A 112,322-nucleotide genomic window follows, 5' to 3' on the forward strand; every position below is an offset into this window, starting at 1 on the left:
GGACTACTGGTGGGCCGTCGCCGTGTCCCAAGCCCATGAGCTCGCCGAGCTGCACCGCCAGCGCGCGGAAGAAGCCGCCGCCGTCGCGGAGAGGGACCGCGTCGAGGCCGTGCAGCGCGAACGGGAGACCATGGCGCGGGAGCTGCACGACGTGGTGGCCGGCCACGTCATGGCGATGGCGATCCGTGCCGAGGCCGCGCTGTCGATGGAGCCCGACCGCACGACGGACCGGGATGCGCTACGGGCCGTCCGCGATGCAGGTCTCGACGCCCACGGCGCCCTGCGGTCCATGATCTCGGTCCTGCGTCGCGGAAACGGGAGTGTCACACCGACACCGCGCTGGTCCGACCTGGCGGGCATCGTGCAGGAGGCGGAGCGGACGGGTCTCCTCATCCGCTTCACCGCCGGCGAGCTCCCCGACCTCGGTGCCGGCCCCGAGCAGGCCGTTGTCCGCATCGTGCGCGAAGCCCTCACGAACTGCATCCGGCACGCGAGTGGTGCCGAGGTCGACATCACGATCGAGGGGGACGACGGCGGGGTCCGCGTCGGGGTGCACTCGCGAGGAGGGGTCGCCAGTGCGGCAGCCGCGCACGGCGACGAGGGATGGGGACTGCAACTGCTGCGGGAGCGTGTCGGAGCACTGGGCGGTGATTTCTCGGCCGGCCGAGTCGCGGACGGATGGTCCGTCGAAGGTCGCATCCCGGTCGAGGTGCGGGCGTGACCGCCCCGACGGTGCTGCTGGCCGACGACCACGGGGCGATCAGAGCCGGTCTGCGCATCATGCTCGAGGCGCAAGGCATCACCGTGGTCGGGGAAGCGGCGGACGGTGACGTGGCCGTCCGGAACGCGGCTGCACTGCGACCCGACGTGGTGCTCATGGATCTGCGGATGCCGGGTCGCGACGGGATCTCCGCGACCCGGGAGATCGTCGAGCGCGGTTTCGGAGACGTCCTCGTGCTGACGAGCTTCGATGAGGACGAGCTCGTGTTCGGGGCGATCCGTGCCGGCGCCGTGGGCTTCCTCCTCAAGACGGTCGATGCGCCGACCCTCGTCCAGGCGGTGCGCTCGGTGGCTGCGGGGGAGGGGGCGCTGGATCCGCGGGTGACCAGACGAGCGCTCGCCGCGGTCGTCCGGAGCACCGATCACCCGGCACCGGGGACGCAGGCGCCGGGCAGGCGGGCGCAGGACGACCTCACCGTGCGCGAGCAGGAGGTGCTCGACGGCATCCTCCAGGGGTGGTCGAACGCTCAGCTCGCGGCGCGACTGCGCATCTCGGTGCCCACCGTCAAGACGCATGTGTCCAACGTGCTCACGAAACTCGGCGCGCGCAGCCGTTCCCACGCGGCCGCTCTGGTGCGTGGGCGCGAGGGCTGAGCCTCAGCCCTGCTCCGTGCGCGCCACCGGTGTCTTCTCGTCTTCGCGGAGTGGACGGGCGGCTCCGGAGAACAGCCCCGACAGCACGACCAGCCCGACCAGGATGAACAGCGTGTTGAGCAGACCGATGTGCTCGCTGATGACCCCGAGGACGGGCGGGCCGCCGAGGAAGGCGACGTAGCCGATCGTGGCGGCGGCGCTCACCCGAGCCGCGGCCTTGGCCGGATCGTCTGCGGCCGCGGACATGCCCAGGGGGAAGCCGAGCGATGCACCGACCCCCCACAGCGCCGCACCGACGAGCACGAGAGGGAAGGTCGGCGCGAGGACGAACAGCAGGATGCCGGACGCCGCAGCGACGGCGAGGATGCGCAGCACCAGGACGCGACCGAAGCGGTCGACCAGCGGCCCGCCGAACAGCCGCACCGTCGTCATCCCGATCGAGAACACCGCGAGGGATACCGCCCCCGTGCCCTCCGCGAAACCGTGCCCCTGTTCGGTGCCCAGCGCGATCCAGTCGTTCGCGCCTCCCTCGGCGAAAGACATCCCGAGCATCACCATGCCGAGCAGGTACGTCCGAGGCTCGCGCCATGCCTCCAACGCGGTGTGCATGCGTGCGCGGAACGGCGGCTTCTCGTGATCCGTCGGGTCGAGAGCTGCCTCTCGCGACGGCACCTGGAAGAAGCAGACCACCGCGATCACGGCGATCAGTACGCCGATGACGGTGGCATGAGTGGCGACGTCGATCCTGAGCTGGGCCGCCAGCGCGCCGATCGCCGCGCCGATGACCGTGCCGAAACTGAAGAAGGCGTGGAACACGGGAAGGATCGTGCGCCTCATCTGCTGCTCGATCGCCGTCGCCTCGACGTTCATCATCACGTCGACCGAGCCGTTGCCGAAGCCGAACAGCGCCATGCCGATCAGGACCACCGTGACGGAGCCGAAGACGTTCGCGCCCAACCCGACGAGCACGATGCCGGTGGAGAACGTCAGCATCGTCAGGAGCATCCCCCGTCGCGCTCCGGTGCGTGCCATCACGGCAGGGCCGGTCGAGATGCCGACGATCGACGCGATGCCCATGCCGAGCAGGATCAGGCCGACCTGCGCGTTGTCGAGATCAAGTGCCTGCTTGATCCCGGGCACGCGCGACGCCCAGGTCGCGATCGAGAGGCCGCTCGCCAGGAAGATGGCGAAGATCGCGGCACGCCAGCGGACGAACTGCGATCGGGTGAGGGCTGAATCCATGCCGCACAGCCTATCGAATCGATTCGACAATTCGGAAACGAAGGGAGCTATCCTCGAAGTATGAGCAGTCAGGAGACGCCACGTCGGCCCACGATCGCTGACGTCGCGCGCGAGGCGGGTGTGGCGACCTCCACCGCCTCGGTCGTCTTCAGCGGCAAGGCGAAGGTGGCCCCCGCGACTCGGGAGCGGGTCCTCGCCGCCGCGGCCGACCTCGGGTACGCCGGCCCCGACCCGCGAGCGGCATCCCTGCGGCGAGGACGCAGCGGCATCGTCGCGGTCGTGCTCGAAGGTCACCTCCGCGCGGCCTTCCTCGACCCGGTCACGACCGCCTTGATGGACGGACTCACCGACGGGCTCGCCGAACTCAGTGCGGGGATCCTGCTGATGCGCGACGAGCCGGGGGAAGAGGGTGCGGGTATCGCCGGTGCGCCGGTGGATGCGGTCGTGCTGATCGGCTGTTCGGCACGCACGAGATCCTCACTCGAGATCGTCGTCGGGCGAGGCCTCCCCGTCGTCGTGATCGAGGGAGACGCGGGGGAGTCGATCCCGCGCATCACTCTGGACAACGCGGCAGCTTCCGCCGACATCGCGCGCCATGTGCGGGATCTCGGCCACCGCGACGTCGCCCTGGTCACGCTTCCCCTCGACACCGAGCGCGAACGGACGGCGATCACTCCCGAGCGGCTCGCGAACGCCACCGTCGATGTCACGATCCATCGGCTCGCCGGGACGCGAGAGATCTTCCCCGACGCCCTCGCGATATCCGCCGCCGGAAGCCTCATCGACGAAGGGGTGCTGGTGGGAAGGATGCTCCTCGCCGATCCCGCCACCCGGCCGACAGCCGTGCTCGCGCAGAGCGATCTGCTCGCGGTGGGGGTGATCCGCGCCGCGGAGGAGGCGGGACTCCGCGTGCCGGAGGACCTCTCCGTCGCCGGATTCGATGGGATCGCGCTCGACGGTCTCGGAGACCTCAGCCTCACGACCAGCGTGCAGCCGGCTGTCGAGAAGGGGCGGGCAGCGGGGGAGCAGATCGCACGCATGCTCCGGGGCGAACCCGGCATCACGCAGCATCTCACCTGCCGTTTCCACGCCGGCACCACGACGGGCCCCGCCTCGCGCTGATCGGGCACGGTGCGGATCAACTGCGCTGCGGTCCGAGCGGGAGAGCGGTCTCGCCGAAATCGAGGATGCGATAGCGGCCGCAGTCGACCACTTCATCGGGAACGGCCGGGAGCGGCAGGCTCCACGGGACGGTCTGCGCGTCCTCCAGCAGGAACGTCACCTCGCCGACGTCGAAGTCGTGCCGGTTCACGAGCCAGGCGTAGCCCCGCAGTTCGTGATCCACCTGGACGAGTCGGGCGGGATCCCGCAGATGCAGTTTCGGCAGGCGGACGGTCCAGAACTGCCCGGCGCCAGTGCGGCCGGACGCGTCGATCCACTCGGTCACGCAGGCCAGGTCGGGGTCGGTGACCTGAGCGGCGGCGGAGAGCCGAGGGACGCTTGCCGCGCCGCCCGCCACCAGCAGCGTGACGGACGCGGCCGCGAGGATCGGGCGGACCCGCACCGGCAGCCGCACGATGCGAGGCGATGCGACGAGCGCGAGCACGGGTGCGAAGGCGAGGGGTTGCAGGTAGCGGGCCGCATGGGTGCCGACCGCGATCGCCCCGACCGCGACGAGGATCGGCATGAGCCAGGCGATCGTGGCGACGAAGCGGGTGCCGTCGTCTGAGGCCCGTGCCGTGCGGAAGCCGGCGAGCACGAGGAGTGCGAGGACGAGCAGCCCGGCGATGATCCCGCCCGGGGTCGACAGCCGGCCGATCAGCAGCGCGCCGTAGTACTGCAGAGACTCGGACCACCGCTCGGGCTGCACGTAGCCGGCACCGGTGTTGGCGATCCATGCCGCCAATGGAATGCGTCCGAGGAATCCGAGTATCGTCCCGGCGAGAAGCACGGCCATCACCACGCCGATCCGGGCCCGCTGCGTCGTTCGGATCAGGAGGAGGGCGAGCAGCAGGGTGATCGGCGCCGTCGCCCACACCGCGTAGAGAGGATTCGACAGGGTCGACACGAGGGCTGTGGCGCCGAGCGCGATCAGCGGGACGGCGCCGCCCGCGCCCCGGTCCAGCACCCGCCGGGCCAGTCCGACCGAGAGCACGACGGCGACGACGGTCGCGGCGTAGTAGGTCGTCGTCAACGTCAAGGACGCGAGCTCGAGCGCATCCCGAGACGCCGATACTGCGGTCATGGCGAGAACGGAGAAGGTGGCGACGCTCAGTAACGACCACGTGACGGGCGCCGAGCGCTCGGACCGACGGCCGGCGACGACGCGAACGGCTCCGTACAGGGCGAGCAGGTTCACCACGGCGCTCACGGCCAACAGACCGTCCACCTCGAACGGCAGGACCGTGTCGAGGCCCGCGAACAACGCGGTCTCGGGGAGGAACAGCACGCTCGACATCGCCCAGTCCATCGGCTGCCCGGAGAGGACGGACCGTGCGAACATCGCCACGACCAAGGAATCCGCGTCACGGAACAGCAACTCGGAACGCGCGGACGCAGCGACCTGCGCGGCGGTGATCAGTGCCAGCCCGAGGGCTCCGACCCCACCGGCCAGCTCCCGCACCCACGCCCGCATGCGACCACTCTTGCACGTTCGTGCAGAGCGAGAAGCGCGAGGTGCGCCTCGCGCCGGTAAACTGGACGCGAGACCCCCGCGAGAGCTGTGGGGCCGACGACCCCCGAGGGAGCCGCGTATATGCTGACGCTCCTCGCCGTGTTCCTCCTCGGGTCGCTGTTGATGCCCGTTCTGGTGCGCTGGCTCGGAGCTCAGGCGTTCGCGATCGCGGCCCTCGTCCCGGCCGCCGCTTTCGTGCATGCGCTGGTGATGACGCCACAGGTCCTCGACGGTCCGGTTCCGTTCGAGTCGGTCGCCTGGATCCCGCAACTCGGCCTCAACCTGTCCATGAACATGGACGTGCTCGGCTGGGTGCTCACGCTCATCGTCACGGGGGTCGGCGCCCTCGTGCTGCTCTACTGCCGGTGGTACTTCCACGACGACGCGGCGGGCATCGGTCAGTTCGCCGGGGTGCTGCTCGGTTTCGCCGGCGCGATGTACGGTCTCGTCCTGACCGACGACCTCGTGATGCTGGTCATGTTCTGGGAACTGACGAGCATCCTCTCCTACCTCCTCATCGGTCACTACCGGCGCCGTGCCGCCAGCCGACGCGCAGCGCTCCAGGCACTCCTCGTGACCACGCTCGGCGGACTCGTGATGTTCGTCGGGGTCGTGCTGCTGGTCGTCGACACCGGCACTTCGAGCATCCGCGAGATCCTCGAGATCGCGCCGTCCGGACCGATCGTGGATGCCGCGATCGTCATGCTGCTGGTCGGAGCGATCAGCAAGTCGGCACTGTTCCCGTTCCACTTCTGGCTTCCCGGCGCGATGGCCGCGCCTACTCCCGTCAGCGCCTATCTGCACGCGGCGGCGATGGTGAAGGCAGGTATCTATCTGATCGCCCGGTTCGCCCCGATCTTCGCGTTCAGCGCGCCGTGGCGCCCCATCGTCATCACCCTCGGCATCCTGACGATGCTGATCGGCGGCATCCAGGCGCTGCGTGAGACCGACCTCAAGCGCATCCTCGCGTTCGGCACGGTCAGCCAGCTCGGCTTCTTCGCCGTGGTCTTCGGCTACGGAACCCAGGCCGCGGCACTCGCGGGCCTCGCCCTGGTCATCGGTCACGCGCTGTTCAAGTCGGCCCTGTTCCTGATCGTCGGCGTCATCGACCGTCAGCTCTCCACGCGAGACATCACCGAGCTCTCCGGTGTCGGACGCCAGGCTCCCGTCATGGCGACGGCGGCATTCATCTCCATCGCCTCGATGGTCGGCATCGCTCCGACCATCGGTTTCGTCGCGAAGGAATCGACCCTCACCGCTCTTCTCGACGATGCGCTGGGAGGATCCCCGTGGGGTCTGGTCGCGCTCATCGGGGTGGTCCTCGGTTCCATGCTGACTGCGGCATATGGGGCCCGCTTCCTCTGGGGGGCCTTCTGGAAGAAGCGTGATGAGCAGGGACAGCAGCTCCCGGACACCGCCTGGCCCGACCCTCCGGTGGGATTCCTGTCGGCGCCGATCATCCTCGCCGGAGTCACCCTCGCCGCGGGAATCGGCGCCCCTGCGCTCGACGTCGCCCTGCAGGGGTACGCGCTCACCGCGAGCCCCGGGCTCGACCACGCCGGAGAAGCCGTCGAGGGTCCGGGGCATCTCGCCCTCTGGCACGGCTTCGAACCTGCACTGGGCATCTCGATCCTCTCGATCCTGCTCGGCATCGGGCTCTTCCTGCTCAGCCGCAAGACCGGATGGGATCGCAAGGCCCGCCTGCTGCGCTTCACGGCGGCGGACGTGTACTACCTCGTCATGCGCGGCGTCGACCGCCTGTCGGTCCTGAGCACCACGCTCACCCAGCGAGGCTCCCTGCCGGTGTACGTCGGCACCATCTTCGTGGTGTTCGTCTCCGCAGAAGTGACAGCGCTCATCGCGAGTGACATCGATCGCTACAACCTGTCGGCATGGCACACCCCCGCCCAGATCGTCGTGGCACCGATCATGGCGATCGCCGGAGTCTTCGCCGTCCGTGCGCAGAAGCGTTACACGGGAGTGGTCCTGGTGTCGGTCACGGGCCTGGGGATGGTGGTCCTCTTCGCCACGAGCGGTGCCCCGGATCTCGCTCTCACGCAGATCCTCATCGAGACCGTCACGATGGTCACGTTCGCGCTCGTGCTCCGTCGCCTCCCCGCGCGGATGGGCGAGCACAACGCCTCCGTCGGCCGGGTTCCGCGTGCGCTCCTCGCGATCGGCGTCGGCGTCACGATGGCCTTCATCGCCGTCGTGGCGACCCAGTCCCGGATCGCCGACCCGATCTCGGAGATCTTCCCCGAGATCGCCTACGAGATCGGCCACGGCAAGAACGTGGTCAATGTGGCGCTGGTCGACCTGCGCGGCTGGGACACGATGGGCGAGCTCTCGGTGCTCGTGCTGGCCGCGACGGGTGTGGCTTCCCTGGTGTTCGTCACGCACCGTGCCGACCTTCTGGCGGGCACGAAGAATCTGCCGCGGGCCACCCGCAAGGCCGCCCGCAGCCGCCCGCTCGTCGAGACCACCGAGGGCATCCGCTTCCAGACATCCGAGAACGAGAGCAGCCCGCGTGCCTGGCTCGTCGGCGGACAGAGGATGAAGCCCGAGAACCGCTCGATCCTGCTCGAGGTGATCGTCCGAATCCTGTTCCACACGATCATCGTGGTCTCGATCTTCCTGCTGTTCTCCGGGCACAACCTTCCGGGCGGAGGCTTCGCCGGAGGGCTCGTCGCCGGTATGGCTTTGGTCATGCGATATATCGCCGGTGGCCGGTGGGAGCTCGGCGCCGCGGCGCCCACCGACGCCGGGCGACTCCTGGGTACCGGGTTGATCCTCGCCGTCGGCACCGCGGTCGTGCCGCTCTTCTTCGGCCTCGCACCGCTGACCAGCACCTTCTGGGAATGGGAGATCCCCGGCGTCGGGCACATGGAGTTCGTCACCTCGACCATCTTCGACGTGGGCGTGTACCTGGTCGTGATCGGTCTGGTCCTCGACGTCCTGCGCAGCCTCGGCGCCGAGGTCGATCGGCAGACTGCCCTCCGGTCCACACCGGGCCCCGAAGGCTTCCTCTCCCGTGAGGGGAGGAGCCGCTGATGGATGTCTCCCTCACCCTGATCATCATCATGGCCGTGCTCTTCGCCTGCGGCGTGTACGCGATGCTGGAGCGCAGCCTGACCCGCGTGCTGATCGGCTTCCTGCTGCTCGGCAACGCGACCAACCTGCTGCTCCTGATCGTGATGGGAGTGCCGGGCAACGCTCCGTTCTTCGGTACCGAAGGCGAGATGAGCGACCCGCTCCCGCAGGCGCTCACCCTCACCGCCATCGTGATCACGTTCGCGGTCTCCGCCTTCCTCCTCGCCCTCATCTACCGCTCCTGGCAGCTCGGCCAAGCCGACACCGTCGAGGACGACGAGGCCGACATCGCGCTCCGCGAGCGCACCGACGCCGACGAAGACCTCATGGACGACGAGTCCGAGACCGACGACGACGAGGCCACCACGGACTTCGTCGGGGTCCAGACGTCGCCGATCACGGTGCTGCACATGCGCGATCACTCCGCCATCCATGACGACGCACCCTTCGATGCGCCCACCGATTGGGGTGGCGACGCAGACCACGACGAACGTCACGACCACGGACAGAACGAGGAGGGCAAGCCATGACCGCCCTCGTCCCGCTCCTCGTCGCCCTGCCGCTCCTGGGAGCCGCGGTCACGCTCGTCTTCGGCCGGAACCCGCGGCTCCAGGTCGTCGTCACCGTCGCGACGCTCGCCGCGGTCTCGGTGATCGCCGCGATCCTCCTCGTGGTGGTCGACGGAGGTGAGCCGCTCGCGGTGTCCGTCGGCGGCTGGCCCGTCCCATTCGGCATCGTGCTCTACGTCGACCGGCTCGCCGCGCTTCTGGTGCTGATCTCGAGCATCGTGCTGGTCGCGGTCCTGCTCTTCTCGGTCGGCCAGGGTGCGGCCGACGGCACCGACGAGACACCGATCTCGATCTTCAACCCGTCCTACCTGATCCTGGCCGCCGGTATCTTCAACGCCTTCATCGCCGGCGACCTCTTCAACCTCTACGTCGGCTTCGAGATCCTGCTCGTCGCCTCGTACGTCCTGATCACCCTCGGCAGCACCGAGTCCCGGATCCGCACCGGCGCGGTCTACATCGTCGTCTCGCTGGTGTCGTCGATCCTGTTCCTGGCGTCGATCGCGATGATCTACGGTGCGCTCGGCACGGTCAACATGGCGCAGATCGCCGAGCGGATGTCGGAGCTCCCGCAGGAGACCCAGCTGGTGCTGCACCTGATGCTGGTCGTGGCGTTCGGCATCAAGGCGGCCATCTTCCCGGTGTCCTTCTGGCTGCCGGACTCCTACCCGACCGCGCCCGCCCCGGTCACCGCGGTGTTCGCAGGCCTGTTGACCAAGGTCGGCGTGTACGCGCTGATCCGCACCGAGACGCAGCTCTTCGCCTCGAACAGCATCGACACCCTGCTGCTCATCATCGCGCTCGCCACCATGATCGTCGGGGTGCTCGGTGCGGTCGCGCAGGCGGAGCTCAAACGAATCCTGTCGTTCACCCTGGTCAGCCATGTCGGCTACATGATCTTCGGTCTCGCGATCGCGACGCCGGCCGCGATCGGTGCGACGGTGTACTACATCGTCCACCACATCGTCGTGCAGACGACCCTGTTCCTCGCGGTCGGCCTCGTGGAACGTCGAGCGGGCAGCACATCGATCCTGCGGGTCAAGGGACTCCTCAAGGTCGCCCCCGTGATCGCCGTGCTGTACTTCGTGCCCGCGATCAACCTCGGTGGCCTGCCACCGTTCTCGGGGTTCATCGGCAAGTTCGCACTGTTCGAGGCGGCGGCCTCCGTCGGCACCCCGCTCATGCTCGTGCTGATCTTCGGTGGCATCATCACCTCGCTGCTCACGCTGTACGCCCTCATGCGCGCCTGGAACCTCGCGTTCTGGCGTGAGGAGGAGGACTCCACCGAGACCGAGGGTCGCATCTCCTACCTCGGCAACGCCCCGGCCGCCGACGAGCAGCAGGAGCGTCGTCGCATCCCGAAGATCATGACCGTCGCGACCGGGGGGATGGTTGCGGTCACCCTCGCCCTCACGGTCTTCGCCGGTCCCCTCTACGCCCTGTGCGACCGTATCGGTGCCGCCCTGCTGCAGCCGGTGAGCCTGGTGCAGCTGGAAGAGGAGGTGGGCTGATGGAGCGCGAGACCCGACGTCATCTCTGGCGCGACATCCGGGTGCAGCTGCCCTTCCTGGCGTGGCTCGTCGTGCTCTGGATGCTGTTGTGGGCGCAGTTCACCGTGCTGTCCTTCCTCACCGGACTGATCGTCGCGATCTTCGTCACCCGCGTCTTCCGGCTGCCCACCGTCGCCCTCTCCGGTCGAGTCAACCTCTGGTACGCGGCGCTCTTCGTCGTGCAGTTCCTCTTCGCCGTGCTCAACGGCGCGCTCTCGGTCACGGTGCAGGTGTTCGACTTCCGCCGCCAGCCGGGCACAGCCATCGTCGCGGTGCCCCTGCGCTACGCCGACGACCTGGTGATGACGCACGTCGCCGTGGTGTCCTCACTGATCCCCGGTTCGCTTGTCGTCGAGACCGATCGCGACCGACGCATCCTGTACCTGCACGTGATCGGCGTCCGGACGACCGACGACGTGGAGAAGCAGCGCGCCGGGGTGCTCCGGTGGGAGCGCAGGATCGTGCGTGCGCTCGGCGACCCCGCGCAGTACCGTGCACTCAAGGCCGACGAACGGGCCGGACTCGGAACGAAGGGCGGTGTCCGATGAACATCCTGCTCCTGCTGATCATGGTCGTCTTCGGCCTCGCCGCGATCCTCGCCCTGATCCGTATCGTGCGCGGACCGTCGATCCTCGACCGCGCCGTCGCCTCCGACGTGCTCCTCACCGAGGTGATGTGCGTGATCGGTGCGGAGATGGCGATCAACGGTCACACCCGGAACATCCCCGTCCTCCTCATCATCGCGGCCATCGGAGTGTTCGGGTCGATCGCGGTAGCCCGGTTCGTCGCGAGAAGGGACAACACGACGCCATGAACGTGCTCGGTCTCATGATCCCGGATGCCGTCATCGACGTGGCGGTCCTGGTGCTCATCCTGCTCGGTGCCGTGCTGTGCCTGTCGGCGGCGGTCGGACTGCTGCACTTCCGGGATGTGCCCTCCCGTCTGCACGCGGCCACCAAGCCGCAGGTCCTCGGACTCCTGCTCATCTGCATCGCCATCGCCCTGTCTCAGCGGTCGATCGGCGGCATCCTGGTCGGTCTCGTACTCATCGCGCCGATCGTGCTGATGCAGTTCGCGACCGCTCCGCTCTCGGCGCACATGGTCGGGCGGCAGGCCTATCGGAACGGAACCATCGAGCAGCGGGGCCTCGTCGTGGACGAGCTCGCCGAGTCGAAGCAGACACCGCCCGCCGCCGGCTGACCTCCCCCCAGGTGTCGCGCCGGTGCCGCGCCGGTGCAGCGCCGGCCGGGCAAGGTGTTCTGGGCACTATAGTCCGTGACGAGGTTCGCAATTCAGGAGAAGTCGGCGGGGGCAGACGGAACCAGACCACGTTGATGCCTTATGCCCCCGAGTTTCCTGAATTGTGAACGGCATCCGCCAGGAAGGGTGGATCGGCGACGACACCACCCAGTCTGCACATCTCGACGATCGACAGAAGTCATTCACATTGCCTGGTGGAGCAGCCCTCGGAGTCGTCAGCCCCGCCAGTCTCGATCCGTGCAGAACCTCACTCCAGGACAGCGTGCGACCGCGCTCTTCACGCCGATGCTCCACACCCGCGAAGATCTCCTACATGGCGGTATGACGTCGCGCGAAGTGACAGCCGCAGTGCGCGCGGGGCATCTCCTTCGTCCGCGCAGGAACAGATACGCGCGCCCGGGCATTGATCGGACGGTCATCGAAGCGGTCCGCGCAGGAGGCCGACTCACTTGTCTGTCCTTGTTGCAGGTCATCGGAGTCTTCGTCCTGACCAACACGACGCTGCACGTGCAGGTGCCGAGGAACAGTTCGCGTCTCCCCGCCCGAAAGGCCGATGCGCCGCATCTCCATTGGGCCGATGAGCCGGACGCGCAGCTGCTGCATGTGTCGACTCTTCATGCAGCGGTACGCCATGCCGTTCGTTGTCAGACACCTCGTGCCACGGTTGCCACGCTCGACAGCCTGACTCACCACGGCCTCATGACGATGGCGGAGCTGCAGGCGCTCTTCGAGGATCTGCCGGCGCGGTTCCGACCGCTCCTGCGTCTTGTAGATTCGTCAGCGGCGTCCGGGCCTGAGACGCTCGTTCGTCTCATGCTGCGGGCGCTCGGGCTCGCGTATGAGACCCAGGTCCTCATCTCGGGTGTCGGCTACGTCGACTTCATCGTGGACGGCTGGCTGATCATCGAATGTGACAGCAGGCAGTTTCACGAGGGGTGGGGAAAGCAACAGCAGGATCGCCATCGCGACATCGCAGCGGCACGCGCGGGCTACGTGACGATTCGTCCCCTCGCGGCCGACATCCTTCGTAGTCCGCTCTCGGTTCAGGCCGCTCTTCGAGAAATCATCGACGTGTTCGGGGAGAGGTTCGCGGGGCGCGGTGTTCGTAGATCAGGAAAGACGACCTGGATCTGAGCAAGGAGGCGCCGCCGAGAGCCGAGGGCGCGTTGCGTCCTGAGTTGTGAACGCCGACGGTCGGTGAGGGGTCAGATGCGGGCAGCGAACTCGTGGATCAGCCGGGCTGCGGGCTCGGAGTCACTGATCAGGGTGCCGTGACCGTGGTCGGGGATGACTTCGAGGGCGGCCCCGGGGATGGCGTCGAGGATTTCGCGGCACCAGCTCAGCGGCGCCAGCGGGTCGCTCTCACCGCGGAGCACGAGCACGGGGCACTTGATGCGGACGAACGCGTCTTCGGGCTCGTGCACGATGGTCGCGCGCATCTTCCGGATCAGGTGAGGGCCTCCGCGCAGGTACTCCCTCGCCCCGCGCCAGAGCACCAACGGGCGTTCGCCGATCAGGTCGAGCAGCAGGTACCGCGCTTGGGCACCGACGTTGCGCGCCGCCTTGTTCACCGTGGGGCCGGCCAGCACTACGCCTTCGACCAGGGAGGGATGCCGCGCGGCGAGCTCGGCCGCGATCTGACTTCCCATCGAGTGGCCGATCACGATGACCGGACTCGCCCCCACGTGCGTCAGATAGGCCGCGACCAGGTCGGCGTGCCGCTCCATGGTGAGGGTGCGCGTCGGTTCGGGCGCCTCACCGAATCCGGGGAGGTCGAGTGCGATCACGCGCCCCTCGAGCCGTTGCACGATGTCGAGGTAGACGCTGCGTCCCATGCCGATGCCGTGCAGGAGCAGATAGGTGTGGGGGCCTTCCCCGAACGTCTCTGCGATGAGCGTCGCACCCCCGTGCTCGAACTCCAGGAGCGTGGCGGGAGTGCCCTTCGGGGCGAGGTAACTGGATGGCACCCACCCACGCTAGCCGAGCATCCTGTGGCGCCGCTTCCGGCGCCGCCGCTCGCGACCGTTCAGCCGGCCGGGGTCAGCACCAGGGTGTCGACGGTCGCCGCCGCGACGGCCTTCTCCGTGAAGGCCCACGGCGTCTGCACGCCGGCAGCCCAGTCCTCGGTCTGGTCGGTGTAGTTCGCGTGGAAGGCGTGGCCGGACGCCCCGGTGAGGTGGTTCCAGGTCGACGCATCGAAGTCCGAGAGGTCGACGACCATCCGCATCGAGGGCACCGTCGTCGTCGCGTACGAGACGCCGAGCGCCCATCCGGTCGCGTTCACCACGGACGCTCCGCCGCCCACGGGGAACGGGCCCCGGTTGAAGAGCGCTTCGATCGGCGCGATGCCGGAGGAGCCGAGGGTGTCGCTCGTGAGGGTGATCGCGTGGAGATCGCCCCAGTTCCACCGCAGGACGTCTTCACCCTGCAGCGCGGCGAGCTCCTCGTAGGCCTGTTCCGCCGAGAGCTTCAGCATGGAATCCATCCCGTCGACGCCGAGCGCTGTGTTGGTCCACAGCGGGTCGGACGGGTCCTCGAACAAGTCGGCCACCACCGTGAAGAGCCTGCCCTGCCCGTCGATGGGGAGCGGCTGTTCACGTTCGGCGAAGATGTTCTGCACGAGGTTCGACCAGAGCACGTTGGCATAGGCGGCCGCGGCGGAGGATGCCGAGTTCTGGGCGTCCCACGTGGTCAGCAGTTCCACGGCGTCCTTCGGTCCGGCTCCGCTCACCTCGACGTCCCCCATCACGGTCACGAGGTGCTTGCCTATCCACATCTCGTTGTCCATCTGGATGTCGCGCATGTCCTGGGCGGTCAGCGGAGCGGCCGCCGCGCGTCGTTCGATCAGGTGCGCGATGCGCGCCGCCCGGTACCCGTAGTCCCAGTCGCGGGAGAGGAAGTAGGAGTAGTCATCCGCAACGATCGCGTTGTTCGCGGTCACGATGTACCCCGAGCTGGGGTTGTACGACACCGGCAGTTCCTCGAACGGGATGTACCCGGTCCAGTCGTAGCTGCTGTCCCATCCCGGCTGCGGCATCCACCCGTCGCCGGCGCCCCGGATCGGGAGTCGGCCGGGCGTCTGGTAGCCGATGTTGCCCTCCGTGTCGGCGTAGATCAGGTTCTGGGCCGGCACGTCGAAGAGGGACGCGGCGTAACGGAAGTCCTCGAAGTCCTGCGCGGTGCCCAGGGCGAAGATCGCGGTCGCTGTCGTGCCCGGGTCGAGGGCGGTCCAGCGCAGGCTGACCGCGTACTCGGCGTCGTCCTCTGCGCCGGGCGCGGGAGTGGTGGCACCACCGGCGTCGAGGGCGGGTGCGGGGTCGTCGGCGATCGCTGTGAAGTCGTCGGTGAGCCCCGAGATGATCGGCCCGTGCACGGTCGAGCGGATCGTCAACTCGATGTCGTCGGAGCCGGCGACTTTGATCGTCTCAGTGCGCTGCTCGAGCGGGACCAGCTTCCCGTCGCGCCAGTACTCGTCGCCGACGACGCGCTCGACGTAGAGGTCGGTCACATCGGTCGTGAGGTTGGTGAAGCCCCAGGCGACCTGGCTGTTGTGCCCGATCACGATGCCGGGCAATCCCGAGAACGAGAAGCCGCTGACGTCGAACGGGCAGTCGTCGTCCACGGTCGAGCAGGTGAGCTGCACCTGGTACCAGACCGAAGGGAGGGAGGCGCCGAGGTGCGGGTCATTCGCCAGCAGCGGTGCACCGCTCTCGGTGAGGTCGCCGGAGACCACCCAGGAGTTCGAGCCGATCCCCTCGCCCACATCGCCGACGAGTTCGCTCGCCGCCTCGATGACGCTCGACGTCTCGGTCCACTCGATCGTCGTGGTCGCCTGCTGGATCTGGCCCTCGGTCTCGGGGAGCGTGTAGGCGGCGGGCTCTGCGCCGGTGTCGAGAGTCGGCACCGTGGAGATCTTCGGGACGATCACCGGATTCTCGTCGAACGGATAGTCGGGGTAGAGCTGCGCGAGCAGGTCGCCGGTCTCGGTGGTCGTCTCGTCGGCCTCGCTCGACTCGGCGGCGAGGAGCGAGCGCTCGGTCTCGTTCTCGATGTTGCCCCGGAGGTCCCAGGCCATCGCCTTGAGCCACGCGACCGAGTCGGCGGGCTCCCACGGCTCGGGTACGTAGTCCGGGTTCTGTATGCCGAGAACTGCATATTCAAGCGACAGCTCCGCTCCGGAGCGGGAAGCGAGGTAGGCGTTGACCCCGTCGGCGTAGGCCTCGTAGTAGCCGCGCGTGATGTCGTCCATCGCCTCGACCTCGGCCTCGGCGACGTCGCGCCAGCCGAGGGTGCGCAGGAACGCATCGGTCGCGGCCTGCGACTCACCGAACATCTCCGCGACTCGACCCGCGGTCACGTGGCGACGGAAGTCCATCTCGAAGAACCGGTCCTGGGCGTGCACGAAGCCCTGGGCATAGAAGAGGTCGTCGGTGGAGTCCGCCGTGATCGTCGGGATGCCGCGGGCGTCTCGCTGCACCGTGACCTCGGCCTGGAGCCCATCGAGCTCCAGTGTGCCGGCCGTCTGCGGGAAGGAGCGTTGGATTGTCCAGGTCACGAAGAACGCCGCGGCCACGGCGACCACGACGACAGCGGCCACCACCAGGAACGCGATGCGTCCGATCCGGACTCCCAGGGAGGGGCGTGCGGGTGCGGCGGATGCCTGTGAATCGGTCGTCATCGTCGAGAACTCTTTCGGGTAGACATGTGGAACTCAGTCCCATCGAGCCCCAGTGCGCGTATCAGGGTCGCGCCTTCGCATCATATCCGGCCGGGCGCTCGTCACGGCGTGTCCCGCGACGAACGCCCGGGATCGTCAGCCGATCAAGCTCGGTTGCAGGTCGCGCAGGGTGCGCCGATGGGTCATGCGCGTCACCCCGATCATCGCCAGCAGCAGCGCACCGGCGAGCCAAGCTCCGAGGACCACCAGATCCCACCCGGCGCGTGCGTAGTCTCCGCCGTACATGAGCTGCCTCATCGCGTCGACCACGTAGCCCAGGGGGAGGACGTGATGGAGGGCGGCGAGGGGGCCGGGCAGCGTCTGCCAGGGGAACGTCCCTCCCGCGGTGACCAGCTGCAGCACCATCAGCACCAGGCCGAGGAACTGCCCGACCGACCCGAGCCAGACATTGAGGGCGAGGATGATCGCCGCGAAGGTGGCCGAGGCGAACATCATCACACCGAGGGTGCCGAGCGGGTGGTCGAAGGTGAAGCCGAGGGTGATCGCCAGGATGCCCATGAGCCCGACCATCTGCACGGCGCCCAGCATCGCGGGGGTCAGCCACCCGGCCAGCGTGATGCGGATGGGCGAGTGCAGGGCGGTGATCGCGCGCCGAGAGATCGGCTTCACGATCAGGAACAGTGCGTAGATGCCGATCCAGGCCGAGAGCGCGGCGAAGAACGGTGCGAGGCCGGCGCCGTAGTCCTCCGCGGACGCGACCTTGTCGCTCGACACCTTCACGGGGTCGGCGATCGTGTCGGCCTGCAGTGTCCGCAGCTCCGGTGTGGAGGACGGGATCGCGTCGACGCCGGCGGACAGCCCGTCGCGCAGCTCCGTCGTTCCGGATGCGAGCGTCGCGAGCCCGTCCCGCAGTTGGACCGCGCCGGTGTTCGCGGCCGAAGCTCCGGTCGCGACCGTGCCGGCCCCCGATGCGAGATCGGCGGCACCGGACGCCAGGGATGCGGCGCCGTCGGCGAGCTGGTCGACTTTGCCGACCGCGCTCTGCACCTGCGCGTTGCCCTCCTCCAGGCGGGAGCCCAGCGGGTCGAGCGTGGCCAGGACCTGGTCGATCTCCTCCGGGGTGAGACCCCGCTCCGTCAGGGCGTTCGCGATGTCGGTGCGCACCTGCGGGAGGGCGTTGGTCGCCTGCTGGACTGCCGCGCCGGCACGGTCGGCGACGTCCGCCAACTGGCGGTTCCCCGCGCTGACCTGCTGTGCGCCGCTCGCGAGTGTCTGCGCTCCTGCCGCGAGTTGAGCGGTGCCGTCCGCGAGTTTGGCGGTGCCGTCTGCGAGCGTGGAGCTCCCCGTCGCGGCCGTCCCCGCGCCGTCCGCGAGCTGCGTGGCCCCCTCCGTCGCGGTGACGAGGTTGTCGCGCACGTCACTGAGGCCGGTGAGCAGTCGCTCGGCCGCCTGGCTCCCGACCATCTCAGCCACCGAGCTGCGGATCTTCTCGACGGCCTGGGTACCCATCGATGAGGCGAGATAGTTGTTCGCGTCGTTGGTCTCGAGGACGATCCGTGCTTGGTGGGGGTCCGTGCCGGCGGCGGAGGTCAGTGCGGTGGAGAAGTCCGCCGGAATGGTCACGGTGAAGTCGACGGCACCCGTCCGCAGTGCCTCGGAGGCGTCGTCTGCCGTCATCCGCTGCCAGTCGAAAGCGTTGCCCTCGAGGAGGTTCTCGGCCACATCCTCGCCGTAGTTCACGTCTTCGCCGGTCGCCGGCTCGGTGCCGCTGGTGGGGGCGGGCGCACCGGCGTCGTCGACGACCAGAGCGACGGGAACCTCGGGGAACTTGGCATACGGGTCCTGGTTCGCCCAAAGGTAGAGGCCGCCGTAGAGGATCGGCACGCAGATCAGCGCGACCAGGGCGAGGATCCCCATCCTGCTCGCAGTCAGTCGCCGCAGCTCGGCGGCGATCATGGCGGGAACCTTCATCGCCCACCTCCGTTCTCTGAGGGGTCCTCGCGCAGGGGAAGCGGGGTGTCCGCGTCATGGTTCGTGGCGTCCGCGTCAAGGTTCGTGGCGTCCGCCGACACGCCAAATGCAGGACCTTCTGCCCCGTCCGGTCCGACCTCTGGCGTGTCGGCCACCAGTTCTGGTTCTGGTTCGGGCTCGGGTTCGGGGTCGGGTTCGGGGTCGGGTGTGGGTGTGGGAAGTGGCTGGACGGGGCCGGAGGCGTTGATCGCCTCGAACTCGTGCATCCGCTCCAGAGCGACCGCTGCCGAGCCGCCGACGATCACGAGCATCGCGTAGCCACGGTCGGCGAACTCCCCGGCGATGCGCCACCAGCCGTCCGGACGTCCGCCGTGCCGGTCGGGGGAGACGAGGACCAGCCCTTCGACGCCTTCGCGGAGCACGGCGAGTTCGCACAGGATGCGTATGCGGGCGGCGGGATCGATGTTCCCGATTGGGACCGACGCCAGCTCACTGAATCCCAACCGGGCGAGCCAGCGCCGTGCGTGCAGTGGTGTGGCGCCGACGCCGGCGAACATGAGCTCTTCGCCCACGACGCCGGCGAGCGTGATGTCGGGATGCGGATCGCTGACATCCGGGGCATCGACCAGCGCGAGGTGCCGGCGCAGCGCCTTCGGGTCGGTTGTACCGTCGATGCTCACCCGTCCGGTGTCGGGGCGCATGCGGCCGCTCGCGATCAGTCCGAGAACGGTCGGGCGCTGTTCGGTCTCGGCGAGGGCGAAGCGCACGGCACCGGTGTGGAATTCCAACGACGTCGCCGGAAGGGCCTGACCGCCGCGTCCTTTGCTCACGTCCTGCAGGGCGATCTTCATACGCGGGCCGTCCGATCTGCGGGAGCGGTGGCGTCGATGTCGGGGTGAGCGTTGAGGAGGTCATCGATCTCACGCCAGGAGAGCCCGGCGACGCTCAGCACGGTGCGCACGGCGACGTCGGCCGCGTCGGAGCTGGTGGCATCCGTGCGCGAGACGACGGTGCGGGCCATCTCCTCGATCAAGCGTGCGAGCGTGGGCGCGGCGAGGTCCGTGCGGAAGCTCCCGTCCTCCTGGCCGCGGCGCACGAGGTCGGCGACGGTGCGACGCAGGGGTGCGAGTGCCGCCGCGGTGTGTTCCACATGCGTCTCATCGAGCGCGAGTGCCGCAGCGAGGTGCACGTGCGCCGCCTCGTGCCAGAGCCGCGCGGCGAGGCGGGCGAGGGTGATCCGGGCATCCTCGTCATCGATCGACGCGGCGATCGCATTGAATCGTTGTGCTCCGGTCGAGATGAGCTGGCGGATCAGGGCGTCGCGATCGTCGAAGTGCCCGTAGAGCGTGCGACGGGAGAGGCCCGCGTTGCGTGCGATGACATCGATCGAGGCATACGGGTCGACCGCCAGGGTCGAGCGTGCGGCGGCGAGGATGACGGCGCGATTCTCGACGGCGTCGCGACGGGGTGCACGAGTTGTCATCGGTCCAGGATACGATCATGCACAGTAGTGTGCAAGATAGGGGTTGGATTCGAAGTCGGCTCTCAGGATCCCCGCCCCGCGGGCATAGCTCGGCCCCGCGGGGATGGCTCGGACCGGCAGGTATGGCTCGGTCCGGCAGGCATGGCTCGTCCGGCAGGTATGGCTCGGTCCGGCAGGCATGGCTCGTCCCACATGCATGACTGTTCCCCGGATGCATGAGCGATCCGGATGGACCGGTCATGCATCCGTCGCCGGATCATGCAGGTGCGAGGCAAACCCTTGTGCGAGGCAAACCCGCGTGAGGCGCAGCCCCGCGTGCGTGCTGGGCTCCGCGTCAGGTGGAGTCCGGGTCAGGCGCCCGAGTCAGGCGTCCGAGGCAGGCGCCCGAGGCAGGGGCCCGGGCTCAGGCGCCCGGGATCAGTCGGTGCCGGAGTCGAAGGCCGCACCCTCGGAGGCGGAGTCGACGGCATCCGCCAGGGTCTCATCGGCCTCGGAGATCGATCCGTGGACCGACTCGGTGATCTCGCTCGACTCGCCGGCCGTCACGCGACCCACGAGCTCGCCGGTCGCGCCACCCACGAGGCCGAGTCCCGCGTACTGCTCCAGACGTGCGCGCGAATCGGCGATGTCGAGGTTGCGCATGGTGAGCTGGCCGATGCGGTCGACCGGTCCGAATGCGGCATCGCCGACCCGCTCCATCGACAGCTTCTCCGGACCGTAGGAGAGGTTCGCGGAGACGGTGTCGAGGATGGTCCAGTCGTCTCCGCGGCGCAGACGGATCGTCACGGTGCCCGAGATGGTGAGGCCGACCCAGCGCTGGATCGACTCGCGCAGCATGAGCGACTGCGGCTCCAACCAGCGGCCCTCGTACATGAGGCGACCGAGGCGGCGGCCCTGCTCGTGGTAGGTGGCGAGCGTGTCCTCGTTCAGGATGCCGTTGACCAGGCGCTCGTAGGCGATGAACAGTAGCGACATGCCCGGGGCCTCGTAGATGCCGCGGGACTTGGCCTCGATGATGCGGTTCTCGATCTGGTCGCTCATGCCGAGGCCGTGGCGTCCGCCGATGGTGTTCGCCTCCATGACGAGGGCGACCGGGTCGCTGTACTCGACGCCGTTGATCGCGACCGGACGACCGGACTCGAAGGTGACGGTGACGTCTTCGGTCTCGATCGCGACGGAGGGGTCCCAGAACTTCACGCCCATGATCGGGTCGACGGTCTCGAGCGAGACGTCCAGGTGCTCGAGCGTCTTCGCCTCGTGCGTCGCGCCCCAGATGTTGGCGTCGGTCGAGTAGGCCTTCTCGGCGGAGTCGCGGTAAGGGAAGTCGCGCGCGACGAGCCAGTCGCTCATCTCCTTGCGGCCGCCCAGCTCGGTGACGAAGTCGGCGTCGAGCCACGGCTTGTAGATGCGCAGACGCGGGTTGGCGAGCAGGCCGTAGCGGTAGAACCGCTCGATGTCGTTGCCCTTGTAGGTCGAGCCGTCACCCCAGATGTCGACGCCGTCCTCCTTCATCGCGCGCACCAGCATGGTGCCGGTGACCGCGCGACCGAGGGGCGTCGTGTTGAAGTAGGTCTTGCCGCCGGAGCGGATGTGGAACGCGCCGCAGGAGAGGGCGACGAAGCCCTCTTCGACCAGGGCGGTCTTGCAGTCGATCAGGCGCGAGGCCTCCGCGCCGTACTCCAGCGCGCGGCCGGGGATCGATTCGATGTCGTCTTCGTCGTACTGGCCGAGGTCGCCCGTGTACGTGAAGGGCACGGCGCCCTTCTCGCGCATCCACGCGACGGCGACGGAGGTGTCGAGTCCTCCGGAGAAGGCGATGCCGACGCGCTCGCCGACGGGCAGGGACTGGAGGACCTTGGACATGGCTCCCAGTCTATCCGCGGGCGGCGTGTCGCCCTGTCCCGCATGACGGTGGGGATGCCGCCCTCAGGCGAGGAGGAACTCCACCCGGAGCGCGGCATACGTGCCCAGGGCGCGACGGTCGCACGTGAGTAGTGGGACGGCGGTATCCCGTGCGGCCAGTCCCACGAGTCCGTCGTACACCGAGCCCCCTGCGATGCCCGCCTCGGCGAAGGTGGTGATCGCAGCCGCCGCCGTCGTCGGCGAAAGCGGTGCGGAGGCGGGGAACGACCGGTCGATGATCTCCTGCGCGCGACCGGGACTGACGCGGGCGGCGCCCGGCAGGCGCGTCAGCACCGAGTACGTCTCGACGGCCGCGTGCCCGGCGAGCCCGATGACGCGACCGTGGGTGAGTTCGAGCATCCGTTCGTGTGCCGGGTTCCGGTCATGGACCAGCGCGATCGCGGCACTGGTGTCGAGGAGGAGATCAGCGCTGATCGGCAAGTCGGAGCTCCCGGACCTCGTCCACGGTGAGTGTCGGGCCGCCTGTGATGATGAGACGGCCATCCTTCTCGATGAGGTTGTCCGGAGCGTCGATCTCGATCCGGATGCCGTTGCCGTCGAGGAGGAGATCGACCGGGCCGGGGATCAATCCCACGCGCTCACGGAGCGCGGCCGGGATCACTATCCGCCCTGCCTTGTCCATGGTTGCTCTCATGCCATGACCGTACCATTCAAATGGTGGCAACCGAGTGCTTCATATCGGCGGCGGACGCGCAGGCAGCGTCGATACAGTGCTCGCATGCAGAGAGCGCGGTTCCGTGGACTGTGGTGGTTCGTCGCAGGAGGCGTGATCCTCGCAGTGCTTCTCGTCGTGGCGTTTCAGAGCTTCCGCGGATCGACGCTCGCGCGGCAGGACATGGGTGCACATCTGACTTTCCCCGCGACGTATCACGGCTTCGAAGAGGCCCCGGAACACACCGGCTTCACTCTCCATGAAGACGGCGTCGCTGACGTGTCGGCGCTGATGCTGGGGTCGGAGGAGCGGACGCTCGACGACGGGCGCGTGTGTCTCGACGGAGACGTGATCCCGGTCGCGGGGAAGGCGAGGTGGCGGACGGACGATGCAGGCGGGGTCATCATCGAGGCGGGCGAGCGGCACACGCGCTTCCAGCAGGACGATCCGTTGCTCATGGGCGGGGGCTGGGGAAAGGTGTACGTCCTGACTCCGTGCACCGAGGAATACACCGCGACGTTCGTCACCCCGAACGCGAACTACTCCGACTGAGCGACGTCCTCGGACTCTGGAGGCGAAAACGGAGGAGTGGCGGGCGCGGGGCGGCGTGTCGAGGCGCGACCCGCCGACGGACACACGACACGTCTCCGTTTTGGCCGAAGTCGGAGCGGCGGGGAGGCCCCCGGAGGTGCAAGAGTGGGCCGACGGAGGTCGGACATGGCGGACATGGGTGGAGCAATCCTGTGGGGTGCGGTCGCGGCGGCACCGCTGTTCATCGGCGCGGTGCTCGCGCTGCTCCGGAAGTGGCCGCCGCGGTGGCTCGGTATCGTCCTAGGCTTCGGCGCGGGCGCGCTGATGGCGTCGATCGCGTTCGAGCTCTGGGAGGAGGGGCTGGATCTCGCCGGCCCCATCCCCCTGGTGATCGGAGTCGCGGCTGGAGCGATCAGCTACTACGTCGCCGATCGCATCCTCGACGCCCGTGCCGCGAAGACCAAGGCCGAGGCGGGCGGCGGCCAGCTCGCGGTCGGAGCGCTGCTCGACGGCATCCCGGAGCAGCTCGTGCTCGGGATCGGCCTCGCCTCGGGGGAGCCGGTCAGCATCGCGCTCGTGGTCGCCATCCTGGTGTCGAACCTTCCCGAATCGATCGGCTCGGCCGCCGACCTGCTCGAGGGCGGGATGGCGAGGTCCCGGGTGCTCCTGCTGTGGGCGGGCGTCGCCGTGATCTGTGCGCTCGCGACGGTTGCCGGATTCGGGCTGGCGAGCCTGACCGGGGATGACTTCCGCTCGGCGGCGAGCGGCTTCGCGGCCGGTGCGCTGTTGGTGATGCTCGTGGATTCGATGATCCCCGAGGCGCAGTCGAAGGCGAAGGAGTCCACGGGCCTCGCGACCGTGCTGGGGTTCGCGCTCGCCGCAGGGCTGGCCCTGGCGAGCTGACGACGCGCGGCGAACACCCCGCCGCCGGCGATCAGGTCTCTCCGTGCTCCTGGTCTCGACGGACGATGCGCCCTGTGATGTGCTCGATGTGGAACGCCAGGGGGAGGTCCCGTTCGCTCCCGGCCCACGGGGTCACGCGAGCCCCGGCGCCGGCCGCCTTCTCCTCGGGCACCCGGGACAGCGGTCCGTGCATCAGGACGCTCCAGGCGGTGCTGCCGAGGGGGTCGTGATAGTCCACCTCGAACGAGACGTCCGCCGGCTCGTGCGTCAGCTCGGCCAGCAGTCCCTCGGGCGCGGTGCGGAGGAGCAGGTCGTGGCCGGAGACGACGTAGTTCACGGGCAGGATCTGCACGCGGCCGTCGTGCACGAAGCCTATGCGGCCGATCGTGGTGGTGCGCAGCAACTCGGCGGATTGCTGTTCATCGAGTACTCGGATCATCCGCGCCTTCCTTTCCCTGTGGCGCCAGGCTATCCACGGCGGGAAGCGTGTTCAAGGGACACCTCCACCGGGGCCGGGAGGCACCCGCCACCCGGCGGACGGAATGCGTCGGATCGGCCTCGGGTGGCGGGTTATCCTCGGGTGTCGCGTGCGCGAGTCTGGCGAGACGCCGCCGCGACGGCGGCCGAGGACAAAGGAGTTCTGATGACGGACACGACCCTGGCACGACCGCCCTTCGATCCCGAGCTCGAAGCCGCGCTCGCCCTCGTCGGCGACCAGCTGCCGCCCACGCTGACGCCCGAGATGATCCCGCTGCTCCGGCAGTCGCCCGTGAGCGGGGATGAGGAGATCTTCGCGGCGCTCGCGGAGCGGGGCTTCACGCGGCGGGACGTCACGATCGCCGGACACGAGGGCGATGAGATCGTCGTCTCCGTGATCGAGAAGGAAGGACGCACGGGCACCGGCCCCGGGTTCTTCCACACGCACGGCGGCGGCATGATCATCGGCAACCGCTGGCTCGGCGTGGTCGGATTCCTCGACTGGGCGGAGCGATTCAACGGAGTCATCGTCACGGTCGAATACCGACTCGCTCCGGAGTTCCCCGACCCCTATCCCGTCGAGGACTGCTACGCGGGGCTGCGGTGGACCGCGGAGCACGCCGACGAGCTCGGCATCGACACGTCGCGGCTGCTGATCGGCGGCGGCAGCGCCGGGGGCGGGCTGGCGGCGGGCACCGCCCTCCTCGCCCGTGACCGGAAGGGTCCTGAGCTGATCGGTCAGCTGCTGATCTACCCGATGCTCGACGATCGTGATGCGTCGGTGTCGACGCATCAGATCGATGGGATCGGCGTCTGGGACCGCGGTTCGAACGTCACCGGATGGTCGGCGCTCCTCGGCGACCGCAAGGGCACGGACGACGTGTCGATCTATGCGGCACCCGCCCGCGCCACCGACCTCTCCGGCCTCCCGCCCGCGTTCATCGACTGCGGCAGCGCCGAGGTGTTCCGCGACGAGGACGTCGCGTACGCCACGAAGCTGTGGGAAGCCGGCGTCCAGGCCGAACTGCACGTCTGGGCCGGAGGGTTCCACGGCTTCGACATGTTCGCGCCGCACGCCGCCGTCGCGCAGGCCATGCTCGCGGCCCGCGACAGCTGGGTGAACCGCCTGCTCTCCTGAGTCCGGATTCCGTGCCCGGACCCCTCCCGTCGCACTCCCTGCCCGTTTCCGGCCCTCGGAGCGGCAGAAAGTGCGACGGGAACACGGCACGTCGACCCCGTAGGGTGGAATCCCCGCGCGATGGAGCCCGACATGCAAGACCTGCTGGGGCGGCTCACCGCCCTCGACCCGGATGCCAGCGAGACGCTCAAGGTCGTCACGTACTTCGACGCCCTCGTGGCCCGTTCCGTCGGCGTCGAGAGCATGCTGCGGGGTGCCGCGGTGCTCAGCGGCGCGACCGCGGGACACCGCGACGGCCGGCAGATCGTGCGCGTGCGCGCGGACGGGGTGCGCATCGACCCCATCGAGCCGTCGCCCACCTGGCTCATCCGGGAGAGCGGCCCGGACGCCGTCGCCTGGATCGAGCGCGACGGCGATCCCCACACCAACGACGCGATGATCCTGGAACGGCTCAGCCTCGCGCTCGGCATCATCCGGGCACGTCGCGCGGTGGGACCGGAGAGCGCCGTCGAACTGGCGATCAGCTCCTACGCCGGTGCCGACGAGAGGGCCGCCGCACTGCCGCGCCTTCGTCTCACCGACGAGACGCTGCGGATGGTCGCCTCTCCTCCTGACCCGGCACCCCTGCCGCAGCATCCGTCCGCCGTGGTCGCCACCCGGCACGGACTCACGCGGGCGACGATCCTGGATGCCTCCACCGAGCCGCGGGACGCCTGGCCCGACGGTGCGGAGCTGCGGCTGGGCCTCGGAGTCGCCGGCACGGGAGAGCAGCTTCCGCGATCGTGGTCTTCCGCTCTGGTGGCGGTCCGGCTCACCGATCCCGCGGAACCGGTCGTCGATGCCGCCGACCTCGGAGGGCTCCTGCTCGTCGCGGAGGCCGCGGACGCCGGCCCCCTCCACCCGGATGCGGCCGCGCTCGCCGCGCTCGACGACCGAAGCCGGGAACTGCTCGACGCCGTCATCGAGGAGCAGAGCGTGCGGGCGGCGGCGGTGCGCCTGGGAAGACACCACTCCAGCGTGCAGGAGCGGATGGCGGCGCTCGTGGTGATTCTTGGCTACGACCCGCGGACCTCCCGCGGACACGCCCGCTACGTGCTCGCCCGGATGCTGCTGACCCTCAGCGCCTGAGGACCCTGCGCCTCGGCTACTCGTAGCCCGGGTAGTCCTGCAGCCGCGTCTCGAACTCCTCGCGATCCGCGTCGCTGAGCACACCACTCGCGAGCACGAACAGCTGAAGGCCCTCGAGCGGCTCCCCGGTGCGGGCCTGCTGCGCCTCGCGTGCCGCGAGGAATCCGCCGTCCTGATCGTTCGAGAGGTCGTGGATGTCGGCGTAGAAGCGCAGCGGATCCGGGTAGTTCTCGGTGTAGTACTCCCACGTGTGCTGCGAGCGGGGGTCGTCGCTGCCGTACAGCTTCGTGATCATCCCCGGGTCGATGCCGGAGATGGCGGGGTCGTTGAACGAGTACAGCTCCCACAGCCCGTGTTCGATGACCACCTCGTTGATGACGGCCATCACCGCGTGCTTGCGATCGTCGTCCTGAATCGGCTGCTCGGTGGCCCAGCCCTGCGAGGTGTATTCGACCAGCATCGACTCCCCGCCGTAGCCGTTGCGCTCCGGCCGCAGGTCTTCGTCGCCCACCGCGATCCAGGTGTACCCGAACTCGTCGGTGAGCCGCGCACGGATGTCGGCGAAGAGCGACTCCGACTGTGCGCGCACGTCTTCCAGGGACTGCTGTGCGAGCGTCTGCTGCGGATCCGTGCCCTTGATCCCGGGATACGCCTCCGCATGCTTCTGCTCGGCGGACTTCATGCCCTCGTAGTTGCCGGAGGCCGACGTCTGCAGGGCGCTCATCCCGCCGACGGTGGCGACGTTGAACAGGATCGTGACGACCAGGGCGATCGCCCCCAGCAGGCGTCCCCGCGGTGAGAGCAGAGCGGCGATGACCGTGGCGACCACGGCGAGCTGAGCGGTCACCATCGTGACGCTGTAGAGGATGTCGGTGCTGCCGGCCAGCAGTGTGCCCAGGAGCGTCAGGGCGAACAGGACCGCGACGGTGAGGGCCGTCCACCCGAGAGCGTTGGCGGGCTTCTTCGGCTCCTCCTCGACGGAGACGGAGACCGCGGCAGGGGGGGAGGGCACGAAGGCCTCGCGGCGTGCGCCGCGGTAACCGCCGGGCGGGGGAACCGGGGGCGCGCCTTCGGTCCCCGCGAGGTAGCGAGCCCTCTGCTTCTCGTGATCCATCACCACGGCTTGTCCGTTCCCGACCCGCCGGGATCCTCGCCCAGCTGCTGGTCGCGCTCCTGGGTGCCCTGCTCGAGCTTGTCCTGAAGATCCTGGAGCTTGTCCTCGGACGGCTGCTCGTCCTCGTTCGGCTGCGGAGGCGGGGGCTGCTGCTGATCCTGCTCCTGCTGCTTCTGCTTCAGGCGGTCCTCGGTGCTGTCGAGCGTGTCGGACATGTCGCGCTGAGGATCGGACGACTGCTCCTGCGCCTCCTCGCTGTGACACTCCTCCGGCGTCTCGGCGGTGATCGTCAGGGCTTCACCGTAGAGCTGGGCCGCGGTCGCGCCATCGCCGCCGGCGCGTGCGGCGTCGCCCATGCGCTCGACGACGAGAGCCAGGTTGATCCGCACCCCGCACACTTCGAGCCCGGTGGCCAGGCGGAGCGCCTCTTCGAGCTCCGCCCTCGCCTGCGGCAACTGTTCGGCCGCTCCGAGCGCCGTGCCGATGTTGAAGGGGGCCTTGTACGGCTCGAACCAGTTGAGGAAGCTCTGTCCGCGCGCCGCCGCCTCCGAGCCCGCGAAGTCGTCGACCACGTAGGCGGTGATCGCCTGGTGCGCGAACGCGTACATGCTCAGCAGCTTGCCCACGAAGAACAGCGCGGCGAGAGTGAGCGGCAGGGTGCCGATGGCGACCCATCGACGGACACGGCGGCGTCGCCGATTCGACCGCAGCAGTGCGGCGGCGGCATCGTTCGTCATCGTCACGAGGTGCCTCCCGGTTGCCGGGGGGATTCCCGGGGCGCGCGCAGTCGCCGCAGCTGTGCGATCAGCATCGTGGCGCGCGCGAGCTCGACGCCCAGGATGAGGAGGATGACGAGCGCCGCGACCCAGTACAGCTCGATGGCGTTGCCGACCTCTCCGGACTCGGCGTAGTCGGTCGTCGTCGACGGCGCCTCGGGCAGTACGGCTTCGGCGTCCGCGGTCCGACGCTGGTAGTCCACCCCGAGCTGGTCGGCGATCCTCTCCAGGTTCCCTTCGTCGATCACGGAGAGGGCGTCGGACCCCTGGTATTGGATATAGCCGGTCCCGCTGTCCGAGAGATCGCCCGTGGTGATGCGCATCGGTCCGCCCTCGGCCGTGCCGTAGCCGAAGACGCCGCCCGCATCGGTGTACTTCTCGCTCGCGCTGAACGACTCCGGCGGGGTGTCGACGGTCTGCTCGCCGTCACCGAAGTAGAAGACCATCCGCGACCGGTCGGGTGAGGATTGGGCCGCCGAGGTGAGTGTCTCCGCGAGCAGCGGCGCGGCGATGCCGATCGAACTCCCGCGCGACTGGCTGGTGACCTCGGGGCGCAGCACGTCCAGCGAGCCCAGGAGAGCCGTCGTGTCGGTGGTGAGGGGCATCCGCAACTCGGCGGCGGCGTCCGAGGTGATCAGGGCGAAGCGCGCGCCCGGATACTCCTCGACCAGCGCGCGCACGTCGTCGCGGATGCCGTCGAGTCGAGGTTCCCCGTCGCCCCAGTCCTCGGCGACGATGCTCGCCGTGGTGTCGACGACGAGCACGATGTCGGTGTCGGTCGCGAGCGTCTGGGTGGCGCCGCCCGGGATGCCGGGGCGCAGCAGCATCACGACGCAGGCGAGCACCAGCACCAGGCGCATGGCCCACAGGGCGCGGTGTCCGGCGAGGGAGCCCGGTGCGGACGAGGCAGCCGCCGTCGCCTTCGCCGGTCGCACCAGGATCCACACGACCAGGGCGATGATCGGGAGGCAGATCAGGGCGATCAGCAACGGAGCGAGTACGGGATGGAAGATCACAGTCGCACCCTCCACAGCACCACGACGAAGGCGAGGAGGCAGATCGAGAGCAGAGCGATCCAGAGGTCCGGGGTGTCGGTCCAGACCACCTGCGCCTCTCCCCTCAGCTCGGTGGCCTCCTGCTCCTGCACCTGGGTGACGATGTCGGAGACGGTCGTCGTGTCGCGCAGGCCGAATGCGGCGCCACCGGTGGCTTCGGCGGCGGCCGTGAGCTCCGCGCTCACCGCCGCGTCTTTTCCCTGCACCGGGTTCAGGGCGAACACGCGTACGCCCTTCGACGCCGCGTAGGCAGCCGCCTCGTCGAGCGTGACGATCGAGGCGCCGTTGATCTCGTTGTCGGTGGCGAAGATCACCGAGCGCGAGCGGTCGTCGTCCGGGTGGTCGAAGCCCATTGTGCAGGCGGCGAGGCCGTCGCCGATCAGCGAGGCGCCGTCGCCGTTGAGTGTGCCGAGCCAGTGCTCCGGGACCTGGTCGCCGTAGTCGAAGCTCCGGGTCATGCTCTCGAGGTGCTCGCGGATGAAGTCGTAGTCGTCGGTGAGCGGGAAGATCTGCACCGGTGAGCTGTTGAAGATCGTCAGCCCGATCCGCTCACCTTCGAAGCCGTCCAGCAGCTCGTCGAACACGGTCAGCACTTCGACGTCGACCTCGGTCATGGATCCGGAGACATCGAGGCACAGCATGATGTCGCGGCTCGTGTTGACCGGTTGGACGGTCTGCGCCGACATCGGTCGGGCGGACACCACCCCCGCCACGAGCGCCGTGACCGCGCCCAAGGCGAGGATGCCCGAGAGGGCCACCGCCCGCCGCGCCAGCGCCTGACGGAAGGTGGGAAGCGTGCGGAGCCGTTCGGCGCGGGCGATCCGGGCCGTGTCCGCCGCGCGACCACGGCTGCTCCGGCGCAGACCGAGGACGAGGCCGATCGCCACCGCGATCAGCACGACCGCCGCGGCGGCGAAAAGCACCCAGGGATTCGCTAGTGCCATGAGCGCACCACCGTCCGGGCGGCCTCGGCACCGGCGACCGGATCGATCGCCGGTCCCTGCCGGAAGATGCTCGGGTAGTAGTGCCTGCCCATCGCATCGATGAGCGCGGGATGGACACCCCGTGCCACGAGGTCATCGAGCGCGAGGACGGGAGCCTCCAAGCCGCTGTACTCGTTGACGAACGTCCGCACGACGCGGCTGAGCTCGAGGTTCGCCTGCCGCGGGGAGAGGCGGCGCTCGCGGTAGTCGGTCTCGATCTGCTGGATGCGCGTCAGGTACTCGGTGCGCAGCTGCGAGAGCACGTCGACGATCAGCGGCGCCTGTCCGGGATTCTGCTCGCCGACCGACAGGGTGCGCCGGGGGCGGGTGAGGAGGATCAGGAGCCAGGCCCCCGCGATCAGCAGGAGCAGGATGCCGATCGCGAGCAGCATCCATCCCCAGCCGTACTGTGCGGGCGGGTAGAGCTCGTCAGAGCCGGGCATTCGACCTCCGATTCAGCAGCTGCAGGAGCTGCGTGACGGCGTCGTCCTGTCCGTCCAGAGAGGCGTGGCTGATCTCCATCCGCGTGAGGAGCTCGGCGAGGTGCGCGGCGTCGGCCTCGCGCTGCGCGGTCAGCTCTCGCACGATGCCACGGTCGCCCTGCACGAAGTCCGGCACCTGCCAGCGGCTGTCCACGTCGCTGCGGATGCGCCCGGTCGCGTGGTCGAGCACGGGGTCGGCGTCGCGCACGGTGAGCCACAGGACGTCGTGCTGCACGCGCAGGCGCCGCAGCATCCGTTCGGTCTCGCTCGTCACGGGGGCCTCGTCTGTGACGACGACCACGATCATCCGGCGCGAGATCGTGCGCGTGATGAAGGACAGCAGGGCATCGCGGTCGCTCGGTGCGGAGCTCTCGTCGATCGCGCGGTCGATCGTGCGCAGGGCATGTTCGAGTGCCCCCTCGCTGCGGCCCGGCGCGAGTCGACGCACCTTCGCGGAGTCGCCGTAGACCGTGGTGAAATCGTCGCCGTGGCGCAGCGTCAGCACGCCGAGCATCCCCGTGGCGAGGATCGCCAGCTCCTTCTTCGAGCGTTCGTCGGCGGCGAGGGCCGACATCGAGCGGCCGGTGTCGACGGCGAACAACACGGTGTGCATCCGTGTGGCGCGCGAGCGCTTGACCAGGGGAGTGCCCAGCCGCGCGGTCGCCCGCCAGTCGATGTCGCGCACCTGATCGCCGTACTCGTACTTGCGCAGGTCTTCGAAGTCGAGGCTCCGCCCGTGCAGCAGCGACGCGTAGGCGCCGTCCAGCGCGTGCAGCGACTTGCGCGTCGAGTGGATGAAGAGCTTGCTCTTCACCTGCGTGATCAGGCTGGCCATGAACGGGTCAGGGAGTGGGGACCGACGCGAAGATCTGGTCGATGATCTCCTCGCTGCGGATGCCCTCGGCGTCGGCCTCGAACGTCAGGAGCACGCGGTGGCGGAGCACGAGGTGCCGCAGCTCCCGGATGTCTTCGGGCAGCACGTGCGCGCGCCCCTTGAGCAGAGCCAGTGCCCGCGAAGCCTGCAGGAACGCGATGCTCGCCCGGGGGCTCGCGCCGTACTTGATGAAGCGCGCGCGCTCCTCGCCGATGTACGGCGCCGGGTTCCTGGTGACGTAGGCGATGGACACGATGTAGTTCCGGATCGCGGGGTCGACGTAGATGCGGCTCGCGACGTCCTGCAGCAGGTGCACGTCGTCGAGGCTGACCGTGCTGCTCACGTGGCGGTCGGGGTCGAGCACACCGGAATCGATGCGGCTGAGGACCTCGAGCTCTTCGGCGGGGCTCGGGTACTCGACGATCTCCTTGAGCAGGAAGCGGTCCATCTGCGCCTCGGGCAGCTCGTAGGTGCCCTCCTGCTCGATCGGGTTCTGCGTCGCGATCACGAGGAACGGCTTCGGCAGGTGGTGGACCTCGCCGCCGATGGTCGTCTGGTGCTCCTGCATCGCCTCGAGCATGGCGCTCTGGGTCTTGGCGCTGGAGCGGTTGATCTCGTCGAGCAGCACGAAGTTCGCGTGCACCGGACCGAGCACGGTGCGGAAGGAGCCGGTCGCCGCGTCGTAGATCTGGTTGCCGGTGATGTCGCTGGGGAGCAGGTCGGGCGTGCACTGGATGCGCTTGAACTGCGCTTTCACGGTGTCGGCGAGAGTGCTGGCGGCCGTGGTCTTCGCCAGGCCGGGAACGCTCTCCAGCAGGATGTGACCGCCGGCGATGAGGGAGACGAGGAGGCTCGTGCGCAGCCGATCCTGGCCGACCATCTTGGCGGAGTAGGAGGCGGAGATGATCCGCAGCACCTCGGCGGCTCTGCTGAGCTCGGCGTCGGTCGGCGCGGCCTTCGTCGCTGCGGGCGCTGCGGGTGCGGCAGGTGCGGCAGGTGCGGCAGGCGCGGGGGCCGGTGCCGGCGGTGCAGTGGCCTGTGCGGGGGCGGGCGGAGGCGGCGGTGCGGCGATCGTCCGCGGGTCGGGCGTGGAGGACTCGGTCATCTGTAGGCTCCCTCGTTCAGGGACGCGCGTCGCGGCCATCCCCCGCGCACCAGCGTAATCGCTGTGTGCACTTGCATGACCGGATGACGGATGCAGGACGACCCGACGGGCCCAGGTCATGCATCCGTCCGAGAATCCTGCAGGTGGCGGGCAGGCGCGACCCCCGGGTGCCGGTGGCGGACACTGCTAACGTCGAAGAGCAGCCGCTTTCCGGGCAGGTCGAGCTTTTCCGCTCCCACCGGGACAGAACTGTTCCTCGCTCGGAAGCGGCCGTGCCGATACATGACTGAAGAGTATGAGGACAATACGTGACGAGTAGAGAACGAGTAGCGATCATCGGAGCCGGACCCTCGGGGATGGCGCAGCTGAGGGCCTTCGAGTCCGCCGCCCGTGCGGGAGCCGACATCCCCGAGCTGGTCTGCTTCGAGAAGCAGGCCGACTGGGGCGGGCAGTGGAACTTCACCTGGCGCACCGGACTGGACGAGTTCGGCGAGCCGGTGCATTCGAGCATGTACCGCAACCTGTGGTCGAACGGCCCGAAGGAGGCGCTGGAGTTCGCGGACTACAGCTTCGACGAGCACTTCGGTCGCCCGATCTCCTCCTACCCGCCGCGCCCGGTGCTGTGGGACTACATCGCCGGTCGCCTGGAGAAGACCGACGTGCGCGACCTGATCCGCTTCCAGACCGTGGTCCGCTGGGTGGAGTTCGACGACGAGCGCGAGGTCTTCACCCTCACCAGCGAGCACCTGCCCTCCGGCGAATCGTCCGTGGAGGAGTTCGACCGCGTGATCGTCGCGAGCGGACACTTCTCCTTCCCGAACGTGCCGGAGTTCCCCGGTATCGAGACGTTCCCGGGGTACATCAGCCATGCCCATGACTTCCGAGGCGCCGAGGCCTTCGAAGACAAGGATGTGCTGGTGATCGGTGCGAGCTACTCCGCGGAGGACATCGGCAGCCAGGCGTTCAAGATGGGGGCCCGTTCGGTGACGGCGAGCTTCCGCTCCGCGCCGATGGGGTACGACTGGCCCGAGGGCATCGAGGAGCGGCCGGTCCTCGAACGCTTCGAGGGCAGCACCGCGTTCTTCGCCGACGGCACCTCGAAGCAGGTCGACGCGGTCATCCTCTGCACCGGCTACCTGCACAAGTACCCGTTTCTGCCGGACGACCTCGCCCTCTCCTCGCCGAACAACGTGTACCCCGATGGGCTGTACCGCGGAGTGCTCTGGCAGGGCAATCCCCGCCTGGCCTACCTCGGCGCGCAGGACCAGTGGTTCACGTTCAACATGTTCGATGCGCAGGCCTGGTACGTGCGTGACCTGATCCTCGGTCGTCTGTCCCTGCCCGATGAGCAGGAGCGGGTGGCATCGATCGCCGAGTGGCGCACGCGCTTCGGACAGATCGATTCGGCCGCGGCGGAGATCCGCTTCCAGGCGGACTACATCCGCGATCTGCTGCAGCTCACGGACTACCCGGAGTTCGACATCGACCGGGTGGTCGAGATCTTCCTCGCGTGGAAGCGCGACAAGAAGGAAGACATCATGGGCTACCGCGACCGCACATACGAGTCGGTCATGACCGGCACCCTCGCGGTCGTGCATCACACGCCGTGGCTGGAAGAGCTCGACGACTCGCTCGAGCGCTACCTCGACGTGGACCCGGATGCCACCGAGACGGCGCGGATCATCGAGGGTCAGCCCCGCGACGACGATCGTGAGGCGCTCGCCGCCACCTGAGCCTCTGATGACGTCTCCGCCCCTCCGCCCACTCCGGGTGCGAGGGGCGGAGGCGTCAGAGGCAGGTCAGGAATCGATCGGGGTGGTGCCGCGGCGCCTGCCGATCCAGACGACGCCGGCGGCCACGGCGATGATCGCGATCGCGATGCCGACGATGTAGGCGGCGACCCCGAGGTAGCCGCCCGGGACGGTGTGCGGGTTCAGGAAGGGATACGGGTACCAGTACGGTTGCCCGGTCGCCGGCGAGATCACCAGGTTCGCGCGGATCATCGTGTACGCGACCCACACGAGAGGGAAGACGGCGGTGGCCCCCACGGCGCTCCAGCCCAGCGCGCGGCGTCGTGGTGCGAAGAGCAGATCGAGGAGCATGATCAGCGGCACGATCACGTGCAGCACCTCGTTGGACCAGGGGACCGTCGCCCCCTGCGGTAGCTCGATCCCGCGGAGCAGCGTGTTGTAGACGATCCCTGTGACGATGGCGTAGGTGCTCGCGCAGACCAGGATCAGAGCGAGCCAGCGCGGTTCGGGGCTCGTGGTCTTCCGGTTGAGGATGCCCCAGAGGCCCCCGATGACGAGCGCGACGGCTGCGAGGACGTTGGAGAGGATCGTGAAGAAGCTGAAGAAGTTCACGATCACCGTGGGGAGGTGAGAGCCCCACTCGGTCTCCGAGAGCATGGCGATCTCGAGCGTCCGCACCAGTTGGGCGACGATGGCAGCCACCGCGAGAACAGACGCCGCGAGTCGTGCGTAGGCCCACCAGGTCGTCATTTCGCCTCCCGGTCGCAACTGTAGTCACTCGCCCCGGCGGTTCCCGGCATCAGGTGCGTCGACGCCACCGCAGTCGCGTGATGAGGACGCCGAGCAGGCAGAGCGCTCCACCGAGGAACATCAGCGGCGTCGGCACCTCGCCGAGGATCGCCCACGACATCAGGATCGCGATCGCCGGCACGACGTAGGTGGTGGCGGAGGTCTGTCCCGCGGTGCTGCGCTGCAGGACGTAGGCCCAGGTGGTGAAGGCGATCGCCGTGGGGAAGATGCCGAGGTAGACGACCCACAGCGTCGCGTCCAGCGGTGCGGTCTGCAGGGAGTCGATGAGGCTGCCGACCCAGGGCAGTAGCGCGACGGTGCCGACACCCGCACCGAGCCAGGTCAGGGTGGTCGGATCGACGCCGGAGGTGAGCAGGCGCTTCTGCACGAGCGTGCACCCGGCATACATGACGGCTGCGAGGAGGGCGAGCAACAGACCGGTGATGTCGGGGCCGGCGCTGGTGGACGAGTTCATGCCGATCAGCACGACCCCGAGGAACGCGATCGGGGCGCCGATGATGAGGGGCTTCGGGAAGCCTTCGCGGAGGAAGAGTCCGCTGAAGACGACGACCATGAGCGGCGCGAGGTTCACCACCATCGCGGCCGTCCCCGCGTCGAGCGTCAACTCAGCGCTGTTGAGGGCCAGGTTGTAGACGCAGAACCAGCCGATGCCCCACACCGCCACGAGGAGCCAGTGGCGACGGGCGGGGATGCGGATCCCGTGCCGCACGGCGATGATCGTCAGCACCACGGTGCCGACCGCCATCCGCAGCAGCGCCAGAGCGCCCGGGTCGTAGTGAGGGCCCGCACCACGGATGCCGATGAACGCCGAGGCCCACAGCACCACCGTGACCAGCGCGGCGACGAGCACGAGCGCGCCCTGACTCTTCGGCGCCTCGGCGTTCGTGCGGATACCGGGCTCGCCGGATGCTGCTCGTGACATCCTTCGATCCTGGCAGGGGCTTCCGACACCGGACGAGCCGCCGGAGCGCCATGATCCGCACGTTTTCCGCCACCCCCCCGCCCCCACTCCCGCCGCCGCCCCCCCGCCCCCCCGTCCCTGCGGAGTGCGATATGTCACCTTCAGACGCCTCCGGAGGTGACATATCGCACTCGGAGGGCGGGCCGAGAGGCTCCCGATAGGATGGGACGGCCCGAAGAGGGCCAGCTCATCGGCCGGTGCAAACCCGGCGAAAGCCAGGGGGTTACCCATGCCAGGAATCGTTATCGTCGGCGTGCAGTGGGGCGACGAAGGAAAGGGCAAGGCCACCGATCTGCTCGGTGAGCGCACCGACTGGGTGGTGAAGTTCAACGGCGGCAACAACGCCGGGCACACCGTCGTCGTGGGAGACGAGAAGTACGCGCTGCACCTGCTGCCCTCCGGCATCCTCTCTCCGGGCGTGACTCCGGTGATCGGCAACGGCGTCGTCGTCGACCTCGAAGTCCTGTTCTTCGAGCTGGAGGCGCTCGCCGCCCGTGGCATCGACGTCTCGCGCCTCAAGGTCAGCGCCAACGCGCACATCATCACGCAGTACCACCGCACGCTCGACAAGGTCACCGAGCGTTTCCTCGGCAAGCGGATGATCGGCACCACCGGTCGAGGCATCGGTCCGGCCTACGCCGACAAGATCAACCGCGTCGGCATCCGTGTGCAGGACATCTTCGACGAGAACATCCTGCGCCAGAAGGTCGAAGGCGCTCTGGATCAGAAGAACCACCTGCTGGTGAAGATCTTCAACCGCCGCGCGATCACCGCTGACGAGGTCGTCGACGATCTGCTGTCGTACGCCGACCGCCTGCGCCCCCTTGTCGCCGACACGGGCTACCTGATCGCGGAGGCCCTCGATCGTGGCGAAGTCGTCGTGTTCGAAGGCGGTCAGGCGACGATGCTCGACATCGACCACGGCACCTACCCGTTCGTGACCTCGTCGTCGGCGACCGCCGGCGGAGCCGCGACGGGTGCGGGCATCGGCCCCGGTGCGCTCGACCGCATCGTCGGCATCGTCAAGGCGTACACGACCCGCGTCGGATCGGGCCCCTTCCCGACAGAGCTCTTCGACGAGCAGGGCGACTGGCTGCGCAAGCAGGGCTTCGAGTTCGGCACCACCACCGGGCGTCCGCGTCGGGTCGGCTGGTACGACGCACCCATCACCCGGTACGCGACGCGAATCAACGGCATCACCGACCTCGTGCTCACCAAGCTCGACATCCTGACCGGACTCGACGAGATCCCGGTGTGCGTCGCCTACGACGTCGATGGCGAGCGTTTCGACGAGGTGCCCGTCAACCAGACCGACTTCCACCACGCGAAGCCGATCCTGGAGTACTTCCCGGGTTGGAACGAGGACATCTCCGTCGCCCGCACCTTCGAGGACCTGCCGCAGAACGCACAGGACTACGTGCTGGCGCTCGAGAAGATGAGCAACACCCGCATCTCGGTGATCGGTGTCGGCCCGGAGCGCGACCAGGTCATCGTGCGCCACGACCTGCTCGACTGATTCGGTCCGTCGTGACGCGATTCTGGCTCGGCGGCTACGGCCCCGGCATGGACGGTTCTGCCGACGGCATCGGTCTGCTCGCGGGGGATGCAGGCCGAGAGGCGACCACGCTCGCGTACCGGGGCGTGGTCGCAGAGGCCCCTTCGCCGTCGTGGCTGGCGCAGCATCCGACGCTCGACGTCGTGTACGCGGCGCTCGAGGGCGACTCCGCGGTGCAGGCGTTCGTGCGTACGGGGGACGGCGCCCTCTCCCCGATGGGTGCACCGGCGGCGGTGGGCCAGTACGTGTGTCACGTCGCGGTCGCTGCGGACGGCTCCGCCCTGGTCGCCAGTTGCTACGGCGACGGCCGCGTGGTGCGGCTCGGCCTCGATGCGGACGGGCGGATCGTGCCCGCACGGCCGGATGCGGCCGCGGAACTCCGCGCGGCACTGTTCGGCGACGACACGGACCCCGATGCACCGACGGCGACGCCTCTCGGTGACGGCGTCGCCGCGGTCGACCCGTACGGGGTGGGCGGAGACCGTGTCTCGCACGCGCATGCCGCCGTGTTCCTTCCCGACGGCCGCATCGCCACGACCGACCTCGGGTTCGACCTCGTGCGGTTCTGGCGGCAGAGCGGCAGCGGGCTCGTACTCGACCACGAGGTCGTGCTGCCACTCGGCACCGGGCCGCGGCACATGGTGCTGCACCCCAGCGGGCACCTGCACGTGGTGACCGAGTACTCGTGCGAGGTGTTCACGCTCGCCGAGGCGTCCGACCGCACGTGGAGCGTCGTGTCGTCGGCGCTGTCGAGTCCGATCGCCCAGGTGGGCACGGACTTCCCCGCCGAGCTCGCCCGCACCCGCGACGGTCACTTCCTCTACACGGCCCTGCGCGGAAGCAACACGATCGCGGTCCTGCGCGTGCGCGGCGGGGGTGAGGCCCTGGAATCCGTGGCGCTCGCCGACGCGGGGGTCGACTGGCCGCGCCACCACCTGGTGCACGAGGGCAAGTTGCTGGTCGCGGGGCAGCGCTCCGATACCATCACCCTGCTCGACCTCGATGAGCGCACGGGCGCGCCCCTCGGCATCCGCCATGAGGCGCAGGTGCCGACGCCGACATGTTTCCTTCCGGTGCGCTGAGACGACACCGACCGCCGACGCATGAGCCGGGCGATCCGGCGCTTGACCTCGACCTTACTTGAGGTTCTACGGTCATCATCATGACCTCGAAGACCGAGCAGGTGTCGACGCCGGGCGCGGCCGCACCTCGCATCTTGAGCCGCGACTACGTCTGGATCACGATCGGCGCCTGTGCGCTCGTGTTCCTCGGCGCGTTCGAATCCCTGGCGGTCACCACGGTGATGCCGACCGTGAGCGCCGATCTCGGCGGAGAACGGCTGTACGCGCTCGCTTTCGCCGGACCTCTCGCCACCGGGGTCATCGGCATGGTGCTCGCCGGGAATTGGGCGGATCGTCGCGGACCGGTCGCTCCGTTGTACACCTCGGTCGCCCTGTTCATCGTCGGACTGCTGATCGCCGGCCTCGCGCCGAGCATGGAGATCCTCGTCGCGGGGAGGTTCGCCCAGGGCCTCGGCAGCGGAGGGTTGATGGTGGCCCTGTACGTGGTGGTCGCCCGCGTCTACCCGCACGAGCTCCATCCGGCGATCTTCGCCGGCTTCGCCGCGGCCTGGGTCATCCCCTCACTGATCGGCCCGACGGTCGCGGGTGCCGTGACCGAACTCTGGAGCTGGCACTGGGTCTTCCTCGGCGTGGTCATCCTGGTGCTGGTGGCGCTGCTGATGGTCGTGCCCGCACTTCGCGGGCTCGCGAACCACGGCGATGCGTCGACTCCCTGGGCGTTCGGGCGACTCGGATGGTCGGTGCTCGCGGCCGTTGCTGTGCTCGCGCTGAATCTGGTCGGCGACATCCCCGGGTTCGGCTCTGCTCTCGCCGTCGTTGCTATCGCGGTCGCCCTCATCGCGGTGCGGCCGCTGGTCCCGCGCGGGACGTTTCGGGCGCGCCGAGGGCTGCCGTCCGTCATCCTCGTCCGCGGGGTCGCGGCCGCCGCGTTCTTCGGTGCGCAGGTCTACCTGCCCTACCTGCTCACCGATCGGTACGAACTGTCGCCGACTCTGGCAGGACTCGCGCTGACCGGCGGTGCGCTCGCGTGGTCTCTCGCCGCGACCGTCCAGGGGCGGCTGGGCGCGCGCTTGTCGAGCGTGACGGCCGTGCGGCTCGGGACGGGCCTCGTGTTCGCCGGCATCGTGCTGACCGTCGCGATTGCCGGCTTCCGAGGAGACGCTCTGTTGATTGCGCTCGCCTGGGTCATCGCGGGTATGGGGATGGGGTTGATGAGTCCGCGCACCAGCGCCCTCACGCTCGCGATGTCCACGCCGGAGAATCAGGGCTTCAACAGCGGTGCGATGACGGTCGCCGACTCGTTCGGCAGCGCGCTGGCCCTGGCCGTCACGGGCACACTGTTCACCGCGCTCGCGGGCGCCGACCCGTTCCTCGGCGTGTTCGTGCTGGCTGCGGTCGTGGCCTTCGCGGCGGCGGTCCTCTCCCCGAGGGTCCGTGTCGAATCCGCCGAAGACGAATCGCGGGAGCAGGGGGAGTCATGAGCCGGGACGTGACGAGTACCCGCTGGAGGATGCTGCGGGCCCGCACTGATGCCATCGCGCAACGGCGTCAACGAGGGAAGGTCGTGTTGGTGACTGCGGGGTGGTGATTTGCGCGGGGGTAGCTACATCCGTACTCTGATGAACGGTGTTCAGGTGAACACCGTTCAGGAAGGATGATCGATGACCGCATCGACCCGTGACTCCAGTGCGACCCTCGGTCGGGTGGCCGTGTTCGCCGCCCTCATCATCGTGCTGGGAACGGTTGTCGTGCCGCTCCCCGGCGGCGTGCCCATCACCGGGCAGACGCTCGGCGTCATGCTCGCGGGTCTTGTGCTCGGTCCGCGCGTCGCGCCCTGGTCGATCGCCCTCGTGCTGGCGCTTGCCGCGGTCGGACTCCCCGTGCTCGCAGGCGGACGCGGGGGCCTGGGTGTCTTCGTCGGACCGACCGTGGGCTACCTGATCGGCTGGATCTCCGGCGTCGTCGTGATCGGGCTGCTCATGCGCACCGGACGGTTCACCTGGTGGCGGTGCGCGGTGGCCGCTCTGGTCGGCGGCGTGCTCGTCGTCTACGCGTTCGGCATCCCGGTCCAGGCGCTCGTGACCGGAGTTCCTCTCGACCTCACCGCTCTGTCGAGCCTGGCCTTCCTCCCGGGCGACCTCATCAAGGTGACCGCGGCCACGCTGATCGTCGTCACCCTGCGCCGGGCATATCCCCGCGCGTTCGCCGACTCCCGCCGGGGTCGGGAGCTCGTGACCGCCTGAGCTGCCTGACCGCCGCTTCCCTCCCGCGCCACGCCGGAGGGAACAACTCACCCGTGACTCGGCGTTGGTCTTGAGCGAGACTGGGCGACGGAACCGGCCGACGGAGAGGTGCCAGGCATGAACGCAGCGCAGAAGACCGACGAATACGACCTGATCGTGCTGGGCGGAGGTCCGGTGGGCGAGAACGTCGCCGACCGCGCCGTGCAGGGCGGGCTCACCGCGATCATCGTCGAGAGCGAGCTCGTCGGAGGCGAGTGCTCCTACTGGGCGTGCATGCCGTCGAAGGCGCTGCTGCGGTCGGCGCAGGCGTTGCGGGCAGCGCAGCACGTGGCGGGCGCCTCGCAGGCGGTGACCGGGAAGCTCGATGTGCGGGCGGTCTTCGAACGACGCGACTCCTTCACCAACAACTGGTCCGATGACGGACAGGTGAAGTGGCTCGACTCCGCCGGGATCGATCTGGCGCGCGGGCACGGTCGGCTGACGGGTGAGCGGGAGGTGACCGTGACGGATGCCGACGGCGCGACGCGCGTGCTCCGCGCCCGGCATGCGGTGGCCATCAGCACCGGATCGGACGCCGTCATCCCGCCCATCGACGGGCTCCGTGAGTCCGCACCCTGGACGAGTCGAGAGGCGACCAGTGCCGAGGAGCTGCCGGAGAGCCTGGCCGTGATCGGCGGAGGCGTGGTCGCGGTCGAGATGGCCACGGCATACGCGGCACTCGGCTCGCGGGTCACCGTCATCGCCCGCAGCGGTCTGCTCGGGGGGCTGGAGCCCTTCGCCGGGGAGCGGGTCGCAGCCGGCCTCAAGGAACTCGGCGTCGACGTGCGCACCGACACGGGCACGGTATCCGTGCACCGCGGCCCCGACGGGGTGACCGTCACGCTCGACGGCGGCGAGGAGATCAACGCGACCGAGGTGCTCGCCGCGACGGGCCGTTCGCCGCGCAGTGGAGACATCGGACTCGACGTCGTGGGCCTGGAGCCCGGCCGCTGGATCGAGACGGACGACACCCTCCGGGTCCCCGGATCCGACTGGCTGTATGCGGTCGGTGATGTGAACGGGCGCGTGCTCCTCACCCACCAGGGCAAGTACCAGGCGAGGGCGGCAGGCGACGTCATCGTCGCGCGTGCCCAGGGCGACGATGTGGATGACACACCCTGGGGTCGTCACGTCGCGACCGCCGACCAGGCCGCCGTCCCGCAGGTCACGTTCTCGATCCCCGAGGTCGGCTCCGTCGGTCTGACCGAGGCGCAGGCGGTCGAGGCAGGAATCACCGTGAAGGCGATCGACTACGACCTGGGGTGGATCGCGGGGGCGAGCCTCTACGAAGACGGTTTCGAGGGGCAGGCGCGGCTCGTGATCGACACCGACCGCGATGTCGTGATCGGTGCGACGTTCGTCGGCCCCGAGGTGGCGGAACTCGTGCACGCCGCCACCGTGGCGATCGTCGGCGAGGTGCCGATCGCCCGTCTCTGGCATGCGGTGCCGTCGTACCCGACCGTCAGCGAGATCTGGTTGCGACTCCTGGAGGGCTACGGGCGCGATTCCGCCTGACCCCGACCATCGCGGCGGGCAATCCGTTTTCACGGGCATACCGAACAGATTCGGGATTGTTTCTCACATTGACGGCCCGCGCGCAACCCTCGAGCCCGATGTCCCCACCGTCTTATACGCTCGAACACACATCCGAGGAGGCAGGACCATGAAGGCTGTACTCGCAGGAACCGTCATCGCCGAGGCCGACGAGAGCGATCTCGCCCGCATCGAAGGGAACTGGTACTTCCCGCCCGCATCCATCACACCCGGGGTGCTCGTCGAGAGCCCCACGCCCTACACCTGTCCCTGGAAGGGCGCGGCTCAGTACTACTCCGTGCAGACCGACGGCGAGCTGCACACCGACTACGCCTGGTCGTATCCGACTCCTTATCCGTCGGCCTTCGATCGCGTCGGCAAGGACTTCTCCGGATTCGTGGCGTTCGATCCGCGCGTCGAGGTCGGCCCGTAGCCACCAGAAGAGCCAAGACTCGTCCGCTCGCACATCGATCGACCGACTGGAGACCAGCCCATGATCGAGTTCCGCAACGTCACCAAACGGTTCCCCGGCGGTGCACTCGCCGTCGATGACTTCAGTCTCGTGCTGCCGTCACGCAAGACCACCGTGTTCGTCGGCTCGTCCGGCTGTGGCAAGACCACCCTGCTCCGCATGATCAACCGCATGGTCGAGCCCACCTCCGGCGACGTCGAGATCGACGGGGAGAGCGTGCTCGAAGGCGACCCGGTGGCTCTGCGCCGACGCATCGGCTACGTCATGCAGAACTCCGGGCTCATGCCGCACTTCACGGTCATCGACAACGTGGCCACGGTGCTCCGCCTGACCGGGGTGAAGCGGGCTGCGGCCCACCAGCGGGCGCGCGACCTGCTCGACACGGTCGGCCTCGACCAGGCGCTCGCCGAGCGCTACCCGAGTCAGCTCTCCGGCGGCCAACAGCAGCGTGTGGGTGTCGCCCGCGGACTCGCCGCCGACCCGAACATCCTGCTCATGGACGAGCCCTTCGGCGCGGTCGACCCCATCGTGCGGGCCGACCTGCAACAGGAGACCCTGCGCCTGCAGAGCGAGCTCGACAAGACCGTCGTCTTCGTCACGCACGACATCGACGAGGCGTTCCTGCTCGGAGATCAAGTGGTGATCCTCGACAAGGGTGCGCGCATCGTGCAGGTCGGCAGTCCGAGCGAGATCATCGAGAACCCGGCGGACGACTTCGTCTCGGCGTTCATCGGCGCCGATCGCGGTCGCCGCGCCCTGCACCTCAAGCAGACGCCTAGGGGCACCGTGGTGGTCGACTCGGAGGGGCGCACGCAGGGATCGATCGTCGACGTGCCCGATGCTGTCAGCGACGCGCTCCTGAGCGAGGAGAGCGTGACGAAGGGCGCTCCGTGAACTGGATCGTCGACAACGTCGGCCTCATCCTCGAGCTGACCGCCATCCACCTGCAGCAGAGCGCGATCGCGATCGTGCTCGGCTTCGTGCTGTCGGTGCCGCTCGGGTGGGTCGCCTGGCGCTATCAACTGGTGAAAGGGCCGGTCATCGTCCTCACCGGTCTGCTCTACACGATCCCGTCACTCGCGTTGCTGATCCTGCTGCCGTCCGTCGCCGGGTATCCGGCCCGCAGCCCGATCAACCTCATCATCGGTCTCACCATCTACGCGGTCGCGATCCTGGTCCGTGCGGTCTCCGACGGCCTCGACTCGGTCGATCCCGCCATCCGGCAGTCGGCCACCGCGATGGGCTACGGCGGGTTCCGCCGGTTCTGGACCGTCGACTTCCCGCTCGCCGGACCCGTCGTGCTCGCCGGGCTGCGTGTGGCGGCCGTCAGCACGATCTCCCTCGCCACCGTCGGCATCCTGGTTGGTGTGACGAACCTCGGCTACCTGTTCGAGAACGGCCTGCAGCGCCGCATCCTCGCGGAGGTGTTCGCCGGCGTCATCGCGGTCGTGGTGATCGCCCTGGTGATCGACCTGTTGCTCCTGCTCCTCGGCCGCGCGCTGATGCCGTGGACGCGCGCCGCCAAGACACCGTCAGCCGCACGACAGGCGGCCACGCTGAGGACCGCCGCATGAACGTGTTCACCGACGCCATCGCCTGGCTCTTCTCCCCCGACCGGTGGGAGGGGCCGTACTCGCTGCCGATCCTGTTCGGCCAGCACATGTACTACACGCTGATCTCGGTGCTGATCGCCGCGATCATCGCGGTGCCGATCGGATGGCTCATCGGCCACACCGGGCGTGGCCGCGAGATCGCCGTCGCTGTCTCCGGCGCGGCCCGAGCGATCCCGTCCTTCGGACTCCTCGTGCTGCTCGTGCTGCTGCTCGGCGTGCTCCGCATCCCCGAAGCCGCGATCATCACGTTCGTGCTGCTGGCCATCCCCTCGCTCCTCGCTGGCGCCTACACCGGGCTCGAGGCCATCGACCGCCGTGTGCTCGACTCGGCGCGCGCGATGGGGATGACCGAGTGGCAGGTGTTCTGGAAGGTCGAGGTGCGCCTCGGGCTGCCCCTCCTGGTCGGTGGCATCCGCGCGGCCCTCCTGCAGGTGATCGCCACGGTCACGATCGCCGCCTACGTGAACCTCGGTGGTCTCGGCTGGCCGATCATCCAGGGCATCCCCCTGCGCAAGTTCGACCAGGTGCTCGGCGGTGCGATCCTCGTGGCCATCCTCGCGCTGGCGGTCGACCTGATCTTCGCCCTCCTCCAGCACGCCGCCGTCCCCGCCGGGGTGCGAGCGCCGACCACGACCCGCCGGTCGCGTACCGCTGCAGCCTCACCCGCGCCGGCCACCGCCTGACACGTTCACAGCCGCTCACCGTCCCACAGCACCCATCCCGTTGTCCCAGAGAAGAGGAACTCCCCATGTTCACAGCACGTAAGTCACGACTCGCCCTCGCCGGTGGCGCCGCGCTCGCCGCGGTGCTCGTCCTCGGCGGGTGCGCCAGCAGCAACCCGCTCGACGCTCCGACCGATGACGCGGGCTCCGGCGGCGACACGATCGTCGTCGGCTCCCAGGCCTACTACTCGAACGAGATCATCGCCGAGATCTACGCGCAGGCCCTCGAAGGCGCGGGGTTCACGGTCGACAAGCAGTTCAACATCGGACAGCGCGACGCCTACATGCCCGACGTCGAGTCCGGCGCGATCGACGTGTTCCCGGAGTACACGGGCAACCTGCTCGAGTACCTCGACGACAGCGCGACCGCCACCAGCCCGGAAGACGTCTATGCCGCGCTGCAGGACGCGCTGCCGGACAGCCTGACCGCTCTGGACTACGCCGAGGCCTCGGACCAGGACACCTACACGGTGCTCAAGAGCTTCGCCGAGGAGAACGACCTCACCTCGATCGGTGACCTCTCGAAGGTGACCACCCCGGTCACGATCGGTGCGGCACCGGAGTTCGAGCAGCGCCCGTACGGGCCCGCGGCCGCTAAGGACGTCTACGGCGTCGACCTGGCGTTCTCGGCGACCGGCCCGACCACGCTGGAGTCGCTGCTGGCCGGCGAGATCCAGGTCGCGGACATCTACTCGGCCGACCCCGCGTTCCAGACCGAAGACATCGTCGCGCTCGAAGACCCGGAGAACATCATCTTGGCCTCGAACGTCGTGCCGATCGTCTCGAGCGACGTCGCCGACGAGGTCGCCGACGTGATCAACGCCATCAGCGCCAAGCTCACCGCCGAAGAGCTCGTCGGTCTGAACGTGCAGAGCACGGTCGACCAGAAGTCGGCGAGCGACATCGCCGAGGCCTGGCTGACCGACAACGACCTCATCTGAGTCGGATGACAGAAGCGCCCGGACCTTCAGGGGTCCGGGCGCTTCGTCGTCGCACGAGCGTCAGATGCGGGCATCCTGTTTCGGCACCAGCACCTGCTTGATGATGATGAGGATCGAAGCGGTGACGGGCACGGCCACGAGTGCCCCGAGGAGGCCGAGCAGCGTGCCACCGGCGAGGGCGCCGATCACGACCAGCGACCCCGGGACCGCGACCGCGCGGTTCATCACTCGCGGCGTCAGCACGTAGGCCTCGATCTGCATGTAGATGAGGTAGATCGCTGCGAAGATGAGCGCCGCGACCGGGTTGGTGAAGAGCGCGAGCCCGGTGCCGATGATCCAGAACAGCACCGATCCGACCAGCGGGATCAGGGTGACACAGAAGGCGATCGCCGCCATCAGTGGCGGGAAGGGCAGACCCAGGATGGAGTAGAGGGTCAGGGCGAGGATCGCGTTGCAGAAGGCCAGCACGACCATCCCCATCACGTATCCGCCCACCGAGTCCGTGATCTGTTCGGTGATGTCGCTCGCACGAGCGCGGTCGCGGGCCGGTGCCAGACGCAGCAGACCCTGCTTCATGGCGGGCAGGGTCGCGAGGAAGTAGAGCGTGAGCACGAGCACGACGATGGCGCCCGAGATGCCGGTCGCGATCGACGCGCCGACCGCGAGAGCACCTCCGCCGATCGTCGCGAGGTTGCCGAAGTCGGTCAAGAACTTCTGGACCTCGGCGACCAGATCCTGGAACTGATCGCCGAACTGCGCGTCGAGCGTGGCGTAGATGTCGCTGCGGGTGAAGTCCTGGATCATCCCGGGGACGGAACGGACGAAGCTCGCGATCTGCTCGACGACGATCGGGATGATCATCCACAGCACGACGGCGAACACGAGGATGAGCGCGAGGATCGTGATGACGACGGAGATCGAGCGGGAGAGGCCGCGACGCTCGAGGAACCGGACGGCCGGGTCGAGTCCGAGCGCGCCGAAGAGGGCGAGTGCGATGTAGATGAGCACGGTGGACAGGCTCGTCAGCGCGAGGCCGATCACCAGCGCGCCGAGTCCGCCGAGCGTCACGAGGAAGCCGAAGACGAACGGACGGTCGATGCGCGTCCAGAACGAGCGACTCGGCGTCATCGGCTCGATGACCACGGGGCGCGCTGCGCCGGTCGCGGCGGGCTCTGCGGTGGGAGAGTCGGCGCTCGCGGCTGCGGCGTCGGTGCGCGGTGCTTTCCGGGCGGGCGCGGTGTCATCGAGGGGAGTGGGCGCCGGCGACTCTTCGTTGCTCATGTGCTCACGATAGCGGTGCCGCGGGTCGGAATCCGGGTGTTCGACGGCTCTAGAGTAGGGGCATGACCGCCGCCGAGGACCCGAAGGCCGAACTGCTCCGACTTCGCGCCACCATCGACAACATCGACGCCGCACTCATCTTCATGCTGGCCGAACGCTTCCGCGCGACCCAGCAGGTGGGGCAGCTGAAAGCGGAGCACGAGATGCCGGCGTCCGACCCGAATCGGGAGGAGCAGCAGGTCGCCCGTCTGCGCGCTCTCGCAGAGGAGGCGCATCTCGACCCCGAGTTCGCGGAGAAGTGGTTCAACTTCGTGGTGGCGGAGGTCATCCGCCATCACACGGAAGCGGCGGAGAGCCGCTGAGAGAGGTGCCGGACGGGCGACGGTGTGTGCAGCACTCGCCCGTCCGGAGCTTTTGTGAGATTCATCGACCAACTAAGTTCAATGAATAAACTTACGGAGAGACTACGGATCACGCCACGATCTGTCAACCGCTCGCCGCGGGCGAGCTCCGGAACGGACGCACATGCTGAGCACGGATGAGGGCCTGGACACCCAAGCGTCGGTGCGGCGCGCAAACCTCCGGCGTGCGCTGCAACTCGTCTTCCGCAACCCAGGCACCCAGACGCGCGCGGGGATCGCGAGAGCGACGGGTCTGACCGCAGCCACGGCGTCGTCCCTCGTTGCCGAGCTCATCGAGAACCGACTGATCGTCGAAGGGGAGCAGGCCGCGAGCACCGGTGGCAAGCGGGCGACCACGCTGAGCGTCGATGCGAGTCACCACCTGATCCTCGTCCTGGTGATCCAACCCCTGCACGCATACATCGCCCTCGTGGCGCTCGACGGTACCGAGGTCGACGTCCGTCGCGCGGACTACACTCCCGAGACCCGTGACCGCGCACTCGACGACGCCGTGGCCGCGGTGGCCGCCGAGTTCGGACCGCGGGTGCTCGCTGCGGGGATCCAGCTCCCCGGCACGACGGACGGGCGCTCGGTGCTCGAGAGCGTGCAGCTCAAGTGGGAGGACGTGCCCCTCGCCGAGAGGTTCGAGCGCGTGCTGGGGGCGCCCGTCCTGCTCGTCAACGACGTCGACGCCGAGGCCATCGCCGAAGCCGGGATGGAGGAATCCCCGTCCGGATACCGGCTCTTCATCCACCTCGGCGGCGGCGTGGGCGCCGCGGTGACCCTGAACGGCGAACTCGCGCCCGGTCCACGCGATCGCGCCGGCGAGATCGGGCACGTGCAAGTCGTCTTCGGTGAGGCGGCGCGTGTCTGCCGGTGCGGACAGCGCGGCTGTCTCGAGTCCGCGGCAGCCTTGGGCGCGATGATCGGGGACGAGTTCACCGATGCGATGGACGCATCCGAGATCCGTGCTCTCGCCGCCCGCGCGGACGAACGCCATCTCGACGAGGGGGCCCGCGCGCTCGCGAGGGCCGTCAAGCTCATCAGCGCACTGCTCGACCCGACCGAAGTCGTGATCGGCGGACCGGCGACCGAGCTCGGGCCGCGCTTCCTCGACCGGGTTCGCCGCGAGACGGAGTACCCCTCCCGCGGCACGGCGCAGGTCCCGGTCCGCTACGCGGATCCTCGGGTGTCGCTCGCGGCCGGCGCCGCTCAGGCCGCGCTCACGTCGGCGCTTGGCGTGCGCTGGAACCCGGAGCAGCTGCGCGCCGCATCCGCATCGAGCCTCTGAACGCCCCTCGACGTCAGCGTCGTCGGTCTCCCCGCACCGCGAGGACGATCGCGGCGCCGGTGATGAGGCACAGCGGACGGTAGATGCGCCGATCGAGCTCGACGAAACGGCGATGTGGACCCGGCCGCCCGAGAACTGCGGTCACTCGAGCCCCGTTCATCGTGCCGCGGAGGAGGAACGCCAGGGCCGCCGCCACGCGGGCGGCTTTGGCGAGCGTGTGAGTTCCCCCTGCGCCGGCGATGATCGCGCTCCCGGTGAGCATTCCTCCACCGACCACGAGGCATGCGCCGGCTGAAGGCATCTCATCGCTGCCGATGACCTGTCGCGCCAGCCGCTTCCGGCTCGACGCCGGCCAGGACGCGCCGGAGGCCCACAGCAGATGGATGGCTCCGATGGCGCCGAGTGATGTGGTCGCGACGACCTGACCGATCCGTCCGAGAGGACTCATGTCCCCATTGTCCTCTGATGAGGGGCCCCGCGCGCTCAAGGGCGTCAAGCTCATCAGTGCCTTCACCACCGATGTTCCTGTTGTCGTGGTTGTCCCTCTCGTGGTGAAGGAGTTCTCACGGAATGAAGGAGCGGAATCCACATCCGCTCCTTCATTCCTAGAGAACTCCTTCATACCGTGAGAACTCCTTCATTCCGGGAGGACCTTTCCGGACGGGAGTCCTTCGCAGGGGAGTCCTTCGCGGGGGCGTCCTTCGCGACGGGAGCCCTCCGGACGGGACCGCTGCGCCCGGGACCGCTTCGCCGGGGCTCCTACTTCACGCTGCCGGCAGTGAGGCCGCCGACGAGGCGCTTCTCGATGAGCATGAACAGGATGACCACGGGCAGGATCGCGACGATCGAGACTCCGAACACGTACTGCCAGCTGGTCTCGTACTGACCGACGAACTTGGTGAGCGCGACGGAGAGTGGCTGGTTCTTGTCGGTCGAGAGGATCACGAGCGAGGCCGCGAATTCGTTCCAGCAGGCGACGAACGTGAACACGATCGCCGTGACGATGCCCGGCCACACGAGCGGCAGGTTGATCTTGAAGAGCACGGTGAAGCGTCCGGCGCCGTCGATCTGGGCGGCTTCGTCGACCTCTTTGGGGATTCCGGCGAAGAAGGAGTGCATGATCCACACCGCGAACGACAGGTTGAACGCGGCGTTGATGAAGATCATGGCGGCCCAGGTGTCGCCGAGCCCGAGGGTCGTGAACTGCCGGAACAGGCCCGAGGTGAGCACCGCGGGCTGGAGCATCTGGGTGATGATGACCAGGAACAGGAACACCATGCGGCCGGGGAACTTGAACCGGGCGGTGTAGTACGCGGCAGGCAGGGCGACCAGCAGCACGAGCAGCGTCGCGAACACGGCGATGATGATCGTCGAGATCAGGTTGTACGGCAGCGGCGTCTCGGGGGTGGACCACATGGTGATGTAGTTCTCCCAGTGCCACTCCGTCGGCAGATACGTGGGGTCGACGGAGCGGATCTGCGGCTTCGTCTTCACCGAGCCGAAGAACATGATCAGGTACGGCAGCACGAAGATCGCGAGCACGAGGAACCCGGCCACGGTGCGGAGGATGACACGGGGCAGCGTGACCTGGTCTTCGGTGTAGCGGCGTTTGCGGCCGGGAATGCGGGGTGCGGGCGAGGAGCCGGCGGTGGTCACGAGGGCGGTCTCGGTCACGGTCATGATCAGACCTCCTTCATGGGCTTGACGATCTTCACGTAGGCCGCGACGATCATGATGACGATGAGGAAGGCGACGACGGAGAGCGCGCTGGCGACGTCGACCTTCTTCTGCAGTTCGATGTACTTGAAGATGAGCGTCATGATCGTGTCGGCGCCGTAACCGGGGATCGAGCCGGTCATCACCTTCAGGATCGGCAGCGAGTTGAACACGTTGATGATGTTGATCAGGACGGCGACCGCGAGAGCGCTGCGCAGCTGCGGCAGGACGATCGACCAGTAGGTGCGGGCGGGGCCGGCTCCGTCCATCTTCGCCGCCTCGATCGCGTCGGCCGGGACGGACTGCAGCCCCGCGAGGATCGTGTAGGTCGTGAAGGGCAGCGACACGAAGATCGCGATCACGATCGACCAGAGGAAGGCCGTCGTGGGGTTCTTCGTCCACCCGTATCCGACGGCATCGTCGGAGAGCCCGATGTCGTAGAGGAACTTGTTGAAGATGCCGAAGTACGGCTCGAGGCTGTAGTAGAACACCATCGTCGTCATGACGACCGACGCCGCCCACGGGACGATGACGGCCATGCGCACGAGCTGGCGTCCGGGGAAGGCCTTGTTCAGGATCTGCGCGAGTCCGAGCGAGATGACGACCGTGAACAGCACGACCGAGACGACCCAGACGATCGTGCGGAAGAAGATCGGCCAGAACTCGGCGAACGTGAAGACGGTGACGAAGTTGTCGAAGCCGACGGATCCCTTGTCGAGGCCGGACAGGGAGATGTCGCGCGTCGAGTTGAAGAACATCACCCCGGCGGGGAAGAAGACCACGCCGATGATCAGCAGCAGTGCGGGGGCGATCCAGGGCAGCGCCTGGAGAAGGTCCTTTCCACCCGGCCTGCCGCGAAGGGCATCCGGGGTCTTCCGGGTGCGGGGGCGGCCGGTGGCCGCCCCCGCGAGGTTCGAGGACTCTGTCTTCTGGCTCATTCGGGTACCCGAACCTCTCCTGTCAGCGGGCTCAGCCCGCGTCGACCTGCGCCTGGATCTCGGTCAGCACGTCCTGTGCCGGCTTCGTCTGAAGCTGGCCGAACAGCGACTTGAACGCACCGTCGGCGGCGGACCACTTCGGGTTGGTCGACGGGTAGAACTGGGCGTCGGGCAGCACGTCGAGGAACGGCTTGAGAGCCTCCTCGCCGGACAGCTGCTCCGCACCCGACTTGGTGACGGGGAGGAAGCCCTCGGCCTGCACCCACGGCACGTACACGTCGGCCGAGTAGTAGTAGTCGAAGAACTTGGTGATCGCTTCCTTCTTGTCATCGTCGTTCTGGAACGCCATCAGCTGGTCCATGACGCCGAGCGTGAACGGCGAGCCGTCCTTCGTCGGGATCGGGACGATGGAGTAGTCCAGGTCGGGGTTGCCCTCGGCGATCTGGCCGACCGTCGGCGGGAGGCCGACCTGCATGCCGATCTTGCCCTGGATGAAGATGTCCATCAGCGGCGAACGCTGCGTCGATCCGGGGTCGGCCTGCGTCGCGCCGGCGTCGATCATCTTCTTGATCTGCTCGGCACCCACGAGGTTCTCCGGGGTGTCGATCGTGATCTCGGACGCATCGCCGAACGATCCGCCGCCGCCCCACAGCCACACGGCCGCCTCGGCCTGTGCCTCTTCGGACCCGAGCGGCATCCCGTAACCGGCGACGCCGCCGCCGAGCGCGGACACCTTGGTCGCGGCATCCAGGAGCGAGTCCCAGTCGGTCGGAGCCTCGACACCCGCCTGGTCGAGCAGTGCGTTGTTGACGAACAGGGCACGGGCGGATGCGATCAGCGGCAGAGCGTACGCGGTGCCGTCGACCTCGGCGTTCTTCAGGAACGAGTCCTGGAAGTCGGAGTAGGTCTCCTCCGAGACGACGTCCTTCACGGGGTAGAGCAGCTCGTCGCCGACGAACCCGGCGAACGGACCGCCGTTGTAGATGTCCGGTGCCTCGCCGGCCTGGATCTTGGTGGAGACGACCTTCTCGAGGTTGTCCCACGACTGCACCTCGAGCTTGACCTTGATGTCGGGGTTGGCCTTCTCGAACCCGTCGATCACCGTCTCCCAGTTCGCCTTGGTGCCGTCGGAGTAGCTCGGGACGAGGAGGTCGAGAGTGGTCGAGCCGTCTCCGCCTCCGCTGTCTCCGGACGATCCGCCGAACCCGCACGAAGCGAGCGAGAGCGTGGCGACGGCCGCAATGGCGGCGGCGCCGAACCGCAGTGACTTCTTCATGTGTATTGCATTCCTCACTGTGAGAGTCCCTCCCTGGCGGCGGGCCGCTTCGGAGGGGGTGTGGTGCACAGTCGCAAGCACATCACGCGACAGTGCGTGGTGACCGCTTCGCCGGATGGCATCGCGATCGTTCAAGCCGGGGCTCGGGGTTCTCGGCGTCGATGGGATCGACGTCGAGGCGTTGGAACTTTTCCGATTATTTGTCAAGGGAACAAACAAATCAAGCAGAACCTGGAGTTGATGTTCCTTTGCGCCATACTATGATCGGATCAAGCCTCAAACAATCACAAGTACGCAACTTCTCGCCAGAAAGGCACCCCGATGACTGCATCACTGCACGGCGCGCACATGCGCGAAGAGCTCCACTCCCAGCCGCAGACCTGGGCCACGGCCGCAGACCTGAAGGCCGAGCAGGGCCTGCTTCCCGCCACCGGTGCGCGCGTCGCGGTCGTCGGCTGCGGCACGTCGTGGTTCATGGCGCAGTCGTACGCCGCTCTCCGTGAGACCGCCGGGCAGGGCGAGACCGATGCGTTCGCCGCCTCGGAGGCCTTCATCGACCGCGGCTACGACGCGGTCGTCGCCCTCACCCGATCCGGCACGACCACCGAGGTGCTCGAGCTCGTCGAGCGCATCAAGGGGCGCATCCCGACGATCGGCGTGATCGGCGACCCGACCTCCCCTCTCGTTTCCCTCGTCGACGAGGCGGTCCTGCTCCCGTTCGCGGACGAGCAGTCGGTGGTGCAGACGCGCTTCGCGACGACGGCGCTCGCGCTGTTCCGCGCCTCGCTCGGTGAAGACCTCACCGGAGCGATCGCCGACGCGACCGCCGTGCTGGCCGAGCCCGGCGACGACGAGCTGCGCGACGCGGAGCAGTACACGTTCCTCGGGCGGGGATGGACGATCGGTCTCGCGCATGAGGCCGCTCTCAAACTGCGCGAGTCGTCGCAGTCGTGGACCGAGGCGTACCCGTCGATGGACTACCGGCACGGCCCGATCGCGATCGCGGCGCCCGGACGCGTGACGTGGCAGTTCGGCACGGCCCCGGAGGGACTCTCCGCTCAGGTGGAGGCCACCGGCGCCCGGTTCGAGCAGCGGGGGATCGACCCGCTCGCCGACCTCGTGCGCCTGCACCGCACGGCTCTCGACCGTGCCGTCGCGCGGGGGCTCGACCCCGATCAGCCCCGCAACCTCACGCGATCCGTCATCCTGGATGCATGACGCACGCCGCCGGAGCCGACCATGACCCGAGCTGACGGGGCCGACGCCGTTCCCGACGTCGTGCGCGACGCCACCGGCGAGGCGCTCGCGGCCGTGCGGACGCTCGGCGCGGGGGCGCCGGTGCTGGCGTTCGACGTCGGCGGTACCGACATCAAGTCGGCGCTGTTCGATGCGAATGGCTCGGCCCTCGGACTCCGTCGTACGCCCACGCCGATCGCGGACGGCGACCGCACCCAGGTGCTGCTCGAACGTCTCGAGGTGCTCGCGGACGAGCTCCGTGCCGCGCATCCCGACGTGGTGCCCCAAGCGGTGGGGCTCGTCGTTCCGGGAATCGTCGATGCGGAAGCGGGGCTCGGGGTGTTCGCGAGCAACCTCGGCTGGCACGACTCCCCCTTGCGTGACCTCGCTACCGAACGCCTCGGTCTGCCGGTGGGGTTCGACCATGACGTCCGCGCGGCGAGCTGGGCGGAGCGACGCCTCGGCGGTGCCCGCGACTACGCCGACGCGGTCGTGCTCGTGATCGGCACGGGGATCGCCGGGGCGCTGCTGATCGGCGGGATCCCCCACACGGCCGGCGGGTACGCGGGGGAGATCGGCCACTCGCCGATCGCCGACGGCCCGATCTGCGCCTGCGGAGCGCGGGGATGTCTGGAAGCCGTCGCCTCCGCCGGGGCGATCGCCCGACGCTACCGTGAGGCGACCGGCGTCACCCCCGACGGCGCGAAGGATGTGATCGCCCGAGCCGCGGCCGGAGACGAGGTCGCCGCGGAGATCTGGGATTCCGCCCTCGATGCGCTGACGATGTCGCTCGCACAGCTCACCGCCGTGGTCGCTCCCGAGGCTGTGGTCATCGGCGGCGGGCTCTCGCGCGCCGGCGGTGCCCTCTTCGACGAGCTGCGCACACGCCTGGCTGCACGCCTCAGCTTCCACCGCCTTCCCGTCCTCGTGCCCGCCGAGCTCTCCGGAAACGCCGGTCTGCTCGGCGCCGGCCTGCGTGCCAGGGAGCTCACGTGATCCTGACCGTCACCCCGAACCCCGCTCTCGACCTCACCTGGCGGGTCGACCGCCTCATCGAAGGCGGCACGCACCGTGCAGACGCGGGCGCGGCCCGAGCCGGAGGCAAGGGGCTCAACGTGGCACGCGTGGCCCACGCCGAGGGGGCGGACGTCCTCGCGATCACCACGACGGGCGGCCGGGTCGGTCAGGAGTTCGCGGCCGAACTCCGCGGCAGCGGCGTTCCGCACGCTCTGGTGCCCGTCGTCGCCGAGACCCGACGCAGCATCGCCGTGGTCGACGAGTCGCTCGGCGACACCACGATCATCAACGAGCGCGGCAGCAACCCGACCGACCCCGAGTGGGCCGCCCTGCTCGCCGAAGTCGTCGAGCGGCTCCCCGGAACACGGGTGCTGGTCGTCTCCGGGAGTGTGCCACCCGGCGCCCCCGATTCCCTGCTCCCCATGCTCATCGCGGTAGGGAGGGACGCCGGTGTGCCGGTCATCGTCGACACGTCCGGTCCCGCGCTCCTCCGGGCGGCGGACGCCGGTGCCACCGTGCTCAAGCCCAACGCGGCAGAACTCGTCGAGGCGACCGGCATCACGGATCCGGTGGCGGGTGCGCGGTCGCTGATCGCCCGCGGCACCGAGCTCGTGCTGCTCTCGCTCGGCGCAGAGGGGATGCTCGCCGTCACGGCATCCGCTCTCGTGCACGCGCGCCTCGACGAACCCCTCGCCGGCAACCCGACCGGGGCCGGTGACGCGGGTGTCGCCGCCTGCGCCGTGCTGTATGCCGAAGGCGTGCGCGATCCCGAGCAGATCCTGCGCCGGGCCACCGCGTGGTCCGCAGCCGCGGTGCTGACTCCCCTCGCCGGGGACATCTCGCCCCGCTGGACCGAGCTCGAACAGCAGCTCCTCCTCTCGTATCCCGACCCCGCTTCGTTCCGGAAGGACCCTTCGTGACCCTCGTCTCCGCTCGCGACCTCGTCTCTGCGGCAGCTGCCGCCGGGACCGGCATCGGCGCCTTCAACGTGATCCACCTCGAGACGGCCGAGGGGTTGGTGCGCGCCGCCGCGCTCGCTCAGCTGCCCGTCATCCTGCAGATCTCGCAGAACTGCGCCGACTACCACGGCGGGCTCGAGCCCATCGCACTGGCCACGCTCGCCGTAGCACGGCGCGCCGAGACCCCCGTGGCGGTGCACCTCGACCATGCCGAGCGGCCTGAGCTGGTCGACGAAGCCATCGCGCTCGGCTTCGGGTCGGTCATGTTCGACGGCGGTGCGCTGCCCTACGACGACAACGTGGCACTCACCGCCGCCGTCGCCGCTCGTGCTCATGCGGCCGGTGTGTACGTCGAAGGCGAGCTCGGCGAGGTGGGCGGCAAGGACGGTGCCCATGCGCCGGGTGTGCGCACCGACCCCGACGAGGCGCGGGCCTTCGTCGCCGCGACCGGGGTGGATGCGCTCGCGGTGGCGGTGGGATCCTCGCACGCGATGACCGATCGCACGGCCTCGCTGGACCTCGAACTGATCGGTCGCCTGCATGAGGCGCTGTCCGTTCCCCTGGTCCTGCACGGATCGTCCGGAGTCGCGGATGGCGTGATCGCCGAAGCCGTGCGTGCGGGGATGACCAAGATCAACGTCTCGACGCACCTGAACGGGTTCTTCACCCGCGCGGTGCGCGAGAAGCTCGGGGCGGATGAGCGGCTGGTCGACTCGCGCAAGTACCTCGCCCCCGCCCGCGACGCACTCGCGGAGGAGGCTGCGCGGATGCTCCGGCTGTTCGCGCTGCAACCCGTCGGCGCGGTGTCCTGATGAAACGCGCTGCCCGGCTGAACGCGATCCTCGATCTCCTCGCCGCGAGCGGAGAGGTCACGGTCGACGAGCTCGTGGAACGGTTCGGCGCGTCGTCGGCCACGACCCGGCGCGACCTCGACACTCTCGCCGAGCAGCGTCTGCTCACCCGTACGCACGGCGGTGCCGTGGCGCAGACCGTCGCCTACGAGCTGCCCATCCGGTACAAGAGCCATCTGCGCACGCATGAGAAGGCCAGCATCGCGCAGGTCGCGGCCGGTCTCGTCGCGCCCGGCATGGTGGTCGGGCTCTCGGGCGGCACGACCACGACGGCCATCGCCGCCGCGCTCGCCGCCCGCGACGACCTGTCGGGGAACGGCGGCATCACGGTCGTGACGAACGCCGTGAACATCGCCGCCCAGCTCGCCACGCGGCCCGACATCAAGGTGGTCGTGACCGGCGGAGTCATCCATTCGCGCAGCTACGAACTCGTCGGGCCGTTCGTCGAGCAGCTCCTCCGCGGGGTGCGCCTCGACATCGCGTTCATCGGCGTGAACGGGATGGACGCGGCCGCCGGTGCGACCACGCAGGACGAGCGTGAGGCCGCGGTGAACCGGATGATGGCCGAGCGTGCTCGCCGCGCGGTCGTGGTGACCGACGCCAGCAAGCTCGGTGTGGAGGCCTTCTCGAGCGTCGGCGGCGTCGACCTCTTCCCGACCGTCATCACAGACGCGGGGGCCGATGCCGAGGCGCTCGCCGGCCTGCGTGCCGCCGGGTACGCGGTGCTGGTCGCCTGAACCCCGGACACCCTGAGGGCCCCGACGTCCCCAGATCGTCGAGGCCCCTTGAGGGTGTCGCGGCGGTGTGCCGCGTCATCCTCGAGCAGATGGTGTCCGTGTCGTGTTTCACGCTCCCCAGCGCGCATGATTCCCCAGATCCGACTGCGCCTCCCTCGCGCCTCTCCCTTCGAGGCCCTTCGCATGGCACCTTCCGAAGAACAGGAGCACGCGGCGTCCGTTCTGATACACCGATTGGAGAAAAAGGTCAGAATCCATCGCCGTGGCACTGGAACGGCGCGGTGTGGCCGGTGTCGAGGGCGGCCCGCGTGAGCGCGTCGGCGGGAGCCGCGCCGGCGGAGAGCTCGGTGTGCACGGCGCTCAGCAGTTCTGCGGCGACGTCATCCGGGACCGCGACGGGCGCGGCGATGACGCAGTCGGCACCCGCGTGCAGCCAGACGCGGGTCATGCCCAACGCCTCCTCGCCCCAGCGCACCGAGGAGCGGCCGAGTTCGCACGCCGACAGGATCACCGTCGCGGGGACGCGGGGGATCAGGTCGACGTCGTAGCCGAAGAGGGTGCCGTCGACGAGCTCGAAGCCCGAGAACAGGGGGTTGTCCACCGCGTGCCGGCCGTGCGCCGCGATGTGCAGCACGTCGATGCGCGCCGCGAGCTCGGTCACAGCCGCGACGGTCGCCTCCGTTCCTTCCAGGATGTCCGGCGTCCGGTCTGCGCCGCGCCAGGCTGCCGCTGCCCGCGACACCTCGTCTCCTGCCCGAGCGACCCGGGGCCCGGCGGCGAAACCGATCGACCGCGGAGGAGAGTCGCCACGTGCGGGTCCGCCCAGCAGGCGCGACACCGACGTGGCGAGCGTGAACGGTACGCCGATCATGCCGGGCAGCATCGCCCACGGCACCCCGGCGAGGGCGCCCGGAACGGTGATCGCCAGCCGATCCGCGGGGGGCGCTGCCCGAAGCAGGGGAGCGAGCACCTCCGCATCGAGGAGTGCCAGGCGGGAGGCGAGCGCCCGCTCCGTCACCGCCCCCATCAGCCCGCCACGAGTGAGCGCGGCCATGTCGAGGTCGGCGCGGAGACCGTCGAGTGCCGCCTCCACGCGTGTCCAGGCCAGGTCGACGACCGTGGCTCCCGAAGACGTCACGACGATGCCGTGCAGGGTGGAACCCGTGAACACGTAGGAGAGCACCGTGGTGCCGGGAGCGAGTCGCGCTGTAGCCTCCGTGAGGTCGAGTCGTTCGCGGGTGCCGCCGGACCCGGTCATGGTCCACTGGCGTTCTCGCACCCGGTCGCGCAGGGCCCGCACCCTGGCATCCCTGGTCCAGTCGGCGCCGGCGAGCTCGGCGCGCAGCATCCGCAGTTCCGCCAGATCGACGGCGAGGGATTCGTCATGCGGAGGCCGGACCGGTGCGACCTGCTGGCTGAGGTGTCGTGCGCGTTCCGACCACTCGAACAGGGTCTCCGGTTCTTTCAGTCTCGCCGCGGCGGAGAGCCCCGCGAACATCAGGTCACTGCCGTGCATGGCCACCGACGCCTGCAGGTCGAGCGCACCGAAAGACTGCTGCCAGGTGGTGAGGAGGTCGAGTCCGGCCGCGGCAGCACGCAGCGCCTCCCGGTCGCGTCCGGCCGAGGTGGCGCGCGCAGCCCGCACTTCCTGGGCGCGAAGGCGGAGCGGGGTCGGAGCGTTCTCGTCGAGCCGGGGCAGGCGCCCGCGGCCGTCTCGGCGGGCACTCAGCCGCAGACCGGTCGCCTCGGTGCGGAATCCTGCACGGTCGAGAGCCTTCGCGACGCGGTCGAACTCGTCCGCATCGATCGCGCGTTGCGGGTGGGCGCGCTGCCCTGCTTCCAACCGCACGGCGTCGGCGCGGGCCGCCCATCCGTGGTTCGCGAGCGCGGTGAAGCGCCGCGCCGCGGTCCGGGCCGCCCGCTCCGCGGCAGCGGGGTCGTGGCGAAGGAGCGAGCGGGCGAGATGGAACTCGGCTTCGCCTCTGGCCTGCCTCATCCGCTGCGCCCCGAACGCGGCGGCGACCTGGGCGAGCAGCGCCTCCGCCTCGGTGGTGAGCCCCGCATCGCGGAGCACCTCGGCACGATCCAGGTCGCTGATCGCCGCAGCGAGGTCGCTGATCGCCGCGAGTTTCGGGCGCGAACGGGTCATCTGCGTGAGGGCGGTGACGAGGTCGCCTCCGAGGAGCGCCGCATAGCCGAGGTTGTGCCGCGCTTCGGCGAGCGGGCCCTCGTCGTCGTTCGCCTCGTACACCGCGACGGCGCGACGCAGGTCCTCGACGCACGTCTCCAGCTCGCGCTGCTGCATCCGCACGACGGAGCGGTTCAGCAGGCAGTTCGCGAGCTCGGTCGTCTCGTCGCCGATCGCCGTCAACGTGTCGATCGCGCGGGTGAGCATGGCCTCCGCCTCCGCGAGTCGGCCGCCGTGCATGAGGAGCGTGCCGAGTTGACCGCTGAGCACCGCGATCGTCTCGGGGCGGAGCCCGGAGCGCCCCAGGGCGTTCCGGCACAGCTGCTCGGCCGCCGCGGGCTGCCCCTTCTGGGCGAGGACGTACGCCACCGTGCCGTCGATCCGTGCGCGCAGGTCGGGGTCGTCGGTGCGCGCCGAGGCGGTGTCGAGCGCGCGCCGCGCCTGTGTGAACCTCCTCGCGTTCGCCGCCTCGACGCCACGTCGGTGCAGCTCGATCGCGGACAGGGGCATCGCTCCAGAATGCCCTGCCGTAGGGCCGTCCCGCTACGGATGTCGGGAGAGCCGGCCGCACCTCAGTGACGGATGTCGGGAGAACGGACGGATGTCGGACGTGCGACGGCGTGTCGCCCTGCCATCCGTGAATCGCCCCGCCATCCGTACCGCGAGGCGGCGCGGGCGGTGCGGGCGGCGCGGGCGGCGCGGGCGGCGCGGGGCACGTCAGTGCGGGTCGACGGGAGTCGGGAGGGACTTCAGGACGGCGGCGACCGCCTTCGCGGCGACGCCCGGCGTGACGCCCCCGATCGGTACGCTGCCCAGCTGTGCGGCGATGCGCCCCGCGACGTACGGTGCCGAGAACGAGGTCCCGCTCCACACCGCGAACCCGCCCCGGTAGTCGTCCGGGTCGATCGTCTCCCGACGAAGGCCATCGACATCCGCGCGGGACACTGCCTGGGTGCCGCCGACGAACGCGGGTGAGGTGCTGACCACGGCGGCACCGGGCGCATAGGCCTGCACCCACGGCCCGATGTTCGAGAACAGCGCCACCGATTGTGCAGAAGGATTCAGCGCCCCGACTGACACGAGCGGTGCGTTCCGGTCCGAGGGGATGCCGTTGTCCGCGCCCGGCCAGGGCCAGAGCGACGCGGGGAAGGAGGGGCGGTCGATCGCGTCGTTGCCCGCCGAGCAGACGACCACGCAGCCGAGTTCCCGGGCTTTGGCGAGCAGCTGGAACAGGGTGAGGCTGAACAGGCCGTCGGTCGGTGTCTCGTGGTAGTAGCTGAGCGAGAGGTTGAGGACGTCGATCGGGAAGCCGGTCTTCGGGTCGGCGCGGTGGCGGCTGAGGAGCGTGACGACCTGCGCGATCGTCTCCAGCAGGGTGCTCTCGTCGATCACGCCGAGAGCACCGGCCACGCGGATCGACAGGATGTCGGCGTCCGGCGCGGTCTGTCGCACGAGTCCGGCGATGAAGGTGCCGTGCCCTGCGACCGCGTCGATCTCGCCGTCGAGCTGCCCGTAGAGGTCGGGGTAGCGTTCCGGGTCGGCATCGTCCGTGAGTCCCACCGGCACACCGTCGAGGTCGATCGTGCGGGTGACGATGTCGGCGGGAAGCCAGGCATGCTCCCCGCATCCGGTGTCGAGCACCGCGACCACGGGTCGACGCCCGCGTTTCGGGGAGGCACCGCGCACGGGCGCCGGGCCCAGCCACGTCACCGGCTGTCGTGCCCCTCGCCCCGGCTCGAGGTAGTCATCGCTGCCTCCGGCCGCGCCCGCGCCCCGGATCGGGTTGGTGCGGGTGAACGGGTTCGTCCGCGTGAAGGGGTTGGTACGGGTGAACGGATTGAGCCCGACCGGGTCGATCGACAGCACGTGATCGAGGCTGGTGCGCGGCATCGTCGAGCGGGACATGCGGCGGGCGCGCTGGAGCACCCGCCAGGCGTCGGGTGCCACGGGTGATTCGCCGCGGACCGGTTCGTCGGGAGTCCGCAGTCGTGCGCGCAGGAAGCCGGGAACGCCCGGAACCAGTTCGCCGTCGACCGCCGAGCGGCTGCCGTCCTCGATCTCGAGCTGCCAGCCGAAGGTGTCCGCCGCGTCACGCAGAGTGCGCACCTCGCGGTCGTAGGCCTCATCCTCGCCGAGCACGCGGGTGATCAGCAGTCGCTCTGGCAGGTAGGCCGTCGGATAGGCGCGGATCCCGTCCACCGGCTCCGTGCTCGGATCGAGTGCCGTGCCCCGGCGGATCGATCCCTCTGCGCGGTCCTGCCAGGTCCATCCCTTGGGCTGCTCCATCGTCATCCTCTCGGTGCGGGTCTCCCCGCGGCATCATCGACGGGCGCTGCCCGCGGTCACAGCTCGAACTGCGGGGTCGCGAGCGTACGCGTCTCGTCCCCGATCTGGGTCGTCAGCCGCACGCGCGTGAGCCCGGGCGGCACCTCGTCGAACACGAAGCGCCCCGTCTCCTCGGGCGCGGTCGATCGGGTCCGTTCACCCTGGGTCAGCACGATCTCCGCCGCTGCGGTGTCGACCCACCCGTCGACGCGGCGCCGACCGGACGCCGTCCGTGTGACGTGCAGCAGGATGCTCGTCGAGCCGTCGCTGAACTGCAGGGTCAGCGCATCGGCCTCGCCGCGCACCGCGCCGAGCTCCCCTTCGACCAGGGTGAGCAGCGCGTATTCGCGGTTCAGGCCGTCGGCGGCGACCGCCGCGACCATGCGGTCGATCAGTCCCGCCGGCATCGGATCGACCTCGCTCCACAGCGTGCGGAGTCGGGCGAACATCTGGGCGTCCTCGTGCTCGGTCATGCGAGTCCCCCTGTCTGCGCTGCCGGTGGCGCGTCCAGGAGGGCGCGCAGCTTGGCCAGGCACCGGTTCCGCGTGGGGCCGATGCTGCCGATGGGCATGGCGAGGTCGCCGGCGATCCGGGCGTAGTCGGGGCGGTCTTCGAAGGCGATCACGCGCAGCAGCTTCTGACAGCGCTCGTTGAGTCGGCGCACGGCCGACCAGAGCCGACGGTTCTCATCGCCGCGCGCCGCGTGCTCTTCGGCAGACGCCTGCTCGGGAAGAAGGGTGTCGAGGTCGTCGGTGTCGGTGGTGTCGACGCGTCCGTGCGCTTTCGCGACCTTCCAGGCTTCGCGCCGGGCGGTGGTGGTCAGCCAGGCGGAGACGGCGCGGGGGTCGCTGATCGATTCATGCCCGCGCACCAGCTGCAGCCAGGTCGTCTGCACGACGTCTTCCGCGAGCGTGCGTTCGAGCCCGTACGCCCGCACCACGTGCCACAGCACGGGTGTCATGAGATGTACGAGCTCGTCCATGGCGCGACTGCTGCCCTCGCGCCATGCATCGAACAGGTTCGCGGCGCGCTCCCATCGGGAGAGCCCGTCGTCCGAGGCAGGATCGAGCGCAGCGCCGGGTGCACCGTCGATCATGAAGCCCATTGTGATCACACCTACCAGGAGCACGGCAAGGGCTTTCTGATACATGTCCGAGTCCAAAAACCTCGCTTCGCCCCGGTCGGCGGCCGCGGCGGATCCGGATAGCGTTGAGGGGTGACCCTCCTCGCCGTTCTGCTCTTCCTCAACGCCGCCTTCAACGCCGTCGTCTGGCCGCAGTTCTACAAGCGGGTCGCCAAGGATCCGCGGGCGCGGGACGAGAACGGCAAGGCCACGCCGTTCCTCACGGTGCACGTCGTCCTCATCGCGATCGCCCTCGCGCTCGCCCTCGCCTCGGTGATCGCCGGCATCGCGGCTCTCGCCGGCGCGCTCTAGACGCTCCGGGCCCCGGCACTCCGACCCGCGACGGAGTCAGGCGGATTCGAACTGCTCGGCGTGCGTCGCCCAGCCCGACTCGACGGGCAGGGCCCGCAGTGCGCGGTTGCCGACCGCGAGGATCACGGACACCAGGCACAGCGCGGCGCAGATCAGCAGCGTCCCCTCGCGTCCGATCCAGGCGAGTCCGAATCCCGCGACCAGAGGCGCGAGCGGCATGGCGCCCATCGCGAGCACGCCGGCGGCGCTGTTGGCGCGACCGAGGAGCGCGCTCGGGGTCGCGACCATGAAGTAGCCCAGCATCGCGGCGTTGAGGGAGGGGAGCAGCAGGACGGATGCGCCCAGCACGTGCGCGATGGCCCACGGCTCGGCGACCGTCGACAGCGCGACCGCACCTCCCGCGACCACGGCGAGTCCCGCGATCGTGAGCGCTCCGGCCCGGATGCGGGGCACGAGCATCGGTGCGCAGGCGGCGCCGACGAGCATCACCGCGCCGATCGACGCGGAGAGCGTGCCGATCACGAACTCCGGGTAGCCCTCCTGCTGGAGTGCGTAGATGACGGTCGTGATCGCGGCGTTGAAGCCGAGGTTGATGATCGTGGTGATCAACAGCACCCCGCGGAGGTCGGGGCGGGAGAACAGCCACCGGAACCCCTCGCGCAGCTCGGCCCACGCGTTCGGCTTCCTCGCGGCGGGGGCGGCGGAGTCGTCTTGCGCGGCACCCTCGTCGACCACCCCGGCGCGGCGGGCCTGGCGTCCGAGCAGCCAGGCGGTCAGAGCGGCGATCGCGTGGCACAGGGTCATCGCCACGCCGACGAGCCATCCGCCGACGCCCAGGAGCAGACCGCCGAGGGGGCCGCCCGCGAGCTGGAGGGCCGCATCCCGTCCCTGGTTCGCGGCCTGGGCGCGTCCCATCGCCTCGTCGGGCACGATCTCCTTGATCGCGCTCTCGCCGGCGACGTCGAACAGACCGCTGCGTGCGGCCAGCAGGACGTCGATCACGAGGAGCGAGCCGAAGGTCAGGGCGTCTCCGAGGGCGAGGAGGGTGAAGCCGCCCGCGAGCACGATGCCGATCACGGAGCCGAGGAGCATCAGGGCGATGCGCCGGTGTCGATCGGCGAGCACGCCGCCGGCGAGCGTCATCAGCAGACGCGCGATCATGCCCGCGCCACCGATGATGCCTGCCTGGGCGGGGTCGTTCGTGACGATCAGGGCCAGCAGCGGGATCGCGAAGCCGAAGAGTGCGGCGGCGAGGCCCTTGCTCGTGTCGCTCACGAGCCAGGTGAGATACCGGGTGTTCCGCCAGAGGCGGTGCGGCGCGGTCCGGGTGGTCATGCGTCGAGATTAGATGCGCAAGAACAATTGCGCAAGTATCATTGCGCAATTTACGGCGCGGGTAGGATCGGCACATGACGGAGGACGGCGCGAAGAAGGGCACGAGCGAAGATCCGGTCTGGATGACGACGGCCATGCTCAAGGCCTACTCGCATCCGCTTCGGCGCCAGATGATCCGCCTCTTCTCGCGGCGCGACTTCCTCCGTGCCGCCGACATCGCCGCCGAACTCGGAGTGCCCGCCAACAGCGCCAGCTTCCACCTGCGCGCGCTCTTCGAGGCAGGTCTGATCGAGGAGGCGCCTGACAAGGCCCGCGATCGGCGGGATCGGGTGTGGACGGGGCGCAACGGCGCGCTCAATGTCGGCGGCCCGGAGAGCCCGGTCGCCGACGACGAGCTTCGGCTCGCGGTCGTCGCCGCCCTGGTCGAAGACCACCAGGATCTGGTGCGACGCGTCATGGCGTGGACGCCCGAGTACGTCGCCGGACGCACCACTGAAGTGCACGCCTCCTTCATGCAGCGCACCATCCGCTTGACCCAGGCCGAGTTCGAGGAAGCCATGGCGAGCTTCGGCAAGGTGCTGGACGCGGCGGGCGAGGCGCACGACAGCAGTGATCCGGACGGCCGCTACTGGCAGCTGGATCTGATCGCCGCCGACGACTCCATCTGACGCGGCTACGCCGGCTCCGTGCGGGGAGTGCCGCTCAGGATCAGGATGCGACGCAGGTGCATCGTGGTGAGCACCCCCGGCCCCATCGTGCGACGCACATCGACCGTGCGTTCGTCGATGACTTCCAGGAGGATACGGATCGCCCGTGCGGCGTCCTCACGTGCGCGGTGATCCTCACTCGATGACGCATCGCCCCGCGCGATCACGTCCGCCACCGCATGGCAGGCGGCGGAGAGAGGCTCGGGCAGTGCGGCGTCGAGGGCGATGCCCGCGGGTCGGTCCCAGATGGTGTCGGCGATCCCGTCGGCGATGTCGCGGATCAAGTGGGCGATGCGATCGAGCGCGGCGAGCTCCGCATAGCTGGCCTGGACGCGGGTGCGATGCCCGCGCGCGCGGGGGTTGCCCCGCCTGCTCTCCTCGGCCTCCGCCAGCGCTGCCCGGAGCTCGGCCGAGGTGTCGGCGAGCGACTCCGCGTCCTCCGCCCACTGCTCGTTCTCGGGAGGCCACGACGTGGAGACCGCCGAACCGATGTCGTGCAGGTGCGTCGCCAACTGCTCCCGGAACGCCGCCAGCTGCCCCGCCGCGGCCACGGTGAGAGGCGCCGGGGCGATCGCCACGTTCACGACCAGCCCGATCACCACTCCGACCGCGGTCTGCGTCAGGTACCCGAGCGAGTAGTCGTCGGCGTTCTGCCCGCCGATGATCAGCACGAAGAGCGCCGCCATCGGCACGTACTCGCGTCCGACCCCGAACCAGCCCGTGCCCGAGAGCAGCACCCCGATCGCGACGACGAGGGGGATCGTCCACCAGTTGGGTCCGACGGTCAGCACGACCACAGTGGCGAGTCCGATCCCGGTGGCGAGGCCCAGGAGCGTCTGCAGGCTCGACCTCGCGGATCCCATCAGGGTGGGGTACATGCTCACGAGCGCGCCGAGGGGTGCGTAGTACGGATACTCCTGCGTGACTCCGGGCATGTGCGGAGCGATCAGCCACGCGAGTGCCACCGCGAGGGCGGTCTTGGCCACCAGCAGCAGCCGCGCCGGACGGACCGCATCGTGCAGGGCACGGGCGATTCCGACGCGTCGCGCGGGGAGTCGGGGTCGGCTCGGGGTCACGGCATCTTCTCCTCGGACGGCGGACACCGCGACAGTATGCGGTCGACGTCGTGCCCGCGACAGGCTTGCGTCGACGGGCACGTGCCGGTAGCGCGCGAAGACGCCGACCGCCCGAGGAGGGCGATCGGCGTCGACGGCGGGTGGTTCGCTAGGGGATCGCCCTCCGGAAGGCGAGGAACGAGACGCCCATCAGAACCACGGTGGCCACGAGGCCCCAGAGCGCGAGCCCGACGGCTCCGAGGTCGCCGATGCCAGCCCCGACCTGGCCCCACAGCTCGAGCCGGGTCACGAGGTAGACCAGGCCGACGAGTACGAGCGCCAGCGTGATCCACACGATCGTCAGTACCATCAGGCCCCAGCTCTTGTAGATCGTGGCTCCCGTGAACCCGACCACGAAGAAGAACAGTGCGAGGGCGAAGTAGACGACGAACGCTCCGAGCGGGCCTGCCTCCCACAGCCACGGGAGATAGAACACCCAACCGTTCACGCCGTAGCCGTTCGTGGCGACCTCGATGCCTCCGCCGATCAGGAAGAGGACGCCCATGAAGGTGCTGGCGAGGACCGCCGTCAGCATCGTGCCGAAGAAGAACTCACGACGCGTGATGCTCATCGCCTGGGAGAACGGGAAGGTGAGCGTCATGGCCGAGAGGCCGATGGCGAAGAAGTACCAGAGGGGCGCCTGACCGCCGCCGCCGTACTTGGGGGAGTCGCCCGGGATCATCGCATAGATCAGCACAGAGATCAGGGTTGCTCCGGCGAGGATGATCAGTGGGACCCAGATGAAGGTCTGTCGATTGATCATCTGCAGGCGGATGACGTTGAGCGTGCGTCGCATCAGCGCACCTCCTCTTTCGTGGTGGCCGATCTCGGGGAGCCGGCCTCGGCCTTCTGGGTGAGACGCACGATCAGCTGCTGCAGTGAGACCGGGGCGAGGTCGAGTCCGGAGGCCGTGATCTCCGCGCGCTCCTCCGCCGACACGGTGCCGAGGACGGTGACGGAGGCCACGCGGCCCAGCGCCTCGCGGTGCAGAACTTCGCGGTCGCCGACCCAGGCGTCGACCTTCCCGGCGTCGCCCACGACGGTCACGGCGCGGTCGCGCACGGCATCCGTGTCTTCGTGGAGGAGGATCTGACCGTTGTCGATCACGATCACCTTCTCGATCAGGTTGGACACCTCATCGATCAAGTGGGACGAGAGGATGACGGTGCGCGGGTGCTCGGCGTAGTCCTCGACCAGACGATCGTAGAAGATCTGTCGGGCGACGGCGTCGAGGCCGAGGTAGGGCTCGTCGAAGAAGGTGATCTCGGCGCGCGAGGCGAGTCCGATGATGACCCCGACGGCCGAGAGCTGACCGCGGGAGAGCTTCTTGATCGTCTGCTTCATCGGGAGTTGGAACTCGTCGATGAGCTCATCGGCGAGCGCCTGGTCCCAGTTCGGGAAGAACAGGCTCGCGGCCTTGAAAGCGTGCTTCGGATAGGCGTCGTCCGGGTACTTCTGGCTCTCGCGCACGAAGCAGATGCGGCTGAGCACGTGCGCGTTCTCGTAGGGGTGCTCGCCGAACACCTTGACGGTGCCGGAGGACTCGAAGTTCTGCGCCGTGAGGATCGACATGAGGGTCGTCTTGCCGGCGCCGTTCCGGCCCAGCAGACCGTAGATCGCGCCTCCCTCGATCGCGAGCGACACATTGTCGAGTGCTCGCTTCTCCTTGTAGCGCTTGCTGAGGTTCTGCACCTCGATGACGGTGGTCATGCGGGGGTCTTCCCTTCTGCGTCGGTGGTGTGTGCGGCGCGCTGCCGGAGCAGGTCCGCGAGGTCTTCGGCGCCGAGCCCGAGTGTGCGGGCTTCGGCGAGGAGCGGGTCGATGTAGCGGTCGGCGAAGGCGGCGCGGCGCTCGCCGAGGAGCAGGTCCCTGGCGCCTTCGGCGACGAACATGCCGATGCCTCGGCGCTTGTAGAGCACTCCCTTGTCGGTGAGCATGGCGACTCCCTTGGCTGCGGTGGCGGGGTTGATCCGGTAGAACGCGGCCAGCTCGTTCGTGGAAGGGGCCTGCGCCTCTTCGGCGAGCGAGCCGTCGACGATCGAGTCCTCGATCTGCTCGGCGATCTGGAGGAAGAGCGGCTTGCCTTCTTCGATCACGAGTCCTCCGCGTGGTTAGTGGGTTACTTACTCGACTAAGTAACCATAGAACCTCGACTGATGTCAACCCCTTCGCCGACCTCGTCCGCGCGTACAGTGGGCTGGTGCCGGAGTTCCCTTACAGCCGCCTGCGCCGCTGGCCCGATGTCGAGGCGGACAACCTCCAGGCGCACGATGCCACGGATGAGCTGCTCGTCGACCGGGCGCGCGCCTTCGGTGCTCCGGGGTCCGAGACCGTGGTCATCGGTGACGGCTTCGGTGCGATCACCCTGGCGCTCACGGACGCCGGACTCGACGGTGTCCGGGTCCACCAGGACCTCGCGACGGGGCGCCGCGCACTGCAGCGGAACGCCGACGAGCTTGGGATCACGGGGTTCGTCTCGCACGAGCTCGAGCCCGCGCTGCTCGACGGTGCTCGTCTCGTGGTGCTGCAGCTCCCGAAAGCACTGGCGGAGCTCGAGGAGATCGCGGATGCCGTCGCACGCTGGGCCGCGCCCGACGTGGTCCTCGTGGCCGGCGGCCGGGTGAAGCACATGACACTCACCCAGAACGAGGTGCTGGGGCGGAGTTTCGCGCACGTGCAGGCGCAGCGCGCCGAGCGGAAGTCCCGGTTGATCGACGCGTCGGGACCCCTTCCCGTCCCCGCGGATCCGCCGTTCCCCGTGACGGCCCAGCACGATGGGCTGACCCTGGTCGCGCACGGTGGCGCGTTCGCGGGCGCTCGTCTCGACATCGGCACGCGGGTGCTGTGCGAAGTGCTCGGTCTGGGTGGTTCACAACTCCTCAAAGATGGCGGGAATCAGACCCGAAACGGCCCGATCGGGGTGGGCGGCGAGGATTCTTCCGGAGTTGTGAACGCGACGGAGGGGCCACGCGTGCTCGATCTCGGTTGCGGTACCGGCGCGCTCGGCGTCTCGTTCGCCCTCGCACATCCGGAGGCACGTGTGACCGCGACCGACCGCTCGGCCGCAGCCGTGGCATCTGCGCGAGCGACGGCGTCCGCGAACGGGGTGGCCGACCGCGTCACGGTCATGCATGACGACGCAGGGTCCGAGCTGCCGGACTGCTCGTTCGACATCGTCCTGCTGAACCCGCCCTTCCACCTCGGCACGAGCATCCACACGGGCGCCGCCACCCGCCTCTTCGATGCCGCGGCCCGCGTGCTCCGACCGGGTGGCGAGCTCTTCACGGTCTACAACTCCTCCCTCGGATACCGCGCCGAACTGACGCGTCTGATCGGCGCCACCGAACAGCTCCGACGCACCCCGAAGTTCACCGTGACCCGCAGCGTCCAGGGCCGCTGAGCGCGCGTTTCGACCCTCGACGAATGCCCGTTATGCGATCGTTGGATACCTGTGCAATCCCCCGGTCAGCGGAAGAAAAAGAACGTGGCCACACTGCCGGGATTTGCCCCTGATCGGCCATTTCGTTAAGTTGGAACGTGGGCCTGACGGCCCGAAGACCAGTCCGCGATCACGTCCTTCTTTCGATGAGCTGTGCTGCGAAGAGGCGTGGGCGTACGGTCGATGCTCTATCGCGGTGGATCCGAAATCCACCGTCTGTGCCGCCACAGCAGACATGTCGAACGGCCTCGAGAGCATCACCCGGACGTAACCGAAGCAGGCTCAGCCACCCGAAGGCGAGCCGCAGGGGAAACGTGTCCGAAATCGCTCTCGAAGCGCGCAATCTATACAAGGTTTTCGGTAAGAACCCGAACACCGCCGTCCGTCGCCTGAAGGCTGGTGAGAGCCGAGCCGCCGTGACCGACGCCGGCACTGCAGCGGTCATCGACGCCAGCTTCACCGTGAACCGCGGGGAGATCTTCGTCATCATGGGCCTGTCCGGATCGGGCAAGTCCACCATCATCCGCATGCTCAACGGCCTGCATGATGTGACCGACGGCTCCGTCACGGTGAACGGCGACCCGATCACCGGAATCCCGGCCTCGAAGCTTCGCGAGATCCGTCGCGACCGCATCTCGATGGTCTTCCAGCACTTCGCCCTGCTGCCGCACCGCACGGTCGCGGCGAACGTCGCCTACCCTCTCGAGCTCAAGGGCACGCCCAAGGCCGAGCGCTTGGCCAAGGCGGAGGAGATCCTCGCCCTGGTGGGTCTCGAGGGTCAGGGCGACAAGCTTCCCTCCGAGCTGTCCGGCGGCATGCAGCAGCGCGTCGGCATCGCCCGCGCGCTCTCCGCCGACAGCGACATCCTGTTGATGGATGAGGCGTTCAGCGCGCTCGACCCGCTGATCCGCCGCGAGATGCAGGAGCAGTTGCTCGAACTGCAGCAGAAACTCCAGAAGACGATCGTGTTCATCACGCACGACCTGAACGAGGCCATGTTCCTCGGGGACCGGATCGCCGTGATGCGCGACGGTCGCATCGTGCAGATCGGTACGCCCGAGGACATCCTGATGGACCCGGCGAACGACTACGTCGAGCAGTTCGTGCAGGACGTGGACCGTGCCCGCGTTCTCACCGCGGCCAACGTGATGGAGCGTCCGCGCCCCGTCGTGCCGCACACCGCTGGCCCCCGCACGGCCCTGCGCCAGATGCGCGATGCCTACATGTCAGCGACCTATGTGGTGGGTCGCGACCGGCAGCTGGTCGGCGTCGTGACAGACCGTGACGCGGTCAAGCTCGTCCGCCAGGGCGCGACCACCCTCGACTCCGTCGTCAAGCCGGTGCCGCAGAGCGTGCGTGAAGACGACGTGCTGATGAACCTGTTCGTGCCCGCCGTCGAGTCGCCGTTGCCGCTCGCCGTGACGGATGCCGAAGGTCGACTCGTCGGTGTGATCCCCCGCGTGACCCTGCTCGCGGCGCTGGGCCCTGGTCCGGGCGCGACCGAGGAGATCACCCTGCCGATGATGCCCATGCCGCAGGCCGAGATCGATGCGGTGCTCGATGACGGGTGGACCGCTGAACCGGCGGATGCCCCGACGACGGAGGAGGTGCGCTGATGGACGGATTCCGCATTCCCATCGGGACCTGGATCGAATCGGTCGTCGACTGGATCAAGGACAACCTCGACGGCCTGCTCGACGCGATCTCGTTCGTGATGAGGTTCCTCGTCGACGGGTTGACGACCATCCTCCTCACGCCGAGCTTCCCCGTCATCATCGTGATCGCCGCGCTCATCGCGTGGATCGTGCGGTCCTGGCAGCTCGCGCTCGGCACGATCGTGTCGTTCGGACTGATCGTCGGGATGGACCTCTGGGTTCCCGCGATGCAGACCCTCGCGCTCGTGCTCGTCGCGGCCGTGATCGCCGTGCTGATCGCCGTGCCGCTCGGCATCTGGTCGGCGCGCAACGCCACCGTGCGTGCGGTGCTCAAGCCCGTGCTGGACTTCATGCAGACCATGCCGGCATTCGTGTACCTGATCCCCGCGATCGTGTTCTTCGGCATCGGCGTGGTGCCCGGCCTCGTGGCCACCGTGATCTTCGCGCTGCCCCCGGGCGTGCGTCTGACCGAGCTCGGCATCCGCGGAGTCGACTCCGAGACCGTCGAGGCCGGACAGGCGTTCGGTGCGAAGCCGGGGCAGATCCTGCGCGGCATCCAGCTTCCGCTCGCGATGCCCACCATCATGGCCGGCGTCAACCAGGTCATCATGCTCGCCCTGTCGATGGCGGTCATCGCCGGAATGGCGGGCGCGGACGGACTCGGGAAGATGGTTGTCGAGGCGATCTCGACGATCAACATCCCGAAGGGCGTCGAGGCCGGTCTCGGCGTCGTGCTGATCGCGGTCTTCCTCGACCGCGTCACGGCGGCGCTGGGGGCACCCGGCGAGAACCGCTCCTCGCTGCTCAGCATGATCGAGCGGCTCCGCACGCCGAACGGCGGTGGGAGCGGAACAGCATCCGCCCCCGAGAAGGACGTCGACCGGAAGGATGCCGCGGATCAGGCGGAGCGCGAGACGGTCGCTCCTCGGCGCAGCGCTGTCGGCGGCGGCCCCCTCTGAGCACTATCCATAACTCCTACGGAACAACACCCATACGGAACTGAGAGAGAGAAATCACATGAAGAAGAAGATCCTTGCACTCACCGCAGTCGGCATCGCCGCATCGCTCACCCTCGCGGGTTGCAGCGGCGACGGTGCAGGCGGCACGGGCGGCGACAGCAACGCCGACGACAAGGGCACCATCACGCTGGGCTTCCTGCCCTCGTGGACCGACGGTCTGAGCACCGCATACCTGCTGCAGGACCAGCTCGAGAAGATCGGCTACACGGTCGAGATGAAGACGCTGACCGAAGCCGGACCGCTCTACACCGGACTCGCCCAGGGCGACGTCGACATGTACCCCTCGGCCTGGCCCGAGCTGACGCACGCCTCTTACATGGAGGAGTACGGCGACGACATCGAGGACATCGGCACGTACTACGACAACGCCAAGCTCACGATCGCGGTGCCGGAGTACTCCGAGCTGAACTCGATCGAGGACCTCAAGGGCAAGGGTGCCGAGTTCGACGGCAAGATCATCGGCATCGAGCCGGGTGCGGGCCTCACCGCCCAGACTGAGAAGATGATCCCCGAGTACGGCCTCGACGGCGAGTACCAGCTCGTCACCTCGTCGACCGCCGCGATGCTCACCGAGCTGAAGACCGCGACCGACAAGCAGGAAGACCTCGTCGTCACGCTGTGGCGTCCCTTCTGGGCCAACGACGCCTTCGGCATGAAGGACCTCGAAGACCCGATGGGTGCCATGGGCGAGGCCGAGGGCCTGCACTTCCTGGGTACCAAGGGCTTCGCCGAGGAGTTCCCCGAGGCTGCGGAGCTGATCGGGAAGATCAAGCTCGACGACGCCCAGTACGGCGCACTCGAAGACCTCGTGGTCAACGAGTACGGCGAGGGCAAGGAAGCCGACGCGGTCGACGCGTGGCTGAAGGAGTTCGGCGACGAGTTCGACTGGACCGTCACCAGCTGACCTGATCCGGGTCGCACACCCCCGTCAAGGGTTCGCTCCCGTCGCACTCTCTGTCGTCCCGGTCCGCCGGGCGGCAGGAGTGCGACGGGAGCTTCTGCGTTCGGGGCGGGAGTCAGTAGCCCAAGCGGGCCCGAACATCGTTGAGCAGCTGCGAGGAGCGCAATGCCGCGTCTGGCGCGACGGCAGAGATGCCCTGCACCAGCACGTCCGAGATCAGAATGGCCGAAAGGCTCTCAGACGTCAGTCCCGTCGGGGTGTGCGGTGCGGTCAGGATCGTATCGACGCGTGACGAGAGCCGGTCATGGAGTTCGTCGGTCACGAGGATGACGCCGGCGCCCATCAACTGCGCGTGATCCAGGAGCACGTCGATATCACGGGTCACCCGCCCAGGCGCGAAGATGACGAGGATGTCCTTCGCCCCGAGATTCATGACCTCATCGGCGAGGCGGAAGCCGTCCGTGCTGAGCCGCCGCGTGGTGAGGCCCGTACGCCGCAGGCGCAGTGCGAGATTCTCGGCGGCGATGCCGGAGGCGCCGAGGCCGTAGCAGTAGATGCTCTCGGCGCGCATGAGCAGCGTGATCGCCGCGGAGTACGCGTCGTCGTCGTTCGATGTGCGGGCGAGTTCGATGAGTGATGCGGCCTCGTCCCAGGTTTCCTGCTGGATGCGGGCGAGATCCTGCCCGATGTGCTCGATGCGCGTCTTGAGCCGTACCTCGGGGGAGACGCTGCTGGAGAAGGGCGCCGCGACCTCCTGTTTCAAGTGCGAGAGTCCCGAGTACCCGAGCTTCTGCAGGGTGCGGACGACCGAGGCGTTCGAGGTGCCGCTCTGGGTGCCGAGCTCGGCGGCGCTCGCGTAGAGGATGTGCTCGGCGGAGGTCGATGACAGGACGCGGCAGACGGCTCGTTCGGACTTCGAGAGGTCGTTCCATGTCCTGGCGATGCGCGCGCGGAGACCGGAGAGCGCGGGATTATCTGTATCACTTGTTACAAACGGTTCCATTGCTGTATCATTCTGTTCGAGAGGCGCATCATCCGTAACGGATGTTTCAATCATCCCGGGTGCATCGACTTTCCGCAACAGACTCAGCAGACAGGGAGGTCCCATGCCGGCCACGACGCCGATCCGCATGATCGAGATCAGTGGCGCACCTCGCGAACGTGGGCGCCTCTACGGTGAAGCCGCTGCGGACCTCATCGCAGGATCGCTGGAGTACTACAAGGAAGCGTTGACCCAGCAGACGGGCATGAGCTGGGCCGAGATCACGGCCTCCGTCTCGCAGTGGCTTCCGATCAGCGAGCAGATCGCCCCGCATCTGATCGAGGAGATGCGCGGGATCGCGGAGGGAGCGGGCGTCGCCTTCGCCGAGATCCTCACCTTGAACGTGCGTGGGGAGTTCGTCTACGACCACCAGGGCCCCGCGAAAGGTGTGACCGCGGCCGCGCGGGTCGACGACGATGAACGTGATGCGGTCGACGGGTGCACATCCTTCTTCCTCACCGGGGAGGGCAGCGGCACGGGGCACACCCTCGTCGGACAGAACTGGGATTGGCGCACGCGTACAGCGGGTACGACCCTCATCGTCCGCGTCGTGCAGGATCCGCTTCCCACGGTGATCATGCAGGTCGAGGCCGGTCAGGTGGGCCGCCACGGAGCCAACTCCGCGGGGATCTCGCTCAATGCCAATGGTCTCGGTGGAAGTTTCGGCAAGGCGGTCGGAGTGCCGCAGACCTTGATCCGTCGACTCGTCCTCGACCAGGGCGATATCGCGAGCGCACTCAGGACGCTCGTCAAGACGCGGCCCCATATCGCGAGCAACGCCCTGCTCGCCGACCGCAGCGGATTCGGCATCGATCTCGAGACCACGCCGAGCGGTGTGGATTGGATCTATCCCGAACGCGGTGTGATCGCCCACACCAACCACTTCCAAGCATCCGTGCCCCCGCAGCTCGCCGGGTCCTACCTTCCGGTATCCGCGGATTCGCTGCTCCGTCTGCCGCGTGTCGAGGCGGGACTCGCCAGGGTGGCGATGGCGGAGTCACCCGAGGAGAGCTACGCATTCGTCCGCGAGGCGATGTCGGATCACATCGGTTTCCCCGAAGGGGTCTGTACACATCCGCACCCTGACAGTCCTCCGGTGAAGCAGTGGTCGACGCTCCTCTCGAGCTGCGTCGATCTGACGACCGGCGAGTACCGCGTCGCGAACGGGTTCCCGTGCGAGACCGAGTACGAGGTGCTGCCTTGGAATCTCTACGACCCCACCCACTGACAGACTGAAACACGAGGAGATAGCGTTCAATGAAGAAGCAGCATCACCCCATCACGTTGATGATCGGCGCGATCACAGCGTCGGCGTTCGTCCTGGCCGGTTGCAGCTCGAGCTCGGACGACGACGGTGGCGGCGACACCGCGTTCGACGTCCCGTTCGGCGCGACGACACCTGCCGCTGCCGGCTCACTCGATACCGTGACCTGGATGCTCGGAGGAGAGCCGACGACGCTCGACGCCGACATCGACGCCACCACCGCCGACGACACGGTCCTCGCGAATGTCTGCGATCGGCTCATGCAGGTGCAACCTGACCTCACCCTCGGGCAGGGGCTGGCATCAGACGCGCAGTGGATCGATGACACCCATCTCGTCTTCACCATCAGGCAGGACGCGCTGTTCCATGACGGAAGCCCCGTGAGCACCGCCGACGTCTTGTGGAGCATGCAGCGACATTCCGCTGAGGGTGCTGCCGAATCCGACGAGTACCGGAACGTGGTCGCGATCGAACAGACCGGCGATGACCAGATCACCGTCACGACGTCGCAGCCGGACGCCATCCTCCTCCAGGCGATGGCGGGCGACGGTGGCATCGTCTGGAACCCGCGTGTGATCGAAGCCGAAGGGGAGGACTTCGGCAGCCCCGGTTCCGCTTCCGCCTGCAGTGGACCGTACGAGGTGACCTCGTGGGATGCGGGGTCGCAGCTCACCATCACCAAGTTCGCCGACTACTGGAACTCAGACGTCGACGCCCTCACGAACGAGATCGTCTTCCGCTGGGCCGATGAGACTGCGATCGCAAACTCGGTCACGACGGGCGAAGCCCAGGGGTCCTTCCTCGAGAACGCAGGTGCCGCGAGGAGCTTCATCGAGAGCGCAGACGTCTCCGTCTATCAAGGGCCCTCGACGAACGCCTGGGTGCTCGAGACGACAGATCGTGGCGCGCTGACGGATGAGCGCGTCCGTCAGGCGCTCTCGCTCGCTCTCGATCGCACCGGGGTGGCCGCTGCCGCATTCGGCGGTCTCGCCCAGCCGTGGAAGACGCCGGTCGGATCGGGGGCCTGGGGATACCAGGTCGATACCTTCGAGCAGGCGTACGACGCACTCGAAGGAGCGCCCGCGAAGCCGAGCGATGCCGACCTCGCCGCCGCCGAAGACCTGATCTCCGAGGCAGGCGTCCCGTCCGCCCCGATCGTCGTCGCGTCCAACGGGTCGTCGACGCACAACGTCATCGCGAACGCGCTCGTGTCCGCCGCGCAGTCCATCGGGCTGGAGGCGGAGATCACGGTGATCCCCCAGGTGCAGTACGGCGACTTCTACTCCGACCCCGAATTGCGGGGTCAGGCGGACTTGTGGCCCGATGAGTACTACATCTCGAAGAACGACCCGCTCGGCTTCTACAAGAACGGCGCATCCGATGCGAGCGTGAACTTCGGCGTCTTCGCCGACCCGGAATACGATGCGCTGGTCGATGAAGGCTACGCGGCGACGGACGACGTCGAGCGCGCCGCGATCACGATCGAGTTGCAGAAGCGCTGGGTGGAGCACGCCGTGTGGATCCCGGTCGTGGCGACGCCGTCGACGCTCATTATGTCGAACGACGTCACCGGCGTACCGGCCTCTGCGGCCTTCATCTACTACCCGTGGGCCGTCGACCTCGGCAGCACGAAGGGGTAGTCGTGGTGGCGCTCGCGTTCCGCAAGCTCGCCGGCATGGTCTTCACGCTGGTGATCGCCTCCTTCATCATCTTCGCTGCGATGTACGCCGCGCCGGGTGATCCGGTCACGTTCCTCATCGGCAACCCTGAGAACCTGACCCCGGAGCGGATCGCGAGCGTCCGGGCCCAGTACCACCTCGACGAGCCGATGCTCGTTCAGTACGGGCACTGGGCCGCGGGAGTCCTCACCGGCGACTTCGGCCAGTCTTTCCAGTACCACCAGCCGGTGAGTGCTCTTCTCGCCGCGAGGGTGCCCATCACCCTGTCGCTCGTCGCATACGCAGCCATCCTGCTCACAGTGGTCGGCATCGGTCTCGGTGTCATGGCCGCCGTGCGCCGGGGGAAGGCGGTCGATACCGCTATCACCGGAGCGACGACCCTCGCCGCGAGCATCCCCTCCTTCGTGTTGGGCATTGCCTTCGTCGCGCTCTTCGCCGTGGAGCTGCGGTGGTTCCCGGTCGCCGGCGCAGGTACGGCGGGATTCGATCGCGTGTATGCGCTCACTCTTCCTGCGCTTACCCTCGCCGTCACCGCGCTCGCGATCGTGAGTCGTGTCACGCGCCAATCGATGATCGAGCAGTTCTCTTCCGAGCATGTCGAGGCTGCCCGCGCTTCGGGGCTGCGCGAGCGGTATGTCGTACGTGATCACGTCTTGCGCGCAGCCTGGGGGCCGATCATCACCATGATCGCGCTCGTCATCGCGAGCATGATCGCTGGAACGGTCGCAGTCGAGACGGTGTTCGGGATATCCGGCGTCGGTTCGCTTCTCGTCGATGCGATCAACACGCATGACTTCCCGGTGGTGCAAGCGGTGCTCCTCTTCATGGTCGTCGCCTACATGATCGTCACGACGATCGTCGACCTGCTCCTGCCCGTGCTCGACCCCCGAATCGGACGAAGGGCGGTGTCCGCATGACCTCGATCCTGCTCCCGCGGGTTCGCAGACGCCGGCGGTCCGGATCCGACCTCGGGTTCTGGATCTCCTGCGGCTTCCTCGCCCTCATCGCCGTCGCGGCCGCCTTCGCCCCCCTCCTCGCCCCCTACGAGGCCGACAGTGTCGACTTCGCGGCGATCTGGGAAGGTCCGAGCGCACAGCACCTGCTCGGCACGGACCAACTCGGACGCGACCTCTTCTCCCGGTTGCTCATCGGTGCAGGAGAGACGCTGGTGGGCCCGGTGGTGCTGCTCGTGCTCGCCACGATCCTCGGTGTGGCGATCGGCGTGCTGGCGGCGTGGCGAGGGGGGTGGATCGATACCGTCCTGGCCCGCGTGACCGACGTGATGTTCGCGTTCCCCGGCCTGCTCTTCGTCGTGCTCGTCATCGCCGTGTTCGGCAAGGGTCCCGCAACAGCGATCGTTGCACTCGCGCTCGCCTATGCACCGGTGATCGCGAAGTACACGCGCAGCCTTGCGTTGAGCGAGATGACGCGTCCCTACATCGACGCCTACCGGGTTCAGGGGCTCGGCGGCTTGACGATCTGCCTGCGCGGAGTCATCCCGAACCTGCTTCCTCCGCTCGTCGGATACCTGGTCGTGCTCTTCGGGGAAGCTCTCATGAGCCTTGCGACGTTGAGTTTCCTCGGGTTCGGCGCGCAGCCTCCGAGTTCCGAATGGGGCCTGATGGTGCAGGAGGGGCAACCCGGCATCATCCAGGGAGAGTTCCTCCCGACGCTGGTGCCCGGTGCTGCCATCGCCCTCGTCGTCATCGCGGTGAACGTCGCCGGGGTGCGTGTGGCCGACCGACTTCTTGCGAAGGGATGAGTGATGCTCCTCGAAATTCAGGACCTTGATCTCGCCTTCGGGCACGGTGAAGACGCTGTGAAGATCCTCACCGGCATCACCCTGAGTGTGGACCGCGGCGAACTCGTCGGGCTCGTGGGTGAGTCGGGCTCGGGCAAGTCGACGACGGTGCGCGCGGCCCTCGCCCTCTATGGCGAGGAAGCGACGATCGCGGGGAGTATCCGGATCGATGGAACACAGATGGTGGCCGCCGACGAAAGGACCCGACGACGGGTGCGCTCCGCATCCGTCTCGCTTGTGCAGCAGGACCCGCGTTCCGCACTCAACCCCGTGCGGCGCATCGGGGATTCGCTCTCCGAACGACTCGTCCGTGTCCACGGGTGGCAGCGAAGCCGTGCGGAGGCGCACCTCATCCAGCTCCTGGCCGCGGTGGGGCTGACTCACCCGGAGCGGCGCATGCGGCAGTTTCCGCACGAGCTCTCGGGCGGCATGCTTCAGCGCGTCGTCATCGCATCGGCGCTGAGCACCGATCCTGCGCTCCTTCTCGCCGACGAGGCGACGAGCGCGCTCGACGTGACGACGCAAGCCGAGATCGTCGCCATCTTCCAGCGGCAGATCCGTGAACGTGGTCTCGGGATGCTCTTCATCACCCACGACCTGGCACTCGCGGGCGCGATCTGCGATCGGATCCATGTCCTTCGGCAGGGTGAGATCGTGGAGACGCTGACGAAACCCGGGCTCTTCGCGGATGCAGTCAACCCGTACACACTCTCGCTGATCGAAGCTGCCCCCGTGCTCGACACGAAGGAGGCGTCATGAGTCTGGTGGAAGTCTCCGATCTGTACCGGGCGTTTCGGATGGGTCCGGGAACAGAGCGCGTCGTCGCTGTCAACAACGTGAGTTTCGCCATCGACGCAGGTGAGGCGCTCGGTCTCGTCGGTGAATCGGGCTCGGGCAAGTCGACGATCGCCCGGATTCTCGTCGGTCTGGAGCGCGCCGACGCGGGGTCAGCGGTGATCGACGGTGTCGATCGCCTCCGCAGGCCGCGCGGCAGGGCTGAGCGCCTGGCGAGAGCTCGCGCAGTGCAGATGGTGTTCCAGGACCCGAACGGGTCGTTGGATCGCCGACTGACCGTGCGGCAGACCCTGCGGCGGACTCTGAGGCTGCGAGAGGAGGCAGCGGGTCCGCATGCCGACCGTACGATCGCGGAGCTGCTGGATCGAGTGCGACTCACCGAACGGCATGCCGACGCGAAGCCCCACGAGCTTTCGGGCGGTCAGCGACAGCGCGTTGCGATCGCGCGGGCACTCGCGGTCTCTCCTCGTCTCGTCGTCCTCGACGAGGCCGTATCCGCACTCGATGTCTCCGTGCAGGCTCAAGTACTCGAACTCCTCGCCGAGATCCAGCGCGAGTCGAGGGTGAGCTACCTGTTCGTCAGTCACGATCTCGCCGTCGTCCGCGAACTCTGCTCCCGGGTTCTCGTGCTCTTCCGTGGCACGGTCGTCGAACAGGGGGACACCGAGCGGGTTCTGACCCGTCCCGAGCACCCCTATTCGCAGCTCCTCATCGCTTCGACGCCCGGCCCGGGGTGGGATCCGGAGCGGGTCGTCCGCGACCGGATGACGTTCACGCAGCGCATGGAGGTCGTGGGCGGGGGCGAATCGGGCTAGTAGCCCTCATCGCACCGAGGTCTGCTCCGGCCGACGCCCACACGCAACTGGATGCCACCCGCAACTGGATGCCACCCGCAGATGAAGGAGATCTCTTGAGGGGAAGGAGCCAGCGGCTCTGAGGGTCCTTCGAATCAAGAGATCTCCTTCACCGGGGCCGGCGTCAAAGGACCGGCGTCAGGGGGCCGGCGTCAGAGGGGGAGCACGATCGACGCGGTCAAGCCACCGCCCTTGCGTGCACGCAGACGTACGTCGCCCGAGTGGGTCTTCGCGATGCTCTGCACGATAGCGAGGCCCAAGCCGGTGCCGTCTGGTCCGGTGGAGGTGCGACTCGCGTCACCGCGGTAGAAGGGCTCGGTGAGCAGCGCCAGCGTGGCTGATGCGATCGGAGCGCCGGTGTTCTCGACGTCGATCACCGCGCGCCCGCGCTCACGGCGGCAGCGCACCCACAGCTCTCCCCCGTGGACGTTGTGGCGGATACCGTTCTCGAGGAGATTGCGCACGGCGCGGGCGAGCAGCATCGGATCACCCTTGACCGTCAGCGCGCGGAGGTTCGTATGCACGACGATCCCTTGGGCGTCCAACTCCTCGACCTGATCCTCGATGAGTTCGCTGAGTTCGACCGGCTCAACCTCATCCAGGCCGGTGCGCGAGCGGGCGAGGGCGAGCAGCGCGGTGATGAGTCGTTCGCTCTGCTCGGTGGCCCGCAGGGCGCGCTGCATGTTGGCTTGGAGCTCCGCCGGCACGGCACCCTGCTCGAGGGGGATCTCCAGGGCAGTCCTGGTCGTGGTCAGCGGGGTGCGCAGTTCGTGGGAGGCGTTCGCCACGAATCGGTCCTGCGCGGTGAACGCCGACTGCAGCCGATCGAGCATCCCGTCGATCGTGTCGCCCAGCTCCTTGATCTCATCGTCGGGTCCAGGAAGGTCGAGCCGTCGCCCGAGGTCGCGTTCGGAGATGTCGCGGGTTGCGGCCGTGACCTCGCCGATGCGGTCGAGCGATCGACGAGCGAGCCAGAACGCGATCGCGGCGGCGACCCCGGTGAAGCCGACGAGCACCACGATCGACCACAGCAGCAGCCCGCCGCCGACCTCGTCCGCCAGGAAGGTGGATTGCTGGAGCACAGCACCCTCGACCGAATCGAGCGACGTCGTCTGCATCGGAGTGGTCACGGGGACGTCGGTGAGCATGGCGGTCTCCGCGAAGTACGCGCATCCGGTGCTGGTGGCCCCATAGATGGGTCCGCTGTCCTCGGCCGCGCTCGTCCCCTGCGAGAGCTGCGTGATCGAGAGTGCCGGCACGCAGCTCGCCGCGGTGGTGTCGATGGCGGAGGCGAAAAGCTGTTGCACCACCAGGTACTGCACCGTGAGCAGCGCGGCGCCCGCGGCGATGAAGACTCCGGCGATGATGATCACCAGCCGTGTGCGGAAGCTCATGCGTCTCATTCCGTTCCCACCCGATAGCCGTGTCCTGCCGCGGACTGGATGAGCGCCGGCGATCCGAGCTTGCGGCGCAGCGTGTGCACCACGATCTTGACCACGCCGCGGGTGCGTTCGAGCGGCTCGTCCCACACGTCGTCGAGCAGATCGTCGGCGCTGACGTATCCCCCCTCCGCGGCGAGCAGCGCCTCGAGCACCCCGAACTCCTTCAGCGTGAGACGGATCGGTGTCCCGTCGCGTTCCACGACGCGCCGCACGATGTCGAGGCGCACGCCTGCGAACTCCAGGACCGAGTTCGGGCGGCTGGACTGGGCACGGCGACCGAGGGCGCGGAGCCGAGCCAGGAGCTCCACGTAAGCGAACGGCTTGGCGAGATAGTCGTCGGCACCGAGGTCGAGACCCTCGACGCGGTCGTTGAGGGTTCCCGCCGCGGTGAGCATGAGGATGCGGGCGGGATACTCCTGCGCGATGAGCGTGCGGCACACGGCATCGCCGCTCAGCACGGGCAGGTCGCGGTCGAGGACGATCACGTCCACATCGCTCCCCGCGGCGGCGGTCAGGGCGCTCGCGCCGTCGCGTGCGACATCGACCAGGTATCCCTCCCGGCGCAGGCCATCGGCGAGCGTGTCGGCCAGATCGACCTCGTCTTCCACCAGCAGCAATCGCATCGCGCCTCCCTCCTCCGAGGGTGCGCTCTCCGCGGTTAGTTTCCGGTTAGGTGCCGTCATACCGACAGCAAACCATCGCCTCCGTAGAACTGACTGCACGTCGTGGATGAGCTGCGACCGCGAGAAAGGGAATGTCATGTTCGATTCGAAAGCACACCGTTCCATGGTGGTGATGCCCGCTGTCATCGCGCTCTTCGCGCTCTCTGCATGCAGCGCCCCGTCCGGGGACGACAAGGCGAAGGACGGCGCCAACGATGCGGCCGCTGCCCGTTTCGTGACCTGCCTCACCGATGAGGGCCAGACGGCGAAGATCGTCGACGGTGGCCAGGTCGGCCTGCTGATGCCGGACGCTCCCGGCGACGGCGGGCTGGGCACGTTGAGCGACAGCACCGCGACGATGGGCGGCGGTGAGGAGATGGCGATGACGACGATCGTCGCGGATGAGGACGGCATGTGGCTCGCCGCGACAGCCGCCTCGGGATACCCGGAGGAGGGGCAGCGGGCCGCGTGGGAGAAGTGCGAGGAGGAGGTTCCCGAGTTCGCACAGCCCGAGCCCGACATGTCGGGGGCCGATGGCGCGCAGACGCAGATGATCTCGCCCGAGCAGATCATCGAGTCCGGACTCGCGTTCGCCGCGTGCGCCAGGGACAACGGCTTCGCTGCCTTCGCGGATCCCGACGCCGACGGCATGCTCGAAATGCCGGTCGGGATCACGGAAGACGAGGCGCGCACCCTCCTCGAGGCGTGCGCGGAGAAGACCGGCGAGATGCCGCCGATGTTCACGCCCGAGAGCATCGAATCCGTCGACTTCGACTGGTTCGCCCTGATGAACGAGTACTTCGAAGGCGGCTTCATGGCGGCGACCACGCTGCCGTCCGGAGGCGAGGAATGAGCCGGCGGCTGACGAAGGTGCTCGTGCCCGTGGGGGCGTTGCTCGTGGCTGCCGCGGTGACCCTGGCGGTGCTGCAGCCGTGGAGCTCCGTGGCCGAGACGCCGAAGGACGACGACAAGCCGGTGACGACCAAGGCCGAGCTCACCACGCTGACTTCCGACCTCAGACTCAACGGCAGCCTGAGCTACGGCGCCTCCACCGCTCTGCCCGGTCGCGGGGGCACCATCACGCGGCTCCCGGCGGCGGGCGACGTGATCGAAGCGGGTCAGTCGATCTACGAGGTCGACGGCAAGCCGGTGATCGCGATGCGCGGTGACCGTCCGTTCTGGCGCGATCTCGGCGTCGGCGTCGAGAACGGACCCGACGTGCGACAGCTCGAGCAGGCGCTCGCCGACCTCGGCTTCGGCAAGGACATGACCGTGGACGACGAGTTCACGCGGGTCACCGAAGCCAACGTCAAGGCGTGGCAGAAGTCGCTCGGCGTGACCAAGGACGGCGTCGTGAAGCTGGGTGATGTCGTCGCGATCACCGCCGCCTCGGTGCGCGTCGACTCCGTGACGGGAAAGCTCGGTGATCCTGCAGCGACCAGCCCGCTCACGTATACGAGCACGACCCTGCGTGTGGTGGCCACGCTCACCGAAGCCCAGGCGCGCGAGATCCTGCCGGCGACGCCGGTGACCGTGATCCTTCCGGACGGCACCGAGGTCCCCGCGACGGTGGCCGCCGTCGATCCTGGCGGCCAACCGACCGGCAAAGAGGGCGAGACCACCCCGGCCACCGCGAACATCGAATTCGAGGATCCCGCCGTCGCGGAGGGCATCGGTCTTCGCGCCGTCAAGGTCGTGTTCGCGACCTCCGAGGTGAAGGACGCACTCGTCGTTCCCGTCACCGCGCTCGTGGCGACGACCGACGGCGGCTACGCGGTCGACGTGCTGCGCAAGGGCGGCAAGGTCGAACGTGTCTCGGTGGAGGTCGGACTGATCGCCGACACCCGGGTGCAGGTGGTCGGCGGGGATCTCGCCGCCGGTGATGCCGTGGTGGTGGCGCAATGACGCCCGATACCGTCGTCGAACTCGTCGAGGTGATCAAGGAGTACCCCGGCAACCCCCCGCTGCGCGTGCTGCACGGCATGAGCCTCGCGATCGAGAGCGGCGAGCTGGTGGCCGTCGTCGGCGCATCCGGATCGGGGAAGAGCACGATGCTCTCGATCATGGGAACGCTCGACGACCCCACCAGTGGCACCGTGCTGATCGACGGGACGGATGTCGCGTGGCTCGCCGAGCACGAGCGTGCAGCTCTGCGCGCTCACCGCATCGGTTTCGTGTTCCAGCAGTTCTTCCTGCTGCCCGCGCTGAGCGCGGTCGACAACGTCGCGCTCGGGCTCCTGTACTCGGGGGTGCCCTCGGCGGAGCGCACGGTGCGGGCCGCGGCTGCGCTCGAGCGGGTCGGCCTCGGTGCGCGCATGAGGCACCGACCCGGTCAGCTGTCCGGAGGAGAACAGCAGCGCGTGGCGATCGCCCGCGCGATCGTCGGGGAGCCGTCGGTGCTGTTCGCCGACGAGCCGACCGGCGCGCTCGACTCGAGCACGGGCGAGCACATCCTCGAACTGCTCACATCGATCGCAGACTCCGGCACAGCGGTCGTGATCATCACGCACGACCCGCACATCGCCGAGCGCACGCAACGACAGGTCAGAATCAACGACGGGCGGATCATGAGCGATACCGGTAGGCGGGAACAGGAAGAGGTCGCGGCATGAGGCGCACGGGAGAGCGGATGTCCCGGCTCAGCGTCGCGGACAGCATCCGCACGGCTCTCATCGGTCCTCGCAGTCGCAAGATGCGCACGGCGTTGTCGGCGCTCGGGGTCGCTGTCGGTATCGCGGCGCTGACCGCCATCACCGGTATCGCCGCCTCGAACCAGGCGGAGCTGTTGGCCAAGCTCGACGCGCTCGGCGCCAACATGATCGTGGTGCAGCCGGGGTACGGGCCCGACAACAAGCCGGTGGCGCTTCCCGAGACCGCGGCCGGGATGATCGAGCGGGTGAGCGGCGTCGAGCAGGTCGGGGTTCTCGAGAAGGTGCCGGACGGCATCGGTGTGTACCGCAACGACCTCATCCCGAAGAGCCAGGGCAACGGATTGGCCGCGTATGCCGCGGGTCCCGACTTCCTGTCGTCGGTGGAGGGATCGGTGGCGAAGGGGTCGTGGTTCGACGAGACCGACCGCTCGCTGCCGGTGACCGTGCTCGGATCGGCGGCAGCCGCACGCATGGGCATCACGGAGCCGGGCGTGCGGGTGTGGATCGGGGAGCAGTGGTACACGGTGATCGGGATACTCGATTCGGCCGGCCTCGCCGAGTCGATCGATGCGAGCGCATTCCTCGGCGACCATTGGGCGGCGGAGCATGTGTCGGCGGAGGGTGACGACACCATCGCGTCGATCTATGTGCGCATGGCCGACGGCGGTACGGGCGAGAAGGTCCGCGAGGCGATCGGTCGCGCCGCGAACCCGTCCTCCCCGTATGTGCAGGTGACCGGACTCGGCGAGCTCGCCGGGGCGCGGGACACCGCGGATGATTCGCTGTCCGGCCTCGCGGTCGGTCTCGCGGCGATCGCTCTGCTGGTCGGAGGGATCGGCATCGCGAACACCATGGTGGTGGCGGTGCTGGAGCGGCGCGGCGAGATCGGACTCCGGCGGGCGCTCGGCGCTCGTTCGGGGCAGATCGCGGGTCAGTTCGTGGCGGAGGCGATCGTGCTCGGCGGCCTGGGGGGCATCGCCGGGGCGGTGTGCGGGGCGCTCGGGGTCTTCGCCTACGCCACGATCCAGGGCCAGGCGGTGACGATCCCCGTGGTCGTGCTGGTCGGTGGTCCGGTCGTGGCGCTGGTAGTCGGCGTGATCGCGGGGCTGTACCCCGCGATCAGTGCCGCGCGACTGTCGCCCACCACGGCGCTGCGCACGGTCTGAGCACGCCGAGGCCCGCTCCGGACGACGCCCACCCGCAGATGAAGGAGATCTCTTGATCTGAAGGACTCAGGGGTTCTGAGGGGCCTTCGAATCAAGAGATCTCCTTCATCTGGTGTGGGGCCAGATCGGGGAGAAGATCAGCTGACCTTCTTCCAGTAGGAGATGATCGCGAACACGTAGGCGACCACGAGGATGCCGACGCACCAGGCGAGGGCGACCCAGATGTCGTTGCCGACGGGCTGCTCGGCGAACAGCGCCTGGATGGTGTTGACGATCGAGGTGACCGGCTGGTTCTCGGCGAACCACTGCACCGGTGCCGGCATGGTGTCGGTCGGCACGAAGGCCGAGCTGATGAACGGGAGGAAGATCAGCGGGTACGAGAACGCGCTCGCCCCGTCGACCGTCTTGGCGTTCAGGCCCGCGATGATGGCGAGCCAGGTGAGCGCCAGGGTGAACAGCATCAGGATGCCGATGACGGCGAGCCAGGCCCAGAAGCTCGCCCCGGTGCGGAAGCCCATCACGAATCCGACGCCGAAGATGATCGCCAGGGTGATCGCATTCGCGGTCAGTGAGGTGAGCACGTGCGCCCACAGCACACTCGACCGGGCGATCGGCATGGAGTGGAAGCGCTCGAAGATCCCGCTCTGCATGTCGGTGAAGAGCCGGAACGCGGTGTAAGCGATCCCCGAGGCGATCGCGATGAGCAGGATGCCGGGGAGCAGGTAGTTCACGTAGTTCTCGGCGCCGGTGCTCTGCTGGAGCGCGCCGCCGAAGACGTACACGAACAGCAGCATCAGGGCGATCGGGGTGACCGCCGTGGTGATGATGGTGTCGGGACTACGGAAGATGTGCCGCATGGAGCGGCCGGTGAGCGTCGCCGTGTCGGCGGTGAAGTGCATGGTCATGCTGCGTCCTCCTTCTGCGTGGACGAGGGGCCGATGAGGGTGAGGAAGATCTCCTCGAGGGTGGGCTGCTTCTCGACGTACTCGACCTTCGCGGCCGGCAGCAGCCGCTTCAGCCCGGCGAGGGTGTCGTTCGCGATGATGCGGCCCTCGTGCAGGATCGCGATGCGGTCGGCCAATTGCTCCGCCTCATCGAGGTACTGCGTGGTCAGGAGTACGGTGGTGCCGGTGTTCGCGAGCTCCTTGACCACGTCCCACACCTCGATGCGGGCTTCGGGGTCGAGTCCGGTGGTCGGTTCGTCGAGGTAGATGACCTCGGGGTGCCCGACCAGGCTCATCGCGATGTCGAGCCGGCGACGCATGCCGCCCGAGTAGGTGCCGACCTTGCGGTTGCCGGCATCCGTCAGGCGGAAGGTCGCCAGCAGATTGTCGGCGACCTTCCCGGGGTCGGGCAGATGCCGCAGCTTCGCGACCAGCACCAGGTTCTCGCGTCCGGTGAGGATCTCGTCGACGGCGGCGAACTGTCCGGTGAGGCTGATGCGCTCCCGGACGCCGACCGGGTTCGCGGCCACGTCGGTACCCTGCACGGTCGCCATTCCGGTATCCGCCTTCAGCAGGGTGGAGAGGACACGCACCATCGTGGTCTTGCCGGCGCCGTTCGAGCCGAGGAGGGCGAAGATGCTGCCCTTCTCGACCTCGAAGTCGACCCCGCGCAGGACATGCAGATCTTTGTAGGACTTCTCGATACCGCGTACCGAGATGGCGGCGTTCGTCATGACTCGTTCTCCTTCTTCCTCGCGTCGTCGAACGCCTTGATGAGGCGCGCGCGCTCCTTGTCGATCCACTGGGTGCCGCCGTAGGCGCGGGCATACTCCTCGGCGTACTCGACGGGGTCGTCGCCCACGATCGCGCTGACGGGGGTGCCGTCGATGGCAGCGCGCTCCCACAGGTCCGCGAGGTCGAGGAACATGGTGACGATGGTGTCGCCGTCGGTGATGCCGCCGTAGTACAGGTAGTACCGGTACTGGGCGTTCGCCACCTCGCGGTACGGCGAGGGGAGGGCGTCGATGCGGGCCTTGGCCTGCTTGTACTGCTTCTTCTGCTCGAGCGATCCGGTGAGCGCTTCGATCCACTTCGCGGCCATGATCAGTTCTCCTCGTTCGTGTTGTTCAGTCGTTCGATGTGCGTACGGAGGAAGTCCCAGGTCTTCCAGAACTCCCCGAGCTCCTGGCGGCCCTGCGCGTTCAGGGTGTACACCTTGCGGGGCGGCCCCTTCTCGCTCGGGACCTTCTCGACGTCGACGAGCTTCTTCTGCTCGATGCGCACCAGGAGTGCGTAGATCGTGCCCTCGGCGATGTCGGTGAACCCGTGGTCCCGGATGCGGGTCGTGATCTCGTATCCGTAGGCCGGCTGCTCGGCGAGGAGCGCCAGAACGATGCCCTCCAGAGTGCCCTTGAGCATCTCGGTCATCTGCTTGCCCATCAGGTCCTCCCTTCCTGTCTCGGTACTCAGTGATGCTGGGTACCGGTACAAAGTAACACCGAGTACCGGTACTTAGCAACACCGAATACCAGGATCTTCCGAGAAGTTTCCTGAGGGTTTCCGGGCGCGCGGAAACGAGGGCTCGCCGAACGGCGGCGCGGAATCCCGCTGCTACGGGAACAGGCGGCGGAGCAGCGGAAGATCGTCGTCGCTCAACGCCTGGGTGATCACGGCTGCGGTCTCCGGGTGCATGTCCTTCTCGAGGCGCTTCCAGAGCCACCGGGCGGCACCCAGATCTGCCGTGGCGACAGCGGTCGAGAACGCCGCCACGCCGTCGTAGTAGGGGATGGTGGAGGAGCCGGGCTCGGCGTTGTACGGCCCGTAGATGTCGACGAACGGAAGCGTCGGATCCGGGCGCAGGTAGAGGGTGTCGCCCGGGCTGATCGGCTCGTTGCCGCGCACGTGGTTGAAGCTGGAGACCGTGACGTAGTCGACGCAGAATCGCTCGCCGATCGCGATGAGGCTGTCGCCGGCCTGCACCTCGTAGGAGAAGATCTTGCCGGCCGCATCCAGCGTGACCGGTCCGCTCGCCAGCTCCGACGCGCCCATCTCGACGAGCTCGCCCAGGAGCTTGGCGTGCATCGGAGAGCCGTCGTCCCGGTAGATGTTGATGAGCGCGTTGGTGGTGCAGTCACCGGGACCACCGGCGGGAACGCTGATGCCGTCGCCCAGGTCGACGAGTCCGCCCTGCTCGGTCTTCTCCGCGCGACTCGTCGGGGCCGTGGAAGGCTCGGCGGCGAAGCGCTCCGACACCCACGAGCCCGCGTCGACGACAGCCGGCGCGGCGCTGATCACGGCGGGAGCCGCTACGGCAACCAACCCCGCGATGGCGACGACGACGACCGCGGTCGTGATCTTGGTGGTGCGCTGCATCCCGACAGCATGGCATCCCTCCCCACCGGGACGCGAGAGCCCGTGCGGAGGGAGCATGCCGTGCGCGGGGTGAAAAGGCGGGGTGAATTCTCCGGGATCGGCCGGAGCGGTTGTCGCGGGCCGGGCAGTCTGGCGGATGGCCCGAGCCGAGTTCGCCATGTCTGGATGGTGCTCGGCGGTCGCCTGAGGGGGCGGGGGTTTCCGTGTGCGAACGCGCACCGGGGAAGCGATGAATGGGGAGTCTGTCATGGGGTTTCGTGTTGCCCGCAAGGACCACACAGCCGATGGCCTTCCGTCCGAGCGGCGCAGCCGCTGGCGGGGCCGCGCGAAGAAGCTGATCGGAGGCGCCCTGAGCACGGCGCTGGTCGCCTCGTCGATGGTGTTCATCGGAGGCACGGTCACGGCGGCTCCCGCGATCGCGGCTGACCCGTTCCTCTGCACGCCGGGCGCCGTGTACGTGCAGAGCACGACAGAGGTGCGCGAGTTCATCGTCGACGAGCAGGGCGGCACCCCGGGAAACGGCGGCACGCTCGGTTCCACCACCCTCGGCGTCGACCACTCCAACAATGCCCTCGGCATCTCCTCCAGCGGCCGCTACGCCTACACGGTCACCAATGCGGCCGGATCCAAGGTGCTGGCCAAGCATGACCGCGTGACTGACACCACGAGCCGCACCACGTTCACGCTCAACTCCTCCGTGCTCCGAGGTGCCGTCCACCCGGTGACCGGCGTCTACTACTTCGCCAGCGGTACCGCCAGCGGCGCCATCAACCTCTACGCCTGGAACGAGAGCGTCACTCCGCAGGCCTACGTGCAGGTCGGCACGCTCCGCCCCACCGCCGGCAGCAGCGCGTTCGGCGCCAACGGCGACATGGCCTTCAGCGCCTCGGGCCAGCTCGTGCTCGTGGCCGACAACGTCATCTACTCGTCCGACCTTCCCACCTCGCTCGTGCCGAGCACCGCGACCATCGAGGCCAAGCAGGTCCACAACATGGGCGACGGCGTGCAGGGCAACGGCATCGCGTTCGGAAACCTCGGCCACATCTTCGTGTCGGTCTCCGGAGGCGGAAACCGCATCATCGAGGTCGACCTCCCCCGCGGCGTGACCGTCAACACCACCTCGATCGGAACCTTCGGGCCGACCGACATGGCCAGCTGCACCTTCCCGAACACCCTCACGCTGAAGAAGGACCTCCCCGAGGGGCGTCACGCCGCCACCGACCAGTTCGCCCTGCGTGTGCAGTCGCCGGCCGGCTATCAGGTCGCGCAGACGGACGCCGCCACCCGCGGAGAGGCCACGGGGCTGCAGCCGGACTACGCCGGACCGGTGTTCACCAACCAGGGCGACACCTTCCGCCTCTCCGAGTCCGCATCCGGAACCACGGACAGCACCCGGTACGCCGAATCGCTCGACTGCGTGCAGGTCGAATCCGACGGCTCCACGTCTCCGGTCGCCGTGACCGCAGACGGCAGCGTCGTCCAGCCCGCCGGTGCGCTCGGCACCGACGTCACGTGCACGTTCACGAACGTACGTCTCGCACCCGACCTGGCGCTGCGCAAGACCTCCGACCCGGCCGACGGTGTCGCCGTGCAGGCGGGTCAGCGCATCACGTACACCGTCGAGGCGGAGAACACGGGCAACACGCTCCTCGACCCCGTCCGCGTGAGCGACGACCTGTCCGGCGTGCTCGCGTTCGCCGAGTACCAGGGAGACGTCGCCACGGAGCTCGACGGCTCCCCCGTCGCATCCGGCGCCGCAACCATCACCGGTGACGACCTCGCCTGGACCGGCGCGCTCGAGCCCGGTCAGGTGCTCACCATCACGTATTCGGTGATCGTTGACGCCGATGTCGAAGGAGAGCGGATCGCCAACAGCGTCACCGCCTCCGGCACCCCTCCCGGCGGCTTGCCCCCGGTCGATCCTCCCGCGGTCGCGACCGAGCACCCCGTAGCGGGCTACACCGTCGCCAAGAGCTCCAGCCCCGCTGCCGGCACCGTCGTGGAGCCGGGGCAGACCATCGAGTACACGGTGACCGGCACCAATACCGGTGCCACGGTGCTGAGTCCGGCCTCCCTCTCCGATGACCTGTCGGCCGTGTTCGCACACGCCGCCTACAACTCCGACGTCGCCACCGAGATCGACGGCGCACCCGTCGCCGCGGGCGCAGCGACCATCACGGGCGACGACCTCGCCTGGACCGGCACTCTCCAGCCCGGACAGACCGTGACGATCACGTACTCCGTGACCGTGGAGGCCGACACCTCGGGTGAGATCCTGAAGAACACCGTCAGCGGCACCGCGACGCCCACGACTCCGGACCCGAGTGACCCCGACGGACCGCAGGTGCCGGGCGAACCCATCGTCCCGCCCACGGTCACCACCGAGCACCCGGTGATCGGTTCGGGATTCACGATCAGCAAGTCCGCCGACCCCGCCTCGGGCACCGCCGTCTCGGCCGGCGACACCGTGACCTACACGATCACCGGAACCAACACGGGTGACACCGACCTCGATCCGGCCCGGATCGTCGACGACCTGTCGGGTGTGCTCGATGACGCCGGCTACAACGACGACGTGACCGCCGACCGCGGCTCCGTCACCGTCAGCGGCGACACGCTCACCTGGACGGGCGATGTGCCCCGCGGCGAGTCCGTCACCATCCGCTACTCGGTGACCATCGATGCCGGAGTCCAGAAGGCGCTGCTGAACAACGTCGCCAGTGGCACGGCCACACCGCGGATCCCGGTCGACCCGGCCGACCCCGACGGTCCCACGACCCCGGGGACCCCGATCGTCCCGCCGCCCGCGGAGACGAACCACCCGGTCGTCGAGACCGGCCTCGAGGTGACGAAGTCCGCGGACCCCGTCTCCGACACCGCCGTGCGCGCGGGCGACACGATCACGTACACGATCTCCGGTGTCAACACGGGTAACACGACGCTCGACCCCGCGTCCATCGTCGACGACCTGTCCGCCGTGCTCGCCCACGCTCAGTACGGCGGCGACGCGAGCGCATCGACCGGAGCCGTCGAGCTCGACGGCACGACGCTCACCTGGACCGGGGCGCTCGCTCCCGGCGCCAGGGTCGACATCACCTACACGGTGACGGTCGACGCCGACGCGACCGGCGTGCTGCTGCGCAACACCGTCACGGGTGAGGGGACCCCGCTCATCCCGGTGGACCCGACCGACCCGGACAGCCCCACCACGCCCGGTACCCCGGTCACCACGCCGCCGTCGACGACGGAGCACCCGGTCGCCAGCCCCGGCTTCACGGTCGCGAAGTCCGCCGACCCCGCATCGGGGACGCGTGTCGATCCCGGCAGCGTGATCACCTACACCGTCACGGGCACGAACACGGGTGACACCGTGCTCGACCCTGCCTCGATCGCCGATGACCTGCGCGGCGCGCTCGCTCATGCCTCGTACAACGACGACGTGACGGCCACCCGCGGCGACGTCAGCGTGGTGGACGACGCCCTCGACTGGAGCGGCGTGCTGCTCCCCGGTCAGAACGTCGTCATCACCTATTCCGTGACGGTCGACCCGACCGCCGGGGGTGAGACGATCGCGAACACGGCCACGGGCACGGCGACGCCACTCATCCCGACGGACCCGAGCGACCCGGACAGCCCCACCACGCCGGGCACGCCGATCACGCCGCCGCCGGCGACGACGGAGCACCCGGTCAACGAGCCCGGCTTCACCTTCGCCAAGACCGTCGACCCGGCTGCGGGCACGGCCGTGGATCCCGGTGATGTGCTCACCTACACGTTGACGGCCGTCAACACCGGTCAGACGGTGCTCGACCCGGTCGAGATCACGGACGACCTCTCGAAGGTGCTGCCGTACGCCTCGTACAACGACGACGCTGTGGCCGTGATCGGCGGTCTGCCCGCCGGCGCGGTGACGGTCGACGGCGCGGAGCTCGACTGGTCCGGTGCGCTCGCCGTCGGTCAGACTGTCGTCATCACGTACTCGGTGACGGTCGGCCCCGAGGGCGTCGGATCCGTGCTCGAGAACAGCGCGAGCGCGACGGCGACCCCGCCCGGAGGGTCCGTCATCACCCCGCCGCCCGGCACCACGACGAACGCCGTGAACGTCCCCGGATTCTCGGTGTCGAAGAGCGCCGACCCGGTGTCGGGCACGGCGGTCGACCCCGGCAGCGTCATCACCTACACGGTGACCGGCGTGAACACCGGTGAGACGGTCCTCGATCCGGTCGCGATCGTGGATGACCTCTCCGGCGTCCTCGCCCACGCCGACTACAACGACGACGCGGCCGCCCTGATCGGCACGACCGCATCGACCGCCCCGGTGGTCTCCGGCGACAGCCTGTCGTGGACGGGAGCCCTCCAGGTCGGCGAGACCGTCACGATCACGTACTCCGTGACCGTGCAGGCGGACGCCGGGGGAGCGATCCTCGAGAACTCGGCTTCGGGATCGGCGACCCCGCCCGGCGGTGTGCCGCCGATCGAGACGCCGCCCGCCACGACGGAGCACCCGGTCAACGAGCCCGGCTTCGAGCTCCGCAAGTCGGCCGACCCCGCGTCGGGAACCCGCGTCGATCCCGGCAGCGTCATCACCTACACGGTGACCGGCGTGAACACCGGAGAGACCGCGCTGGCGCCGGTGAGCATCAGCGACGACCTCTCGGGCGTCCTCGCCCACGCCGTCTACAACGACGACGCCACGGCGACCGTGATCGACGGATCCGCGTCCGCTCCGGTCGTGGACGGTGACGAGCTCACCTGGTCGGGCGCGCTCGCCGTCGGTCAGCGCGTCACCATCACGTACTCGGTGACCGTGAACGGCGACGCAGGTGGTGCGACGATCGCGAACACGGTCGCGGGAACCGCCACCCCGCCCGGTGGTGGGGAGCTCACGCCGCCTCCGGTGACGACCGAGAACCCGGTCGGTACCCCGGGCTTCACGTTCGTCAAGACGGCCGATCCCGGTTCGGAGAAGGCCGTGGCCGCGGGAAGCGTGGTCACCTACCGGCTCGTCGGCACCAACACGGGAGAGACCGGGCTGGATGACGTCGTCATCACGGATGACCTCTCCGGAGTGCTGCGGCATGCCGACCTCCGACCCGGTGCGACCGCCGTCGTGGGTGACCGCGCGGTGGCGGCTCCCGCGGTGGACGGGAACCAGCTGCGCTGGAGCGGCAGCCTCGCCCAGGGAGAGAGCATCACCATCACGTACTCCGTGATCGTGCACGCCGACGCGGCAGGCGCAAAGCTGCACAACGTGGCTGTGGGGACGGCCACTCCTCCCGGCGGTGAGACGATCACGCCGCCGACGAGTTCGACCGATAACCCGGTGCTGACGCCGCTCGCGCTCACCGGCGGAATCCTGGCCCCGTGGGTGCTGGCTCTGGCGATCGCTCTGCTGTTCGGCGGTGCCGTGCTGCTGATCGTGCGCCGACGCCGCTCGCAGGCCTGACGCTCGTCGGGAAGGCCCCGTCCGTCGTGATGCGACGGGCGGGGCCTTCGGCGTGTGCTCAGTCGGGCAGGAGGCCGTGACGGGCCGCCTGCTCCAACGCCTCGGAGCGATTGCCGGCGTCGAGCTTGCGGTAGATGCTGCGGAGCTGGGTCTTGAGGGTGTTCTGCGAGACGCGCAGCTCAGCGGCGATCGCCGGCAGCGGTGCACCGGACGTCAGCGCGTGCAGCACCACCTGCTCACGGGGGGTCAAACGGGGGCGGCTCTCGAAGGACGGCAGAGCGGATCGCCGGGGGAAGGTGGCGAGACCGGTCGGATCGAGGTCGGCGCGGACCGCACCGAAGTCCTCCGCGCCCAGAAGCACGAGCGGAGTGGTGAGGCCGCGGTCCGCGAGCTGCGCGCTCAACGTCGCGCTCGACGGCTGCGCGGCGGCCGGGGACACCCGGCGCAGAGCGGCGCTGTGCACCGCCAGCGCTTCGGCGCGTTCTCGGGCCGTGGAGGGACGCAGGCGGGTCTGTCCCAGGAGTCGGACCACGTCAGCGGCCGCGCCGTCGATGAGAGCCAGACGTGCCCGCTTGACGACGGTGCCGAAACGATCGGACCCGGCATCGCGCTGGACGATGCTCTTCGCCGTGCCGACGTCACCGAGGGCGAGGTGCAGCAGCACCCGCGGCCGGGAGAGCGCGTGGCGCACGTGGGCGGCGCTCGCCTCCCTCCCTCGTAGGCGCGCGAAAGACTCGAGGCGCTCCAGGCCCCCTGCTGCATCTCCTTCGTGCAGGGCGATCCACGCCTCCACGGAGGCCATCGTCGTCCAGTGCTCGCTCGTCGCTCGGTACGGCTCGAAGAAGCGGATGTGCTGCTTCGCCGCCGGGAGGTCGCCGTCCTCCACCGCGAGCATCGCACCGGCGATCCGGTAGAACGTGCTCTGGTAGCTGTCCAGGAGCTCCGGGTCCCACTCGCCGTCGCGCACGAGGGAGAAGTAGTGCCGCGCTTCGGGCAGGTCGCCGTTCAGGGCGTGGACACCCGCGAGGAGGCAGATGCCGTGGAAGCCGTTCGTGCTCCCGTGCGCCGCGGCGAGCGCCGTGGCCTGCTCCCAGACTTCGATGGCTTCGTCCAGCTGTCCGCCGTAGTACAGGGAGATGCCGATGTGCGTGCACATGAGCGGCACATCGCGGGCGTACTGCTGCCATTGCGATTCCGGTGTCTCCTGGAACAGCGCCAGTGCCCGCGCGGCGACCTGGGCGGCAGGCTCCGGCCGCCCGATGGCACGCAGGGAGGCGCTCTCCGCCGCCCAGATGAAGATCCGTTCGGTGGCTGACAGGGTGGGCCGACGGGAGTTCGCCGCAGCCACCGCCATGCGCAGCAGTTGGAGCCCCCGCTGGCGTCGGAGCCTGCTGGGTTTGAGGCTCATCCCCAGCAGCATGGCCACGAGCGGCTCCTGCTTGAGTCGTGCCACAGGGACGTCGGCGAGCAGCTCCGCGACCGCGCGCCGATCGCGGTGGAGCAGGCGGTTCCACCCGGACATCGTGACGTGTTTCGCGAGCCGTAGATCGTCGTCCTCCAGGGCGAGTCGCAGCCCTTCGAGGGGCATGTCGCGGCGAATCGCCCCTTCTGCCGCGAGGCGTCGGAGGTGCGCGACTTCGCCGGGGAAGGATCGGCGCAGTTCACGGCGCAGCATGCCGCGTGTGAGCGGTGTGAGGGTGAACGTGCAGCCGCCGTCGCCGGTCCAGCGGCCGAAGCCGAACGTCTCGGCCTGGTCGAGCGCCTTCGCGATGTCGGGGTCGCGCGTGAGCGCCACGGCCAGGGGCAGGTCCACCGAGTCGGTCACGCTGATCCGCAGCAGCCCCTGCAACGCCTGCGGGGAGAATCCGCACTCGGCGAGCCGGTCCTGCAGATAGTCCTCGATCACGGTGTTCGCGGCGCGAAGCGACTCGGTGTCCGTTCCGGCCCCGCGCAGCACGAGGGCACGGATGAGCGCGGGGAAGCCCGCGGTCGCCTCCCGGATCTCGCCGGCCATGTCGTCATCGACCCCGAGCGCGCGAGAGATCTCCTCGGTGTCGAACATGAGGTCCGACGGCGCGATGACCTTCGTGTCGATCACGAGATCCAGACCCTCGCTGTCGAAGGGGCTGGGGCGATTGGTGGCGACGATCAGCCGCGTCCGCGGGGTGGTGGCGATGGCGCGGCACAGGGCGAACACGCCTTCGCGGTCCACGGGTGCCGCGTCGTCGAGTACCACGACCAGAGGACCTTCCGCGTGGCGCAGGCGCGAGGTCACGGCAGGCCATCCATCCTCCGCGAGGTCGTGTGCGACGTCCGCGTGCGGCAGGGCTCGCAGCAGAGCGCGGGCGAGCGCAGCGCTGGGCGCGATGGCGGGCGAGGCCGTGATCCAGACCACGCGCGATGCGGTGGCGGACGCCCACTCCACGAGGGCGGTCGTCTTGCCCGACCCGGACGCGGAGCGGATGAGTGTCAGAGGTGTGTCGGTCTCGAGTGCGGCGGTCAGCCGCGGCCTACTGATCGCGTGCGCCGATACTCGCGGTACATGTCCATCCCCCTGCGCGACAAATGCCGACACCCCAACCTCCCCAGGTCCCCGCCTCTACGATATTCCGAAATATCGGTTGGGCAAGCTCCCGGGGCCGGTGTCGGCCGCTCGGGTGGAAGTCAGCCCATCAGGAACGAGAGCGACACCCCGACGACGATCGCGACACCCACGTAGATGAGGTTCGGCAGCTGGAATGAGTGGTCGAAGACGAACTTGCCCATCTTCGTCGTGCCGGTCTGGTCGAACGCCACCGTGGCCACCTGGCTGCCGTTCGCCGGCAGCGTGTAGATCCCCATGGTCGACGGCCACAGCCCCACCAGTAGAGGTGCCGGAAGCCCGATCGTGATACCGATCGGCACGATCGCGTTGGTCGCGCTCGATTGGCTCGTGGTGAGCATGGCGACCGCGAAGAGTGCCATCGCGAAGAGCAGCGCGCCGAGGAAGGCCGACGATCCGGAGACCACCGATCCGAGCCCGTCGACGATGAGGGTCTGGTTCGCCGCCACGAACGTGTTGGCGAGCCAGGCGATACCGAACAGGGCGATGGCTCCCACGATGCCGGCGGGGAAGGTCGGCTGCTTGGGGACGTCGGCGGCCTTGACCTTGCAGAACACGAAGATCAGGGCGGCGATGATGCCCATCGTGACCTCGATGATGACGGTCACACTGAGTCGGACGGGATCGCCGGCATCGTCGGTCCCGATCACCGGACGCAGATTCTCGAACAGCCCGAAGAACACGATCACCGCGACGCCTCCGAGGAACAGGGAGGCCGAGAGCACGGCCGTCGGCGGGAGCTTGTGCTCGTGCGCGTCCACCGCCGGGGGCTTGATCTGGTGGTCGGCCAGGCGTCGCTGGAACTCCGGGTCGTCGTCGAGGTCCTTGCCATGACGCATCATCACGAGCGCGGCGACGAAGAGCCCGGCGATGGAGGCCGGCCACATGATGAGCAGCAGTCCTCCGAGATCCACGCCCTGCGGCGCGAGCAGGACCACCATCGATGCGGTCGCGGCCGAGACGGGCGAGCACAGGATGCCGACTTGCGAGGCGACGGCCGAGACCGAGAGGGCCCGTTCGGGGCGGATCTTCTGCTGGTAGGAGACGTCGTAGATCACGGGCAACAGCGGGTAGAAGATGTTGCCCGTGCCGGCCCCGACGGTGAAGAGGAACGACATGGCCGGGGCGAGGAACACGACCGACTTCGGTTTGCGCCGGATCACTCTGGCCGCGACGGACACCATCCAGTCGATACCTCCGGCGGCTTGCATGGTGGAGGCGGCAGTGATCACGGTGATGACGATGAAGACCGCGTCGACCGGGGCGTTGCCCGGCGCTTCGCCGAACACGAAGATGAGGACGGCGACGCCCACCAGCCCCCAGACGCCGAGACCGATCCCGCTGGTGCGCGTGCCCATGTAGATCGCACCGACGACGATGATCAGCTGTGCAAGGAGGATCCACACGTTGTCGTTCATGACGACGGCCCCTTCGTGATCGGAGCGGACCCGGTGAGCACGGTCGTCGGCAGTTCGGTCTCGACGATCTTCCCGTCGATCGCCTCGACCCGCAGCGCGAGCGCGTTCTCGACGGGACTGATGGCGGTGACGAACTCGGAGTTCTCGAAGTGCAGCGACTGAAGGTTGCCGACGGCATAGCCCGTGGAGAGCTCCCCGCTGAGGAGGGAGGCGTGAAAGAGAGGGCGCCGCTGATCCTCGGCGTCGTAGTGCGGGCAGAAGCTGCCGTTCAGGAACCCGAGTCCCTCGGGGAGCACCTGGAGGGTCGGACCGTAGCTGTCGGTCGTGCCGCCCTCGAACCAGCAGATTCCTCCGGCGCTGCCTCCCGTGAACACGACGTTCGAGTCGGGGTCCTCCCACATCTCACGCAGGATCGTGTCGAGGCCCTGGCGCTTCCACACATCGAGCATGTTCGCCGTGTTGCCGCCGCCGACGTGGATCACGTCGAACCCTTTCACGAAACCGGCCAGGTCGTCGACCGCGCGATGGAAGAGCGGGAGATGGTGCGGTGCGCACCGGTCCGCGTCGTAGGTGGAATAGAAGCTCAGGATGTAGGCGGCGTCGTCGCCGGTCGCGGTGCCGACGAAGAGGACCCGGGGTCGCTCCTTGCCGGTGAGCCCGAGGATGTAGTCGTGCGTCGGGTCGTTCCGCCGCTCCATCATGGCCTTACCGGCCCCAGTAGCCACCACGTGAGACATCGGCCGCCCTCCGACTAGATCGTGCCGCCACCATAGAGGGGTGGCACCCGCGGCGTCCAGAGGGTCTTCATCCCAGGCGGAGGAACGTATATCGGTACATCACCCGCCGCCCTCGGGTAGTGGATAACGTGTTACCCGGTGACCGGGGTTCACCCCTCGCCCCGGTCACCGAGTGGCTTGTCCATCCGGAGCGTCGCGAGTCTCTGCAAGCCACGCACGGAGAGCGGCGATGACGGCCTCGGGCTCTTCCCAGGGCGTCAGATGTCCGGATCCGTCGAGCACGACGACCTCAGGACGGCCGGGGAGCCTCGACTGCAGTTCATACGCCTGTCCGAGCGGGATCCACGGGTCTTCGCGTCCCCAGCCGATGCGTGTAGGGCAGCGCGCGGCCCCCAGCTTTTCCGCGACGGCGCGGGTGTCGGCGGCGTCGAGCGCGGCGATCTGGCGGTAGAACGCCGCCTGGCCGACGGGACCGGACCAGGGTGATGCGAGTGCCTCGACCTGTTGAGTGGAGAGTCGGCCGGCGCCGGCGATGTACTCCTTCACCAGCGCGGAGTGCAGGTTCGCCGGGAGGCGGGAGAACACGTGGGCATGTTGCGCCACCAGGCGGAAGAACGGCGATCCCCAGAGGTCGAGCGTCACGATGTCCCACAGGAACAGGTCCGCGAAGTCCACGCGGTGCAGAAGATGCGCTCCGAGGGCGACGGCCCCGCCGATGTCATGGGCGACCACGTGAGGTCGCTCCAGCCCCCAGCCCCGGATCAGGGAGGCCAGGCGTGCGGCCTGCGCCGCTAGATCGGTCGCCACGGTCGGGCCCATCTCGGAGTCGCCGTAGCCCGGCATGTCCCACAGGAAGACGCGGTGGTCGCGACTCACCTCGCGCGCGACATCCGCCCAGACCTGCGACGACCACGGCGTGCCGTGGCACAGGACGATGTCGCCCGCCGAGGGGCCGGAAGGCGCGAGGACCCGGGTGGCGACGCTCGCCCCTCCGACGGTGACGTGGACCGGATCGGGCAGCGGCGGGTGGTGTGTCATCATGGGGCCACGGTAGAACCTCAGGTCGACCTGAAGTCAAGAGGAGAGCAGGGGCGTCGATGAAGATCGGTGAAGCCGCGCGACGCATCGGCGTGGACGATCACGTCCTGCGACACTGGCACGAGACGGGCGTGGTCGTCCCGGATCGGACGGCGTCGGGCCACCGGGTCTACACCGAGGAGCACATCCGACGCCTCCGCGTCGTCCAGGCCTGCCGGGGCATCGGGATGAGCCTCCCGGAGATCCGGCACGTGCTCTACCGGGACGAGGGCGGACGAGTCGACGTCATCAGACAGAGGTTGCGGTGGATCCGCTCGCAGCGTGCACAGCTCGAAGACGCGGAGAGCTTCCTCGAACACGTGATCGGCTGCAAGCACGACTTCCTCACCCGATGCCCGGACTGCACGCGATACGCGATGAAGGACGCTGACCTCACACCGGCGACGACGTCGTGATCCGCGGTGCCTAGCCGTTGAGGCGTGCGGCGACGATCACACCCTCGAGCAGCGCCAGGGTCCGACTCCGTGCGCCAGCCGGGTGGAGACCGAGAGCGGTCGTGAGCTCGAGGGCGAGCGCGGCGTGCCCGGCGGCGTTCGGGTGGAACGGATCGTTCATCAGCCCCCACGGCACCCCGCCGTCTCCCAGCACGGCGAAACGGACGAACTGATCCACGAGGATGACGTCGTCCTCCGTGGCGACCCGACGCACCGCTTCGGCGAACTCGCCGATCCGTGCGCGCTCCGGGGCGTTGGCGACGTCGATCGCGGGCGGCGTCTGCAGCACCGGGACGGCACCGAGTCCGCGCACGCGGACGACGAAGTCGTGCAGGGACGAGGCATACTCCTCCGGGGAGACCTCGGTGCGCTCGCCGCCGGTCGCGGCGTCGTTCGTGCCGATCATGAGCGTGACGACATCGGGCCGCCAGGACTCGACGCGGCGGCCCCAGTCGTCGAGGATGTCGCTGATGCGGTGTCCGCTGATCGCGGTGTTCACGACGACGTCGCGCACGCGCTCGAGCTCGCCCCGGATGACCTCGTGGAGGTGCTCCGGGTAGCTGCGGCCCCCCTGCGTGTGGACCAGTCCGTGGGTGATGGAGTCGCCCGTGATCACCCAGTTCATCGGTTCATCGCTGAGGAGGGCCTCGGCGATGCGGCGGAGGTCGGCGGTGGCGGATTCGGCGTTCGGCACGGCATAGAGCCTATCGGCGCCTGTGTCGTGCGTCTGTGCTCCGGCTAGGGTTGAGGCGTGAGCCCTGAGTCGGACAGACCGTAGATCGCGGGTGCAGCGCACGTCGTGCGCTCCCCGCATCGCCGTCGACCCCTCTTCTCCTTTTCGCCGCCCGCCTCCTCGCGGCGTGTGCGGCGTCCGTCCGACTGGATGCTCATGCCTTTCCTCGTTCCTGTCCTCGCCCTGGCGATCTTCGCCCAGGGCACCAGCGAGTTCATGCTCGCGGGTCTCCTTCTCCCTCTCTCCCGTGATCTGGGGGTCGAGCCGTCGACCGCCGGCCTGCTGACCTCGGCCTTCGCCGCGGGCATGGTCGTCGGTGCGCCCGCGATGGTCGTGCTCGCCGGCCGATGGCGCCCCCAGCGGGCGCTGATACTCCTTCTGGTGGTGTTCATCGTGGCTCACGTGGTCGGGGCGGTGGCGTCCGACTTCCGCCTGCTGCTCATCACCCGAGTGCTCGCGGCGCTCGCGAATGCGGGTTTCCTCGCGATCGCCCTGGCGACGGTTCGAGGGATCGTGACGCCGGCGCAGACGACGCGGGCGGTCGCGGTGCTCCTGGCGGGGACCACCCTCGCCACGATCATCGGCGTTCCGGCCGGGGCCGCGCTGGCGAATGCCTTCGGGTGGCGTTCCACCTTCTGGGCGGTCGTCTTGCTGTGCCTCCCCGCTGTCGTCGCGCTCCTCCGCGACCGCACGCTCGGTGCGCTCCCGCCGGCGCTGCGGTTCGGCGTGCGTGCGGAGCTGGCCGAGCTCCGCCGAGGTCCGGTGCTCGTCGCGGTGATGCTCGCCGTGCTCGTGAATGCCGCGACCTTTGGTGTGTTCACGTTCCTCGCGGTCGTCGGCGCGGATGCCGGTGTCGAGGCGACAGCGATCCCCGCGCTCCTGGCCGCCTTCGGGACCGGAGCACTTCTGGGCGTTGCCGCCACCGGACGGTGGGCGGCCCCCGTCGAGCGTGCGTGGATCACGGTCGGGACCGTCGTGCTGACCGTGGCCTGGGCGGCGTTCGGAGCGGGCGTCGAGGTGGCGTCGGTGGTTTTCGCCGGTGCGGTGCTCTGCGGCGCGGCGTCGTTCGCTGTGGGCTCGGCGCTGATCGCCCGCATCGTGGGGCAGGCGTCCCGAGCGCCGATGCTCGGCGGTGCCTACGCGACGGCGGCACTGAACATCGGTGCGGTAGGCGGTCCCGTCCTCGCCGGCATCGCCTACGGCCGGTCGGGAGCTTTCGGGGTGCTCGTCGTCGCGGTGCTCCTGACAGCGGGCGCGGTCATCCTCACCGCGCTTCTGCGTGTGGGACGACCGCCCGCGGGCGCTGCGGATGCGAAAGACTGAAGGCATGACCTCTTCTGCGCTCGACACCCTCCTCGCCCGCATCGTCGAGAGCGGCGTGATCGATGAACCGGTCGCCGAGAACGGCCTGGTGTACGGGAGAGCGAGCATCGACGCGGCGGGCACGGTGGTGAAGGTCAACGTCGATCCCGAGTTCGACGGCGACCACGACGACGAGATCGACCAGGAGGCGTTGATCGCTGCGATCTCGCGCATCCTGTCCGTCAGCGAGTCCCGGTGGCGGGCCGTGGTCGACGAGGTGGCGACCGAGATCGACGATGCGGTCGACGATGAGCCGGTCGTCGAGCAGATCGATCTGCGTGATGACCTCGAGGCCACGTCGGTCGTGGTGTTCGCCGACGCCGTGCTGCTCGCCTTCCTCGCGCCGAAGCAGTTCCCCGATGCGCGGATTCTCGTGCAGTTGGATGAGGATCTCGAGGTCGACGGCATCGAGGTCCGAGAAGACCTGCTCGACCACGCATGACCTCGCGCATCGAGGACTATGCCCTGCTGAGCAACTGCCGCACGGCGGCGCTCGTCTCGCGCGCAGGAAGCATCGATTGGCTGTGTCTTCCGCGGCTGGACTCGGCGTCGACGTTCGCGGCCATGCTCGGAGACGAGTCCCACGGTCGCTGGCTGCTGCATCCGACAGACCCCGGGGCCGTGAGCACCCGGCGATACGACGAAGACACCTTCGTGCTCGTGACCCGGTGGGAGAGCGGAGACGCGGTCGCCGAAGTGCACGACTTCATGCCGATCGGCCTCGACCCCGATGCCGCCATCCGTCGTAGCGACCTCATCCGCAGGGTCGTCGGGGTGCGCGGCTCGATGCGCTTCGAGCAGCGGCTGAGCATCCGCTTCGACTACGCCAGGGTGATGCCGTGGGTGCGTCAGGTCGGTTCGCACGATGCCCCGTGTCTGGTCGCGATGGGCGGTCCCGATGCCGTGGCCGTGCGTGGTGCCGCTCTGGAGCCGATCGACCATCAGCATCGTGGCGAGCTGACGGTGACCGCCGGTGAGACGCGCGACCTCCACCTGACCTGGTTCCCGTCGCACCTCGACCTCCCTCCCACCCTCGACGGCGAGAAGGAACTCGGCGCGACGAAGCAGTGGTGGCAGGACTGGGCCGACCGGATCTCGCACGACGGCCCGCACCGCGACGAGGTGGTCAGGTCGCTGCTGATCCTGCGGGCGCTGACCAATCATGAGACGGGCGGCATCGCAGCCGCGGCGACGATGGCACTGCCCGAGGAGATCGGAGGCAGGCGCAACTGGGACTATCGCTACGTCTGGCTGCGTGATGCCGCGCTGACCCTCGAGGCCCTGTGCGCGCACGGCTTCCTCGGTGTGGCAGGCCAGTGGCGGGAGTGGCTGCTGCGGGCGGTCGCCGGTGATCCCGCCGATCTGCAGATCATGTACGGCCCGGCGGGGGAGCGAGATCTTCCGGAGCGTGCTCTGCCGCACCTGCCCGGGTACGAGGCGTCCACGCCCGTGCGGATCGGCAACGGCGCAGCCGACCAGTATCAGGCGGATGTCGTCGGCGAAGTCGTGGTGACGCTGTCGGCCGCGCGGGCGGCGGGACTCACCGAGTCGGGCTTCTCCTGGCCGCTGGAGCGTGAGTTGCTGCGGTTCGCCTCCGAGCAGATCGAGCGTCCGGATCAGGGCCTGTGGGAGATCCGCGGTGAGCCCCGGTACTTCACCCACTCGCGGGTGATGATGTGGGCGGCGTTCGACCGTGCGGTGCGCGCGGTCGAGGAGCACGGCTTCGACGGCCCCGTCGAGCGCTGGCGTGGGCTGCGGGATCGGATGCGCGAGGAGATCGATCGCGACGGCGTCGTCGACGGCCACTTCGTGCAGCACTACGAGACGACCGAGGTCGACGCCTCTCTCCTGCTCCTTCCGCAGGTGGGCTACTGTCGGCCGGACGACCCGCGGATGCGGGCGACGGTCGCACGGATCGAGCAGACCCTGATGGCGGGCGGGCTGGTGCGGCGGTACCGCACGGCGACGGGGGTGGACGGCCTCGCCGGGACGGAGGGAGCCTTCCTCGCGTGCTCGTTCTGGCTGGTCGAGCAGTACGCCATGACCGGACGGCGCGCCGAGGCGCAGGCACTCATGGAGAGGCTGTGCGCACTGGCGAACGACGTGGGGATGCTGTCGGAGGAGTACGACCCGGTGGTCGGGCGGCAGCTCGGTAACACCCCGCAGGCCTTCTCGCATCTTGCGCTCGTGCGGGCTGCCGATGCCCTGTCGCGGACGGAACCGCGGACGCGCTGACCTTTCCCGCGGTGCGAGCCCTTCCTAGGATGTGGGCATGGCGGAACCGGTGAAGAAGCGGGATCCTCTGGTCCAGCGCCAGAGGTTCTCCGTCAATGCGGCTCTCGATGACGCCTTCTTCGTGTTCGCCGGTCTTGCCGCGGTCTGGCTCGCGTACCTCATCGTCACCGAAGCGTTCTCGTGGGGCTGGTGGGCCATCGCCTTCGCGGTCGCGTTCTGGTTGCTCCTCGCCTACCTCGTCCTGCCGAGACTGCACGCGATCCTCACGCGCATCTACGTGCCCAGTTACTTCATCGGCCGCGCACGCACGAGTGACGGCCTGCTCGGCGACCCGGTGAACCTGGCCGTCCTCGGCTCGGAGGAGCAGCTCACCCGGTGCATGGCCGAGGCCGGATGGACGCGTGCCGACGACATCACCGCGGAGTCGACGTGGCGCATCGTGCTGTCGACCGTGCTGCGGCGCAGCTACGACGAGGCACCGGTCAGCCCGCTCTTCCTGTTCGGTCGTCGGCAGGACCTCGCATATCAGCAGGAGGTCGAGGGCAACCCGGCCAAGCGGCACCACGTGAGGTTCTGGCGTTGCCCCGAGGGGTGGATGCTGCCCGGCGGTCACCGCGTGGATTGGGTGGCTGCCGGCACCTTCGATCGGGCCGTCGGCTTCTCGCTCTTCACCCTCCAGATCACCCACAAGATCGATGCGGACATCGATATCGAACGCGATCACATCGTCGGCACGCTGCGCCGCGCGCACAGCGGCGTACGGATCGTCATCATCCGCGACTTCTCCACGGGCTATCACTCGCGAAACGGCGGCGGCGACAGCATCCACACCGACGGCGACCTGCCGGTCATCGATCTCCGCGGCGTCATGAAGGCGCCTGCCTCGGGCTCTGCCGGGGAGCCCGAGGAGCAGGCGCCGGTCACGGAACTGCGGGGGCTGTCGTGAAACGCCCTCTGGCCACGGGGCTCGGCGCCGTGCTGATGTCGCTCCGCGTGGTGTGGGGGTTCATCTCGATCCTCATCTACGCGCTGAACTGGGCGGCGATCAGAGAAGAGGTCTTCTCTTCCGAGAACGGCCTGGAGGCGGTGCCCGGGGACGTCGCCGATCTCCTGATCGTCATCGGTCTCTGCGCGCTCGGCGTCTGGTACGTGTTCTACGGCGTGCTCGCCGGGCTCGTGTTCGCCGGAGCCAACTGGGCGCGCATCGTGGCGATGAGCTTCGCCTCGCTCAGCATCATCGTCGTTTTCCTCGACTGGTGGAACGCCGGCATCCCCGTGACGTTCCGCACATCGCTCGCGAGCGTGGCCCTCGACATCCTCGTGCTGCTCGCCCTGTCGGCGCAGAGCGCACGCGGCTACGCCCGGAGAAACGACCCCCGCTCGATCACAACCACTTCTTATACTTGAACACCCCGTACAGGGCGACGGCGAACGCGGCCATCGCGCCGATCGCCATCGGATACCCGAAGGCCCAATGCAGCTCGGGCATGACGTCGAAGTTCATCCCGTAGACCGTGCCGACCAGCGTCGGCGCGAAGATGATCGCCGCCCAGGAGGAGATCTTCTTGATCTCGTCGTTCTGTGCGAGCCCGGCCTCGGTCTGGCGGCGGGCCACGAGCGCGGAGTGCACGGTCAGCGCATTCTCGAGGATGGCCCGGAACGAGTCGACCCGCTCGTTGACGCGGATCGTGTGGTCGAGGACGTCACGCAGCGACCGCTGCAGCTCCTCGTCGATGCGGTACTTCTCGGACCCGCGGCGCAGCCACTCCAGCATCCCGCTCAGAGGATGCACCGCCCGCTGGAAGTTGATCACTTCGCGGGAGAGTTCATAGATGCGCCGGGAGAGCGCGCTGTCGTCGGCGCCGTCGCCGAAGAGCTGGTCCTCGATCTCGTCGATGTCGTTGAGGAGCCCCGCCACGATCGGCTCGTACCCGTCGACGACCTCGTCGAGGATCGCGTAGAGCACCGCTTCCGGTCCCATCGCGAGCAGCTCGGGGTGGGCCTCCATGCGCATCCGGACGGCGGCGAGGTTCGGCGACTCGGCGTGGCGGATGGTCACCACGAAATCGGGGCCGACGAAGAGGTGCAGCTCGCCGAACTCGATCGACTCCTCCTTGTCGCGGTACCGGGCGGGGCGGAGGACGGCGAACAGGGTGTCGCCGTAGCGCTCCACCTTCGAGCGCTGGTGCCCGGAGAGCGCATCCTCGACGGCGAGGGGGTGCAGGTCGAACTCCCGGGCGACCGAGGCCACTTCCTCGGGGCTGGGCCGGTACAGCCCGATCCAGGCGATGCCCCCGGCCGCATCCAGCATCCGGTAGGTCTCGTCCAGGTTCTTGGGGGTCTCCACGCGACGTCCGTGGACGTACACGCCGTTGTCGATGAGCGCCATGGCGCGGTTCCGTTCTCGCGGGCGCACGGCAGCGGAGAGCTCCGTGCGCGGATTCGTCAGGGGCGGATGACGCCACCGACGCTGCGGGAAGGACGTGCGCGTGCGGATCGGAGGATCAACGCGAGAGCGCAGGGAGTCGCGACGCAGCGAAGGCGGCGTCGTAACTATCACCGGACATCGCCATCACCGCCTTTCGGGACTCTTCGGGTCGAGCGACCCAACGCGCCAGCATACTCCTGTCGCCTGGGAACATGCGTGCGGGATCAAAAAGGGACCGGGGAGAGCCCCCGCAGGCGCGTTTTCGATCCCGCACCCCCTCGAAGGAGAACCGTGCGGGCGTCAGGCGCGTCAGGGAGTGTCGAGTCCGACGAGCTCGGCGCTGCGCTGCCAGAGGGACTCGGCGAGGGCGGCGTCGTTCACCTGGGGGTTGACCTTCGTCGTGAGTACACGTTCGTCGTAGTACGCGCCCGAGAACCAGGTCTCGTCGGGAGTGCCTTCGATGAACCAGCGCAGTGTCGCGCCGCCTTTGTCCGGACCGATGAGCATGATGCGCTTGAGCGGCGTGCGGTAGAGCAGCCGCATGATGCTCGACGACTCGGACGCGAAGTTCGTGCGCACGGTGCCGGGGTGGAAGGCGACCGCGCTCAGACCCTCGGCGTGGAACCGCGCGTGCAGACTCTTGGCGAACAGCACGTTCGCGAGCTTCGCATCGCCGTAGGCCTTGTTCGGGCTGAAGCGGCGGGTGTTGTCGAGGTCGTCCACGTCGATGTGGCCGAACAGGCGGTGCGCGATGCTGGAGGTGTTGATGACCGCGCCTTCGACCTTCCGCACGTGCGGGAGCAGCAGGTTCGTGAGCAGGAACGGCGCCAGGTGGTTCACCTGCATGGTCTTCTCGAAGCCGTCCGCCGTGGGGGTCTGGTCGCCGAAGATGCCCCCGGCGTTGTTCGCCAGCACGTGGATGCCGTCCTCACCGACGGCGTCGGTGATCTTCGCGGCCAGCTCCCTCACGTCGTCGAGGCGCGCGAAGTCGGCGGTGAACCACGAAGCACCCGTCTCCTGGGCGACCGCGCGGGTCTTCTCGACCGACCGACCCACCAGGATGAGGCGATGGGCGGAGGCGGCGAGCTGGCGGGCGGCCTCGGCACCGATACCGTCGGATGCCCCCGTGAGGACGATCGTCTTCGACGTGTCGGGAACCGCGGACGGGCCTCGATCGTTGTCCGGGGTCATGCGTCGTCGCGCGGTTTCGGGCGCGGCGGCGCGGGGCGCAGCGGGTCGGCGCGGGGAATCCGCTCGGGCTCGGGCTCGGGCTCGGGCTCGGGTTCCGGCTCGGGCGTGTTCTCGGCAGGGGCAGCAGGCGACGGGGCAGCGGTGGCGTGTGCCGGCAGTTCCCGCGCGACCTGTTTCTCGAGCACGGTCACCGCGTCTTCGGAGAGCAGGATGAGTCCGTCGAGCTCTTCGCGCACCCGCTTGTAGGCGACGTTGCGCTCGGCTTGTGTCGCGGACTCATCGACGGCGACCTTGAGCAGTTGCTGCGCCCGCTCGAGGCGTTTGCGCTCCGGCTCCGTGAAGGTCGAATCGCGGAGGCGCCGGGCATCCTTCTCGGCGATCTCGAACGCGACGGCGTAATCGCCCACGGCCTGCAGGTACTCGGTGATCTGCTGCTCCGACACCTTCGCATCGGCGGACGCCGGTCGCAGGGCATCCGCGGTCTTCTTCGCGCGGAGGAACGCCGCGGTCAGGGGCTGGCGTCCGTCGCTCATGGCGGGGAACGCGATGAGCTTCGCCACGTCCAGCTCGTAGTCGAGCCAGCGTGCGGTGATCTCGTCATGCTCGGCGAACAGACGCGCGACCAGGTCGTTCGGGGCGACGGATGCCGTCGTGTCGACGACGGAGGGTCCTCGGCGCTTGTTCTGCTGGGTGAGCGCGCGCGCCTCGATCTCGGCGGTCTTCAGCTGTGCCTTGATGCGAAGGGTCTCCAGGCGGCGCTCGTGACGGCGCTTGGAGTTGCGCTCCCAGGCCTTCGCCGCACCGCCGGCCATTCCCATGATGGGGAAGATGAGCCACCAGTAGTTGCCGGCGAAGTTCCAGAAGCCCTGGATGAACTCTTCCATGATGGGTTCAGCCTACTGCGCACGGTCGTCGCCGTCCTCTCTCCTGCGCAGGGGTTTCCAAAGGCTTTGTCATTGATATAGTCAACGCAACTGACTTGCAAAGCCGGAACCGGAGAGTTGGACGATGATGACCCCTTCCCGCACGACGATGACGCTGGACTGCGACGGCATCGGCATCGCCGCAGAAGTCCGTGGATCGGGCCCCGCCGTGCTGCTGCTGCATGGGTATCCGGAGACCAAGGCCATGTGGGAGGAGGTCGCGGCGGAGCTCTCCACCACACATACGGTCGTCGCAACGGATCTGCGCGGCTACGGCGACTCGGCGAAGCCGCGCGGCGAGCGCTACTCCAAGCGTGAGATGGCGGCGGATCAGGTCCTCGCGATGCGGACGCTCGGCTTCGAACGCTTCGCCGTGGTGGGCCACGACCGGGGCGGGCGGGTCGGGCATCGGATGGCGCTCGACCATCCGGAGGCCGTGACGGCGCTGGCCGTGCTCGACATCGTGCCG

The 112,322-nt window shown here is 68.7% G+C and carries 106 protein-coding genes (2 of these 106 running past the window's edge); 56 read left to right on the top strand and 50 right to left on the bottom strand.

Translation table 11 applies throughout. The features are described from left to right. Both LRQ07_RS00285 and LRQ07_RS00290 read left to right on the top strand, forming a co-directional pair. On the top strand, window positions 1-721 hold the 3' portion of the coding sequence (locus LRQ07_RS00285) for a sensor histidine kinase (RefSeq protein WP_256535470.1). The gene continues 476 nt to the left of window position 1, outside the view; 721 of the gene's 1,197 nt are visible here — the last part of the coding sequence; its start codon lies beyond the left edge, outside the window; it ends in the stop codon at window positions 719-721. After that, window positions 718-1,374, top strand: a complete 657-nt coding sequence (locus LRQ07_RS00290; RefSeq protein WP_232763009.1) for a response regulator — start codon at window positions 718-720, stop codon at window positions 1,372-1,374. Before LRQ07_RS00285 ends, LRQ07_RS00290 begins: the two co-directional genes overlap by 4 nt. Window positions 1,375-1,377: 3 nt before the next feature. On the opposite strand, the gene LRQ07_RS00295 is transcribed toward LRQ07_RS00290, so the two are convergent. After that, a complete protein-coding gene (locus tag LRQ07_RS00295; RefSeq protein WP_256535471.1) occupies window positions 1,378-2,616 on the bottom strand; it encodes an MFS transporter in 1,239 nt (412 codons plus the stop codon). 60 nt (window positions 2,617-2,676) lie between these two features. Between LRQ07_RS00295 and LRQ07_RS00300 the strand changes: the two genes are divergently transcribed. After that, entirely contained in the window at window positions 2,677-3,738 is a 1,062-nt protein-coding gene (locus tag LRQ07_RS00300) for a LacI family DNA-binding transcriptional regulator (protein ID WP_256535472.1), read from the top strand. Between the two features lie 16 nt (window positions 3,739-3,754). On the opposite strand, the gene LRQ07_RS00305 is transcribed toward LRQ07_RS00300, so the two are convergent. Further along, window positions 3,755-5,251: a hypothetical protein gene (locus LRQ07_RS00305; RefSeq protein WP_256535473.1), complete on the bottom strand. Its 1,497-nt coding sequence runs from the start codon at window positions 5,249-5,251 to the stop codon at window positions 3,755-3,757. A gap of 120 nt (window positions 5,252-5,371) precedes the next feature. Between LRQ07_RS00305 and LRQ07_RS00310 the strand changes: the two genes are divergently transcribed. From LRQ07_RS00310 to LRQ07_RS00340, 7 genes are all read left to right on the top strand, one after another. Continuing rightward, complete coding sequence (locus LRQ07_RS00310; RefSeq protein WP_256535474.1) at window positions 5,372-8,341, top strand: Na+/H+ antiporter subunit A; 2,970 nt, start codon at window positions 5,372-5,374, stop codon at window positions 8,339-8,341. Next, window positions 8,341-8,910, top strand: a complete 570-nt coding sequence (locus tag LRQ07_RS00315; RefSeq protein WP_052193689.1) for a Na(+)/H(+) antiporter subunit C — start codon at window positions 8,341-8,343, stop codon at window positions 8,908-8,910. Before LRQ07_RS00310 ends, LRQ07_RS00315 begins: the two co-directional genes overlap by 1 nt. Further along, entirely contained in the window at window positions 8,907-10,457 is a 1,551-nt protein-coding gene (locus LRQ07_RS00320) for a Na+/H+ antiporter subunit D (protein ID WP_047523454.1), read from the top strand. Before LRQ07_RS00315 ends, LRQ07_RS00320 begins: the two co-directional genes overlap by 4 nt. Beyond that, on the top strand, window positions 10,457-11,044 hold the full coding sequence (locus tag LRQ07_RS00325) for a Na+/H+ antiporter subunit E (RefSeq protein ID WP_256535475.1): 588 nt from the start codon (window positions 10,457-10,459) through the stop codon (window positions 11,042-11,044). The genes LRQ07_RS00320 and LRQ07_RS00325 overlap by 1 nt, the downstream gene beginning before the upstream one ends. Next, window positions 11,041-11,310, top strand: coding sequence for a monovalent cation/H+ antiporter complex subunit F (locus LRQ07_RS00330; RefSeq protein WP_256535476.1), 270 nt, complete (start codon window positions 11,041-11,043; stop codon window positions 11,308-11,310). The genes LRQ07_RS00325 and LRQ07_RS00330 overlap by 4 nt, the downstream gene beginning before the upstream one ends. After that, window positions 11,307-11,696 carry a monovalent cation/H(+) antiporter subunit G gene (mnhG, locus tag LRQ07_RS00335; protein ID WP_134352615.1) on the top strand — a complete coding sequence of 130 codons (390 nt, stop codon included), beginning with the start codon at window positions 11,307-11,309 and terminating at the stop codon, window positions 11,694-11,696. The genes LRQ07_RS00330 and mnhG overlap by 4 nt, the downstream gene beginning before the upstream one ends. A gap of 297 nt (window positions 11,697-11,993) precedes the next feature. Next, window positions 11,994-12,890 carry an endonuclease domain-containing protein gene (locus LRQ07_RS00340; RefSeq protein ID WP_256535477.1) on the top strand — a complete coding sequence of 299 codons (897 nt, stop codon included), beginning with the start codon at window positions 11,994-11,996 and terminating at the stop codon, window positions 12,888-12,890. 71 nt (window positions 12,891-12,961) lie between these two features. On the opposite strand, the gene LRQ07_RS00345 is transcribed toward LRQ07_RS00340, so the two are convergent. The 8 genes from LRQ07_RS00345 to LRQ07_RS00380 all read right to left on the bottom strand — a co-directional run bounded on the left by LRQ07_RS00345 (window position 12,962) and on the right by LRQ07_RS00380 (window position 22,445). After that, window positions 12,962-13,723, bottom strand: coding sequence for an alpha/beta fold hydrolase (locus LRQ07_RS00345; protein ID WP_134352617.1), 762 nt, complete (start codon window positions 13,721-13,723; stop codon window positions 12,962-12,964). A 59-nt stretch (window positions 13,724-13,782) separates the two neighbouring features. Continuing rightward, on the bottom strand, window positions 13,783-16,434 hold the full coding sequence (locus LRQ07_RS00350) for a penicillin acylase family protein (protein WP_256535478.1): 2,652 nt from the start codon (window positions 16,432-16,434) through the stop codon (window positions 13,783-13,785). Between the two features lie 135 nt (window positions 16,435-16,569). Beyond that, on the bottom strand, window positions 16,570-18,405 hold the full coding sequence (locus tag LRQ07_RS00355; RefSeq protein ID WP_131491601.1) for a YhgE/Pip family protein: 1,836 nt from the start codon (window positions 18,403-18,405) through the stop codon (window positions 16,570-16,572). Next, the gene (locus LRQ07_RS00360; protein WP_256535479.1) at window positions 18,402-19,256 is read right to left on the bottom strand and encodes a hypothetical protein; all 855 of its coding nucleotides are present in this window, start codon (window positions 19,254-19,256) and stop codon (window positions 18,402-18,404) included. Before LRQ07_RS00360 ends, LRQ07_RS00355 begins: the two co-directional genes overlap by 4 nt. Then, window positions 19,253-19,888: a TetR/AcrR family transcriptional regulator gene (locus LRQ07_RS00365; protein ID WP_256535480.1), complete on the bottom strand. Its 636-nt coding sequence runs from the start codon at window positions 19,886-19,888 to the stop codon at window positions 19,253-19,255. The genes LRQ07_RS00360 and LRQ07_RS00365 overlap by 4 nt, the downstream gene beginning before the upstream one ends. 417 nt (window positions 19,889-20,305) lie before the next feature. Further along, window positions 20,306-21,751, bottom strand: coding sequence for an argininosuccinate synthase (gene argG / locus LRQ07_RS00370; RefSeq protein ID WP_256535481.1), 1,446 nt, complete (start codon window positions 21,749-21,751; stop codon window positions 20,306-20,308). A gap of 63 nt (window positions 21,752-21,814) precedes the next feature. Continuing rightward, on the bottom strand, window positions 21,815-22,231 hold the full coding sequence (locus LRQ07_RS00375) for a PIN domain-containing protein (protein ID WP_256535482.1): 417 nt from the start codon (window positions 22,229-22,231) through the stop codon (window positions 21,815-21,817). Beyond that, window positions 22,215-22,445: an AbrB/MazE/SpoVT family DNA-binding domain-containing protein gene (locus LRQ07_RS00380; RefSeq protein ID WP_226533466.1), complete on the bottom strand. Its 231-nt coding sequence runs from the start codon at window positions 22,443-22,445 to the stop codon at window positions 22,215-22,217. Before LRQ07_RS00380 ends, LRQ07_RS00375 begins: the two co-directional genes overlap by 17 nt. A gap of 84 nt (window positions 22,446-22,529) precedes the next feature. Here LRQ07_RS00380 and LRQ07_RS00385 point away from each other — a divergent pair, with 84 nt between their 5' ends. Together LRQ07_RS00385 and LRQ07_RS00390 are read left to right on the top strand one after the other, a co-directional pair. Beyond that, window positions 22,530-23,015: a hypothetical protein gene (locus tag LRQ07_RS00385; RefSeq protein WP_232762997.1), complete on the top strand. Its 486-nt coding sequence runs from the start codon at window positions 22,530-22,532 to the stop codon at window positions 23,013-23,015. 165 nt (window positions 23,016-23,180) lie between these two features. After that, window positions 23,181-23,897, top strand: coding sequence for a ZIP family metal transporter (locus tag LRQ07_RS00390; protein WP_256535483.1), 717 nt, complete (start codon window positions 23,181-23,183; stop codon window positions 23,895-23,897). A gap of 31 nt (window positions 23,898-23,928) precedes the next feature. On the opposite strand, the gene LRQ07_RS00395 is transcribed toward LRQ07_RS00390, so the two are convergent. Beyond that, complete coding sequence (locus LRQ07_RS00395) at window positions 23,929-24,336, bottom strand: pyridoxamine 5'-phosphate oxidase family protein (protein ID WP_153243276.1); 408 nt, start codon at window positions 24,334-24,336, stop codon at window positions 23,929-23,931. Between the two features lie 204 nt (window positions 24,337-24,540). On the opposite strand from LRQ07_RS00395, the gene LRQ07_RS00400 reads away from it, so the two are divergent. Further along, window positions 24,541-25,512: an alpha/beta hydrolase gene (locus LRQ07_RS00400; RefSeq protein WP_232762995.1), complete on the top strand. Its 972-nt coding sequence runs from the start codon at window positions 24,541-24,543 to the stop codon at window positions 25,510-25,512. Window positions 25,513-25,644: 132 nt separating this feature from the next. Then, window positions 25,645-26,640 carry a hypothetical protein gene (locus LRQ07_RS00405; RefSeq protein WP_256535484.1) on the top strand — a complete coding sequence of 332 codons (996 nt, stop codon included), beginning with the start codon at window positions 25,645-25,647 and terminating at the stop codon, window positions 26,638-26,640. Window positions 26,641-26,656: 16 nt separating this feature from the next. On the opposite strand, the gene LRQ07_RS00410 is transcribed toward LRQ07_RS00405, so the two are convergent. From LRQ07_RS00410 to LRQ07_RS00440, 7 genes are read right to left on the bottom strand one after another with little or no spacing between them, the layout of a single operon-like run. Further along, window positions 26,657-27,754 (bottom strand): hypothetical protein, encoded by a 1,098-nt coding sequence (locus LRQ07_RS00410; RefSeq protein ID WP_256535485.1) that lies wholly within the window; start codon window positions 27,752-27,754, stop codon window positions 26,657-26,659. After that, the gene (locus LRQ07_RS00415) at window positions 27,754-28,491 is read right to left on the bottom strand and encodes a hypothetical protein (protein ID WP_232763177.1); all 738 of its coding nucleotides are present in this window, start codon (window positions 28,489-28,491) and stop codon (window positions 27,754-27,756) included. The genes LRQ07_RS00410 and LRQ07_RS00415 overlap by 1 nt, the downstream gene beginning before the upstream one ends. A 2-nt stretch (window positions 28,492-28,493) precedes the next feature. Further along, window positions 28,494-29,546, bottom strand: a complete 1,053-nt coding sequence (locus tag LRQ07_RS00420; RefSeq protein ID WP_256535486.1) for a VWA domain-containing protein — start codon at window positions 29,544-29,546, stop codon at window positions 28,494-28,496. After that, a complete protein-coding gene (locus LRQ07_RS00425; RefSeq protein WP_134353920.1) occupies window positions 29,543-30,508 on the bottom strand; it encodes a VWA domain-containing protein in 966 nt (321 codons plus the stop codon). Before LRQ07_RS00425 ends, LRQ07_RS00420 begins: the two co-directional genes overlap by 4 nt. Before the next feature lie 11 nt (window positions 30,509-30,519). Continuing rightward, the gene (locus tag LRQ07_RS00430) at window positions 30,520-31,011 is read right to left on the bottom strand and encodes a hypothetical protein (RefSeq protein ID WP_232762990.1); all 492 of its coding nucleotides are present in this window, start codon (window positions 31,009-31,011) and stop codon (window positions 30,520-30,522) included. Next, window positions 30,998-31,885 carry a DUF58 domain-containing protein gene (locus LRQ07_RS00435; protein WP_256535487.1) on the bottom strand — a complete coding sequence of 296 codons (888 nt, stop codon included), beginning with the start codon at window positions 31,883-31,885 and terminating at the stop codon, window positions 30,998-31,000. Before LRQ07_RS00435 ends, LRQ07_RS00430 begins: the two co-directional genes overlap by 14 nt. Window positions 31,886-31,892: 7 nt before the next feature. After that, window positions 31,893-33,029 (bottom strand): AAA family ATPase, encoded by a 1,137-nt coding sequence (locus LRQ07_RS00440; protein ID WP_256535488.1) that lies wholly within the window; start codon window positions 33,027-33,029, stop codon window positions 31,893-31,895. 308 nt (window positions 33,030-33,337) lie between these two features. Here LRQ07_RS00440 and LRQ07_RS00445 point away from each other — a divergent pair, with 308 nt between their 5' ends. Next, window positions 33,338-34,762: an NAD(P)-binding domain-containing protein gene (locus LRQ07_RS00445; RefSeq protein WP_256535489.1), complete on the top strand. Its 1,425-nt coding sequence runs from the start codon at window positions 33,338-33,340 to the stop codon at window positions 34,760-34,762. Between the two features lie 66 nt (window positions 34,763-34,828). Here the strand turns inward: LRQ07_RS00445 and LRQ07_RS00450 are convergent, their stop codons facing one another. After that, window positions 34,829-35,530, bottom strand: a complete 702-nt coding sequence (locus tag LRQ07_RS00450) for a Pr6Pr family membrane protein (RefSeq protein ID WP_256535490.1) — start codon at window positions 35,528-35,530, stop codon at window positions 34,829-34,831. A 49-nt stretch (window positions 35,531-35,579) separates the two neighbouring features. After that, window positions 35,580-36,512 (bottom strand): DMT family transporter, encoded by a 933-nt coding sequence (locus LRQ07_RS00455; RefSeq protein ID WP_131492904.1) that lies wholly within the window; start codon window positions 36,510-36,512, stop codon window positions 35,580-35,582. 268 nt (window positions 36,513-36,780) lie between these two features. Between LRQ07_RS00455 and LRQ07_RS00460 the strand changes: the two genes are divergently transcribed. The 10 genes from LRQ07_RS00460 (at window position 36,781) to LRQ07_RS00505 (ending at window position 46,751) form a co-directional block, all read left to right on the top strand. Beyond that, window positions 36,781-38,067: an adenylosuccinate synthase gene (locus LRQ07_RS00460; RefSeq protein WP_256535491.1), complete on the top strand. Its 1,287-nt coding sequence runs from the start codon at window positions 36,781-36,783 to the stop codon at window positions 38,065-38,067. 11 nt (window positions 38,068-38,078) lie between these two features. Beyond that, window positions 38,079-39,188, top strand: coding sequence for a lactonase family protein (locus LRQ07_RS00465; RefSeq protein ID WP_256535492.1), 1,110 nt, complete (start codon window positions 38,079-38,081; stop codon window positions 39,186-39,188). Between the two features lie 80 nt (window positions 39,189-39,268). Then, window positions 39,269-40,669 (top strand): MFS transporter, encoded by a 1,401-nt coding sequence (locus LRQ07_RS00470; RefSeq protein WP_256535493.1) that lies wholly within the window; start codon window positions 39,269-39,271, stop codon window positions 40,667-40,669. 180 nt (window positions 40,670-40,849) lie between these two features. Further along, window positions 40,850-41,431: a biotin transporter BioY gene (locus LRQ07_RS00475; protein ID WP_256535494.1), complete on the top strand. Its 582-nt coding sequence runs from the start codon at window positions 40,850-40,852 to the stop codon at window positions 41,429-41,431. Between the two features lie 117 nt (window positions 41,432-41,548). Next, on the top strand, window positions 41,549-42,985 hold the full coding sequence (locus tag LRQ07_RS00480; protein ID WP_256535495.1) for a dihydrolipoyl dehydrogenase family protein: 1,437 nt from the start codon (window positions 41,549-41,551) through the stop codon (window positions 42,983-42,985). 148 nt (window positions 42,986-43,133) lie between these two features. Beyond that, window positions 43,134-43,436, top strand: coding sequence for a DUF427 domain-containing protein (locus tag LRQ07_RS00485; RefSeq protein ID WP_046748074.1), 303 nt, complete (start codon window positions 43,134-43,136; stop codon window positions 43,434-43,436). Window positions 43,437-43,496: 60 nt separating this feature from the next. Next, the gene (locus tag LRQ07_RS00490) at window positions 43,497-44,369 is read left to right on the top strand and encodes an ABC transporter ATP-binding protein (RefSeq protein WP_047521744.1); all 873 of its coding nucleotides are present in this window, start codon (window positions 43,497-43,499) and stop codon (window positions 44,367-44,369) included. Then, window positions 44,366-45,049: an ABC transporter permease gene (locus tag LRQ07_RS00495; RefSeq protein ID WP_232762977.1), complete on the top strand. Its 684-nt coding sequence runs from the start codon at window positions 44,366-44,368 to the stop codon at window positions 45,047-45,049. Before LRQ07_RS00490 ends, LRQ07_RS00495 begins: the two co-directional genes overlap by 4 nt. Continuing rightward, window positions 45,046-45,771 (top strand): ABC transporter permease, encoded by a 726-nt coding sequence (locus tag LRQ07_RS00500; RefSeq protein WP_134352645.1) that lies wholly within the window; start codon window positions 45,046-45,048, stop codon window positions 45,769-45,771. The genes LRQ07_RS00495 and LRQ07_RS00500 overlap by 4 nt, the downstream gene beginning before the upstream one ends. Before the next feature lie 65 nt (window positions 45,772-45,836). After that, the gene (locus LRQ07_RS00505; protein WP_256535496.1) at window positions 45,837-46,751 is read left to right on the top strand and encodes an ABC transporter substrate-binding protein; all 915 of its coding nucleotides are present in this window, start codon (window positions 45,837-45,839) and stop codon (window positions 46,749-46,751) included. A gap of 60 nt (window positions 46,752-46,811) precedes the next feature. Here the strand turns inward: LRQ07_RS00505 and LRQ07_RS00510 are convergent, their stop codons facing one another. Further along, window positions 46,812-48,032, bottom strand: coding sequence for an AI-2E family transporter (locus LRQ07_RS00510; protein WP_256535497.1), 1,221 nt, complete (start codon window positions 48,030-48,032; stop codon window positions 46,812-46,814). A gap of 62 nt (window positions 48,033-48,094) precedes the next feature. Between LRQ07_RS00510 and LRQ07_RS00515 the strand changes: the two genes are divergently transcribed. Both LRQ07_RS00515 and LRQ07_RS00520 read left to right on the top strand, forming a co-directional pair. Next, window positions 48,095-48,394: a chorismate mutase gene (locus LRQ07_RS00515; RefSeq protein ID WP_047521753.1), complete on the top strand. Its 300-nt coding sequence runs from the start codon at window positions 48,095-48,097 to the stop codon at window positions 48,392-48,394. A gap of 163 nt (window positions 48,395-48,557) precedes the next feature. Further along, window positions 48,558-49,724, top strand: a complete 1,167-nt coding sequence (locus LRQ07_RS00520) for an ROK family protein (protein WP_256535498.1) — start codon at window positions 48,558-48,560, stop codon at window positions 49,722-49,724. A 13-nt stretch (window positions 49,725-49,737) separates the two neighbouring features. Here the strand turns inward: LRQ07_RS00520 and LRQ07_RS00525 are convergent, their stop codons facing one another. From LRQ07_RS00525 to LRQ07_RS00540, 4 genes are all read right to left on the bottom strand, one after another. Further along, complete coding sequence (locus LRQ07_RS00525; RefSeq protein ID WP_256535499.1) at window positions 49,738-50,172, bottom strand: DUF3995 domain-containing protein; 435 nt, start codon at window positions 50,170-50,172, stop codon at window positions 49,738-49,740. A 311-nt stretch (window positions 50,173-50,483) separates the two neighbouring features. Continuing rightward, complete coding sequence (locus LRQ07_RS00530) at window positions 50,484-51,404, bottom strand: carbohydrate ABC transporter permease (RefSeq protein WP_194239318.1); 921 nt, start codon at window positions 51,402-51,404, stop codon at window positions 50,484-50,486. A gap of 2 nt (window positions 51,405-51,406) precedes the next feature. Next, the gene (locus LRQ07_RS00535) at window positions 51,407-52,378 is read right to left on the bottom strand and encodes a carbohydrate ABC transporter permease (RefSeq protein WP_256535500.1); all 972 of its coding nucleotides are present in this window, start codon (window positions 52,376-52,378) and stop codon (window positions 51,407-51,409) included. 31 nt (window positions 52,379-52,409) lie between these two features. Continuing rightward, on the bottom strand, window positions 52,410-53,654 hold the full coding sequence (locus tag LRQ07_RS00540; RefSeq protein ID WP_047521759.1) for an extracellular solute-binding protein: 1,245 nt from the start codon (window positions 53,652-53,654) through the stop codon (window positions 52,410-52,412). 321 nt (window positions 53,655-53,975) lie between these two features. Here LRQ07_RS00540 and LRQ07_RS00545 point away from each other — a divergent pair, with 321 nt between their 5' ends. From LRQ07_RS00545 to LRQ07_RS00565, 5 genes are read left to right on the top strand one after another with little or no spacing between them, the layout of a single operon-like run. After that, the gene (locus LRQ07_RS00545) at window positions 53,976-54,872 is read left to right on the top strand and encodes an SIS domain-containing protein (protein ID WP_256535501.1); all 897 of its coding nucleotides are present in this window, start codon (window positions 53,976-53,978) and stop codon (window positions 54,870-54,872) included. A gap of 21 nt (window positions 54,873-54,893) precedes the next feature. Further along, complete coding sequence (locus LRQ07_RS00550) at window positions 54,894-55,886, top strand: ROK family protein (protein ID WP_256535502.1); 993 nt, start codon at window positions 54,894-54,896, stop codon at window positions 55,884-55,886. Then, window positions 55,883-56,827 (top strand): 1-phosphofructokinase family hexose kinase, encoded by a 945-nt coding sequence (locus tag LRQ07_RS00555; protein WP_256535503.1) that lies wholly within the window; start codon window positions 55,883-55,885, stop codon window positions 56,825-56,827. Before LRQ07_RS00550 ends, LRQ07_RS00555 begins: the two co-directional genes overlap by 4 nt. Then, entirely contained in the window at window positions 56,824-57,678 is an 855-nt protein-coding gene (locus tag LRQ07_RS00560) for a class II fructose-bisphosphate aldolase (protein ID WP_256535504.1), read from the top strand. The genes LRQ07_RS00555 and LRQ07_RS00560 overlap by 4 nt, the downstream gene beginning before the upstream one ends. Beyond that, a complete protein-coding gene (locus LRQ07_RS00565) occupies window positions 57,678-58,454 on the top strand; it encodes a DeoR/GlpR family DNA-binding transcription regulator (RefSeq protein WP_232762967.1) in 777 nt (258 codons plus the stop codon). Before LRQ07_RS00560 ends, LRQ07_RS00565 begins: the two co-directional genes overlap by 1 nt. 247 nt (window positions 58,455-58,701) lie before the next feature. Here the strand turns inward: LRQ07_RS00565 and LRQ07_RS00570 are convergent, their stop codons facing one another. From LRQ07_RS00570 to LRQ07_RS00585, 4 genes are all read right to left on the bottom strand, one after another. Then, window positions 58,702-61,152 (bottom strand): CHAT domain-containing protein, encoded by a 2,451-nt coding sequence (locus tag LRQ07_RS00570; RefSeq protein ID WP_256535505.1) that lies wholly within the window; start codon window positions 61,150-61,152, stop codon window positions 58,702-58,704. Window positions 61,153-61,359: 207 nt separating this feature from the next. Further along, a complete protein-coding gene (locus tag LRQ07_RS00575) occupies window positions 61,360-62,928 on the bottom strand; it encodes a S8 family peptidase (protein WP_256535506.1) in 1,569 nt (522 codons plus the stop codon). 56 nt (window positions 62,929-62,984) lie between these two features. Beyond that, complete coding sequence (locus LRQ07_RS00580) at window positions 62,985-63,440, bottom strand: hypothetical protein (RefSeq protein WP_153243294.1); 456 nt, start codon at window positions 63,438-63,440, stop codon at window positions 62,985-62,987. Then, entirely contained in the window at window positions 63,437-64,117 is a 681-nt protein-coding gene (locus LRQ07_RS00585) for an RNA polymerase sigma factor (protein ID WP_248539353.1), read from the bottom strand. The genes LRQ07_RS00580 and LRQ07_RS00585 overlap by 4 nt, the downstream gene beginning before the upstream one ends. 66 nt (window positions 64,118-64,183) lie before the next feature. Between LRQ07_RS00585 and LRQ07_RS00590 the strand changes: the two genes are divergently transcribed. Beyond that, the gene (locus tag LRQ07_RS00590) at window positions 64,184-64,402 is read left to right on the top strand and encodes an SCO4848 family membrane protein (RefSeq protein WP_131492870.1); all 219 of its coding nucleotides are present in this window, start codon (window positions 64,184-64,186) and stop codon (window positions 64,400-64,402) included. A 36-nt stretch (window positions 64,403-64,438) separates the two neighbouring features. On the opposite strand, the gene LRQ07_RS00595 is transcribed toward LRQ07_RS00590, so the two are convergent. Further along, window positions 64,439-65,737 (bottom strand): MFS transporter, encoded by a 1,299-nt coding sequence (locus LRQ07_RS00595; RefSeq protein WP_256535507.1) that lies wholly within the window; start codon window positions 65,735-65,737, stop codon window positions 64,439-64,441. Between the two features lie 74 nt (window positions 65,738-65,811). Here LRQ07_RS00595 and LRQ07_RS00600 point away from each other — a divergent pair, with 74 nt between their 5' ends. After that, window positions 65,812-66,405, top strand: a complete 594-nt coding sequence (locus LRQ07_RS00600) for a winged helix-turn-helix domain-containing protein (protein WP_256535508.1) — start codon at window positions 65,812-65,814, stop codon at window positions 66,403-66,405. 5 nt (window positions 66,406-66,410) lie between these two features. Here LRQ07_RS00600 and LRQ07_RS00605 read toward each other — a convergent pair whose 3' ends face one another. The 4 genes from LRQ07_RS00605 to LRQ07_RS00620 form a co-directional block, all read right to left on the bottom strand. Next, the gene (locus LRQ07_RS00605) at window positions 66,411-67,520 is read right to left on the bottom strand and encodes an FUSC family protein (RefSeq protein WP_256535509.1); all 1,110 of its coding nucleotides are present in this window, start codon (window positions 67,518-67,520) and stop codon (window positions 66,411-66,413) included. A 148-nt stretch (window positions 67,521-67,668) separates the two neighbouring features. Then, window positions 67,669-68,355: a hypothetical protein gene (locus tag LRQ07_RS00610; RefSeq protein WP_256535510.1), complete on the bottom strand. Its 687-nt coding sequence runs from the start codon at window positions 68,353-68,355 to the stop codon at window positions 67,669-67,671. Continuing rightward, a complete protein-coding gene (locus LRQ07_RS00615) occupies window positions 68,355-69,269 on the bottom strand; it encodes an ABC transporter ATP-binding protein (protein ID WP_256535511.1) in 915 nt (304 codons plus the stop codon). The genes LRQ07_RS00610 and LRQ07_RS00615 overlap by 1 nt, the downstream gene beginning before the upstream one ends. Further along, window positions 69,266-69,655, bottom strand: coding sequence for a GntR family transcriptional regulator (locus LRQ07_RS00620; protein WP_047523878.1), 390 nt, complete (start codon window positions 69,653-69,655; stop codon window positions 69,266-69,268). Before LRQ07_RS00620 ends, LRQ07_RS00615 begins: the two co-directional genes overlap by 4 nt. Before the next feature lie 104 nt (window positions 69,656-69,759). Between LRQ07_RS00620 and LRQ07_RS00625 the strand changes: the two genes are divergently transcribed. The 4 genes from LRQ07_RS00625 (at window position 69,760) to LRQ07_RS00640 (ending at window position 74,576) form a co-directional block, all read left to right on the top strand. Further along, window positions 69,760-70,959 carry a class I SAM-dependent methyltransferase gene (locus tag LRQ07_RS00625; RefSeq protein ID WP_256535512.1) on the top strand — a complete coding sequence of 400 codons (1,200 nt, stop codon included), beginning with the start codon at window positions 69,760-69,762 and terminating at the stop codon, window positions 70,957-70,959. 353 nt (window positions 70,960-71,312) lie between these two features. Next, window positions 71,313-72,614, top strand: coding sequence for a quaternary amine ABC transporter ATP-binding protein (locus LRQ07_RS00630; RefSeq protein ID WP_256535513.1), 1,302 nt, complete (start codon window positions 71,313-71,315; stop codon window positions 72,612-72,614). Then, window positions 72,614-73,612, top strand: a complete 999-nt coding sequence (locus LRQ07_RS00635; RefSeq protein ID WP_256535514.1) for an ABC transporter permease — start codon at window positions 72,614-72,616, stop codon at window positions 73,610-73,612. The genes LRQ07_RS00630 and LRQ07_RS00635 overlap by 1 nt, the downstream gene beginning before the upstream one ends. Before the next feature lie 58 nt (window positions 73,613-73,670). After that, window positions 73,671-74,576, top strand: coding sequence for a glycine betaine ABC transporter substrate-binding protein (locus LRQ07_RS00640; protein WP_256535515.1), 906 nt, complete (start codon window positions 73,671-73,673; stop codon window positions 74,574-74,576). 112 nt (window positions 74,577-74,688) lie between these two features. Here LRQ07_RS00640 and LRQ07_RS00645 read toward each other — a convergent pair whose 3' ends face one another. After that, a complete protein-coding gene (locus LRQ07_RS00645; RefSeq protein WP_153244674.1) occupies window positions 74,689-75,576 on the bottom strand; it encodes a MurR/RpiR family transcriptional regulator in 888 nt (295 codons plus the stop codon). Window positions 75,577-75,679: 103 nt separating this feature from the next. Here LRQ07_RS00645 and LRQ07_RS00650 point away from each other — a divergent pair, with 103 nt between their 5' ends. The 6 genes from LRQ07_RS00650 to LRQ07_RS00675 are packed head-to-tail and all read left to right on the top strand — an operon-like array spanning window position 75,680 to window position 81,969. Beyond that, window positions 75,680-76,843, top strand: coding sequence for a C45 family autoproteolytic acyltransferase/hydolase (locus tag LRQ07_RS00650; RefSeq protein ID WP_256535516.1), 1,164 nt, complete (start codon window positions 75,680-75,682; stop codon window positions 76,841-76,843). 29 nt (window positions 76,844-76,872) lie between these two features. Further along, window positions 76,873-78,519: an ABC transporter substrate-binding protein gene (locus LRQ07_RS00655; protein ID WP_256535517.1), complete on the top strand. Its 1,647-nt coding sequence runs from the start codon at window positions 76,873-76,875 to the stop codon at window positions 78,517-78,519. A 2-nt stretch (window positions 78,520-78,521) separates the two neighbouring features. Then, window positions 78,522-79,475, top strand: coding sequence for an ABC transporter permease (locus LRQ07_RS00660; RefSeq protein ID WP_256535518.1), 954 nt, complete (start codon window positions 78,522-78,524; stop codon window positions 79,473-79,475). Then, a complete protein-coding gene (locus LRQ07_RS00665; RefSeq protein ID WP_232762952.1) occupies window positions 79,472-80,320 on the top strand; it encodes an ABC transporter permease in 849 nt (282 codons plus the stop codon). Before LRQ07_RS00660 ends, LRQ07_RS00665 begins: the two co-directional genes overlap by 4 nt. Window positions 80,321-80,323: 3 nt before the next feature. Then, the gene (locus LRQ07_RS00670; RefSeq protein ID WP_256535519.1) at window positions 80,324-81,118 is read left to right on the top strand and encodes an ABC transporter ATP-binding protein; all 795 of its coding nucleotides are present in this window, start codon (window positions 80,324-80,326) and stop codon (window positions 81,116-81,118) included. Next, window positions 81,115-81,969: an ABC transporter ATP-binding protein gene (locus LRQ07_RS00675; RefSeq protein WP_232762950.1), complete on the top strand. Its 855-nt coding sequence runs from the start codon at window positions 81,115-81,117 to the stop codon at window positions 81,967-81,969. Before LRQ07_RS00670 ends, LRQ07_RS00675 begins: the two co-directional genes overlap by 4 nt. 191 nt (window positions 81,970-82,160) lie before the next feature. On the opposite strand, the gene LRQ07_RS00680 is transcribed toward LRQ07_RS00675, so the two are convergent. Both LRQ07_RS00680 and LRQ07_RS00685 read right to left on the bottom strand, forming a co-directional pair. Beyond that, window positions 82,161-83,402 (bottom strand): sensor histidine kinase, encoded by a 1,242-nt coding sequence (locus LRQ07_RS00680; protein ID WP_256535520.1) that lies wholly within the window; start codon window positions 83,400-83,402, stop codon window positions 82,161-82,163. Between the two features lie 5 nt (window positions 83,403-83,407). Then, window positions 83,408-84,073 carry a response regulator transcription factor gene (locus LRQ07_RS00685; RefSeq protein ID WP_256535521.1) on the bottom strand — a complete coding sequence of 222 codons (666 nt, stop codon included), beginning with the start codon at window positions 84,071-84,073 and terminating at the stop codon, window positions 83,408-83,410. A gap of 172 nt (window positions 84,074-84,245) precedes the next feature. On the opposite strand from LRQ07_RS00685, the gene LRQ07_RS00690 reads away from it, so the two are divergent. Genes LRQ07_RS00690 through LRQ07_RS00705 form a run of 4 tightly spaced genes read left to right on the top strand, consistent with a single transcriptional unit; the run spans window position 84,246 to window position 87,929 of the window. Continuing rightward, the gene (locus tag LRQ07_RS00690) at window positions 84,246-84,965 is read left to right on the top strand and encodes a hypothetical protein (protein WP_256535522.1); all 720 of its coding nucleotides are present in this window, start codon (window positions 84,246-84,248) and stop codon (window positions 84,963-84,965) included. Beyond that, complete coding sequence (locus LRQ07_RS00695) at window positions 84,962-86,017, top strand: efflux RND transporter periplasmic adaptor subunit (protein ID WP_256535523.1); 1,056 nt, start codon at window positions 84,962-84,964, stop codon at window positions 86,015-86,017. The genes LRQ07_RS00690 and LRQ07_RS00695 overlap by 4 nt, the downstream gene beginning before the upstream one ends. Next, entirely contained in the window at window positions 86,014-86,724 is a 711-nt protein-coding gene (locus LRQ07_RS00700) for an ABC transporter ATP-binding protein (protein ID WP_256535524.1), read from the top strand. The genes LRQ07_RS00695 and LRQ07_RS00700 overlap by 4 nt, the downstream gene beginning before the upstream one ends. Further along, the gene (locus LRQ07_RS00705) at window positions 86,721-87,929 is read left to right on the top strand and encodes an ABC transporter permease (RefSeq protein WP_256535525.1); all 1,209 of its coding nucleotides are present in this window, start codon (window positions 86,721-86,723) and stop codon (window positions 87,927-87,929) included. Before LRQ07_RS00700 ends, LRQ07_RS00705 begins: the two co-directional genes overlap by 4 nt. A gap of 137 nt (window positions 87,930-88,066) precedes the next feature. Here LRQ07_RS00705 and LRQ07_RS00710 read toward each other — a convergent pair whose 3' ends face one another. From LRQ07_RS00710 to LRQ07_RS00730, 5 genes are all read right to left on the bottom strand, one after another. Further along, window positions 88,067-88,834 carry an ABC transporter permease gene (locus LRQ07_RS00710; RefSeq protein WP_256535526.1) on the bottom strand — a complete coding sequence of 256 codons (768 nt, stop codon included), beginning with the start codon at window positions 88,832-88,834 and terminating at the stop codon, window positions 88,067-88,069. Then, window positions 88,831-89,607, bottom strand: a complete 777-nt coding sequence (locus LRQ07_RS00715) for an ABC transporter ATP-binding protein (protein WP_256535527.1) — start codon at window positions 89,605-89,607, stop codon at window positions 88,831-88,833. Before LRQ07_RS00715 ends, LRQ07_RS00710 begins: the two co-directional genes overlap by 4 nt. Next, on the bottom strand, window positions 89,604-89,975 hold the full coding sequence (locus tag LRQ07_RS00720; protein WP_153243303.1) for a DUF1048 domain-containing protein: 372 nt from the start codon (window positions 89,973-89,975) through the stop codon (window positions 89,604-89,606). The genes LRQ07_RS00715 and LRQ07_RS00720 overlap by 4 nt, the downstream gene beginning before the upstream one ends. A 2-nt stretch (window positions 89,976-89,977) precedes the next feature. Further along, window positions 89,978-90,313: a PadR family transcriptional regulator gene (locus tag LRQ07_RS00725; protein WP_131492835.1), complete on the bottom strand. Its 336-nt coding sequence runs from the start codon at window positions 90,311-90,313 to the stop codon at window positions 89,978-89,980. 171 nt (window positions 90,314-90,484) lie between these two features. Continuing rightward, on the bottom strand, window positions 90,485-91,246 hold the full coding sequence (locus LRQ07_RS00730) for a LysM peptidoglycan-binding domain-containing protein (RefSeq protein WP_256535528.1): 762 nt from the start codon (window positions 91,244-91,246) through the stop codon (window positions 90,485-90,487). A 247-nt stretch (window positions 91,247-91,493) separates the two neighbouring features. Between LRQ07_RS00730 and LRQ07_RS00735 the strand changes: the two genes are divergently transcribed. After that, complete coding sequence (locus tag LRQ07_RS00735) at window positions 91,494-96,692, top strand: beta strand repeat-containing protein (protein ID WP_256535529.1); 5,199 nt, start codon at window positions 91,494-91,496, stop codon at window positions 96,690-96,692. A gap of 58 nt (window positions 96,693-96,750) precedes the next feature. Here LRQ07_RS00735 and LRQ07_RS00740 read toward each other — a convergent pair whose 3' ends face one another. The 4 genes from LRQ07_RS00740 to LRQ07_RS00755 form a co-directional block, all read right to left on the bottom strand. Continuing rightward, window positions 96,751-99,267: a LuxR C-terminal-related transcriptional regulator gene (locus tag LRQ07_RS00740; RefSeq protein WP_256535530.1), complete on the bottom strand. Its 2,517-nt coding sequence runs from the start codon at window positions 99,265-99,267 to the stop codon at window positions 96,751-96,753. 89 nt (window positions 99,268-99,356) lie between these two features. Next, complete coding sequence (locus LRQ07_RS00745) at window positions 99,357-100,712, bottom strand: anaerobic C4-dicarboxylate transporter family protein (RefSeq protein WP_256535531.1); 1,356 nt, start codon at window positions 100,710-100,712, stop codon at window positions 99,357-99,359. Further along, the gene (locus LRQ07_RS00750) at window positions 100,709-101,449 is read right to left on the bottom strand and encodes a peptidase E (RefSeq protein ID WP_153243308.1); all 741 of its coding nucleotides are present in this window, start codon (window positions 101,447-101,449) and stop codon (window positions 100,709-100,711) included. Before LRQ07_RS00750 ends, LRQ07_RS00745 begins: the two co-directional genes overlap by 4 nt. A 165-nt stretch (window positions 101,450-101,614) precedes the next feature. Continuing rightward, a complete protein-coding gene (locus LRQ07_RS00755; protein WP_256535532.1) occupies window positions 101,615-102,490 on the bottom strand; it encodes an alpha/beta fold hydrolase in 876 nt (291 codons plus the stop codon). Window positions 102,491-102,546: 56 nt separating this feature from the next. Between LRQ07_RS00755 and LRQ07_RS00760 the strand changes: the two genes are divergently transcribed. After that, window positions 102,547-102,942 (top strand): MerR family transcriptional regulator, encoded by a 396-nt coding sequence (locus LRQ07_RS00760; RefSeq protein ID WP_232762936.1) that lies wholly within the window; start codon window positions 102,547-102,549, stop codon window positions 102,940-102,942. A 10-nt stretch (window positions 102,943-102,952) separates the two neighbouring features. On the opposite strand, the gene LRQ07_RS00765 is transcribed toward LRQ07_RS00760, so the two are convergent. After that, entirely contained in the window at window positions 102,953-103,675 is a 723-nt protein-coding gene (locus LRQ07_RS00765; protein ID WP_256535534.1) for an SGNH/GDSL hydrolase family protein, read from the bottom strand. 195 nt (window positions 103,676-103,870) lie between these two features. Here LRQ07_RS00765 and LRQ07_RS00770 point away from each other — a divergent pair, with 195 nt between their 5' ends. The 5 genes from LRQ07_RS00770 to LRQ07_RS00790 are packed head-to-tail and all read left to right on the top strand — an operon-like array spanning window position 103,871 to window position 108,718. Continuing rightward, complete coding sequence (locus LRQ07_RS00770) at window positions 103,871-105,037, top strand: MFS transporter (RefSeq protein WP_256535535.1); 1,167 nt, start codon at window positions 103,871-103,873, stop codon at window positions 105,035-105,037. Between the two features lie 4 nt (window positions 105,038-105,041). Next, the gene (locus tag LRQ07_RS00775; protein ID WP_131492822.1) at window positions 105,042-105,518 is read left to right on the top strand and encodes a cytochrome C5; all 477 of its coding nucleotides are present in this window, start codon (window positions 105,042-105,044) and stop codon (window positions 105,516-105,518) included. After that, on the top strand, window positions 105,515-107,311 hold the full coding sequence (locus LRQ07_RS00780) for a glycoside hydrolase family 15 protein (protein ID WP_232762933.1): 1,797 nt from the start codon (window positions 105,515-105,517) through the stop codon (window positions 107,309-107,311). The genes LRQ07_RS00775 and LRQ07_RS00780 overlap by 4 nt, the downstream gene beginning before the upstream one ends. Window positions 107,312-107,348: 37 nt before the next feature. Beyond that, window positions 107,349-108,257: an LssY C-terminal domain-containing protein gene (locus LRQ07_RS00785; protein WP_232762932.1), complete on the top strand. Its 909-nt coding sequence runs from the start codon at window positions 107,349-107,351 to the stop codon at window positions 108,255-108,257. Then, window positions 108,254-108,718 carry a hypothetical protein gene (locus LRQ07_RS00790; protein WP_232762931.1) on the top strand — a complete coding sequence of 155 codons (465 nt, stop codon included), beginning with the start codon at window positions 108,254-108,256 and terminating at the stop codon, window positions 108,716-108,718. The genes LRQ07_RS00785 and LRQ07_RS00790 overlap by 4 nt, the downstream gene beginning before the upstream one ends. Here the strand turns inward: LRQ07_RS00790 and LRQ07_RS00795 are convergent. The 3 genes from LRQ07_RS00795 to LRQ07_RS00805 form a co-directional block, all read right to left on the bottom strand. Beyond that, a complete protein-coding gene (locus LRQ07_RS00795; RefSeq protein ID WP_047523995.1) occupies window positions 108,696-109,700 on the bottom strand; it encodes a magnesium and cobalt transport protein CorA in 1,005 nt (334 codons plus the stop codon). The two genes, LRQ07_RS00790 and LRQ07_RS00795, sit on opposite strands and share 23 nt — an antisense overlap. A 348-nt stretch (window positions 109,701-110,048) precedes the next feature. Continuing rightward, a complete protein-coding gene (locus LRQ07_RS00800) occupies window positions 110,049-110,930 on the bottom strand; it encodes an SDR family NAD(P)-dependent oxidoreductase (RefSeq protein ID WP_256535536.1) in 882 nt (293 codons plus the stop codon). After that, a complete protein-coding gene (locus LRQ07_RS00805; RefSeq protein ID WP_256535537.1) occupies window positions 110,927-111,814 on the bottom strand; it encodes a hypothetical protein in 888 nt (295 codons plus the stop codon). Before LRQ07_RS00805 ends, LRQ07_RS00800 begins: the two co-directional genes overlap by 4 nt. 124 nt (window positions 111,815-111,938) lie before the next feature. On the opposite strand from LRQ07_RS00805, the gene LRQ07_RS00810 reads away from it, so the two are divergent. Beyond that, window positions 111,939-112,322, top strand: partial view of an alpha/beta fold hydrolase gene (locus tag LRQ07_RS00810; protein WP_256535538.1) — the 5' portion only. 492 nt of this gene lie beyond the right edge of the window; only the first 384 of its 876 coding nucleotides appear in the window; the start codon lies at window positions 111,939-111,941; its stop codon lies off the right edge, out of view.

The sequence above is a fragment of the Microbacterium sp. J1-1 genome, from assembly GCF_024498615.1.
Taxonomy (GTDB): Bacteria; Actinomycetota; Actinomycetes; order Actinomycetales; family Microbacteriaceae; genus Microbacterium; species Microbacterium aurugineum.

Excerpts from the sequence above, each read along its gene's own strand:
- LRQ07_RS00540 (WP_047521759.1), bottom strand. The coding sequence starts at position 53,654 with ATGAAGAAGTCACTGCGGTTCGGCGCCGCCGCCATTGCGGCCGTCGCC.
- LRQ07_RS00780 (WP_232762933.1), top strand. The coding sequence starts at position 105,515 with ATGACCTCGCGCATCGAGGACTATGCCCTGCTGAGCAACTGCCGCACG.
- LRQ07_RS00720 (WP_153243303.1), bottom strand. The coding sequence starts at position 89,975 with ATGGCCGCGAAGTGGATCGAAGCGCTCACCGGATCGCTCGAGCAGAAG.
- LRQ07_RS00725 (WP_131492835.1), bottom strand. The coding sequence starts at position 90,313 with ATGGGCAAGCAGATGACCGAGATGCTCAAGGGCACTCTGGAGGGCATC.
- LRQ07_RS00390 (WP_256535483.1), top strand. The coding sequence starts at position 23,181 with ATGGCGGACATGGGTGGAGCAATCCTGTGGGGTGCGGTCGCGGCGGCA.
- LRQ07_RS00485 (WP_046748074.1), top strand. The coding sequence starts at position 43,134 with ATGAAGGCTGTACTCGCAGGAACCGTCATCGCCGAGGCCGACGAGAGC.
- LRQ07_RS00600 (WP_256535508.1), top strand. The coding sequence starts at position 65,812 with ATGACGGAGGACGGCGCGAAGAAGGGCACGAGCGAAGATCCGGTCTGG.
- LRQ07_RS00310 (WP_256535474.1), top strand. The coding sequence starts at position 5,372 with ATGCTGACGCTCCTCGCCGTGTTCCTCCTCGGGTCGCTGTTGATGCCC.
- LRQ07_RS00480 (WP_256535495.1), top strand. The coding sequence starts at position 41,549 with ATGAACGCAGCGCAGAAGACCGACGAATACGACCTGATCGTGCTGGGC.
- LRQ07_RS00665 (WP_232762952.1), top strand. The coding sequence starts at position 79,472 with ATGACCTCGATCCTGCTCCCGCGGGTTCGCAGACGCCGGCGGTCCGGA.
- LRQ07_RS00505 (WP_256535496.1), top strand. The coding sequence starts at position 45,837 with ATGTTCACAGCACGTAAGTCACGACTCGCCCTCGCCGGTGGCGCCGCG.
- LRQ07_RS00470 (WP_256535493.1), top strand. The coding sequence starts at position 39,269 with ATGACCTCGAAGACCGAGCAGGTGTCGACGCCGGGCGCGGCCGCACCT.
- LRQ07_RS00490 (WP_047521744.1), top strand. The coding sequence starts at position 43,497 with ATGATCGAGTTCCGCAACGTCACCAAACGGTTCCCCGGCGGTGCACTC.
- LRQ07_RS00525 (WP_256535499.1), bottom strand. The coding sequence starts at position 50,172 with ATGAGTCCTCTCGGACGGATCGGTCAGGTCGTCGCGACCACATCACTC.
- LRQ07_RS00690 (WP_256535522.1), top strand. The coding sequence starts at position 84,246 with ATGCCCGCTGTCATCGCGCTCTTCGCGCTCTCTGCATGCAGCGCCCCG.
- LRQ07_RS00685 (WP_256535521.1), bottom strand. The coding sequence starts at position 84,073 with ATGCGATTGCTGCTGGTGGAAGACGAGGTCGATCTGGCCGACACGCTC.
- LRQ07_RS00645 (WP_153244674.1), bottom strand. The coding sequence starts at position 75,576 with ATGGAACCGTTTGTAACAAGTGATACAGATAATCCCGCGCTCTCCGGT.
- LRQ07_RS00610 (WP_256535510.1), bottom strand. The coding sequence starts at position 68,355 with ATGCGACGCACGCTCAACGTCATCCGCCTGCAGATGATCAATCGACAG.
- LRQ07_RS00770 (WP_256535535.1), top strand. The coding sequence starts at position 103,871 with ATGCCTTTCCTCGTTCCTGTCCTCGCCCTGGCGATCTTCGCCCAGGGC.
- LRQ07_RS00760 (WP_232762936.1), top strand. The coding sequence starts at position 102,547 with ATGAAGATCGGTGAAGCCGCGCGACGCATCGGCGTGGACGATCACGTC.
- LRQ07_RS00330 (WP_256535476.1), top strand. The coding sequence starts at position 11,041 with ATGAACATCCTGCTCCTGCTGATCATGGTCGTCTTCGGCCTCGCCGCG.
- LRQ07_RS00350 (WP_256535478.1), bottom strand. The coding sequence starts at position 16,434 with ATGACGACCGATTCACAGGCATCCGCCGCACCCGCACGCCCCTCCCTG.
- LRQ07_RS00315 (WP_052193689.1), top strand. The coding sequence starts at position 8,341 with ATGGATGTCTCCCTCACCCTGATCATCATCATGGCCGTGCTCTTCGCC.
- LRQ07_RS00385 (WP_232762997.1), top strand. The coding sequence starts at position 22,530 with ATGCAGAGAGCGCGGTTCCGTGGACTGTGGTGGTTCGTCGCAGGAGGC.
- LRQ07_RS00380 (WP_226533466.1), bottom strand. The coding sequence starts at position 22,445 with ATGAGAGCAACCATGGACAAGGCAGGGCGGATAGTGATCCCGGCCGCG.
- argG (WP_256535481.1), bottom strand. The coding sequence starts at position 21,751 with ATGTCCAAGGTCCTCCAGTCCCTGCCCGTCGGCGAGCGCGTCGGCATC.
- LRQ07_RS00475 (WP_256535494.1), top strand. The coding sequence starts at position 40,850 with ATGACCGCATCGACCCGTGACTCCAGTGCGACCCTCGGTCGGGTGGCC.
- LRQ07_RS00515 (WP_047521753.1), top strand. The coding sequence starts at position 48,095 with ATGACCGCCGCCGAGGACCCGAAGGCCGAACTGCTCCGACTTCGCGCC.
- LRQ07_RS00595 (WP_256535507.1), bottom strand. The coding sequence starts at position 65,737 with ATGACCACCCGGACCGCGCCGCACCGCCTCTGGCGGAACACCCGGTAT.
- LRQ07_RS00430 (WP_232762990.1), bottom strand. The coding sequence starts at position 31,011 with ATGCCCGGCTCTGACGAGCTCTACCCGCCCGCACAGTACGGCTGGGGA.
- LRQ07_RS00675 (WP_232762950.1), top strand. The coding sequence starts at position 81,115 with ATGAGTCTGGTGGAAGTCTCCGATCTGTACCGGGCGTTTCGGATGGGT.
- LRQ07_RS00395 (WP_153243276.1), bottom strand. The coding sequence starts at position 24,336 with ATGATCCGAGTACTCGATGAACAGCAATCCGCCGAGTTGCTGCGCACC.
- LRQ07_RS00775 (WP_131492822.1), top strand. The coding sequence starts at position 105,042 with ATGACCTCTTCTGCGCTCGACACCCTCCTCGCCCGCATCGTCGAGAGC.
- LRQ07_RS00545 (WP_256535501.1), top strand. The coding sequence starts at position 53,976 with ATGACTGCATCACTGCACGGCGCGCACATGCGCGAAGAGCTCCACTCC.
- LRQ07_RS00670 (WP_256535519.1), top strand. The coding sequence starts at position 80,324 with ATGCTCCTCGAAATTCAGGACCTTGATCTCGCCTTCGGGCACGGTGAA.
- LRQ07_RS00320 (WP_047523454.1), top strand. The coding sequence starts at position 8,907 with ATGACCGCCCTCGTCCCGCTCCTCGTCGCCCTGCCGCTCCTGGGAGCC.
- LRQ07_RS00460 (WP_256535491.1), top strand. The coding sequence starts at position 36,781 with ATGCCAGGAATCGTTATCGTCGGCGTGCAGTGGGGCGACGAAGGAAAG.
- LRQ07_RS00415 (WP_232763177.1), bottom strand. The coding sequence starts at position 28,491 with ATGACGAACGATGCCGCCGCCGCACTGCTGCGGTCGAATCGGCGACGC.
- LRQ07_RS00795 (WP_047523995.1), bottom strand. The coding sequence starts at position 109,700 with ATGGCGCTCATCGACAACGGCGTGTACGTCCACGGACGTCGCGTGGAG.
- LRQ07_RS00635 (WP_256535514.1), top strand. The coding sequence starts at position 72,614 with ATGGACGGATTCCGCATTCCCATCGGGACCTGGATCGAATCGGTCGTC.
- LRQ07_RS00655 (WP_256535517.1), top strand. The coding sequence starts at position 76,873 with ATGAAGAAGCAGCATCACCCCATCACGTTGATGATCGGCGCGATCACA.
- LRQ07_RS00355 (WP_131491601.1), bottom strand. The coding sequence starts at position 18,405 with ATGAAGGTTCCCGCCATGATCGCCGCCGAGCTGCGGCGACTGACTGCG.
- LRQ07_RS00680 (WP_256535520.1), bottom strand. The coding sequence starts at position 83,402 with ATGAGCTTCCGCACACGGCTGGTGATCATCATCGCCGGAGTCTTCATC.
- LRQ07_RS00435 (WP_256535487.1), bottom strand. The coding sequence starts at position 31,885 with ATGGCCAGCCTGATCACGCAGGTGAAGAGCAAGCTCTTCATCCACTCG.
- LRQ07_RS00785 (WP_232762932.1), top strand. The coding sequence starts at position 107,349 with ATGGCGGAACCGGTGAAGAAGCGGGATCCTCTGGTCCAGCGCCAGAGG.
- LRQ07_RS00710 (WP_256535526.1), bottom strand. The coding sequence starts at position 88,834 with ATGACCATGCACTTCACCGCCGACACGGCGACGCTCACCGGCCGCTCC.
- LRQ07_RS00400 (WP_232762995.1), top strand. The coding sequence starts at position 24,541 with ATGACGGACACGACCCTGGCACGACCGCCCTTCGATCCCGAGCTCGAA.
- LRQ07_RS00325 (WP_256535475.1), top strand. The coding sequence starts at position 10,457 with ATGGAGCGCGAGACCCGACGTCATCTCTGGCGCGACATCCGGGTGCAG.
- LRQ07_RS00510 (WP_256535497.1), bottom strand. The coding sequence starts at position 48,032 with ATGAGCAACGAAGAGTCGCCGGCGCCCACTCCCCTCGATGACACCGCG.
- LRQ07_RS00365 (WP_256535480.1), bottom strand. The coding sequence starts at position 19,888 with ATGACAACTCGTGCACCCCGTCGCGACGCCGTCGAGAATCGCGCCGTC.
- LRQ07_RS00745 (WP_256535531.1), bottom strand. The coding sequence starts at position 100,712 with ATGAACGACAACGTGTGGATCCTCCTTGCACAGCTGATCATCGTCGTC.
- LRQ07_RS00580 (WP_153243294.1), bottom strand. The coding sequence starts at position 63,440 with ATGACCGAGCACGAGGACGCCCAGATGTTCGCCCGACTCCGCACGCTG.
- LRQ07_RS00575 (WP_256535506.1), bottom strand. The coding sequence starts at position 62,928 with ATGGAGCAGCCCAAGGGATGGACCTGGCAGGACCGCGCAGAGGGATCG.
- LRQ07_RS00295 (WP_256535471.1), bottom strand. The coding sequence starts at position 2,616 with ATGGATTCAGCCCTCACCCGATCGCAGTTCGTCCGCTGGCGTGCCGCG.
- LRQ07_RS00700 (WP_256535524.1), top strand. The coding sequence starts at position 86,014 with ATGACGCCCGATACCGTCGTCGAACTCGTCGAGGTGATCAAGGAGTAC.
- LRQ07_RS00570 (WP_256535505.1), bottom strand. The coding sequence starts at position 61,152 with ATGCCCCTGTCCGCGATCGAGCTGCACCGACGTGGCGTCGAGGCGGCG.
- LRQ07_RS00565 (WP_232762967.1), top strand. The coding sequence starts at position 57,678 with ATGAAACGCGCTGCCCGGCTGAACGCGATCCTCGATCTCCTCGCCGCG.
- LRQ07_RS00695 (WP_256535523.1), top strand. The coding sequence starts at position 84,962 with ATGAGCCGGCGGCTGACGAAGGTGCTCGTGCCCGTGGGGGCGTTGCTC.
- LRQ07_RS00535 (WP_256535500.1), bottom strand. The coding sequence starts at position 52,378 with ATGAGCCAGAAGACAGAGTCCTCGAACCTCGCGGGGGCGGCCACCGGC.
- LRQ07_RS00800 (WP_256535536.1), bottom strand. The coding sequence starts at position 110,930 with ATGACCCCGGACAACGATCGAGGCCCGTCCGCGGTTCCCGACACGTCG.
- LRQ07_RS00585 (WP_248539353.1), bottom strand. The coding sequence starts at position 64,117 with ATGTATCAGAAAGCCCTTGCCGTGCTCCTGGTAGGTGTGATCACAATG.
- mnhG (WP_134352615.1), top strand. The coding sequence starts at position 11,307 with ATGAACGTGCTCGGTCTCATGATCCCGGATGCCGTCATCGACGTGGCG.
- LRQ07_RS00730 (WP_256535528.1), bottom strand. The coding sequence starts at position 91,246 with ATGCAGCGCACCACCAAGATCACGACCGCGGTCGTCGTCGTCGCCATC.
- LRQ07_RS00735 (WP_256535529.1), top strand. The coding sequence starts at position 91,494 with ATGGGGTTTCGTGTTGCCCGCAAGGACCACACAGCCGATGGCCTTCCG.
- LRQ07_RS00650 (WP_256535516.1), top strand. The coding sequence starts at position 75,680 with ATGCCGGCCACGACGCCGATCCGCATGATCGAGATCAGTGGCGCACCT.
- LRQ07_RS00300 (WP_256535472.1), top strand. The coding sequence starts at position 2,677 with ATGAGCAGTCAGGAGACGCCACGTCGGCCCACGATCGCTGACGTCGCG.
- LRQ07_RS00440 (WP_256535488.1), bottom strand. The coding sequence starts at position 33,029 with ATGACCGAGTCCTCCACGCCCGACCCGCGGACGATCGCCGCACCGCCG.
- LRQ07_RS00550 (WP_256535502.1), top strand. The coding sequence starts at position 54,894 with ATGACCCGAGCTGACGGGGCCGACGCCGTTCCCGACGTCGTGCGCGAC.
- LRQ07_RS00410 (WP_256535485.1), bottom strand. The coding sequence starts at position 27,754 with ATGGATCACGAGAAGCAGAGGGCTCGCTACCTCGCGGGGACCGAAGGC.
- LRQ07_RS00750 (WP_153243308.1), bottom strand. The coding sequence starts at position 101,449 with ATGTCTCACGTGGTGGCTACTGGGGCCGGTAAGGCCATGATGGAGCGG.
- LRQ07_RS00305 (WP_256535473.1), bottom strand. The coding sequence starts at position 5,251 with ATGCGGGCGTGGGTGCGGGAGCTGGCCGGTGGGGTCGGAGCCCTCGGG.
- LRQ07_RS00805 (WP_256535537.1), bottom strand. The coding sequence starts at position 111,814 with ATGGAAGAGTTCATCCAGGGCTTCTGGAACTTCGCCGGCAACTACTGG.
- LRQ07_RS00715 (WP_256535527.1), bottom strand. The coding sequence starts at position 89,607 with ATGACGAACGCCGCCATCTCGGTACGCGGTATCGAGAAGTCCTACAAA.
- LRQ07_RS00705 (WP_256535525.1), top strand. The coding sequence starts at position 86,721 with ATGAGGCGCACGGGAGAGCGGATGTCCCGGCTCAGCGTCGCGGACAGC.
- LRQ07_RS00360 (WP_256535479.1), bottom strand. The coding sequence starts at position 19,256 with ATGAAGATCGCCCTGCAGGACGTGAGCAAAGGACGCGGCGGTCAGGCC.
- LRQ07_RS00615 (WP_256535511.1), bottom strand. The coding sequence starts at position 69,269 with ATGACCACCGTCATCGAGGTGCAGAACCTCAGCAAGCGCTACAAGGAG.
- LRQ07_RS00640 (WP_256535515.1), top strand. The coding sequence starts at position 73,671 with ATGAAGAAGAAGATCCTTGCACTCACCGCAGTCGGCATCGCCGCATCG.
- LRQ07_RS00530 (WP_194239318.1), bottom strand. The coding sequence starts at position 51,404 with ATGACCGTGACCGAGACCGCCCTCGTGACCACCGCCGGCTCCTCGCCC.
- LRQ07_RS00755 (WP_256535532.1), bottom strand. The coding sequence starts at position 102,490 with ATGATGACACACCACCCGCCGCTGCCCGATCCGGTCCACGTCACCGTC.
- LRQ07_RS00520 (WP_256535498.1), top strand. The coding sequence starts at position 48,558 with ATGCTGAGCACGGATGAGGGCCTGGACACCCAAGCGTCGGTGCGGCGC.
- LRQ07_RS00450 (WP_256535490.1), bottom strand. The coding sequence starts at position 35,530 with ATGACGACCTGGTGGGCCTACGCACGACTCGCGGCGTCTGTTCTCGCG.
- LRQ07_RS00405 (WP_256535484.1), top strand. The coding sequence starts at position 25,645 with ATGCAAGACCTGCTGGGGCGGCTCACCGCCCTCGACCCGGATGCCAGC.
- LRQ07_RS00500 (WP_134352645.1), top strand. The coding sequence starts at position 45,046 with ATGAACGTGTTCACCGACGCCATCGCCTGGCTCTTCTCCCCCGACCGG.
- LRQ07_RS00455 (WP_131492904.1), bottom strand. The coding sequence starts at position 36,512 with ATGTCACGAGCAGCATCCGGCGAGCCCGGTATCCGCACGAACGCCGAG.